The organism is Achromobacter sp. NCFB-sbj8-Ac1-l (assembly GCF_052695805.1).
The window spans coordinates 5,361,844-5,476,508 of record NZ_CP199812.1 but is presented as its reverse complement, the minus strand read 5'-3'; the positions used below and the strand labels follow the sequence as shown (position 1 = coordinate 5,476,508).

The 114,665-nt window shown below is 68.0% G+C and carries 95 protein-coding genes and 1 pseudogene (2 of these 96 only partly in view); 42 read left to right on the top strand and 54 right to left on the bottom strand.

Going from position 1 to position 114,665, the window contains the following annotated elements; all coding sequences use genetic code 11:
* The 3 genes from ACUDP5_RS25155 to ACUDP5_RS25145 form a co-directional block, all read right to left on the bottom strand.
* A protein-coding gene (locus ACUDP5_RS25155; RefSeq protein ID WP_445657496.1) for an FUSC family protein crosses the window boundary here: on the bottom strand, positions 1-1,272 show its 5' portion. Its footprint begins 741 nt before the window's first position; only the first 1,272 of its 2,013 coding nucleotides appear in the window; the start codon lies at positions 1,270-1,272; its stop codon lies beyond the left edge, outside the window.
* Between the two features lie 243 nt (positions 1,273-1,515).
* On the bottom strand, positions 1,516-2,448 hold the full coding sequence (locus ACUDP5_RS25150) for a LysR family transcriptional regulator (protein WP_445657495.1): 933 nt from the start codon (positions 2,446-2,448) through the stop codon (positions 1,516-1,518).
* Positions 2,449-2,584: 136 nt separating this feature from the next.
* Entirely contained in the window at positions 2,585-3,469 is an 885-nt protein-coding gene (locus ACUDP5_RS25145) for a MurR/RpiR family transcriptional regulator (RefSeq protein ID WP_445657494.1), read from the bottom strand.
* Between the two features lie 76 nt (positions 3,470-3,545).
* Here ACUDP5_RS25145 and ACUDP5_RS25140 point away from each other — a divergent pair, with 76 nt between their 5' ends.
* Positions 3,546-4,442: an oxidoreductase gene (locus tag ACUDP5_RS25140; protein ID WP_263909802.1), complete on the top strand. Its 897-nt coding sequence runs from the start codon at positions 3,546-3,548 to the stop codon at positions 4,440-4,442.
* An 86-nt stretch (positions 4,443-4,528) separates the two neighbouring features.
* On the opposite strand, the gene ACUDP5_RS25135 is transcribed toward ACUDP5_RS25140, so the two are convergent.
* Positions 4,529-4,876: an antibiotic biosynthesis monooxygenase gene (locus ACUDP5_RS25135; RefSeq protein WP_445657493.1), complete on the bottom strand. Its 348-nt coding sequence runs from the start codon at positions 4,874-4,876 to the stop codon at positions 4,529-4,531.
* A 210-nt stretch (positions 4,877-5,086) separates the two neighbouring features.
* On the opposite strand from ACUDP5_RS25135, the gene ACUDP5_RS25130 reads away from it, so the two are divergent.
* Positions 5,087-5,497, top strand: a complete 411-nt coding sequence (locus ACUDP5_RS25130) for a VOC family protein (protein ID WP_263909806.1) — start codon at positions 5,087-5,089, stop codon at positions 5,495-5,497.
* Positions 5,498-5,596: 99 nt separating this feature from the next.
* On the opposite strand, the gene ACUDP5_RS25125 is transcribed toward ACUDP5_RS25130, so the two are convergent.
* Both ACUDP5_RS25125 and ACUDP5_RS25120 read right to left on the bottom strand, forming a co-directional pair.
* Complete coding sequence (locus ACUDP5_RS25125) at positions 5,597-7,477, bottom strand: TRAP transporter large permease (RefSeq protein WP_445657492.1); 1,881 nt, start codon at positions 7,475-7,477, stop codon at positions 5,597-5,599.
* Between the two features lie 8 nt (positions 7,478-7,485).
* On the bottom strand, positions 7,486-8,499 hold the full coding sequence (locus tag ACUDP5_RS25120; RefSeq protein WP_263909810.1) for a TRAP transporter substrate-binding protein: 1,014 nt from the start codon (positions 8,497-8,499) through the stop codon (positions 7,486-7,488).
* Positions 8,500-8,761: 262 nt separating this feature from the next.
* Here ACUDP5_RS25120 and ACUDP5_RS25115 point away from each other — a divergent pair, with 262 nt between their 5' ends.
* The 6 genes from ACUDP5_RS25115 to ACUDP5_RS25090 all read left to right on the top strand — a co-directional run bounded on the left by ACUDP5_RS25115 (position 8,762) and on the right by ACUDP5_RS25090 (position 14,344).
* Positions 8,762-9,589 (top strand): IclR family transcriptional regulator, encoded by an 828-nt coding sequence (locus ACUDP5_RS25115; protein WP_263909812.1) that lies wholly within the window; start codon positions 8,762-8,764, stop codon positions 9,587-9,589.
* Between the two features lie 44 nt (positions 9,590-9,633).
* Entirely contained in the window at positions 9,634-10,806 is a 1,173-nt protein-coding gene (locus ACUDP5_RS25110; RefSeq protein WP_445657491.1) for an acetyl-CoA acetyltransferase, read from the top strand.
* 86 nt (positions 10,807-10,892) lie between these two features.
* Positions 10,893-12,470: an acyl-CoA synthetase gene (locus tag ACUDP5_RS25105; protein WP_445659212.1), complete on the top strand. Its 1,578-nt coding sequence runs from the start codon at positions 10,893-10,895 to the stop codon at positions 12,468-12,470.
* 87 nt (positions 12,471-12,557) lie between these two features.
* Positions 12,558-13,322, top strand: coding sequence for an SDR family NAD(P)-dependent oxidoreductase (locus ACUDP5_RS25100; RefSeq protein WP_263909815.1), 765 nt, complete (start codon positions 12,558-12,560; stop codon positions 13,320-13,322).
* Between the two features lie 55 nt (positions 13,323-13,377).
* Positions 13,378-13,959: a DNA-binding protein gene (locus tag ACUDP5_RS25095; protein WP_263909816.1), complete on the top strand. Its 582-nt coding sequence runs from the start codon at positions 13,378-13,380 to the stop codon at positions 13,957-13,959.
* Positions 13,946-14,344 (top strand): PPC domain-containing DNA-binding protein, encoded by a 399-nt coding sequence (locus ACUDP5_RS25090; RefSeq protein ID WP_263909817.1) that lies wholly within the window; start codon positions 13,946-13,948, stop codon positions 14,342-14,344. The genes ACUDP5_RS25095 and ACUDP5_RS25090 overlap by 14 nt, the downstream gene beginning before the upstream one ends.
* 16 nt (positions 14,345-14,360) lie before the next feature.
* On the opposite strand, the gene ACUDP5_RS25085 is transcribed toward ACUDP5_RS25090, so the two are convergent.
* Positions 14,361-15,113, bottom strand: a complete 753-nt coding sequence (locus tag ACUDP5_RS25085; protein WP_263909818.1) for a sulfite exporter TauE/SafE family protein — start codon at positions 15,111-15,113, stop codon at positions 14,361-14,363.
* A 367-nt stretch (positions 15,114-15,480) separates the two neighbouring features.
* Here ACUDP5_RS25085 and ACUDP5_RS25080 point away from each other — a divergent pair, with 367 nt between their 5' ends.
* The 7 genes from ACUDP5_RS25080 to ACUDP5_RS25050 are packed head-to-tail and all read left to right on the top strand — an operon-like array spanning position 15,481 to position 20,344.
* On the top strand, positions 15,481-16,455 hold the full coding sequence (locus ACUDP5_RS25080; protein WP_445657490.1) for a methyltransferase: 975 nt from the start codon (positions 15,481-15,483) through the stop codon (positions 16,453-16,455).
* Positions 16,456-16,486: 31 nt separating this feature from the next.
* Positions 16,487-16,735, top strand: coding sequence for an acyl carrier protein (locus tag ACUDP5_RS25075; RefSeq protein ID WP_263909820.1), 249 nt, complete (start codon positions 16,487-16,489; stop codon positions 16,733-16,735).
* Positions 16,736-16,757: 22 nt separating this feature from the next.
* Positions 16,758-17,651 (top strand): diiron oxygenase, encoded by an 894-nt coding sequence (locus ACUDP5_RS25070; protein ID WP_263909821.1) that lies wholly within the window; start codon positions 16,758-16,760, stop codon positions 17,649-17,651.
* Between the two features lie 14 nt (positions 17,652-17,665).
* Positions 17,666-18,622: an NAD(P)H-dependent flavin oxidoreductase gene (locus ACUDP5_RS25065; RefSeq protein ID WP_445657489.1), complete on the top strand. Its 957-nt coding sequence runs from the start codon at positions 17,666-17,668 to the stop codon at positions 18,620-18,622.
* Between the two features lie 56 nt (positions 18,623-18,678).
* Positions 18,679-19,464, top strand: a complete 786-nt coding sequence (locus tag ACUDP5_RS25060) for a hypothetical protein (protein WP_445657488.1) — start codon at positions 18,679-18,681, stop codon at positions 19,462-19,464.
* Positions 19,465-19,848 carry a thioesterase family protein gene (locus ACUDP5_RS25055; RefSeq protein ID WP_263909824.1) on the top strand — a complete coding sequence of 128 codons (384 nt, stop codon included), beginning with the start codon at positions 19,465-19,467 and terminating at the stop codon, positions 19,846-19,848.
* Positions 19,823-20,344, top strand: a complete 522-nt coding sequence (locus ACUDP5_RS25050; protein WP_263909825.1) for a 4'-phosphopantetheinyl transferase superfamily protein — start codon at positions 19,823-19,825, stop codon at positions 20,342-20,344. Before ACUDP5_RS25055 ends, ACUDP5_RS25050 begins: the two co-directional genes overlap by 26 nt.
* Before the next feature lie 17 nt (positions 20,345-20,361).
* On the opposite strand, the gene ACUDP5_RS25045 is transcribed toward ACUDP5_RS25050, so the two are convergent.
* Complete coding sequence (locus ACUDP5_RS25045; RefSeq protein WP_445657487.1) at positions 20,362-21,279, bottom strand: MBL fold metallo-hydrolase; 918 nt, start codon at positions 21,277-21,279, stop codon at positions 20,362-20,364.
* Between the two features lie 219 nt (positions 21,280-21,498).
* Between ACUDP5_RS25045 and ACUDP5_RS25040 the strand changes: the two genes are divergently transcribed.
* From ACUDP5_RS25040 to ACUDP5_RS25030, 3 genes are all read left to right on the top strand, one after another.
* Complete coding sequence (locus ACUDP5_RS25040) at positions 21,499-22,377, top strand: RNA polymerase sigma-70 factor (RefSeq protein ID WP_445657486.1); 879 nt, start codon at positions 21,499-21,501, stop codon at positions 22,375-22,377.
* A 122-nt stretch (positions 22,378-22,499) separates the two neighbouring features.
* The gene (locus tag ACUDP5_RS25035) at positions 22,500-22,916 is read left to right on the top strand and encodes a cupin domain-containing protein (protein ID WP_445657485.1); all 417 of its coding nucleotides are present in this window, start codon (positions 22,500-22,502) and stop codon (positions 22,914-22,916) included.
* Between the two features lie 158 nt (positions 22,917-23,074).
* Positions 23,075-24,124 carry a LysR family transcriptional regulator gene (locus ACUDP5_RS25030; RefSeq protein ID WP_445659211.1) on the top strand — a complete coding sequence of 350 codons (1,050 nt, stop codon included), beginning with the start codon at positions 23,075-23,077 and terminating at the stop codon, positions 24,122-24,124.
* Here ACUDP5_RS25030 and ACUDP5_RS25025 read toward each other — a convergent pair.
* The 3 genes from ACUDP5_RS25025 to ACUDP5_RS25015 form a co-directional block, all read right to left on the bottom strand.
* Positions 24,099-24,854: an SDR family oxidoreductase gene (locus ACUDP5_RS25025; RefSeq protein ID WP_445657484.1), complete on the bottom strand. Its 756-nt coding sequence runs from the start codon at positions 24,852-24,854 to the stop codon at positions 24,099-24,101. The two genes, ACUDP5_RS25030 and ACUDP5_RS25025, sit on opposite strands and share 26 nt — an antisense overlap.
* A 9-nt stretch (positions 24,855-24,863) precedes the next feature.
* Positions 24,864-25,343, bottom strand: a complete 480-nt coding sequence (locus ACUDP5_RS25020; RefSeq protein WP_263909831.1) for a carboxymuconolactone decarboxylase family protein — start codon at positions 25,341-25,343, stop codon at positions 24,864-24,866.
* Between the two features lie 204 nt (positions 25,344-25,547).
* A complete protein-coding gene (locus tag ACUDP5_RS25015; protein WP_263909833.1) occupies positions 25,548-26,438 on the bottom strand; it encodes a LysR family transcriptional regulator in 891 nt (296 codons plus the stop codon).
* A gap of 113 nt (positions 26,439-26,551) precedes the next feature.
* Here ACUDP5_RS25015 and ACUDP5_RS25010 point away from each other — a divergent pair, with 113 nt between their 5' ends.
* The 7 genes and pseudogenes from ACUDP5_RS25010 to ACUDP5_RS24980 all read left to right on the top strand — a co-directional run.
* Entirely contained in the window at positions 26,552-27,433 is an 882-nt protein-coding gene (locus tag ACUDP5_RS25010; protein WP_445657483.1) for an alpha/beta hydrolase, read from the top strand.
* A gap of 61 nt (positions 27,434-27,494) precedes the next feature.
* Positions 27,495-29,072: an ABC transporter substrate-binding protein gene (locus tag ACUDP5_RS25005; protein ID WP_445657482.1), complete on the top strand. Its 1,578-nt coding sequence runs from the start codon at positions 27,495-27,497 to the stop codon at positions 29,070-29,072.
* 7 nt (positions 29,073-29,079) lie between these two features.
* The gene (locus ACUDP5_RS25000) at positions 29,080-30,021 is read left to right on the top strand and encodes an ABC transporter permease (RefSeq protein WP_263909839.1); all 942 of its coding nucleotides are present in this window, start codon (positions 29,080-29,082) and stop codon (positions 30,019-30,021) included.
* On the top strand, positions 30,018-30,875 hold the full coding sequence (locus ACUDP5_RS24995) for an ABC transporter permease (RefSeq protein ID WP_263909841.1): 858 nt from the start codon (positions 30,018-30,020) through the stop codon (positions 30,873-30,875). The genes ACUDP5_RS25000 and ACUDP5_RS24995 overlap by 4 nt, the downstream gene beginning before the upstream one ends.
* Before the next feature lie 74 nt (positions 30,876-30,949).
* Complete coding sequence (locus tag ACUDP5_RS24990; RefSeq protein WP_263909843.1) at positions 30,950-32,509, top strand: ABC transporter ATP-binding protein; 1,560 nt, start codon at positions 30,950-30,952, stop codon at positions 32,507-32,509.
* A 34-nt stretch (positions 32,510-32,543) separates the two neighbouring features.
* Positions 32,544-33,854 carry an aminotransferase class III-fold pyridoxal phosphate-dependent enzyme gene (locus ACUDP5_RS24985; RefSeq protein WP_445657481.1) on the top strand — a complete coding sequence of 437 codons (1,311 nt, stop codon included), beginning with the start codon at positions 32,544-32,546 and terminating at the stop codon, positions 33,852-33,854.
* Positions 33,855-33,858: 4 nt separating this feature from the next.
* A pseudogene (locus tag ACUDP5_RS24980) lies at positions 33,859-33,987 on the top strand (alpha/beta hydrolase); the annotation flags it as partial.
* 87 nt (positions 33,988-34,074) lie between these two features.
* Here ACUDP5_RS24980 and ACUDP5_RS24975 read toward each other — a convergent pair.
* Both ACUDP5_RS24975 and ACUDP5_RS24970 read right to left on the bottom strand, forming a co-directional pair.
* Positions 34,075-34,440, bottom strand: a complete 366-nt coding sequence (locus ACUDP5_RS24975; protein ID WP_445657480.1) for a hypothetical protein — start codon at positions 34,438-34,440, stop codon at positions 34,075-34,077.
* A gap of 322 nt (positions 34,441-34,762) precedes the next feature.
* Complete coding sequence (locus ACUDP5_RS24970; RefSeq protein ID WP_445657479.1) at positions 34,763-35,437, bottom strand: lysozyme inhibitor LprI family protein; 675 nt, start codon at positions 35,435-35,437, stop codon at positions 34,763-34,765.
* Positions 35,438-35,679: 242 nt separating this feature from the next.
* On the opposite strand from ACUDP5_RS24970, the gene ACUDP5_RS24965 reads away from it, so the two are divergent.
* From ACUDP5_RS24965 to ACUDP5_RS24945, 5 genes are all read left to right on the top strand, one after another.
* On the top strand, positions 35,680-36,372 hold the full coding sequence (locus tag ACUDP5_RS24965; RefSeq protein WP_445657478.1) for a TonB family protein: 693 nt from the start codon (positions 35,680-35,682) through the stop codon (positions 36,370-36,372).
* 4 nt (positions 36,373-36,376) lie between these two features.
* Positions 36,377-36,925, top strand: a complete 549-nt coding sequence (locus tag ACUDP5_RS24960) for a sigma-70 family RNA polymerase sigma factor (RefSeq protein ID WP_263909875.1) — start codon at positions 36,377-36,379, stop codon at positions 36,923-36,925.
* A 16-nt stretch (positions 36,926-36,941) separates the two neighbouring features.
* Positions 36,942-37,910: a FecR family protein gene (locus ACUDP5_RS24955; RefSeq protein WP_445657477.1), complete on the top strand. Its 969-nt coding sequence runs from the start codon at positions 36,942-36,944 to the stop codon at positions 37,908-37,910.
* 173 nt (positions 37,911-38,083) lie between these two features.
* Positions 38,084-50,770, top strand: a complete 12,687-nt coding sequence (locus ACUDP5_RS24950) for a filamentous haemagglutinin family protein (protein ID WP_445657476.1) — start codon at positions 38,084-38,086, stop codon at positions 50,768-50,770.
* Complete coding sequence (locus ACUDP5_RS24945; protein WP_445657475.1) at positions 50,770-51,480, top strand: RNA polymerase sigma factor; 711 nt, start codon at positions 50,770-50,772, stop codon at positions 51,478-51,480. The genes ACUDP5_RS24950 and ACUDP5_RS24945 overlap by 1 nt, the downstream gene beginning before the upstream one ends.
* Positions 51,481-51,531: 51 nt before the next feature.
* On the opposite strand, the gene ACUDP5_RS24940 is transcribed toward ACUDP5_RS24945, so the two are convergent.
* The 7 genes from ACUDP5_RS24940 to ACUDP5_RS24910 all read right to left on the bottom strand — a co-directional run bounded on the left by ACUDP5_RS24940 (position 51,532) and on the right by ACUDP5_RS24910 (position 58,062).
* A complete protein-coding gene (locus tag ACUDP5_RS24940; protein WP_445657474.1) occupies positions 51,532-52,449 on the bottom strand; it encodes an SMP-30/gluconolactonase/LRE family protein in 918 nt (305 codons plus the stop codon).
* A 19-nt stretch (positions 52,450-52,468) separates the two neighbouring features.
* Entirely contained in the window at positions 52,469-53,464 is a 996-nt protein-coding gene (locus ACUDP5_RS24935; protein ID WP_445657473.1) for a Bug family tripartite tricarboxylate transporter substrate binding protein, read from the bottom strand.
* A 67-nt stretch (positions 53,465-53,531) separates the two neighbouring features.
* Entirely contained in the window at positions 53,532-54,473 is a 942-nt protein-coding gene (locus tag ACUDP5_RS24930) for an NAD(P)-dependent oxidoreductase (protein WP_263909886.1), read from the bottom strand.
* On the bottom strand, positions 54,470-55,153 hold the full coding sequence (locus tag ACUDP5_RS24925; protein WP_445657472.1) for an RraA family protein: 684 nt from the start codon (positions 55,151-55,153) through the stop codon (positions 54,470-54,472). Before ACUDP5_RS24925 ends, ACUDP5_RS24930 begins: the two co-directional genes overlap by 4 nt.
* A 40-nt stretch (positions 55,154-55,193) precedes the next feature.
* Entirely contained in the window at positions 55,194-56,189 is a 996-nt protein-coding gene (locus ACUDP5_RS24920) for a Bug family tripartite tricarboxylate transporter substrate binding protein (protein ID WP_445657471.1), read from the bottom strand.
* Positions 56,182-57,087 carry an amidohydrolase family protein gene (locus ACUDP5_RS24915; RefSeq protein ID WP_445657470.1) on the bottom strand — a complete coding sequence of 302 codons (906 nt, stop codon included), beginning with the start codon at positions 57,085-57,087 and terminating at the stop codon, positions 56,182-56,184. The genes ACUDP5_RS24920 and ACUDP5_RS24915 overlap by 8 nt, the downstream gene beginning before the upstream one ends.
* 6 nt (positions 57,088-57,093) lie before the next feature.
* Positions 57,094-58,062: a Bug family tripartite tricarboxylate transporter substrate binding protein gene (locus tag ACUDP5_RS24910; RefSeq protein ID WP_445657469.1), complete on the bottom strand. Its 969-nt coding sequence runs from the start codon at positions 58,060-58,062 to the stop codon at positions 57,094-57,096.
* Between the two features lie 97 nt (positions 58,063-58,159).
* Between ACUDP5_RS24910 and ACUDP5_RS24905 the strand changes: the two genes are divergently transcribed.
* Together ACUDP5_RS24905 and ACUDP5_RS24900 are read left to right on the top strand one after the other, a co-directional pair.
* The gene (locus ACUDP5_RS24905) at positions 58,160-58,888 is read left to right on the top strand and encodes an IclR family transcriptional regulator (protein WP_263909895.1); all 729 of its coding nucleotides are present in this window, start codon (positions 58,160-58,162) and stop codon (positions 58,886-58,888) included.
* 119 nt (positions 58,889-59,007) lie between these two features.
* Positions 59,008-59,220, top strand: a complete 213-nt coding sequence (locus ACUDP5_RS24900) for a hypothetical protein (RefSeq protein ID WP_263909897.1) — start codon at positions 59,008-59,010, stop codon at positions 59,218-59,220.
* 59 nt (positions 59,221-59,279) lie between these two features.
* Here ACUDP5_RS24900 and ACUDP5_RS24895 read toward each other — a convergent pair whose 3' ends face one another.
* From ACUDP5_RS24895 to ACUDP5_RS24880, 4 genes are read right to left on the bottom strand one after another with little or no spacing between them, the layout of a single operon-like run.
* Positions 59,280-60,395 (bottom strand): hybrid sensor histidine kinase/response regulator, encoded by a 1,116-nt coding sequence (locus ACUDP5_RS24895; RefSeq protein WP_263909898.1) that lies wholly within the window; start codon positions 60,393-60,395, stop codon positions 59,280-59,282.
* A gap of 4 nt (positions 60,396-60,399) precedes the next feature.
* Positions 60,400-61,032, bottom strand: coding sequence for a chemotaxis protein CheB (locus tag ACUDP5_RS24890; protein WP_445657468.1), 633 nt, complete (start codon positions 61,030-61,032; stop codon positions 60,400-60,402).
* Complete coding sequence (locus ACUDP5_RS24885; RefSeq protein ID WP_263909903.1) at positions 61,029-61,868, bottom strand: CheR family methyltransferase; 840 nt, start codon at positions 61,866-61,868, stop codon at positions 61,029-61,031. Before ACUDP5_RS24885 ends, ACUDP5_RS24890 begins: the two co-directional genes overlap by 4 nt.
* Positions 61,869-61,884: 16 nt before the next feature.
* Positions 61,885-65,307, bottom strand: coding sequence for a response regulator (locus ACUDP5_RS24880; RefSeq protein WP_445657467.1), 3,423 nt, complete (start codon positions 65,305-65,307; stop codon positions 61,885-61,887).
* Between the two features lie 266 nt (positions 65,308-65,573).
* Here ACUDP5_RS24880 and ACUDP5_RS24875 point away from each other — a divergent pair, with 266 nt between their 5' ends.
* On the top strand, positions 65,574-66,023 hold the full coding sequence (locus ACUDP5_RS24875) for a response regulator (RefSeq protein ID WP_263909907.1): 450 nt from the start codon (positions 65,574-65,576) through the stop codon (positions 66,021-66,023).
* A gap of 40 nt (positions 66,024-66,063) precedes the next feature.
* Here ACUDP5_RS24875 and ACUDP5_RS24870 read toward each other — a convergent pair whose 3' ends face one another.
* The 3 genes from ACUDP5_RS24870 to ACUDP5_RS24860 are packed head-to-tail and all read right to left on the bottom strand — an operon-like array spanning position 66,064 to position 68,081.
* Positions 66,064-66,738, bottom strand: coding sequence for an ankyrin repeat domain-containing protein (locus ACUDP5_RS24870; protein ID WP_445657466.1), 675 nt, complete (start codon positions 66,736-66,738; stop codon positions 66,064-66,066).
* Positions 66,739-66,786: 48 nt separating this feature from the next.
* On the bottom strand, positions 66,787-67,194 hold the full coding sequence (locus tag ACUDP5_RS24865; RefSeq protein WP_445657465.1) for a DUF2000 family protein: 408 nt from the start codon (positions 67,192-67,194) through the stop codon (positions 66,787-66,789).
* 56 nt (positions 67,195-67,250) lie between these two features.
* The gene (locus ACUDP5_RS24860) at positions 67,251-68,081 is read right to left on the bottom strand and encodes an AraC family transcriptional regulator (RefSeq protein WP_445657464.1); all 831 of its coding nucleotides are present in this window, start codon (positions 68,079-68,081) and stop codon (positions 67,251-67,253) included.
* Positions 68,082-68,223: 142 nt separating this feature from the next.
* Here ACUDP5_RS24860 and ACUDP5_RS24855 point away from each other — a divergent pair, with 142 nt between their 5' ends.
* The 3 genes from ACUDP5_RS24855 (at position 68,224) to ACUDP5_RS24845 (ending at position 71,772) form a co-directional block, all read left to right on the top strand.
* Positions 68,224-68,682, top strand: a complete 459-nt coding sequence (locus tag ACUDP5_RS24855; RefSeq protein ID WP_445657463.1) for a MaoC family dehydratase — start codon at positions 68,224-68,226, stop codon at positions 68,680-68,682.
* 178 nt (positions 68,683-68,860) lie between these two features.
* Positions 68,861-70,510, top strand: coding sequence for an ABC-F family ATP-binding cassette domain-containing protein (locus tag ACUDP5_RS24850; protein ID WP_445657462.1), 1,650 nt, complete (start codon positions 68,861-68,863; stop codon positions 70,508-70,510).
* A 221-nt stretch (positions 70,511-70,731) separates the two neighbouring features.
* On the top strand, positions 70,732-71,772 hold the full coding sequence (locus ACUDP5_RS24845) for a hypothetical protein (protein ID WP_263909918.1): 1,041 nt from the start codon (positions 70,732-70,734) through the stop codon (positions 71,770-71,772).
* Positions 71,773-71,846: 74 nt separating this feature from the next.
* On the opposite strand, the gene ACUDP5_RS24840 is transcribed toward ACUDP5_RS24845, so the two are convergent.
* The 12 genes from ACUDP5_RS24840 to ACUDP5_RS24785 all read right to left on the bottom strand — a co-directional run bounded on the left by ACUDP5_RS24840 (position 71,847) and on the right by ACUDP5_RS24785 (position 81,988).
* Entirely contained in the window at positions 71,847-72,362 is a 516-nt protein-coding gene (locus tag ACUDP5_RS24840) for a lipocalin family protein (protein ID WP_263909920.1), read from the bottom strand.
* Between the two features lie 10 nt (positions 72,363-72,372).
* Complete coding sequence (locus ACUDP5_RS24835) at positions 72,373-73,455, bottom strand: SAM-dependent methyltransferase (protein WP_445657461.1); 1,083 nt, start codon at positions 73,453-73,455, stop codon at positions 72,373-72,375.
* A gap of 11 nt (positions 73,456-73,466) precedes the next feature.
* Positions 73,467-74,234, bottom strand: a complete 768-nt coding sequence (locus ACUDP5_RS24830) for a DUF1295 domain-containing protein (RefSeq protein WP_445657460.1) — start codon at positions 74,232-74,234, stop codon at positions 73,467-73,469.
* Entirely contained in the window at positions 74,231-74,743 is a 513-nt protein-coding gene (locus ACUDP5_RS24825; RefSeq protein ID WP_263910247.1) for a DUF2878 domain-containing protein, read from the bottom strand. The genes ACUDP5_RS24830 and ACUDP5_RS24825 overlap by 4 nt, the downstream gene beginning before the upstream one ends.
* A complete protein-coding gene (locus ACUDP5_RS24820; RefSeq protein ID WP_263909926.1) occupies positions 74,743-76,017 on the bottom strand; it encodes a cyclopropane-fatty-acyl-phospholipid synthase family protein in 1,275 nt (424 codons plus the stop codon). Before ACUDP5_RS24820 ends, ACUDP5_RS24825 begins: the two co-directional genes overlap by 1 nt.
* Positions 76,014-76,790, bottom strand: coding sequence for a DUF1365 domain-containing protein (locus ACUDP5_RS24815; protein ID WP_445657459.1), 777 nt, complete (start codon positions 76,788-76,790; stop codon positions 76,014-76,016). Before ACUDP5_RS24815 ends, ACUDP5_RS24820 begins: the two co-directional genes overlap by 4 nt.
* Entirely contained in the window at positions 76,787-78,052 is a 1,266-nt protein-coding gene (locus tag ACUDP5_RS24810; RefSeq protein WP_445657458.1) for an NAD(P)/FAD-dependent oxidoreductase, read from the bottom strand. Before ACUDP5_RS24810 ends, ACUDP5_RS24815 begins: the two co-directional genes overlap by 4 nt.
* 2 nt (positions 78,053-78,054) lie before the next feature.
* Positions 78,055-78,987 carry an acyl-CoA desaturase gene (locus tag ACUDP5_RS24805; protein WP_445657457.1) on the bottom strand — a complete coding sequence of 311 codons (933 nt, stop codon included), beginning with the start codon at positions 78,985-78,987 and terminating at the stop codon, positions 78,055-78,057.
* Positions 78,988-79,054: 67 nt separating this feature from the next.
* Positions 79,055-79,816: a hypothetical protein gene (locus ACUDP5_RS24800; protein ID WP_445657456.1), complete on the bottom strand. Its 762-nt coding sequence runs from the start codon at positions 79,814-79,816 to the stop codon at positions 79,055-79,057.
* Between the two features lie 2 nt (positions 79,817-79,818).
* Positions 79,819-80,715, bottom strand: a complete 897-nt coding sequence (locus tag ACUDP5_RS24795) for an alpha/beta hydrolase (protein WP_445657455.1) — start codon at positions 80,713-80,715, stop codon at positions 79,819-79,821.
* A 59-nt stretch (positions 80,716-80,774) separates the two neighbouring features.
* Positions 80,775-81,446, bottom strand: coding sequence for an anti-sigma factor (locus ACUDP5_RS24790; RefSeq protein ID WP_445657454.1), 672 nt, complete (start codon positions 81,444-81,446; stop codon positions 80,775-80,777).
* Positions 81,443-81,988 carry an RNA polymerase sigma factor gene (locus ACUDP5_RS24785; RefSeq protein ID WP_445657453.1) on the bottom strand — a complete coding sequence of 182 codons (546 nt, stop codon included), beginning with the start codon at positions 81,986-81,988 and terminating at the stop codon, positions 81,443-81,445. The genes ACUDP5_RS24790 and ACUDP5_RS24785 overlap by 4 nt, the downstream gene beginning before the upstream one ends.
* A 313-nt stretch (positions 81,989-82,301) precedes the next feature.
* On the opposite strand from ACUDP5_RS24785, the gene ACUDP5_RS24780 reads away from it, so the two are divergent.
* Positions 82,302-83,267 carry an SMP-30/gluconolactonase/LRE family protein gene (locus ACUDP5_RS24780; RefSeq protein WP_445657452.1) on the top strand — a complete coding sequence of 322 codons (966 nt, stop codon included), beginning with the start codon at positions 82,302-82,304 and terminating at the stop codon, positions 83,265-83,267.
* Between the two features lie 37 nt (positions 83,268-83,304).
* Here ACUDP5_RS24780 and ACUDP5_RS24775 read toward each other — a convergent pair whose 3' ends face one another.
* The 10 genes from ACUDP5_RS24775 to ACUDP5_RS24730 form a co-directional block, all read right to left on the bottom strand.
* Positions 83,305-85,386 (bottom strand): PIG-L family deacetylase, encoded by a 2,082-nt coding sequence (locus ACUDP5_RS24775; RefSeq protein WP_445657451.1) that lies wholly within the window; start codon positions 85,384-85,386, stop codon positions 83,305-83,307.
* Positions 85,387-85,511: 125 nt separating this feature from the next.
* Positions 85,512-86,645 (bottom strand): acyltransferase family protein, encoded by a 1,134-nt coding sequence (locus ACUDP5_RS24770; protein ID WP_445657450.1) that lies wholly within the window; start codon positions 86,643-86,645, stop codon positions 85,512-85,514.
* Between the two features lie 9 nt (positions 86,646-86,654).
* Positions 86,655-87,485, bottom strand: coding sequence for a class D beta-lactamase (gene blaOXA / locus ACUDP5_RS24765; protein WP_445657449.1), 831 nt, complete (start codon positions 87,483-87,485; stop codon positions 86,655-86,657).
* Positions 87,486-87,520: 35 nt separating this feature from the next.
* Positions 87,521-89,233: a M56 family metallopeptidase gene (locus ACUDP5_RS24760; RefSeq protein ID WP_445657448.1), complete on the bottom strand. Its 1,713-nt coding sequence runs from the start codon at positions 89,231-89,233 to the stop codon at positions 87,521-87,523.
* Positions 89,230-89,616 carry a BlaI/MecI/CopY family transcriptional regulator gene (locus tag ACUDP5_RS24755; protein ID WP_445659210.1) on the bottom strand — a complete coding sequence of 129 codons (387 nt, stop codon included), beginning with the start codon at positions 89,614-89,616 and terminating at the stop codon, positions 89,230-89,232. Before ACUDP5_RS24755 ends, ACUDP5_RS24760 begins: the two co-directional genes overlap by 4 nt.
* A gap of 72 nt (positions 89,617-89,688) precedes the next feature.
* Positions 89,689-90,576, bottom strand: a complete 888-nt coding sequence (locus ACUDP5_RS24750; protein ID WP_445657447.1) for an ABC transporter permease — start codon at positions 90,574-90,576, stop codon at positions 89,689-89,691.
* Positions 90,577-90,646: 70 nt separating this feature from the next.
* Positions 90,647-91,627 (bottom strand): ABC transporter permease, encoded by a 981-nt coding sequence (locus ACUDP5_RS24745; protein ID WP_263909954.1) that lies wholly within the window; start codon positions 91,625-91,627, stop codon positions 90,647-90,649.
* Positions 91,624-93,210, bottom strand: coding sequence for an ABC transporter substrate-binding protein (locus tag ACUDP5_RS24740; protein WP_263909956.1), 1,587 nt, complete (start codon positions 93,208-93,210; stop codon positions 91,624-91,626). Before ACUDP5_RS24740 ends, ACUDP5_RS24745 begins: the two co-directional genes overlap by 4 nt.
* A gap of 61 nt (positions 93,211-93,271) precedes the next feature.
* Positions 93,272-94,975 carry a hydantoinase B/oxoprolinase family protein gene (locus ACUDP5_RS24735; protein ID WP_445657446.1) on the bottom strand — a complete coding sequence of 568 codons (1,704 nt, stop codon included), beginning with the start codon at positions 94,973-94,975 and terminating at the stop codon, positions 93,272-93,274.
* Positions 94,972-97,119, bottom strand: coding sequence for a hydantoinase/oxoprolinase family protein (locus ACUDP5_RS24730; protein WP_445657445.1), 2,148 nt, complete (start codon positions 97,117-97,119; stop codon positions 94,972-94,974). Before ACUDP5_RS24730 ends, ACUDP5_RS24735 begins: the two co-directional genes overlap by 4 nt.
* Positions 97,120-97,317: 198 nt before the next feature.
* Between ACUDP5_RS24730 and ACUDP5_RS24725 the strand changes: the two genes are divergently transcribed.
* Entirely contained in the window at positions 97,318-98,955 is a 1,638-nt protein-coding gene (locus ACUDP5_RS24725) for an ABC transporter ATP-binding protein (protein WP_445657444.1), read from the top strand.
* 387 nt (positions 98,956-99,342) lie between these two features.
* A complete protein-coding gene (locus ACUDP5_RS24720; protein ID WP_445657443.1) occupies positions 99,343-104,736 on the top strand; it encodes an autotransporter domain-containing protein in 5,394 nt (1,797 codons plus the stop codon).
* 18 nt (positions 104,737-104,754) lie between these two features.
* Here ACUDP5_RS24720 and ACUDP5_RS24715 read toward each other — a convergent pair whose 3' ends face one another.
* Together ACUDP5_RS24715 and ACUDP5_RS24710 are read right to left on the bottom strand one after the other, a co-directional pair.
* The gene (locus tag ACUDP5_RS24715) at positions 104,755-105,861 is read right to left on the bottom strand and encodes a hypothetical protein (protein ID WP_445657442.1); all 1,107 of its coding nucleotides are present in this window, start codon (positions 105,859-105,861) and stop codon (positions 104,755-104,757) included.
* Positions 105,854-106,498 (bottom strand): hypothetical protein, encoded by a 645-nt coding sequence (locus tag ACUDP5_RS24710; protein ID WP_445657441.1) that lies wholly within the window; start codon positions 106,496-106,498, stop codon positions 105,854-105,856. The genes ACUDP5_RS24715 and ACUDP5_RS24710 overlap by 8 nt, the downstream gene beginning before the upstream one ends.
* Positions 106,499-106,710: 212 nt before the next feature.
* Here ACUDP5_RS24710 and ACUDP5_RS24705 point away from each other — a divergent pair, with 212 nt between their 5' ends.
* Positions 106,711-109,278, top strand: coding sequence for an autotransporter outer membrane beta-barrel domain-containing protein (locus ACUDP5_RS24705; RefSeq protein ID WP_445657440.1), 2,568 nt, complete (start codon positions 106,711-106,713; stop codon positions 109,276-109,278).
* Positions 109,279-109,363: 85 nt separating this feature from the next.
* On the opposite strand, the gene ACUDP5_RS24700 is transcribed toward ACUDP5_RS24705, so the two are convergent.
* Genes ACUDP5_RS24700 through ACUDP5_RS24690 form a run of 3 tightly spaced genes read right to left on the bottom strand, consistent with a single transcriptional unit; the run spans position 109,364 to position 112,274 of the window.
* Positions 109,364-110,293, bottom strand: coding sequence for an alpha/beta hydrolase (locus ACUDP5_RS24700; protein WP_445657439.1), 930 nt, complete (start codon positions 110,291-110,293; stop codon positions 109,364-109,366).
* Positions 110,294-110,296: 3 nt separating this feature from the next.
* Positions 110,297-111,181: an alpha/beta fold hydrolase gene (locus tag ACUDP5_RS24695; protein WP_445657438.1), complete on the bottom strand. Its 885-nt coding sequence runs from the start codon at positions 111,179-111,181 to the stop codon at positions 110,297-110,299.
* Between the two features lie 37 nt (positions 111,182-111,218).
* Positions 111,219-112,274: a sugar phosphate isomerase/epimerase family protein gene (locus ACUDP5_RS24690; RefSeq protein ID WP_263910250.1), complete on the bottom strand. Its 1,056-nt coding sequence runs from the start codon at positions 112,272-112,274 to the stop codon at positions 111,219-111,221.
* Positions 112,275-112,466: 192 nt separating this feature from the next.
* On the opposite strand from ACUDP5_RS24690, the gene ACUDP5_RS24685 reads away from it, so the two are divergent.
* Together ACUDP5_RS24685 and ACUDP5_RS24680 are read left to right on the top strand one after the other, a co-directional pair.
* Complete coding sequence (locus tag ACUDP5_RS24685) at positions 112,467-113,066, top strand: TetR/AcrR family transcriptional regulator (RefSeq protein WP_263909973.1); 600 nt, start codon at positions 112,467-112,469, stop codon at positions 113,064-113,066.
* A 155-nt stretch (positions 113,067-113,221) separates the two neighbouring features.
* Positions 113,222-114,665, top strand: the 5' portion of a protein-coding gene (locus ACUDP5_RS24680) for a thiamine pyrophosphate-requiring protein (protein ID WP_263909975.1). Its footprint extends 326 nt past the window's final position; only the first 1,444 of its 1,770 coding nucleotides appear in the window; it begins with the start codon at positions 113,222-113,224; its stop codon lies off the right edge, out of view.

The window sequence follows — 114,665 nt, the reverse complement described above, 5'->3', positions numbered from 1 at the left end:
CACGATGAAGGTGCATAGGAAGGCCATCGCCACGGCAGCCACCGTGCCCTTGATGAACTCGGCGGCGCCCAGTGCGGGATTGGCGGCGGTGGATAGCAGCGCACACGCCGCCGCCATTCCGGCCAGCATCAAGTTGCCGTACGTCCAGCCGGTGGCGATCCAGAATGCGCCGCCCATCACCACGCTCAGCAGGGCGCGCAAGCCGTTCTGGAGGGCCGCTGCCGTGTCGCGGTGAAACGGCACCGACACGCGCGCCGGCGTCGGCCTGGGTTGGTGGAAATGTCCGATGCCCTCGATGGCTTGCAGGTAATCGTCGAGCTGCTCCAGCAATCGGTCGCCCGCGATCATCAGCGCAGCCTGGTCGGACGGATCGTCTGGCGAGGTCGCGCTGATCGCGGCCGCCAGCCGGGCGCGCAGGCCGGTCAGGAGCCTGGCTGCGCGCGCCCTTCCGACGGGGCCGGGTTCCTGTGCCAGGGCCTGCCCGGCTTGCCGCCATGCCTGCTCCCACTCCGGCTGCAGCGCGCGCAGCGTGGCGAGGCTGGCGCTGTGTTCGCGCAGGGGCGGCACGCCGCCCACCAGGGAAGAAAACAATGACACCATCGTGTGTCGCACCGTGCCGGCGCGCCGGGCCAGATCGGCAGACTCAGCCTTGCCCAGTGCCAACAGATCGTCTATGCCATACACCTCGGTGATAAGGTTGCGCCGTCCGGCGTCCAGGGGCTTGCGGCCGGCTTCGGCGCTGTCCTGAATGGCCTGGTGATCGGTCGCCAGCACATCCGCCGTGGCAATGGCCAGGCGGTCCAGCTGCCGGGACAGGCGATTGCGCACACTGAGGGTGCTGAACAGGGTCGACACCACCGCCAGGCACACCACGCCGAGCAGCACGGACGCGCCGCGCCCCATCACCTGGTCGAAGGTGCGTTCGGGATGCTGCATGGCGCCGTACGCCGCCAGCCCCACGGTGTAGCCCGCCAGCGCTGCGCCATAGGCCCGGAAATGACGCAGCAAAGTCATGCCCGCCACGCATAGCCCCACCCATGTGCCAAACCCGAGCAGGAACAACCAGGGCATCTGTCCGAAGGCGCTCATCAGCACGAAGGTGGCCAGCATGCCGGCCAGCGTTCCCACGACCCGCCACACGCCTTTGCCGATCACGCCGCCCTGGACGGGATTGATGACAAGCAGAACGCTGGAGGCCGCGGCATAGGGCGCGTGCAGTTTCAGCAAATAGGCCGCTACGAGGGCCAGGCTGGCAGCCAGGAGTGAACGCATCACATAGGCGGCACGCGGTGTCGTCAGGTCGAGATACGGCAGTCCGCGCGCCAGCCCTGTCCAAAGCCAGGCATGGCGTGGGAAAACGCCTGAATCCGCTTCAGGCCCGTCCGCCGGAGGCATGATGCAACCCTTTTACAGTGAGCAATACGTGTCACTGTAGGCAGGCCCAATCATTCCGAAAAGTGAATTTATTGCAATCGATTGATTGCGTATCACGCACGCCTGAGGGCGTGTCCGCCGCTAGGGTTGGGCAAGCTTTGCCGCTTGGGCGTGGCTGTCGTGGCACAGCGCATGAATGGTCTGCCGCAGCCATTGATGGGCGGGGTCGCCATCCAGTCGCGGGTGCCATGCCTGCGTCAGCAGCACTGTTTCCAGCGGCGTCGGCAGGTCGAACAGGCGAATGCCCAGGCCCGCGGCCAGCGCACTGCTGGCCAGATGCCGGGGCAAGGGCAACAGCAGATCCGAATCCTGCAGCGCGAACAGCGCCGTATACGGATTGGGTACGACCAGCGCGACGTGTCGGCGCAGCCCCAGCGCTTCCAGGGCGTCATCGACTGGCCCGCCGGCCTTGCCGCGCCGCGACACGCTGATGTGTTCCCAGCGCGTGAGGCGTTCGGGTGTGATTTCGTCGTCGAAAATCGGGTGGTTGGCGCGTGCGGTGCCCACGAACGTCGTGGTGAACAGGGACTGCGCGCGAATCTCCGGCCCCAGCTTGCGCGAGGCGCTGATGAACAGGTCGATGCGGCCGCTGCGCAGCGCCTCTTCGTCCACATCGTCTTCCTCTGGCGAGAAGCGCAGCATCGCGCGCGGCATCTCGCGCGCCATTGCGTCCAGGAGACGGCCCAGGTGGATACTCACGAATTCATCGGTCGCGCGGACATTGAAACGCCGATCCAGCGACTTCAGGTCGATCTCGGCACCCGCGGCGAACACCTGCGAGGCCTGCTCGACCGCCACCCGCACCTGTTCGCGCAGCGCCAGCGCCTTGGGCGTGGGCACGAGCTTGCGCCCGACCTGAACAAACACGGGATCGCCCAGCGCCTCGCGGATGCGGCTCAACGTGCGGCTCATCGCCGGCGCGCTCAGATGCATGCGCCGCGCGGCGCCAATGACGCTGCCCTCGTCCAGCAGCGCATCCAGCGCCAGCAGGAGGTTGAGATCGGGACGTGCCATCGATGCGCCTTCGTTGTTTACCTGCATGCAATCATAGGGTCTTTCGAATAACGCTCAAAGCATGCAGCAGACGGGTCGATCCCCACCGCATGCGCCACCGCTGCAGCGAGAACCAGTGCGATGGTGCCGGGCGGCATCAGGAAATGTCAGGCAGATCGATGCCCGCTCGCTCCGCCCGGCGGCTTCGCGCTTGATCGCGCAGCGCGAGGGCGGTGACAAGCGCGTCAATGACGACGAGCTGGGCCAGCCGGCTTCCCGCAGCGGCCATCTGTGACGGCAACGGCATGCCGCCGACGACAAGCGCGACTTCCGCGAGGGCGGCAAGCGGCGTGTCGTACTGGTTGGTGACGGCAATCAGCGAAGCCCCGGCCGAGACGGCCGCGTCGGCGACCGCGAGGGTCGATGCCGTGCGGCCGGTTGAACTGATGGCGATTACCACGTCCCCAGTGCCGAGGAGCCTTGCCGCGATCATTGCCGACAAGTGGTCCGGGATGCCAACGGACATCACGCCGATCGTGCGTAGACGGAAGACGGCATCGGCGGCCACCGTCGAGGAAGGACCCGCGCCGAATGAAAACACCTGGCGCGCGTGCTGGATTCGCTCGACCGCCTTGTCGAGCGCGGACAGGTCGATGGCCCCGCCGAGTGCGGTCAGTGCGTCGGTGCCTGCGCGAATGGATGTTTCCAGCACAGAGGCCGACGTCGAATCCGCGGTAAGCACTTCAGGAGGCGCGAAGAACCGGGCCGTGCCGCGAGCCCGCGCGATGTCGATCTTGAGTTCGGTGAACCCGGTGAACCCGAGCGCACGCGCGGCGCGGACCACGGTCGGCGGCGACACGCCAGCCCGGGCAGCCACTTCCGCGGTCGTGCTTGCTCCCACGAATAGAGGATCGGCGAGCAGGAGGTCGACGACTTTCGCCTCGCTTGCGGCGAGGTCGCCACTGCGGGCTTGAATGCTGCCCATCCATTGCTGCAATCGTTTCTCGCTTTCTGAAACGCCATTACCTGTTTCTTTGTCCATGTGAAATAGATTACATTCACTGGGCGGCGGGCACAAGCCTCGCGCAAGCAGATGCTGTTACCAGGATGACGCGCTCATGAACATGGAAATCAACACGGTTGTCGCGGTCGTGGGGCCGGGGGCAATCGGCACCACCGTCGCGGCGGCGCTGCACCAGGCGGGCCGTTCGCCGTTACTGTGTGGGCGTACCCCACGCGATCACCTGACCCTGCTGGACGGTGAGCGCGCTATGACCGTCCCCGGCCCTGTTCGGACGCATCCCGCACAGGTCGATCGCGTCGCGGACATCGTCTTTCTGGCGGTCAAGTCCACACAAATCGAGGCGGCAGCGCCATGGCTTGCGGCGCTGGTCGGTCCCGAAACCGTGGTGTGCGTCCTGCAGAACGGGATTGAACAGGTGGACAGGGTCGGCCCGCACATGCCGCAGGGGCAGATCGTTCCCGCTGTCGTGTGGTTCCCTGCGCAAGCACAAACCGATGGCTCGGTACGCCTGCGCGGCGATGCGCGGCTCAGCTTGCCAGACACGTCGGCTTCCCGCATCGTGGCCGAAGCGTTGCGAGGCAGCTGGTGCGCCGTCGACTTGGCCCCGGACTTCAGTGCGCTGGCTTGGCGCAAGCTGATGCAGAACGCGGCAGCGGGACTCATGGTGTTGACGTCGCGTCGCTGCGGCATGTTCGGCCGCGCTGACATCGCCCGGCTTACGCTGGATTATCTGCAGGAGTGCCTGGCCGTGGCACGTGCAGACGGGGCCGTTCTCGGCGACGACGTGCCGCAAGCGATTCTCGAAAAATTCCAGGCGGCTCCCGCCGACATGGGCACGTCGATCCTCACGGATCGAGAAGCCGGCCGGCCACTCGAATGGGATATTCGCAACGGCGTCATCGCGCGGCGCGGCCGGGTTCATGGCGTTCCTACGCCGATCAGCGACATCCTGGTGCCGCTGCTGGCGGCCGCGAGCGACGGCCCGGGTTGACCCCAAGGCCGGGCCTGCGTGGTTGAGGGCGAGGCGCACCGTCACGGCCTGGTGAGCGTGCCTTCGATGCGGGCGGCAGGGCGGGGCTACGTCATCGCCGGCAGCACCAGGTCGTCGACCCGGTAAGTGTGGAACTCGCTGGTGGACACCTCATCGAGCTTGCGGAATTTGTCCAGAAACACCGGATCGGAAAAGAACTCGTCCACCTGGTTTTCGCCGGCAATGGCTTCGATGTTGACCACTGTCTTGCCGTCGGTGCTCTTGGCCAGGTTGCTCCACAGAAATCCGGCCTTGGTTCGAGCCACGTAATGCACCACATCCTGGATGGCGGCAAAGGCGTCTTCCTGCTTGCCCGGATGGGCATGAATGACGTTGACGATGAAGACGGTAGGCTTGGCGCCGGCGGCGAAGGCGGCGGCGTGTACGGATGTCATGGGCAGGCTCCTTGGGCAGTGATCAGGGAGGGCAGTTTGCCAGCCTGGAATCCACGAAAAAAGGTGTTGGCGGGCGTGACTTTGCGGACACGAGCATCCGGAATCGCGCGATGGCGCCGAATGCGTGGCGCACAATGGGGTAACTTCCCCCGAACGCATGTCGACGGACGGCGTGTCGGGAATTCAACGTCAGATTGAGGATGCAAAATCATGTTCAGCCATGTCACGGTCGGCGTCAGCGACCTGAGCCGCGCGTCGGACTTCTACGATGCGATTCTTGAGCCGCTCGGCCTGCGCCAGCGGCCCGTTACGCCGGACGGCGGGCCAGGCGCGCGCTGCTGGATCGTTCCTGGCGCGGCATTGCCGCGCTTTTATGCCTATTCGCCGTTCAATCGGCTGCCGCCTAGCGCAGGAAACGGCAGCATGGTGGCGTTTCTGGCGCCAGACGAGGATGCCGTCAGAAGCTCCCACGCCGCCGGTCTGGCCGCCGGCGGCGCGGACGAGGGCGCGCCGGCGCTTCGGCCGCATTATGGCGACGGCTACTACGGCGCGTACCTGCGTGATCCCGACGGCAACAAGATCCATATCGTTTATCGCGGAGATCTCACCGGCGACCGATGAGCGAGCCTGGTCAGGTCGGCCTGGCCATCAGCCGCGTGGGCAGCGGCAGCGGTTCGTGGCGTGGCGGTCTCGTCGAGCCGCCATCCGCCGCCGGCCTCATCACTTCAAGAACCCCGTGGAAATCCACGGCACTGCGGCCACGATCACGATTCCGACCGCAATCGAACAAAGATAGCCCGCGATAGGCCGGATGCCGGATTCGGGGGCGACCCGGCCAATTGCGCATGCCGCGTAGTAGCCGACGCCGAAGGGGGGCGCGAAAAGGCCGATGCCCATGGACAGGATGACGACCATCGCGTAGTGCACTTCGTGGATGCCCATCTGGTGCGCGATCGGAAACAGCAGCGGGCCGAACAGCACGATGGCCGGAATGCCCTCCAGCACGCTGCCCAGCACGACGAAGGCGACGATGGACACGGCCATGAAGGTGGTCGCGCCGCCGGGCAGTCCTCCCATGACGCCGGCCAGTTGCGTCGAGAATCCTGATTGGGTCAACGCCCAGGCCATGCTGGTGGCGGTGCCGATGATGAGCAGGATGGCGCCGGACAGGCAGGCCGTGTCGACCAGCATCGGCAGCAGGCGCCTGGGGTCGAAGCAGCGGTAGATCAGCAGCCCCACCAGCGTGGCGTAGACGATGCCGATGGTGGAGACCTCGGTCGCGGTGGCGATCCCTTCGACCACGGCGGCGCGGATCACGAAGGGCAGCGCCAGCGCGGGCAGGGCCACCAGCAGTGCGTGGCCGATCTGGCGGCCGGTGGCTTTGCGGACGTTGCTGAGGTCTTCGCGGCGATTGCGCCACCAGACGACGAGACAGAGCATCACGCCCAGCACCAGGCCCGGCAACAGGCCGCCGGTGAACAGCGCCGTGATCGACACGCCCGTGACCGAACCTATGGTGATCAGCACCAGGCTGGGCGGCACGGTTTCGGTCTGTGCGCCCGTGGCAGAAAGCAGTGCGACCAGATCGCCTTCGTTGGCGCCGCGCTTGCGCATTTCCGGAAACAGCACGGGTGCCACCGCCGCCATGTCGGCCGCCTTGGCGCCGGATATGCCGGACACCACATACATGGCGCCGATCAGCACGTAGGACAGGCCGCCGCGCACGTGGCCCAGCAAACTTGCCAGAAAGGCCACCATGCGTTGCGCCATGCCTGTCATTTCGATCAGCACGCCCAGGAAGACGAACAGCGGCACGGCCAACAGGATCAGGTGGGACATGCCTTCATCCATGCGGCCCACCACGACCATCATGGGCAGGTCGGTGGTCAGCGACAGGTATCCGAAGGTGGCCAGGCCGAAGGCAAAGGCAATCGGCACGCCGGCGAACACGGTGGCGGCGACCACGCCGACGAAGAAGATCAGCAGGTTCAAATTGCCCAGGCCGACCAGCACCGGCTGCAGCGCGGCCATGGCGGCCACCACGCCGCCCACCAGCACTATTGCCAGCCCGGTGGTGCGCCACTGCGCTTTTTCAACGAGGCGCAGCAATGCAATCAGCAGCATCAGCGCGCAGCCCACGGGCAGTGCCGCCGCTCGCCAGGCGTTGGGGATTTCCATGGCGGCGGACGTGACGTAGCGCTCTTCCGAGGCGTATTCAAAGCCGGGGCCTTGCAGCATCAGCAGGAATGCCAGCGCGGCGGCGATGGAGACCATGTCCAGCACTGCCCGGGTGGAGGGCGATGCCTTGTTGACCAGCGCAGCCATGCGCATGTGCTCGCCGCGGCGGAACGCGACCACCGCGCCCAGCATGGCCAGCCACAGGAACAGGATGGAGGCCAGTTCGTCGGACCAGACCAGCGGCGTGTGCAGCACATAGCGCGCCACGATGCCCGAGAACAGAATGACGATCTCGGCGACCACCAGGATGGCCGCCGGGATTTCGACCAGGTGCCCCAGCGCACGGTCCAGGGCGGCGGCCCAAGGCCGGCTGACCGCCGCGGGCGCCCCGGCGTCGGCCAGCACGTCCCCGGCGTGGGTCATTGCCACTCTCATGACAGGCTCCCGACGGATTGCTCCAGCAGGCCCCAGGCCTTTTCGCCGTACTTTTCTTTCCAGCCGCTATAGAAGCCGGCCTTGCGCAGTGCTGCGCGGATGGGCTCGGGTTCCGGCGTATTGAACGCCAGGCCTTGTTCCGCCAGTTTGGTCTGCAGCTGGTTGTTCAGCGCCAGCACGTCGGCGCGCTCGGCCATGCCGGCCGCGTTGATGTGCCTGGCGACGACTTCACGGATGTCGGCGGGCAGCTTTTCCCAGGCGCGGCGGTTGCCCAGGAACCAGAAGCCATCCCACATGTGGTTGGTCATCGAGCAGTACTTCTGCACTTCGTAGATCTTGGCGGTCTGGATGATGGCCAGGGGATTTTCCTGGGCGTCCACCACGCGGGTCTGTAGCGCGGAATAGGTTTCGTTGAAGTTGATGCTGGCGGGCGAGGAACCCAGGGCCTTGAACATCGATGTCCAGAGCGGGCTGACGGGCACGCGGATTTTCAGGTCGCGGAAGTCGTCCGGGCCCTTGATGGCACGGTTGCTGGTCGTAATCTGCCTGAAGCCGTTGTCCCAGATGTGGTCCATGACGAACAGGCCCTTGCCGTTGATTTCCTTGCGGATGTGCGCGCCCAGGTCGCCGTCCATGGCCTTCCAGACACTGGTGTAGTCGGGAAAGGCAAAGCCCACGCCGCTGATGGAGGCGGTGGGCACCAGCGTGGACAGGATCAGGCCGGACAGCGTGAAGAACTCGACCGCGCCGGCCCGCAGCTGGCTGAGCGTATCGGTATCGGACCCCAGCTGGCTGCTGGGGAAGACCGCCAGTTCGAAGCGGCCGCCCGTGTCGCGCGCGATGTTCTGCGCGGCCTCGTTGGCGCGCAGGTTCATCGGGTGGGTCGGGGGGAGGTTGTTTGCGTATTTGTAGCGGAATTCCGGCGCGGCCAATACCTTGTGAAAGGGCGCCAGCGCCAAGAGCGCGCCGCCTCCTGCGGCGCTCATGAGTTTGCGTCGAGTCGTGTTCATGCTGTCTCCTTGGTTATGAGATCCGGCCGCCATCGAGGGCGGCCGGATAAAGCGCCGATGCCGGCTTCTTGCTTTATCTTTGCATGAGGTCCAATATATGGACCTGTGTACTACCCTTGGAATTATTTAATCATATTGATTCTCTAGCGTAAATCAATAAAATAGGCTCAAGATGAAAAATCAGACTAAGAATATTGGTCCATCAAGTGGACCATCGAATGCAGCGGGTGGCGAGTCCGACACCGGGCTCCAGGGAGACGACGTGCTGGAAAGCTCTGCGCCGGTCGGCGGCGCGCAGGCCATTTCGCGTGCCATGCAGGTGCTGCGCGGCGTGTCGCGCACGCGGGGCGACGGCGCGGGGCTGCTGGCGCTGACGCGCGACACCGGCATGAGCAAACCGACCGTGCATCGCATCCTGGCAGCCCTGGCGGCCGAAGGCATGGTCGAGCAGGATCCCGCCAGCCGGCGCTATTTCCTGGGGCCGGAATGCCATGTGCTGGGCCATGTCGCCAGCGAGCGATTCGGTATCAACCGGCTGGCCGCGCCGGTGGTGGCACGCATCGCGCACGAATGCGGTGATTCCGCCTTCTTTTCCCTGCGCCGCGATGTGTTCGCGGTGTGCGTGCTGCGCGAAGACGGCGACTACCCCTTGAAGACCCACGTGCTGCTGCCGGGCGATCGGCACCCGCTGGGCATCGGTGCGGGCAGTCTTGCCATCCTGGCCGCATTGCCGGACGACGAGGTGGAATCCTCGCTGCAAGCCAACGCCGCGCTCATTGCGCGCCGTTATCCGCATTACTCGGTGCCGCTGATCCGCACCCTGGTCGATGAAGTGCGCGAACAGGGCTATTCCGTGAACCGTGGCCTGGTGGTGCCGGGTTCGTGGGGCATCGGCGTGCCGCTGCGCGACGAGCAAGGCCACGTGCTTGGCGCATTGAGCATTGCGGCGGTGGAAGCGCGCATGGATGAAGAAAGGCAGTTCCAGTTGGCCAAGCTGTTGTCGCGCGAGGCCAAACGCCTGCTCGCGCAGGCCAGTTCCGGGGGGAAGGGGGCGCGACCGCGTCCACCGTCCCCCAAGCCCAAGTCCTGAGTCCGCCAGACGCGGGCAAGGGGCTGCACCCTGAGGAGACAGCAATGAGCAAGCGTGCCGTGATTGCGGGATGGTCGCACATCCCCTTCGGCAAACTCGATGATCCGGACACGGAAAGCCTGATGGCAAGGGTGTCCGGCGCAGCCCTGGATCATGCGGGCGTGGCGGCCGACGCCGTGGACGGCATCTACGTCGGCGTCATGAACAGCGGGTTTCAGAAGCAGGATTTTCAAGGGGCGCTGGTGGCGCTGGCGCATCCGGAATTGGCGCACGTGCCGGCCATGCGCCTGGAGAACGCATGCGCAACGGGCTCGGCCGCCATTTATGCCGCCATGGATTTCATCGAGTCCGGACGCGGCCGGATCGCGTTGGTGGTCGGCGCGGAAAAAATGACCGCGCGTCCCAACGCCGAGATCGGCGACATTCTGCTGAACGCCAGCTACCGCAAGGAAGAGGCGGATATCGCAGGCGGCTTCGCGGGCGTGTTCGGCCGCATCGCGTCGGCGTATTTCGAACGCTACGGCGATCAAAGCGAAACGCTGGCACGGATCGCGGCCAAGAATCACAAGAATGGCGTGGACAATCCCTATGCCCAGATCCGCAAGGACCTGGGCTTTGAATTCTGCAATACCGTCAGCGACAAAAACCCCTATGTCGCCGCCCCGCTGCGGCGTACGGACTGCTCGCTGGTCTCGGATGGCGCCGCCGCCCTGGTCTTGGCCGACGCGGACCTGATGCCCGATCTGAGGCGTGCCGTGGCGTTCCGGGCCCGGCGCCAGGTGAACGACATCCTGCCCTTGAGCCGCCGCGACCCGATCGCCTTCGAGGGCGCCGCCAGGGCCTGGCGCCAGGCGCTGGCCGATGCCGGGCTGGACCTGGACGACCTGAGCCTGGTCGAAACGCATGATTGCTTCACGGTCGCCGAGCTGATCGAATACGAGGCGATGGGCCTGACCCCGCGCGGGCAAGGCTACAAGGCGCTCAAGGAGGGCTGGGTCGAAAAGGGCGGCCGGCTGCCCGTGAACCCCTCGGGTGGGCTGAAGGCCAAGGGGCATCCCGTGGGTGCGACCGGCGTGTCCATGCATGTGATGGCGTGCCTGCAGCTGACGGGGGCGGCGCAAGGCATGCAGATTCCCGGCGCTGCGCTGGCCGGTGTGTTCAACATGGGAGGCGCGGCCGTGGCCAACTACGTCAGCATCCTGGAGCGCGCCAAATGAATGCCCCGCATCCCGCCCTTTCCCCCGGGCTTGGCCAGCCGCCCACCGCGCCGCCGGGAGGGGTTGCGCCGGTCTCGCGGCGGGTAATGAACCTGGCCCACTTCCTGGTGCAGGCGGCGCGCCGCCATCCCTTGCAGCCGGCCCTGATCAGCGGCGACAGCCGCTGCAGCTGGCGCGAACTCGATGAGCGGACGGCGGCCTTGGCGCAGGCGCTTGCAGACCATGGCATAGGCAAGGGTGACCGCGTGCTGGTGCACTCTCGCAATTGCTTCGAGTTCGTCGAAACGCTGTTTGCCACCCTGCGGCTGGGCGCGGTGTGGGTGCCGACCAATTTCCGGATTTCGCCGGACGAAGCCGTGTACCTGGCCCGGACGTCGGGCGCCAAGGCCTTCCTGTGCCATGGCGACTATCCCGGGCATGCCGCGGCGGTGGCGGACGCCATGCCGCAGTTGTCGCTATTGGCGCGGCTGGGGCCGGGCGATTTCCCCGCGCGGGACGTGGCCGACCTGATCAAGGCGCGCCTGGGCGCGACGCCGGTTTGCGCCGACGTGGAGCACGATGACCCCTGCTGGTTCTTCTTCACTTCCGGTACCACCGGACACCCCAAGGCGGCGGTGCTGACGCATGGGCAGATGGCCTTCGTCATTACGAACCACCTGTGCGACCTGATGCCTGGCACCACCGAGCGCGACGTGAGCCTGGTGGTGGCGCCCCTGTCGCACGGCGCTGGCATCCATTTCCTGACCCAGGTGGCGCGGGCTGCCTGCACCGTGCTGCCCGCCGGCACGCGTTTCGATGCCGACGAGATCTGGCAGCTGGTCGAGCGGCACGGCGTGACCAATATGTTCACCGTGCCCACCATCGTGAAGATGCTGGTCGAACATCCTTCCGTGGACACCTGGGACCACCGCAGCCTGCGGTACGTGGTCTACGCCGGCGCACCGATGTATCGCGTGGACCAGAAGCGCGCGCTGGAAAAGCTGGGTCCGGTGCTGGTGCAGTACTTCGGCCTGGGCGAGGTCACCGGCAACATCACCGTGCTGCCGCCGGTTTTGCACGACGCGACGGATGGCCCGGGGGCGCGCGTCGGCACCTGCGGCTACGAGCGCACCGGCATGCAGATCAGCATCCAGGACGATATGGGCCGGCCATTGGCGGCCGGCGAAACGGGTGAGATCTGCGTGTGCGGCCCGGCGGTGTTCGCGGGGTATTACGCCAACCCGCAAGCCAATGCGAAGGCGTTTCGCAATGGCTGGTTCCGCACCGGGGACCTGGGCTGCATGGATGAGGAAGGGTTTCTCTACATCACCGGCCGGCAGTCGGATATGTACATCTCGGGCGGCTCGAACATCTACCCGCGGGAGGTCGAGGAAAAGGTGCTGGCGCATCCTGCGGTCGCCGAAACCGCGGTGCTGGGCGTGCCGGATCCGACCTGGGGAGAAGTCGGTGTGATGGTGTGCGTGCTGCGCGCGGGCCATGCGCTGAGCGCGGAAGAATTGATGGAATGGATGGCGCCTCGCATGGCGCGGTACAAGCTGCCGCGCCAGATCTTCTTCTGGGATGCCTTGCCGCGTTCGGGCTACGGCAAGATCACCAAGAAGCTGGTGCGCGATGCCCTCTATGAACGCGGCTGCCTGGCCGAGGCCACCGAAGCCGCGCGCTAGTCAGGCTGACCGGCAGCGCAGGCTGCCGCGCAATGCGCAGCACAACGGCTGCACAACAACGACATCAATGAACGAGGAGGCTGGATCATGGAGATGATGCAAGAGGCAATCCTGGTGACGGGCGGCGCGTCCGGCATCGGGCTGGCGGTCGCGCGCGGCCTGCTGGACGCCGGGCGATGCGTGCTGGTGGCGGATGTGTCCCAGGAGCGGCTGGACGATATGCGTGACCTGGCGCCGGCCGATCAGCTGGGCCGCGTGCTGATGGATGTATCGGACGAGGCGCAGGTGGTGGACGCGCTGGCGCGGCTGGAACTGGATTTCGGGCCGATATCGGGCCTGGTCAATTCCGCCGGCATCGGGCGCGATCTTCCGTTCCTGGACACCGACACCGCCTTGCTGCGGCGCATCCTGGAAGTGAATCTGATCGGTTCTTTCGTGGTGGCGCGAGAGGCCGCGCGGCGGATGCGGGAACGGCGGCGCGGGTCCATCGTCAATATCGCGTCGGTGTCCGGCATACGCGGCAATGCGGGGCGCGCCGCCTACGGCGCATCCAAGGGGGCCGTGGTGACCTTGACCCGCGTGATGGCGGTCGAGCTGGCGGCCTATGGCATTCGGGTCAACGCCGTGGCGCCCGGCCCGATCGAAACGCCGCTGGTCGGGCAGATGCACACCGCCGAAGCCCGCCAGGCCTGGCAGCAGGTAGTGCCCCAGCACCGGTATGCCGCGCCTGAAGAACTCAACGGCACCATCGGGTGGTTGCTTGATGAGTCCAAGTCCAGCTATGTTACCGGGCAGATTATCTGCGTGGATGGAGGGTTCACGGCCGCAGGCATGCTGCCCGCCATGCACTGAGTTTGTCATTGCCCAGGTTCCACTTATTGCGCCACAAGCGCACGGAGTCCAGACCATGCGATACACCACCGTGGATCGTTCGTTGCGGGGAATACAAGCACTGCCCCGTCCCAGAACGCTGATACACCCGGGGGCGTTCAACCCGGTACGCATTCATAGCCGCTCGGCCGGACACGGCCGCCATATCCGCCTGTCGTTGCGCCCCGGCGCCAGCCTGTTTGACGCCATGGTCGATGCATTGGCCACCGCCGGTGTTGCCAACGCCTCGATGACCATATTGGGTGGCGCCTTCCGGCACATCGACTACTGCACGGCGCCGCCCGATCCCCAGCATCGGATGGTGGTGGCCTACACCGCGCCCATTCCCGCCGGGCCGGCCTACCTGATTTTTGGCAATGCCACGCTGGGCAAGACCGATGCCGGCGCGCCCCTTGTCCACTGCCATGCCGCCTTTTGCCGCGATGGCCATGCGCCGCTGGGAGGGCACATCATTCCCCAGACGAGCATCGTCGGGGATCGTCCCGTGCCGGTGCTCGTGACCTCGCTGGAGGGATTCGAGCTGCGCGCCACCTACGACGCGGAAACCAATCTACGGCTGTTGCAGCCCCAAGGAGGCGGCCAACATGAACTCGCCTGAAATCGAAAGCGGCAGCATGGGCCGCGTTGCCTATGCGCGGATCGGTCCGAACGAGGACCTGATCCAGGGCGTGGAAAAACTCTGCCTGGCCGAGGGCTTTCGCAACGCGTTCGTGCGCGGGGCGTTGGGTAGCCTGGTGGATGCCTGCCTCTACACCCGCGAAGGCGGATATCGCCACATCGCGGGCCCGGCGGTAGAGATCGTCAGCCTCGCCGGGGAAGTGCGCGCGCAGCCGGATGGGTCCTTGACGGCGTCGCTGTCAGGGGTGGTGGCGGACCCGGAGGGCCAGGTGCATGGCGGCCCCTTCGTGCCTGGCGCCAACCCGATCTGCATGACGTTCGAGGTCACGCTCGAGGAATGGCTGCCGGCGCCGAGCGGCGGCTAAGGATGGCGCGGGGCGTTCAGAACCAATACTTCGCCGCATAGATCACGGTCATGACGGCGCCGGTGACGATGACGAACGCCCGGATGGCCGACGCGGGCAGGACGCGGATCAAGTGGCCGCCCAGGTAGCCGCCTGCCAGCGCGCCGGCCAGCATGAACAGGGTGGCCGGCCAATGCACCGAGCCCTGCACGATAAAGATGACGATCGCCGCGGCGGTGACAAACGTCGCCAGCAGGTTCTTCAGCGACTTGATGGCGCGCAGGTTGCCGGGATCCGTGATGGAAATCACCGCGGTCAGGATCACGCCCAGCCCGGCGCCAAAGAAGCCCCCGTAGATGGAGGCCAGCGCGATCGGCAGCACGCCGCGTGCGGGGCCGTCCTGCGCCTGTTCGCCGCGCCGGCGCGCGCTCCAGGCCTGCACTTGCGGGGCGAAGGCAAATAGCAGGGTGGCAAACGCGATCAGGGCCGGCACCGGCAGGATGAAATAGGCGGGGGGAATGGCAAGCAGGATGCATGCGCCCAGCGCGCCGCCCGCGGTGGTGGCGGCCGAGAGCAGCCAGAAGCGCCGGTCGGGGGCGGGCAGGTTTTCACGGTCGGCCAGCGCCGCCAGGATGTGGCCGGGCGATATGGCCACCGCGCTGGAGGCATTGGCGATGACGGGTGGCAGGCCCGCCGCCACCATCGCGGGAAAGGTAATCAGCGTGGCGCCGCCCGCCAGCGCGTTGATGACGCCGCCCAGCGCACCCGCGCCGGCCAGCAGTGCCGCCATGCTCCATTCCATGCCTGCACCTTTCAGGTTAAACAGTGTTTTGGTCCATATAGCGGACCTATATATATCGTGTGAAATTTATTATTGCCTATTTTGCCGGCAGGTATAGAATTCTCGAAAATAAAAGAATAAATAGAGGTTCATAATATGGACCTTCATAGAGACTCCGGCGACATCCTTTAGCCGCCACCGCAAGATCGCTGTCAACTCCCAGGATGGCGCATGCGGCCGGATCACCCTCGGCTTTGCGTGCCACGTCCTGATCGCTGGTTTCCAACCCCGTCCAGGGGTTGTTGCGTGTTCACCTGTTTGGCCCGTCGGGCCATCACTGCTGAATCAGGAGGGAATCTCGATGGATGTGAGCTTCATGGCGTTTTCCCGTTTGGCGTTCGGGCATTGGGAGGGGCAACCCTTGTATGCCCTGGCCGATCTGGGCATTGCCCAACGCTTGTCCGAACCCCGCACGTGCGCCGAGCTGGCTCGGGAACTGGGTTGCGAATCCGAGCCGCTGGAGCGCTTGCTGGACTGCGCCGTGGCGCAAAAACTGCTGATCTGCGAGGGCGGACGCTACGCCAACACCGATCTCAGCGCGCGTTTTCTCACCGAAGACAGCCCCGAATCGCTGTTGTGCTGGATCCGGGTCATGGATCGCTGGAAGCGGCCCTGGATGCAACTGGCCGAAGCCGTGCGGCGGGGCGAGGCGGTAGACAACCAATCGAAGTGGCTGGGCGAAGATCCGCAGTTCATGCGGGACTTCATCCTGGGCATGCATCAGTTTGCGTCCCGTTCGGGGCCCGCGTTCGCAGAGGCCTTGAAAGACGTGCCCATTCGCCGCCTGGTGGACGTGGGTGGGGGCGCCGGCACGTATTCCCTGGCCTTGTGCGCGGCGCGGCCCGAGGTCACCGCAAGGGTCCTGGATCTGGCGCCGGTGGTCGAGATCACGCGTGAAACCGCGCGGGCGGCCGGCCTGGCGGACCGCGTCAGCGCCCAGGTGGCCGACTATCGCCAAGACGGTTTTGGCGAGGAGGCCGACGCGCTGCTCTTTTCAAACGTGCTGCATCAAGAGAGTGCGCAGGTCTGTCGATCGATGCTGCATCGTGCGTGGCAGGCGCTGCGCCCAGGCGGGACCTTGCTGGTGCAAGGCTACTTCCTTGCCGAGGACCGGCGTGCGCCGCAGTTCACCACCTTGCACAACCTGTCCGCGCTGGCGCTGTGGGACGGCGGGCGCAGTTGGACAGTGGGCGACATGCAGGCGCAGATCGCGGCTGCCGGCTTTGAGCGCCAAGCCGTGCTGCGCCAGGAGAGCAGCGGTTTCTGCCTGCTGTCGGCCGTCAAGGTCTGACGCGATATCCACTTATTGAACCGGAGCCTATATGTCCACACTGACCGTCACCGATACCGAAGCCGAAGTGATCGCCTGGCTGAAGGAGAACCGCAATGCGCAGGTCGAAGGCATCAAAGAGAAGAACCTGATCGAAGAGCGCATCCTGGACAGCATGCAGTTCCTGGACTTCATCATGTTCCTGGGCGAACTGGTGGGACGAGACGTCTCTACCGCCATCACCGTCGAGGACCTGCGCACGGTGGATGCCATCGTCAATTTCGTCCACGTACAGCGCTAGCCCGGGCGGCAAGGAAGTCATCATGGAAATCGACTACGCAAGAATCGGCAGGCTGATGACGCTATCCAAAGGGCGTTCGCATGATCCCTACGAGCGCTTCGAGTGGCCCGCCCATATCCCGGAAGACCAACCCTGGTGCAGCAATGACTTGCTCACGACCTACGGAACGCCGCTGCAGGCGCAATTGGACGCCGCGCAGCAGATACGCCTGAGCAAGTGGGAGGCGGTCAATTTCTTCAGCCTCAACGTGCATGGCATCAAGGGGGTGCTGAGCTTTGTCAGCCGGTGCATCTACGAAGAGCGCTATGCCGATGTGTCCGAGTACCTGCATGTCTTCATGGGCGAAGAGAACTTCCACATGTGGTACTTCGCCAAGGCCTGCCTGGATTATGCGGGAAAGATATATCCGTCGATTCAGCTGCAGGGCGATGCGCAGGCGTCCACGCCGGAACTGGACGATCTGTACATGTTCGCCAGCACGCTGATCTTTGAAGAGTTCGTCGACTACTACAACCATAAGGTCGGCACGACGGACGGCATTACCGAGATCCTCAAGCAGATCAACTACCAGCATCATGTCGACGAATCCCGCCACGTGTCCTTTGGCCGGGAAATGGTGCCCCGCCTGTACCGGCTGGCGCTGGAACGCGCGGACGACCCGGACGCGACCCGGGCAGAAGTGGCGCGCACGGTGACGAACATGTTCCGGTATTTCATCAGCCTGATGTACAACCCGGCTGTGTATGCCGATGCCCAGGTCTACGAGCCGCTGGGATTTCGCAACGGCAACGCCATGCGCAACGCGCTGCGGTCGCACCCGGCGCGCAAGGCCGTCCACGAGCAATGGTTCAAGCGCAGCGCCGCCTACTTCACCAAACAGGGGCTGGTGACGGACTTGAACCTGGCCGCGCTGTAGCGCAGGGGCACACCATGGCGCAGATTGTCAGCAGTTCCCGGGTGGCAGCGCTGTTGGGCGCGCGCTTGCCCGTTCTGCAGGCCGGCATGGGCGGCGTGGCACAGCCGGAACTGGCGGCCGCCGTGTGCGAGGCCGGCGCGTTCGGCATGATAGGCCTGTACCGCCACACGCGTGACGAGATCGGCCAGTTGCTCGCGCAGACCGCCGCGTTGACCCGGGCGCGCTTCGGCGTGAACCTGGTCCCGTTCGTGCTGGATGCGGACGCATTGCTGGATCGGTTGGCCTATGTGGCGGACCGGCCGGAACGGCCGATCGTGACCTTCTTCGGTCTACCTGACCCCGCCGTGCTGCGGGCCTTGCCGACGGGGATGGACTACGGCGTGCAAGGGGGCACCTGGAATGAGCTGGACGCGGCGTTCGATGCCGGTGCGTGCTTCGGGGTGTTGCAGACGACGGAGGCGGGCGGCCATCACCTGGGCAAGACCACGCGCGCGCAAGCGCTGGATCAGGCCGCCCGCCTTGGCGTGGACACGCGCATGGTGTTTCTGAGCGGCGGCATCAGCAATGCGGCCGAGTTGCGCCTGGTATTGGATGCCGGGTTTTCCGGCGCGTTGTGCGGCACGGTCTTCGCGGCCACCCGGGAATCCGCCGCGCACGACCGCTACAAGCAGGCGATCGTGGCAGCCGAGCCCGGCGACACCGTGGTCACCGACCGTTTCAGCGTGGGATGGCATACCCATCGCCACCGGGTGATCCGCAACGCCAGTTGCGGGGGATCGCTGCCGGCGGGCGTGATCGGCTTTGCGCACTATTTTGGAAAACGCTATCCCATCCTGCGTTACAGCGTGGCGGTGCCCACCGCCCACACCGAGGGGTTGATCGAGGACATGGCGTTGTATTGCGGAACGTCCTGCAAGGACACGCATTCCATCCGAACCGTGCGGCAGGTGCTGGCCGACTTGACGGCGTAAGGCGTCGTCCTGTCCGCATTCTCAAGTGCATTCAGGGACTTCCAGGAGATTGCATCGTGATCATCGAAAAACAATGGCATCAGGTAAAGAACGTGCTGCAGGCAAAGCTGGACGACATCTTCTCGATCGCGCCCGACGCCACCGCGGAGTTCGACAGCTTGCTGGCCCATGAAGAGATCAATGCGCTGGGCTATGTACGCAATTTTCCCCATCTGACCTGCGTCATGTGCTCCATCGAAGAAGGCGAGTTGCTGGGATTTGCGCGCGGCCAGCGCAAGCTGGACCGGGATTTCAAGGCGCTCACCGCCGATGTGGCCCTGCTGCCGGCGACCTGCTACAAGGTCTACCTGGGGCTGCAAGGGCAGCGCCTGGACGGCGCGCGGGTGGAATCCTGCATTGCGCGCTGCTTCCGGCACGAAGACAAGGCGTTGGACCGTTACCGCGCCTTCAACTTCACCATGAAGGAATACGTGTACCTGGGCACTGCCGAGGGCGCGCAGGCGCATCTGGAAGCGGGGTACGACCGCCTGTTCTCCTTCTTTGCGCAACTGGGAATCCGCGCGGGTTGCGAAGAAGCCAATGATCCCTTCTTTGATTCAGGCAGTGCCGTGGCGCGCCTGTCTGCGTTGACGCCCACCAAGCGTGAGCTGGTATTCGACGGCCATGCCGTGTCGTCGCTGAACTATCACCGCAACTACTTCGGTGAAAAATTCAATATCCGCCTGGACGACAGTTTCGTGCATACCAGTTGCGTCGCGTTTGGATTGGAGCGCTGGATATCCATGTTCAAGGATCGTTTCGGCAATGCGGCCGATACGCTCGCCGCGCTGGAACACGCCTAGATGGGCGGCCCGATGCTGCAGGCGCAGGCGTTGTTCCAGACAGGCCAGCAGTTCGAGAAGACCTGCGTGGTGGATGCCGCCGCGGGCGCGCTGAACTATGGCGGGGATCTGGACGTGCTGGCCACCCCCGTCATTGTCTATTGGATCGAGTCGTATGCGACGGAGTGCATCCGGTTGGCGGGCGGCGGGCGCTGGGGGTCGGTGGGGCATGCGGTCAGCGTGCGGCACCTGGCGCCGGCGCATCGGGGCAGCGCGGTGCACCTGACGATCACGGTCGAGGCCATGTTCGGCAATTCCCTGCGGTTCAGTGCCCGTGCCGTGGCAGGCGAGGCCGACACCCTGATCGCGACGGGCACGCATGACCGCACCCTCGTCGAACTTTGACGTCACGGTCGTGCTGGGCGCCCAGGGCCCCGCACGTGCCGGGCAGGCCGCGCGCACGAAGCTGGGCAAGCCCTACCTTTCCGGTCTTGCCGGCTTCGGCGTGAGCGACAGTTGCGGTGTGCAGGCGCGGCTATACGCCAACCGCAAGTATGTGGGCATCGATATCGAGCATCTGGACCGGCCCGACCTGGCGGCCCGCCAACAGCGCCTGTCGGCCTGGCTGGCGCGACGGGACCAGGTCGCCGTGGATTTCCTGCCCGGCTGGGTCGCCCGCGAGGCTTGCGCGAAAAGCGTGGGACTGGGGTTGCTGCATGCGTTGCCACGCTTGTCCATCACCTGGACGCGGCCGCTCGGCCCAGGCGGGAAGGAAGAAATCGGCCTGGTCTTCAGCCGCTGGCGATTCGTCGCGCGGTGCGAGCGGGTCGGCAGGGTGCTGCTGTGCGTGTGCTATCGGCAGGAATATGGCAAGCCCCGCATGGCGGTGCTGCAGCCTTGACCAGGACGCGGGGCCGGTCAGTAATCCCAGATGACCGGAACCCAGCGAAACGCGTCGCCATGGACGGCGACCCGTCCGACGGACGGGAACGGCAGATGAGCCGCCACCAGCAGCCCGCCGTTGCTGGCGAGCTCCTGGAAGAGGCCGATGCGGACGCGGGCCGATTCTTCGGGATCATGCTCGAAGCCGTTGTGCCAGTCGGGGTGGTCAAAAGCCACCGGGAACATGGCGTCGCCGGCAAAGGTCAGGCGGTCGCCGCCTGACACCAGGTCGACGACGCTGTGCCCCGGGGTATGGCCCCCTGTCAGGCGGACGCTCACCCCCGGCGCCACTTCGTGCGTGTCCTCGAAAAGGCACAGTCGATCGCGGTATTCGTTGTAGAACGCGGTGGCGGTGGCACGGAGCACGTCGGGCACCGGCCTGGGCATGACGGTATGGGTGAAATCGGGCGATGTCCAGAACGCGACTTCGGTGGCGGACACATGGATGCGCACGTCCGGGCGCAGACGTTCTTTCACGCCGGCAACCAGCAACCCGCCCACGTGGTCCATGTGCATATGGGTGATGATCACGTCCGTTACGGATTCCAGGGCGATGCCTGCGGACGCCAGCCGTTGAGGAAATTGGCCGGCACGCGGAAAGCCCGGGAACTGCCCGCCCAACCCGGCATCGATCAGGATCGTCTGGTCGCCACGACGGGCCACCATCACATTCAGCGGCCAGTCGAATGCGTCCGGCGGCATGCACATGTGGCGCAGCCAATCCGCCAGGTCGGCCGGGTCGGCGTTGGTGGCCATCGTCGACGTGGGCAAGGGCAGCACGCCATCGCTGATCACCAGCGCGTCGATGTCTCCTATCTGCACGGCGTAACGGGACGGAACCAGATCGATGGGCTCGCGGTGGTCGCAAGGCAAGGTATGGTCTGTGGAAAGCATGGCGTATGCTCCTGAACAGGGGGTGAGGATTGCCTGGCACGGCTGCTGCCGCTGCGGCCTGGAAAGTGAAGGCATCGTAGGTCTGCCGCCCGGCATGCGGTAGATCCGCGGCGGGAAGCACGCTGTTGTGCTGCGCGCACCAATATCCTTGTCGCTGCCCGGTGGCTACGGCAAAATGCCTTTCTTCCCGTGTTGCCTTGCCTGGCGTTGCCCCTTTCCATGACTGACTCCTTGCTCCTTTTCGAGCGTCACCGTCCGCGCCTGTACGCGATCGCCTACCGCATGCTGGGGACGGTGGCCGAGGCGGAAGACGTGGTGCAGGAAGCATGGTTGCGTTGGAATGGCGCGGATCGCTCGGCGGTGCAGAACGCGGAAGCCTGGCTGGTCACCGCCACGACCCGCTTGTCGATCGACCGCCTGCGCGCGGCCAAGGCCGAACGGGAACATTACGCGGGGGTCTGGCTGCCCGAGCCGATGCTGATGGCCGCGCCCGCCACGCCCGAACAGATCCATGAACAAGCCGACGACGTGTCGGTGGCTTTTCTGTACCTGCTGGAGTGCCTGTCGCCGGACGCCCGCGCGGCCTTCCTGATGCGAGAGGTCTTCGATGCCGACTATGAAGACATCGCGCTGACGCTGGACAAGACCCAGCCAGCCGTGCGCCAGCTCGTGCGGCGGGCCAAGCAGCAATTGAGCCAGGGCGCGCCTCGCCAGGCCGTGCCGCGTGCGACGTTGCAACGCCTGCTGCACGCTTTTGCCGATGCGATGCAGCGCAGCGATTTTCACGGCTTGCATGCGCTCTTGAGCGACGACGCCGAGCTCATCGGCGACGGGGGCGGCAAGGTATCCAGCTTTGCCAGCCTGGTGGGCGGAAAACGCCTGGCGCAGCTGTTCTACGCCGGCAAGCGCCGGTACCGCGATGCCCTGCGCGTTGACGTGGTCCAGGTGAACGGGCAATGGACCTTGCTGCGCTTCATCGATGGCGAACTTGAATCGGTGCACGCCTGCGAAACCGATGGCGAGCGCCTGACGCGCATCCTGGTGCAACGCAATCCGGACAAGCTGGCACGCATCTCGGCCGCGCTGGCGCAGGGTTGAGACCGGGATCGGGCGAGGGCGTTGGTGCCTGCGCGGCAACACGGTGATCCCCCGCGGGGGCCTACCGCGGTGCGATGGGTGCTCCTACGATGGGGCTTCCCCAACGTTGCCAAGGATCGGCCATGTCAAAGCTCACGAAATTCGCACTGCCCCTTCTCGCCGCCGCGCTGTTCAGCCCGTTTGCCCACGCCGCGTCCGGGGCGGCCCCGGCCGACGCCATCGTCACGGAGCTGATGCACAGGAACCTGCCGGACATCCCGGGCAAGGACGCGCAGATGATCGTCGTCGACTACCCGCCCGGCGCGGCCGATCCCATCCACCGCCACGATGCCCATAGTTTCGTCTACGTACTCGAAGGCAGCATCGTCATGCAGGTCAAGGGGGGCAAGGAAGTGACGCTGACCCCCGGGCAGACCTTCTACGAAGGCCCCCAGGATATCCACACCGTGGGCCGCAATGCCAGCCAGACACAGCCCGCCAGGTTCCTGGTGGTCCTGGTCAAGAAGCAGGGCGCGCCGGTCCTGACGCCCGTTCATTAAGGGACGAATAAGGCGAGTCCCGGCTTCCGACGCTGCAAGCCCGTCCGTGTGGCGGGGGGCTTTCCTCCCGGAGGCATTCTTTTTTTTGCGTGCATTGTCACAGAATGGCCCGGCGCGCCGTCTTATGGGTAGGATCAACCTACTTGCGACGCCGCCCCATGCCGCCCTCTCTTTCCGCTTCGCCGGCCCTTGCCTGCGCCAACGGCCCGGATTCCCTGGCCGACAGTTTCGCGACCAGCTATGCCGGCGTCATGGCGTTCATCGCCGTTGCCGTGGAAGGCAATTTCGCCAAGGCCGGTGACCGGCTGGGCATCGGCCGATCGGCCGTCAGCCGCAGTGTGCAAAAGCTGGAAGACCAGCTGGGCGTGCGGCTGTTCGTTCGCACCACGCGCAGCACCTCGCTGACTGCCGAGGGCCAGCGCTTCTATGAGGCGTGCCATCCCGGCGTGGATGGAATAATTCGTGCCCTGGACGACATGCGCGACCTGCGCGAGGGCCCGCCTTCGGGGCAATTGCGCGTGTGTTCCACGGTGGGCTTCGGCCGCAAGGTCGTGGCGCCGCTGCTGCACGGATTCCGCCAGGCCTACCCGAACATCGCGGTCGAACTGTTGCTGGATGACGGGCCGACCGACTTCGCCGCGGACCGCGTCGACGTGTCGTTGCGCAATGGCCGGATGGAAGACAGCCGCGTGATCGCCAAGAAGGTGATTCCCATGCAGATGATGTTATGTGCGTCGCCCGCGTACGTGGCCAGGCACGGCCTGCCGGACAGCGTCGACGCCATCTCCGGCCATCAGTGCGTGAACTTCCTGTTCGCGTCGGGGCGAGTCTACGAATGGGAATTCAAGGTGGGCGGCCAGTTGCGCAAGGTGGCGCCGTCCGCCATGCTCACTTTCAACGACGCCGACCTGGTGCTGCAGGCGGTGCTCGATGGCCACGGCATTGCGCAGATGGCGGGCTACCAAATCTGCGATCACCTGCGTGCGGGCCGCCTGGTCGCCTGCCTGCCGCAATACGCGCCGGACGACCGAGGGCATTACCTGTGCTTCCTGAGCCGCGCGCATTTGCCGGCGCGCATGCGCGTCTTCATCGACTACATGACCGAGGGCATCCGTGCCCAGGACCTGCAGATATTGGACGGCCTGCCGACCGCGCCATCAGCGCACACCGCGCAGCGCGGTGCTACTTTCTTGCGCCGGACCGGCTGAACCAGGTTTCGAAGTCGATCTTCCCCAGCCACGCACCGGCGCCTGGCACCAGCGTGTCATCGTCGAGCAAGGCGCCAAAGTACCGCGCTTGCGGGTCTGCCCGCACGCTGCGCGCGTCGCCGGTTTTATGCAGGTAGCGCTGCGCCAGCTCGGCCAGGCGGACCCGTTCGGGACCGGCGATTTCCACCGTGCCGCTCACCGGCGCGGCCAACGTGGCGTCAGCCATGGCCAGGGCCACCTCGTCGGACGCGATCGGCTGCACGAAGGCGGGCGACAGGCATACTTCGCCGCCCTCGGCCCCCGACTGCACAATGCCGCCCAGGAACTCGAAGAACTGCGTGCTGTGCACGATGGTGTAGGGGACGCCAGCGGCCACGATCAATTGCTCCTGGGCGATCTTGCCGCGGAAGTATCCGCTTTCGGCCAGGCGATGCGTGCCCACCACGGACAGCGCCACGTGGTGGCGCACGCCGGCGCGGGCTTCTGCCGCCAACAGGTTGCGTCCCGAAACCTGGAAGAATTCGAGCACGGCCCTGTCTTCGAACGACGGCGAATTGGCCACATCGACCACCGTATCCACGCCCGCGAGCGCCTCATCCAGGCCTGCGCCGGTGATCGTATTGACGCCCGTGGCCGGGGATGCGGCCATGGCTTGGTGGCCGCGCTCGGTGAGCCGCTTGACGAGTTTGGAGCCGATCAGGCCCGTCCCGCCGATTACCAGGATTTTCATGATGCGTCCTCAGTTGAACTTGGCCTTGTCCAGGCCATATGCCTTGTCGGCCGAACCGGGGACGGTCCGGAACCCCACGTTCAGGCGATTCCAGCCGTTGATCGCCATGACGGCAAAGCTGAGGTCCGAGATTTCCTTTTCGGACAATTGGGTTCGGACGCGTTCATAGATGTCGTCGGGCACGCCCTGCGCGCCCAGGGTGGTGAGGGCCTCGGTCCACGCCAGGCAGGCGCGTTCGCGCGGCGAGAATTCGGTGGATTCGCGCCAGATGGCGACGTGGTGCAGACGCAGTTCGCGTTCACCGTGGATCTTGGCCTGCTTCACATGCATGTCCAGGCAGAAGCCGCAGCCATTGATCTGCGAGGCGCGGATCTCGATCAGGTCCAGGATGGATTGCTCGATCGTCCCGGACTTCAAAAGCATGCCGAACTCGACGAATTTCTTGAAGAGCTCGGGTGACAGCGCGAAAGCGTTCAGGCGTTGACTCATGATGATTCCCTCGATGGATTGGCGTGTTTCGGCCATGCCGGACCTGGCCTGGCGCGTGTGTGGATGACGCCCAGATCGTAGGTCCGCAGGGAAATCAGCAGTAGGCCCGGCCGAGGGATCATGGTGTTGCCGCGATGGCAACAATCGGCGGCAGGCCAGGGGGGGCGAACGGGCCATGTCTGCCCGAGCATGGCGGCGCGCTGTCTAGGGGATGCCGCGTGAATCCAGGGCGACGCGCAACGACCTGATGATCTCGCCTGTGAGATGGCGTTTGCGGCCTTGTTCCACGATGCTGATGCTGCGCAATTCCTGGGGGCCGGGCAGCGACAGCACTTTCAAGGCCGGGTCTTCATTCCAATAGACGTTTTGCAGAAGGGGGACGAGGCTGACTCCCACTTGCTGGCGCACCAGCGCCGCGATGCCAAGAATGGAATTGAGCTCCAGGATTTCCTGCGGTTTGACCCTCAGGCGGCGCAATACTCTGTCGGCTTTGGAGCCGGTGGCCGTATTGCGGTCATAGCGAATATAGGGCTGGGTGGCCAGCAGCGCTGTGATGTCCGGCGTCCTGGCATAGGCCTCGGCGCTGGTCAGCAAGACCAGGGGTTCGTCATACAGCCGGGAGCAGCTCAGGCCTTTGAAGTCCTGGCGGGGCGACTTCACCACCACGGCGGCGTCCAGCTCGCCGGCCAGCAGCAGTGGCGCCAACTCATCGGAGCGCGCACTGGTCAGTGTGACGGACACCTTGGGATGAACGGCCTTGAGCTGCACCAGGCAATTGGCCAGCAGGCCCATCGCCGAAATGATGCCGCCGACGGTGATTTCGCCTTCCATGCGCACGTCATGATCGGGGTCTTCCAGCATCGCGTCGTAATCGGCCACCAGGCGCCTGGCGCGCGGAAGCAAAAGCAACCCTTCGCGGCTCAAACTCGTCTGCCTGTGATTGCGCGCAAACAGCGCGCGGCGCATTTCGTCTTCAAGCGCGCGCATTTGCTGGCCCACGGCGGCGCTGGTCAATGCCACCCGGTCGGCAGCAGCGGCAAAGCTGCCTTCCTCAGCGACAGCGATAAATGTTCTGAGAAATCGGATGCTGCTCATGTCGAGTCGGTTTTGGGTAAAGAAACACTTTACTCTAATTAAAATTAAATTAGATTTTCTTTGTTCAGGTGCTGACGGATACTGCGGGTCTTTCTCATTGAGTGGTTTAGACCATGAGCACTGCTATTCCGGATTCCCAGGCCGAACTGCTGGCGCGGCAGGCCGCGCGACGTCTCTACGATCAAGGGCCGACGACGGTCTATTCGCATGCGGGCGACACGCGCTTCGCCTATTGCCTTTATGTTCCGGAGTCCATCGAAGATGCAACGCGTCCGGTGGACCTGGTGGTCGTGGTGCATGGTTCCAACCGTGCGATGGAGACCTATCGGAACAGCTTTGCCGAGTTTGGCCGCTGGAACGACTGCATCATCCTCGCACCGCTGTTTCCCGTGGGCGTGCTGGGCGATGGCAATGGCGACGGCTACAAGCAAATTATCGAGGGCGATATCCGCTACGACCAGATCCTGCTGGATATGGTCGCCGAGGTCGGCAAGAAGTACGGCCGCAACTTCGACACCTTCGCGCTCTTTGGCTATTCGGGTGGGGGCCAGTTCACCAATCGCTTCTGCTATCTGCATCCCGATCGGCTGTGGGCCGCGTCGATCGGCGCACCAGGTTCGGTCACGCTGTTGGACACCGAGCGCAAGTGGTGGGTGGGTGTCGCCGATATGGAGACACGTTTTGGCAAGGCGCTGAACCTGGACGCCCTGCGTCAGGTGCCTATCCATATGGTGGTGGGCGCAGCCGACCTCGAAACCTGGGAGATCACCCATCGCCCTGGCGGCAAGCACTACATGGAAGGCGCCAATGACGCGGGCCGCACCCGACCCGAGCGGCTGGAACGTCTGCGCGCCAGCTTTGAAGCCGCCGGGGTGAATGCCACGCTGGACCACATCCCCAATGTGCCCCACATGGGCATCAAGGTCATGCCAGCCGCGCAGAAGTTCTTTGCGGCGGTGTTGCGCCAACGGCGGGCGCGCCCGGTGCAGCAATAAGCACAGGCGGCATGGCCTGGATACGGCCATGGCGCCCATCCCATTGAAGGAGGAGTACTTCATGCGCAACACTGTAAAGATCGCCTTGGGCTACGCCGCGTTGGCCTTGGGCCTGGCGATGGCCGGGGCTCACGCTGCCGAGCCATCACGCATCCAGGTCGGCATCAGCGGAGATATCCGCAGCACCGACCCCGGCGTCAACCGGGACGAGAACACCGACGCCGTCGTCATGCATATGGTGGAGGGCCTGGTGGCCTACCGCGAGGACGCCACCGTGGGCCCCATGCTGGCCGAATCGATCAGCGTTTCCGACGATGGGCGCAGCTACCGCTTCACGTTGCGCAAGGGCGTGCGCTTTCATAATGGTACGCCGCTGACAGCCGCCGAGGTCCTGTGGACCTGGCGCCGCTACCTGGATCCGAAGACCCAATGGCGCTGCCTGGCCGACTTCGATGGCCGTGGCCTGTTGAAGGTGCAAGACATCAGCAGCCCGGATCCGATGACCGTGGTCTTCACGCTGGAACAGCCCAACGCCCTGTTTCTGGCGACCATGGCCAGGACCGATTGCGGCGGGACCGGCATTCTGCATCCGGACTCGCTGACGCCAGAGGGGGCCTGGCGCGCCCCGGTCGGCACCGGCCCCTTCAAGGCGGGGCAGTGGCAACGCGGGCAATACATCGAACTGCAACGCTTTGCCGGCTACGCCGCGCGTGCCGAGGCCAAGCCGGATGGCTATACCGGCAACAAGCAGGCGCTGGTGGATCAAGTGCGTTTTGTCGTGATCCCCGACAACGCGACGGCCAAGGCGGCGCTGATGGCGCGTGGCATCGATCTGCTGCCCGACGTCACGGCGACGGACGCGGCCGATTTGAAACTGGCCAAGGGTTTGACGATCCAGGTCAGCCCCGCCATGTCCATCAACGGCTTGCTGTTCCAGACCCATGACCCTTTGCTGAAGGATGTGCGCATTCGCCGCGCCATTGCGCTGTCGCTCGACTACGGGCAGATGGTGGCCACGCTGTCCAGCGGTCTGTCGCAGGTCAACAACTCGCCCGTGCCCAGCAGCAGCACCTACTATGACGCCGCCACGGCCAAAGGCCATGGCACCGATCTGGCCGAGGCGCGCGCCTTGCTCAGTGCCGCCGGCTATCGCGGCCAGCCGATCAGGATGATCGTGAACAAGCGCTATCCGCAGATGTTCGATATGGGCATTCTGAGTCAGGCCATGCTGGCGGCCGTGGGCATCAACATCCAGATGGAAACGCTTGAATGGGGCACGCAGCTCGAACGCTACCAGAGCGGCAACTATCAAATGATGTCGTTCTCTTATTCGCCGCGCTTCGATCCGGCGTTGAGTTTCGAGCAACTGCTGGGCGACAAGTCCAAGGAAGCCCGCAAGGTCTGGGACAACGCTGACGCCATCGGCATTCTGCACCAAGCCATGCGTGAGGCCGAGCCGGCTAAGCGCCAGGCGCTGTTTGATCAGTTGCATGGCATGCTGATCCAGGACGTTCCCATGGTCATCATCTACAACGGCACCGCCATCGGCGCCTTCCGTGATGGCATTCAAGGCTATCGAACCTGGCCGATTTCCAAGCCGCGCCTGTGGGGTGTGTCCTTGGCGGCGACCGCGAAATAGGCCGGCCATGTTGCGATTCTTCGTTCAGCGCCTGGGCATGGCGCTGCCCACACTGCTGCTGATCTCCATCATGGTGTTCGGCCTGATCCGCTTTATCCCCGGGGATCCTGCCCTGCTGATGCTGGGCGATATGGCAGACGCGCACAGCCTGGCCGAGATGCGCAGGACCCTGGGTCTGGATCACTCTTTCCTGACCCAATACCTGATCTGGATCCGGGCGGTGTTGGGCGGCGATTTCGGCTTGTCCATCAGCAGCAGCCAGCCGGTGCTGGATCTGCTGGTCGAGCGCTTCAGCGTCAGCGCCGTCATCGTCCTGATCTCGGTGGGCCTGGCGGTACTGCTGGCCGTGCCGGTCGGCCTCTACGCGGCCTGGAAGCAGAACAGCCTGATGGATCTGGGCCTGGTTGCCAGCGCCACCTTGCTGCTGTCGATTCCGGCCTTCTGGCTGGGCTTGCTGCTGCTTTACCTGTTCGGCATGAAGTTGGGCTGGCTGCCTATCGTTGGCTACGTCAGCGTCAGTGCGGATCCCTTGCGAGGGCTGAGCTATCTGGTCCTGCCCGTGGTGACGCTGACGCTGGTGGAGTTCGGCTCGATTGCCCGCATGGCGCGCGCCAGCACGATCGAGGTCTTGCGGCTGGAATACATCGCGCACGCCCGCGCCAAGGGCCTGTCGGAAACGGCGGTGTTGTGGGGCCATGCCTTGCGCAACGCCTTTGCGCCGACCTGGACGCTGGTGGGCCTGATCCTGGGCAATCTGCTGGGCGGCATCGCGGTGCTGGAAACCGTCTTCACCCTGCCGGGCATCGGCCGGCTCATGGTGGATTCGATTTTTGCTCGCGACTATCCCGTCCTGCAGGGATGTCTTTTGTTGATCACCAGCATCTATGTCGTGGTGAATCTGGTCGTCGACCTGCTGTATCCGGTCTTTGATCCCAGGGTGAAACTATGAATGGCAACGCCATCTCTTTGCCTGCCGCACCTGCGCGGCGCCGCAGCCTGCCGGCGCTCAATGCCTTGATCGGTGGCGGCCTTCTGCTGGGTCTGGTCGCGCTGGCCCTGCTGGGCCTGGTGTGGACGCCGTATGACTCGCTGAAGCTGAATCTGGGTCTTCGCCTTCAGGCGCCGAGCGCGCTGCATTGGCTGGGTACGGACGAGTTCGGCCGCGATGTCCTGAGCCGTCTCATCGTTGGCGCCTCGACCAGCCTGTGGATCAGCCTCTTGTCCGTGGGGGTGGCCCTGGTATGCGGCACCATGATAGGCATGCTGGCCGGCTACCTGCGAGGCTGGACCGACCGCATCCTGATGATGTTCAACGACGCCTTGCTGGCCTTCCCCGGCCTGTTGCTGGCGCTGGGCATCATGGCCGTCTTGGGGGCAAGCCAGTACAGCATTGTGCTGGCCCTGGGCATGGCCTATACGCCGTCGGTGGTGCGTGTGGTCCGCGGCAGCGTCTTGTCGCTGCGTGAACGCGAGTTCATCGAGGCGTCCAGAGTCATCGGCAATTCCGAGCTGTACACGATGTTCCGCCACATCGTTCCCAATTGCCTGGCGCCGGTGTGCGTGCTGGCAACCAGCATGTTCGGCTGGGCCCTGCTGTCAGAGAGCGCTTTGAGCTTTCTGGGCCTGGGCGTGCCGCCACCAGCCGCCACCTGGGGCAGCATGTTGGCTGCCAGCCGTCCGTATATCGCTTCGGCCGCATGGTTGGGCGTGTTTCCCGGTGTGCTGATCAGCGTGGCCTTGCTGGGTATCAATCTGTTTGGCGATGCCTTGCGCGATCGCCTCGATCCGCGCATGAGGAAGTGAGCATGACCGAGAAAGCGCCACTATTGTCTGTCAAGCAACTCAGGATACGTGCCGGTCTGGATGGACCGCTGGCCGTGAATGACGTGAGTTTCGAGCTTGCGCCGGGCGAGATCCTTGCCTTGGTGGGCGAGTCGGGCAGCGGCAAGACCATGGCCGCCCGCGCCGTGATCGGCCTTTTGCCCGCACCCATGCAGATGGCTGGCGGCAGCATCGGCTTCAAGGGCCAGGTCCTGGACACGCAGAACGCCCGCGCCTTGCGGCGTGTGCGCGGAGCCGAGATCGGCATGGTGTTCCAGGAGCCCATGGTGTCGCTCAATCCGGCTTTGACCATCGGCCGGCAAATGAGTGAGGCCCTCAAGCTGCATACCCGTCTGAGCGCCGCCGATATTCGACGGCGCTGCCTGACCATGCTGGAGCGCATCGGCATCAAGGACCCGGTGCGCTGCCTGACCGCCTATCCGCATGAATTCTCGGGCGGCATGCGCCAGCGCATCATGCTGGCATCGGTCATGCTGCTGCGTCCGGCCCTGTTGATCGCCGATGAACCGACGACGGCGCTGGACTGCCTGGCGCAATTGGACGTCATCGATCTGATGCTGGAGCTGACCCGCGAGCAGGGTACCGCAGTGCTCTTCATCAGCCATGATCTTTCGCTGGTGGCGCGCTACGCCAACAAGGTCGTCGTCATGCGCAATGGGCAAGCGGTCGAGCAGGGGCCGACGGCCTCCATCCTGCTCAAGCCGCAAGCCGAGTACACCCGCCAGTTGCTGGAGGCGCTGCCGCGCCGTGGCGTACTGCCCCCTTTGCCCGAGGCCGGCGCACCGCTGGTCGAGGTCAAAGGCGTGTGCATCGAGTACCCGGGGCAGCGCAGCTTCTGGCGGCGCAGCGCCGCCTGTCGCGTAGTGCACAGCGTCGACCTCAGCATCGCGCCGGGTGAAACGTTGGCCCTGGTGGGCGGCAGCGGCTCGGGAAAGACCTCGCTGGGGCGCGCCGTGGCGGGTTTGGTCAAGCCCAGCGCTGGCAGCATCGAGTTTGAAGGCGTGGATCTGCTCAGGTCGATCCATCGCAGCACCCGCCTGCAATGCCAGATGATCTTCCAGGACCCCTATTCTTCTCTGGATCCCCGCATGCGGGTCGGGCAGATTCTGGAAGAGCCCTTGCGCCATAGCGATGACCTGAACGAATCGCAGCGTCGCGTGCGAGTGGCGGAAACGCTGACTGATGTCGGCTTGAACCCGTCGTTCCGCGACCGTTTCCCGCATCAGCTGTCTGGCGGCCAGCGTCAGCGTGTGGCCATCGGCCGCGCCCTGGTGCGACGGCCGAAGATGGTCATTGCCGATGAGCCGATCTCGGCGCTGGATATGACCATCCAGAAGCAGATTCTGGACCTGTTCGAACGCTTGCAGAAGCAATACGGGTTTGCCTGCCTGTTCATCTCGCATGATCTGGCGGCAGTCGAACGGATCGCGCATCGCGTCGCGGTGATGAGCCAGGGAGAAATCGTGGAAGTCGCCAGCCGCGATGCCTTGTTCGACAAGCCGCAACACCCCTACACACGCAAATTGCTGGCAGCCGCCAGCCCGCTGGAGCGACTGGCGGACGGCGGCTATCGCGTCCGCCTGGCGCAGGCCTGAGCCGGCTTGCGTTTCAACCATTCAAGGAGATTCCATGACCGACGCCAGTTCCGTTTCCGATGCATTCTGGGCGCCTTTCACTCCCATGCGGCAGTTTCAACAGCAGCCCGTGATGTTCGATAGCGCCGAGGGCATGTACTACCGCACGCCCGACGGCCGCGACATTCTGGATGCCATGGCCGGCCTGTGGTGCGTCAACGCCGGTCACGGCCAGCCCAGCATTGTGCAGGCCATTCAGCAAGCTGCCGCTCGCCTGGACTTCGTGTCCTCGTTCAAGATGAGTCACCCGGCCGCCCAGGCCATGTCGGACGCCTTGATCGCCTTGGCGCCCGAAGGCATGACCAAGGTGTTCTTTACCAACTCTGGTTCCGAAGCCGTCGACACGGCCTTGAAGATTGCACGCGCCTACCATCAGGCACGCGGAGACTGCCGCCGCACCAAGCTGATCGGCCGGGCCAAGGGCTATCACGGCATGGGTTTTGGCGGCCTTTCCGTCTCGGGGATTGGCCGCCAGAAGCGCGACTTCGGCCCGCTGCTGGGCGAAGTCAGCCATTTGCCGCTGCCGTATGACGCCAGCATGCGCTTTAGCGCGGGGCAACCCGAGCAAGGCGCCAGCTATGCGGAGGCCCTTGCACAATTGCTCGATATCCAGGACCCGAGCACGGTCGCCGCCGTCATTGTCGAGCCGGTAACCGGGTCGGGCGGCGTCTATCCGCCACCGGTCGGTTATCTGCAGCGCTTGCGCGAACTGTGCACGCAGCACGGCGTGCTGCTGATTTTCGACGAAGTGATCACCGGCTTCGGCCGGATTGGCGGCAACTTCGCCTCGCAGGTGTTTGGCGTGACCCCGGACTTGATGACCGTGGCCAAGGGGTTGACCAATGGCGCGGTGCCCATGGGCGGCGTCATCGTCGGGAGCGGTGTGTATGAGGCCTTCATGGCCGGCCCGCCACAAGTGGTGGAACTGATGCACGGCTACACCTATTCCGCGCATCCGCTGGCGTGCGCCGCCGGCCTGGCGACGCTTCGTTTGCATCAGGAACTGGATATCAACGCCCTGGTTCGGGCGATCAGTCCCATCTGGCAGTCCAGTGCGCTGGCGCTCAAAGGCCTGCCCCATGTCAATGACGTGCGCAGCATAGGCTTGTTGTGCGCCGTGGACCTGGCGCCGCGGGCCGGGGCGCCAGGGGGGCGAGGCGCCGAGGTCGCCCGCTATTGCTTCGACCATGGCGTGCTGGTGCGCGCGTCCGGCGACATGATCGTGATTTCGCCGCCGCTTATCATCAGCCCTGCCCAGGTCGAGCAGATATTTGAATGTTTGCGGCGGGCGCTTTTGCTCGAATGAAACGTTGAATCAGCGCGTGGTGCAAGTGCCCGGAGTGGGCCACAACAACCTGGGGATGTTCACGTCGGTGTGCGGCATTGCCGTATTGTTTGATCGCCCCGTTCCGGCGAGCTGTCCGGTGATGGGGCGATGACGCCGGGGAGACCGGCGCGGTCCTGCTGCGGGTGTCGGCACGTGGCCTGTCAAGGCGCCAGGCGGGGAAAACCGGCGCGCGGTCGCCCTACAGGGTCGGTTGCGGAATCGGCGTGTCTTTAGGAAGCGAGCCCGAGATGCGTTTCGGGCAATCCGAAATGCCCCATTTGGTCACCACGCCCTTTTCGATCATGAATTTTTCCTGGCAGACGTGGTAGGCGGACATGGGGCCCCAGATATCTTCGTACGAAATGATCTTTGCCCCGCTTTCAAGCGTATAGCTCTTCTTGGGCGGACCCCATTTGGAAATCAGTTGCTCTTCCGTGCTGCCGACCCAGGCCGCATTGACGTCGTTGTAGGTCTTGTTCCGCTTGCCGGTCAGCATGTTCATCTGTCCGGAAGTACATCCCGCGAGCAGCGATGGCAGGATAACCAGCAGTGCAATTTTTTTCATTTTGACTGTCACCTTGGATGTCGACTGTTGAGAGATGGGGCCTTGACGCCGTACGTCATTGAATGCACGTTGCGGGCCCTTGTGCCATGCCCGGCGCAGGCCGGGCCGCGAATAGCCTTCGCTAGGATGGGCTTTTGGGCGTCAATGTATCAGAAACCCTGCGGCCTGGCCGCAGAACGGCGGGCAATCAGGCCTGCGCGGTTCACCGATACGTGGCCGTTCATGGATGGGCCTATCTGCCCGACTGCCTGACGGAGCTGCTGATCGAACACTTCGGCCAGTCGCCGCATGTTGCGGGAACGGGCACGGACGGAAGGCGGGGTCAGCGCACCGCGAACCAGTCGCCGGCCAAGCTGCCTTTGCGGCCGCAGAAGGGCGGGCCGAAGCCGTCGTCCTCGACGCCGGCGGGCGGAATTTGACGCACGACCAGCACGGCGCCCCGGCGGGTCATGGAAAGGGCCCAGGGCGGGCCGTCCTGGTAGGTGACCTTGAGGGTGTCGCCCGAGACGGTTGCCTTGCCGCTCAGGTCGCAGACCCACAGGCCGCGATAGGGCTGGTTCGAGTTGGCCGCCACGAACAGCTGGCCATCGGCGGTTTGCGTGATCTCGATTTCACCTTCGATGTTCTTCCACTTGCCGACGAAGCCGGCGGGCGGCTGCGGGTTGATGGCCTTCAGGAACGCCAGGCGAGCGCGCATGCTGGTGGAGATTTCCTGGAAAGGCGTGCTGCCCTTGAAGGGATCGGCATAGATGTTCTCGCGCACGCCTATGAAATAGCGCTGGTCGGCTGCCAGCGCTTTGGCGGCATCGGGGTCCAGCTGGTCCCGCACGGCCTTGTATTGCTGTGCGATGGCGTTGTCCTGGTCGGCCAGTACCGAGTTGCCACACAGGGATTTTTCGACCGGGGTGGCCGCTTTGGCGCAGTTGAACGAGGGGGCGGCCGCGGCGCTGCCGGCCAGGGTCATCGACGCTGCCAGGACCAGATGACGGATCATCATAGGGGGATGCTCTCCAGAAGACGTGCACGGTCGGCTTGCCCGTTGGCGCCGAGGTCGGGGCTCAGTGTACCGGGTTCGCCGTTCGCGTCATCCCGGTGTCATGTCCGGGTCATATCGCCGGGCTAGCCTGCTGGCCGGTGTCGCCTTGTTCGGGCGTGCGCCGGCCCTGTTCCCTTTCCCGACGTCCATATCGCCCGATGATAGGTACCCCGGCACCGCTCAGTGTGTTGGCGCTGGTTGGCGTGTGTCTCCTTTGCCTGGCGACGCCCATCCTGGCGGGCGGGACCGCGTCCGCGGCGCTGGCCGATCGCCTGCGCGGCGAGCGGTATGACTTTGCCTTGCCCGCGCAGCCGCTGGGCGACAGCCTGGAGGCCATCGGCCATGTGGCGGGCGTGGCCGTGCTGGTCGATGAGCGGCATGCGCGCCAGGCCGCGCCGGCGCTGTCGGGGCGGCTGACGGTCATGGACGCGCTGCGCCGCTTGCTGGATGGGTCGGGACTGCGCATTCGCCAGACGGACGGCGAAGCCATCGTGGTCTATGCGCCGTCCGCCGACGGGCCGGGCCGTGCCCCTTTGGATGCCGGGCCCGCCTTGCGCGCCGAGGACATTCCGGGCGCGCGCGCCGGAGGCGCCGATTTCAGTGGATACATCGGGCGGCTGCAGAAGGCCCTGCTGCGCACGCTGTGCGGCAGTGCCGCCGCCCGGCCGGGGGAGTACCGCCTGGCGTTGCAATTGCGGCTGGATGACGGCGGCCACGTGACGCGGCTGCGCCTGCTGGACAGCACGGGCAGCGGGCGGGTGGATGCGGCGGTGACACGCGCCCTCCAGGGCATGGACGTGGGCGCGCCGCCGCCTGCGGGCATGCCGCAGCCGGTATCGATTCTGCTGTTGCCCGGCGGCACGCATTGCGCGGCGCCGCGCCGGCCTGCGGAGTGATGCGATGTCGATGATCTCCGCTGCGCTGCTGCGGCTGCGCCTGATTGCCCGCTACGCCGAACTGCGGCGCAGCCTGGAACGCATCGTCGGGTCGCGTGACCAGGCGTCGGCCGCGCTGCACGAAACCTGGCTGCGGCTGGATGTGGCCAAGCCCGCCAGCCCGGTGCTCAACCCCGATGCCTACCTGCTGCGCATGGCGGCGCGGATTGCCACGGACGACTGGCGGCGCAATCGCGAGCCGCTGGCCGACGACGAGCGCGAGGCGCTGCTGCACGTGGCCGACGAAACCGCGGACCCGCAGCGTATCGTGGCGGCGCGGCGCGACGTGCGCTCGCTGGAGGTCGCCATGGACGAGCTGCCGCCGCGCCAGCGCGCCATTCTGGCGGCGGCGCGCGTGGATGGGCTGCTCAATGCCGAGATCGCCGAACGCTTCCAGATTTCGGTGGCGATGGTGAAAAAGGAACTGGCGGCCGCGATGCGGCATTGCCGCGAACGCCTGGCCGACACCGAGGCCGTGGCCAACGGCGATGTTGTCGGCCGGCGGAAATTCTGACACGATGCTCGGCGCCATGAACCCCTCCCAAGACCCCGATCGCTTGCGGCGCGAAGCCGAGCAATGGTGGTTGCGCCTGCGTGACCGCGATGCGACGCGCGGCGACGCCGAAGCGATGAAGCAGTGGCGGGCACGCAGCCCGTCGCACGCGCAGGCCTGGGCCGAGGTGACGCGGCTGTGGCAGGACCTGGACCCGGTGTTGCGCCAGGCCGCGCGCCGCGATCCGGGGCTGGCGCATCCGCCGGCCAGAAAGGGCCTGACCCGGCCCGCCCGTCGGGCGTTTCTGGGGGCGGCCATGGCCGCGGGGGGTACGGCGGTGGCGGTGTGGCCACCACTGTCCCTGTGGCCGTCGCTGCTGGACTACACCGCCGACTTCCGCACCGGCACGGCCGAGCAGCGCGAATTGGCGCTGTCTGACCAGCTGCACGTGCAGATGAATACCCAGACCCGCATCAACCAGCGCGGCGTGCAGGCCGGCGGCGCGGCCATCGAACTGGTGGCGGGCGAGGCCCAGGTCGAGGCCGCCGGCAGCGGCGCGCCGGTGATCGTCTACGCGGGCGCCGGCGCCACGCGGGCGCGGCAGGCGCGCTTCAACCTGCGCTACACCGGGCCCCAGGTCTGCGTGACCTGCCTGCAAGGGTCGGTGCAGGTGGACGGGGCGGGCGCGCAGCGCACCCTGGCCGCGGGCGAACAGCTCATCTATGACGACACCGGATTGCAAACGCCGCAGGCGGTGGACACCGCGCAAGTGGCCGCCTGGCGCACCGGCACGCTGACGTTCGCGGGGCAGACGCTGGCCGAGGTGGTGGACGAGATCAACCGCTATCGCCCGGGCCGCGTGCTGCTGCGCAATGCCGACCTGGCGGCGCGGCGCGTGCGCATGCGCTTCGAAATTACCCAGACCGACCTGGCGCTGCACATGCTGCGCGACCTGTACGGCGCGCAGTTGACGCGCCTGCCGGGCGGCATCGTGCTGCTCAGCTGATTGCGCTGTTACAAAATAATCGGGGGTTTTCGGTAGCCCTTCCTTCGCGTCCCTCCGTCATTGGAGTATGAGCCGCCATCACGCGCCACGAACGCGCCGATGACGTGATCTCGCTCCCTTGGCTACACGGATCAGGATTGCCCGCTATGACATCGCGTCTTCGCAAACTCCCTATGACCCGCCTTGTTGCGGCTGGCGCGCGGGGAGGTCGGCTCAAGCCGCTGCCTGCCGCGCTGGCGCTGATGCTGGTGTCGGGGGGCGTGGCCATGCCGGCCTCGGCGCAACAGGCGTTCAGCAGCGGCTGGTTCGCGGCCAAGAACGCGGCGCAGACGCAGGCCATCACGACGGGCCGGCTGCCCAACGGGGCGCCGGTGAGTTCGCTGACCGGTGCGCGCCAGGCGCAGGCGGCGCGCGAGCAGTTGCAGCGGTCGGTGGGCAACCTGGGCACGACGGCGGCGGCGATTGCCGCGCAGCAGGCGGCGCAGCGTGCCGCGCGCGACGCGGCGCTGGCGTCGGGCGCACCGGTGCCGGACGGCCTGGTCGAAGGCGGCCTGAAGGTGGATGCCAATCCGCTGACGGCGGGTTGGCGCAATGCCCGGGCGCCCGTGACGACCGTCGAAGACGGCCGCACCAAGGTCGCCATCGAGCAGACCGGCTCGAAGGCCGTGTTGAACTGGGAAACCTTCAACGTGGGCAAGCGCACCACAGTGCAATTCCAGCAGGAATCGACCTGGGCCGTGCTCAACCGCGTCAACGATCCCAAGGCGCGGCCGTCGGTGATCCAGGGGCAGATCAAGGCCGCCGGCACGGTCATGGTGGTCAATCGCAACGGGGTGGTGTTCGACGGCACCTCGCAAGTGAACGTGCGCAACCTGGTGGCGGCGGCGGCGCGCATCAGCGACACGCAATTCGAGAACAACGGCCTGTACGGGCCGGACGACAAGACGCCCAGCTTCACGGACGCGCTGGGCAAGGTGGAGTTGCGGCCGGGGGCGGTCATCGAGACCAACCGGCCCGCCACGGTGACGCAGTCCGGCGGCTATGTGCTGCTGCTGGGCCGCGACGTGGACAACGCCGGCACCCTCACGACCGCTCGCGGACAGGCGGCGCTGGCGGCGGGCGACAGCTTCATCATCAAGCGCGGCCAGGGCACCGAGGGCAACGCCGCGTCGACCACGCGCGGCAACGAAATCACGCCGACGGGCGAGGGCGTGGTGACGAGCCGCGGCCTGATCCTGTCGCCGCAGGGCGATATCACGCTGGCGGCCCGCACGGTGGACCAGGCCGGCGTGCTGGCGGCGTCCACGTCGGTGGATTCGCGCGGCACGATCCACCTCAATGGCGTGGGCGCCAAGGCGGCGGTGACGCTGCGTTCGGGCGCGGTCAGCGCCATTCTGGTGGACGCGGACAAGGCCACCGCGCTGGACGGCCAGCGCGACAACCTGATGCCATCCAGCGTCGACACGACCGGCAAGCTGGCGCAGACCGACCGCAACCGGCGCGACCTGTCGCTGGTGCAGATCGACAGCGGCGGCACGGTGGATTTCCAGCGCGATTCGTTGACGTTGGCCACCGGCGGCCAGATCGCGGTCAAGGCGGCCGGGCGCAGCCTGGTGCGTGAAGGCGCGCAGCTGGACGTGGCCGGCGCCATCGGCGTGGCCGTGTCGATGGAGTCGAACAATCTCAAGATCAACCTGCAAGGCAACGAGCAGCGTGATTCGCCGCTGAACCGCGACGATGCGCGGTTGAACAACAACGACGTATGGCTGGACCGGCGCTCGCTGCTCCGCGTGGCCGGCGGCACCGGCGGCTACGAGGGCGACCGCTGGTACAGCGGCGGCGGCCTGCTGGAAGTGGGCGGCTACCTGGGCACGCTGGCGGTGCCGGCCAGCCACTGGCTGGCGCAGGGCGGACAGGTCCGCTTCGAAGGCGCCGAGGTCGTGACGCAGGCCGGCTCGACCATCAACCTGTCGGGTGGCACGCTGGACGTGCAGGCCGGCACCTTGCAGCAGACCTGGCTGCGCGGCCAGGACGGCCGGCTGTACACGGCCGACCGGGCGCCGGCCGACCTGCTGTACACCGGCATCTACAACGGCTTCGAGCAGCGCTCCGAACGATGGGGCGACAAGGCCACGCGCCGCTTCTACAACGCGCTGCTGGCGCCGCGCACGCGCCAGGAAGATGGCTACACGGTGGGACGCGATGCGGGGGCGCTGGTCATCTCGACCCGCAGCGCCGTGCTGGAAGGCGACCTGGTCAGCAACACCTACCAAGGCGTGCGGCAGGACCGCGCGCCGCAGGCGGGCCTGGACGGCTACAGCCAGTCGCAACGCGCGGTGGCGCGCGGCGCCGCGCTGGTGGTGGGCAACGATGTGCGCTACTACGACCCCGTCACCAGGCAGCTGTACTACCAGCTGGGCGCCACGGCGGATACCGTGGCCGAGGTGACGGTGGGCGCGGGCGGGCCGCGCGTGGCCGACGGGCTGGACCTGGCGGCCGCGCTGCCCAAGGAAAACCTGGGCAAGCTGTTCCTGGACGCGGATCGGCTCAATGGCTTTTCGCTGGGCCGGGTGCGCATCGCCGCGGGCCGCTCCATCACGGTCGATTCGGCGCTGCGCAGCGCCGACGGCGGGGAAATCACGCTCTATGCGCCCGAGGTGGACATCAAGGCCGATCTGGTCAGCCGTGGTGGCCTGATCCAGGGCGGCAACATCCTGCTGCAACCGAGTTTCCTGGCGGCGCGGATCGAAGACGCGGGCCTGGCGCCCCAAGCCGATCAGAAGCCCCGGGTGCACGTGGCGTCGGGCGTGCTGCTGGATGCCCGCGGCGTCTGGGCCAACCTGCTGCGCGATGCCGAGGGCCTGGCGGGACTGCCGGTGCGTGATGGCGGGCGCGTGGCGCTGCGCAGTTCGGGCGATGTGATCGTGGACGCGGGCAGCGTGCTGGACGTGTCGGCCGGCGCCTCGGTGCTGGCCGACGGCAAGCTGCAAGGCGGCCAGGGCGGCAGCGTCACGCTTGCCGCCTATGCGCCCAGCAGCATGGCGGCAAGCGGCGGCCTGCTGTCGATGAAGGGTGACGTGCGAGGCTATGGCGTGACGGGCGGCGGCACCTTGTCCGTGTCCAGCGGCGGGCGCATTGTGCTCGGCGGCCCGCTGGACCCTCAGGAAAAGGGCACGCTGCGGCTGGATGCGTCGTTGTTGCGCACGGGGTTCGGCAGATACGAGATCAACGGTTACGACGGCCTGACGGTGGCCGAGGGCGCGCAGATCGACGTCACCATGCCGGTGCTGCGGTTGCAGGGCAGTACCGCGCAGGCGCCGGGTTCGGGCATCGAACCGGGCGAGGTGCTGTCGCGGTGGACGCCGCCGCTGTACACCGAAGACCCGCTGCGCGGCCGCCTGACGCAGCGCGGCGGCGCGGACCTGGCGCTGTATTCGGACCGGGCCACCGTCGGCGGCCCGATCGTGGTGGGCGAGGGCGCACGCGTCAGCGTGGACCCTGGCCGCACGATCCAGATCAAGGGCGCGGACCAATTGACGGTGCTGGGCCGGCTGGACGCCTGGGGCGGGCGCATCGCTATCGGTGAGCCGCGCATCGGCGAGCAGCCCTACGGGCCCAAGGCGAATCCGCGCTCGGTCTGGATCGGCGAGCAGGCGGTGCTGGACGTGGCCGGGCGCAGCCATGTGGCGGTGGACACGAAGGGCCAGCGCTATGGCGTGGTGCAGGCGGGCGGGTCGATCGAGATCGGCGGCAAGATCGACTGGGAAGCCGACGTCGATACGCTGAACCGGCCCATCGACCGGCACATCATCCTGCGGCCGGGGTCGCTGCTGGACGCATCGGGCACGCAGGCCGTGCTGGACCTGCCAGGCCGCGGCGCCACTGTCGTGGGGTCCGATGGCGGCACGATCGTACTGTCGTCCGCCAACGGCCTGCACCTGGATGGCAGGCTGCGCGCGGCGGCCGGTTCCAGCCAGGCGGCCGGCGGCACCCTGGGCGTGTCGCTGGCCGGCGCGTTCTACATGCGCAACCAGTCGCCGGAACTGGCGGTGCAGGCGGAACGCCAATTGATCCTGGCGCAACGCCAGGGCGAAAGCCTGCTGGCCGCGGACCTCAAGCCGGGCCAGGCCAGTGCGGCGTTGGCGTATGGCTATGGCCGTCTGGGCGTGGATCGCATCGAGGCGGGCGGTTTTGACAACCTGGCGCTGCACGCCGATGTGCGCGCCGATGGCAACGTCTCGCTGGCCTTGCGCCAGAGCCTGCGGCTGTCGGGCGCGCTGTCGTTGCAGGAAACGGCGCCTGGCGCCAGTGGGGTGAACCTGAGCGCGTCGTATGTGCTGTTCAACCAGGCGCGCTACCGGCCGCTGGACGGCGCCGACGCCTTCCTGCAACTGGTGTCCGCGCCGCTGAAGTATCTGAACGCAGGGCACCGGTTGAATGTGGCAGCCGACCTGCTGGATGTGCGCGGCATGCGCGACCTGATCACCTTTGACGACGTGCGGTTCGACGTGCAGGGCGACATGCGCATGGGCGCATCGGGCTTTGGCGACCGCGGCCTGATCAACAAGCTGGCCGCGCCCGGCCGCCTGACGCTGACCGCGGCACAGATCTACCCGGTCACCGGTTCGGGCGGCACCATCGCCGTCGGCGACTACATCGTCAAGGGACCGAACGGCGCCATCGCCAGCTACAACCACGATGCCGTGCTGACGTTGCGGCGCACGGACGGCCAGACGCCGGCCATGCCCTATTCCGCATTCGGGGCGATCACCCTGGCGGGGCCGCTGATCGAGCAGGGCGGCGTGCTGCGCGCACCGTTGGGCGCCATCACCTTTGAAAGCCGCTCCGAAAAGCCGAGCACGGTGCGGTTCCTGCCGGGCAGCATCACGTCCATCAGCGGCGGCGGGCTGCTCATGCCCTACGGCGGCACGGTGGACGGCGTGAAATACGCCTATGCCGGCAAGGACGTCACGCCGGATCCGACCCGCAGCGACGATTTACTGGGCAAAAAGATCCAGATCCAGGGCAGCGTGATCGAGGTGGCCGCGGGCGCCGTGCTGGATCTGTCCGGCGGCGGCGAACTGACGGGCGGCGCATTCGTGCGTGGCCGTGGCGGTTCGGTCGACGTGCTGCGCTATGCCATGGCCGACGCCAATCCGGGATTCGGCTTCAGCCGGTCGGGCAACGCGGTCTATGCCATCGTGCCGGGTTTCGCCGGCAACCAGGCGCCGGTCGCACCCGATGCCGGCGCGGGCAATCCCGCGGTGGGGCGGCAGGTCACGGTCCAGGCCGGCGTGCCGGGCCTGCCGGCGGGCACCTATACCTTGCTGCCGTCGACGTATGCGCTGCTGCCCGGCGCCTTCCGCGTCGAGCTGGGCCCGCAGGGCGCCAATGAAGCGTCGGTGACGGCGGCGACGCGCGGCGGGTCGTGGGTGGGCAGCGGGTTGCTGGGCACGGCCCGGACCGGGCAGCTTGCCGCACTGCCGACGCGCCTGTTGATCACGCCGGCCGACGTGGTGCGGCGCCATGCGCAGTACAACGAGACGTCCTATAACGCCTTCGTGCTGGCCGACGCGGCGCGCAAGGGCATCGCGCGCGGCATGCTGACCACGGATGCCCGTGCGCTGCATCTGAACCTGGCGCAAGGCGCCGGCATGGGCGATGCCCCGGCGCTGTCGTTCAAGGGAACCGCGCGGTTCGACGTGCCCGCGGGCAGCGGCAGCTACGCCGGCCGCCTGGCGGTGACCGGCCCGGCAGACGGCCTGGAGATCCTGGCGGCTGGCCAGGCGCCTGTGCTCGGCCCGAAGGCCGCGGCGATCCATGCCGCGGACCTGAACGCCTTGTCGCCTGGCGCGATGTTCATCGGCGGCACCGTCGGGGGCCAATATGCGTCAGGTGCCCGCAGCGTAGGGGGCAACGTAAAGCAGGTGGTCGTGCGCAGCGGCGCCGCGTTGCGGGCGCCCGAGATCTTCCTGTACTCGCTCGATGGCGGCCGGGGCATCCTGGTGGAGCAGGGGGCGACGCTTTCCACGCTGGGGCGCGGCGACGTGGCGCAGGATGCGCGTACGGGCCTTTACTACGACTTGACCAGCGGCGCCATGCTGGCCCTGTCCAACGGGCTGGTGAACCTGCTGGTGCCCAAGTACGGCAGCGGCACGGCCATCGATGTGGGCGGCTGCCTCACGGATTGTTCGGGGCCTGCCCGCCTGCTGTCGGAAGGCTCGATCGGCGCCTCCACCAGCGGCGCGTTCACCTGGCGCGACACGGTGCAATACGGCACCCGCAATCTGGCGCTGAGCGTGTCGGCCGTCAACCTGGGCAGCGCCCAGGCCCTGCAACAGGCCGGCGCGGCAGGCCGCCTGCCCCCGGGCCTGGCGCTGAACCAGGACGTGCTGGGCAATCTGCTGCGCGGCAACACCGCGCTGGAAGCCCCGGCGCTGGAAAGCCTGATCCTCAACGCGGGCGAATCGGTCAACGTGTACGGCGCGGTCTCGCTGGACGCGCGCGGCGCGGGCGGGCGATCGTTGCAGCGGCTGGTGCTGGGCGCGCCGGCCATCTATGGCTACGGCGCGGCGGGCGATACCGCCACGATTGCCGCCGCTGAATTCGTGTGGGCGGGGGCGACGGCCGCCGACCGTGGCGGTTCAAGCGGCGCCGGCGCCAACAAACCGCAGGCGCCGGGCGGCGCGATCCTGGACAGCCTGGGCAGCGGCGCGCTGAACATCGCGGCCGATGTGATCCGGCTGGAATCTTCGCCCTATCAATTGCCGAACGACCTGGTGCCGGCCGAGCGCCTGGTGCTGGGCTTTTCGTCGGTGACCCTGGACGCCGCGCAGATGATCTCCGGCCGCGCCAAGGGCGGCCTGTCGGTCTATCACGCGCCGGATGGCTACACGGCGCAAGACGGCTGGCGCTATCGCGATGGCGATCTGCTGATCCGCACGCCGCTCTTGACCGGCGAGGCCGGGTCGGTGACGGCGATCAAGGCGGGCGGTGCGCTGGCCATCACGGGCACGGGGGCCGCCGCCGCCGCACGCAATGGGCTGGGCGCCACGCTGAACCTGGCCGGCCGCAGCGTCTTCGTGGATACGACGGTGGCGTTGCCGTCGGGCAAGCTGTCGGTCAAGGCCGATGGCGATATCACGCTGGGCGCGGGCGCGCGCCTGGACGTGTCGGGCCGCGAGGTGCGGCTGCTTGACCAGTTGCGCTACAGCTGGGGCGGCGATGTGGATCTGCAAAGCACGGCGGGCAACATCACGCAGGTGCGTGGCGGCCTGATCGATGTGTCGGCGGTCAACAACCGCGCAGGCCGTATCCAGGCCATTGCGCTAGGCGACGGCGCCGGCCGCCTGGACCTGGGCGGCTCATTGCGCGGCACGGCGTCGGGCCTGTATGACGCGGGCGGCACGCGGGTGGCGTACGAAAGCGCCGAGGCCGTGCTGCGCGCGCAGACCGTGGCGGATTTTGCCGACCTGAACGCGCGCCTGACCGAAGGTGGCGTGTTCGGCGCCCGCCGTTTCCAGATCAAGCGCGGCGACCTGGTGGTGGGCGACGAGGTGCGCGCCCGCCAGGTCGAGCTGGTGCTGGACGGCGGCAGCCTGACCGTCAACGGCCGCATCGACGCCAGCGGCGCGCAGGTGGGCAGCATCCGCCTGGCGGCCATGCGCGACCTGGTCATCAACGGCCTGCTGGACACGCACGGCACCGGCCTGCGCGTGGACAGCTACGGCAAGATCATCGACAGCGTCAACCGCGCCATGGTGGACCTGACGTCCCGCGAGGGCACGCTGGTGCTGGGCACCGGCGCGGCGGTGGACCTGCGCGCCGGTACCGACGCGCCGAACCATGATGGCGTGGCGCGCGGCACGCTGGACCTGAACGCGCGCCGCCTGGGCGGCGGCAGCGGGCAGGGCGCCCTTGCCGGGTCGGGCGACGGCGCCAACGACGTGGCCGTGACGGTGCTGGGCACGCCCGCCATCCTTGGGGCCAAGACCGTCGCGGTGAATGCTTTCCGCCGCTACAACGATGCGCCGCTGGCGAGCGCGCCGGACGTGACGGGCAAGGTGCCGCAGCTGATCTCGCAGGCCTACCTGGACGGCATCGATAGCCAGAGCCAGGCCTTCATGACCGCAGCGCTGGGCAATCCGGCGTTGTCCGCCCGTCTGGCGGCCCTGGGCAATTACCATCTGCGCCCCGGCGTCGAGGTGGCCAGCGCCACGCCGGAGGGCGACCTGAGCGTGGTGGGCGACATCGACCTGTCCAACTATCGCTACGGCCCGAACGTCGACCGCATCACGCCGGCTCGGCGCGGCTATGGCGAACCGGGCGTGCTGGTGCTGCGCGCGGGCGGCAACCTGAACATCTACGGCAGCGTCAACGACGGCTTTGCGCCACCGCCGGATTCGCCGGACGATGCCGCCGGCTGGCAGTTGGTCGAGGGCCGCTACGGCTCGCAGGCCGTGACGCCGTTCGGCGGCGACCTGGTGATGCCGATCGGCGGCGTCAAGCTGGAAGCGGGCACCTCGTTCCCCGAGGGACGCACGCTGAACTACGACTTGCCCGCGCGTCCCGCCACGTTGCCGATGGGCACGGTGCTGCCGGTCGCCATGACGCTGAACGCGGCGTTGTCGCTGCCCGCCGGCCTGGTGCTGACGGGCGACGTCACCCCCGCCAGCGGCAGCGTGCTGCGCGCCGGTACGGTGCTGGCGGGCGAGGTCAAGCTTGAAGCGGGGTCGATGCTGGGCGCTGGCTTCGTGCTGCGCAGCAGTGCGTCGATGCGCGCCTTCACCTGGCCCAAGGGCGTGGCGTTGCCGACCGAACTGGTGGCCAGCACGCAGATCGTGCTGGCGCAGGGCGCGCTGATTCCGTCCCAGACCAAGGTGGTGCTGCTCGATGGCAAGCCGGTGGATCTGCGGCCCAAGGGCCCGGATGGCAAGCAAGGCCGCAACTGGGCGCTGGCGCCCATGCTGGGTCCGGGCGCCAGCGCCTGGAGCCTGACCGCGGTGGCCGGCGCCGACCTGGACTCGGCCGACGTGCGCGCCCGCAACGTGCTGGGCAAGGGCGACCTGGTGCTGGCCGATACGCACTACGGCCTGGCGGCCCGCGCGACCCAGACCACCAAGACGATCTTCGTCGGCGTGATGGTGTTGACGCCGGCCGGCGCCGAAGACCTGTTCGGCGACCCGCTTTTGGTCGGCAAGCCCATCAAGGAATTGGCCGAACAGTGGGGCTTCGAATGGGAGGAGATGTGTGGCTGGGGCGACTATTGCACGCCCGCGCCGCGCACGGTGTCGGAAACCGGTTCCATGAACTGGTGGGGAGACTTGAGCTGGGTGGGCAAGCCGGTCGAGCAGCTCGTGGCCCAGTTGGGCATCACCGTAGACGAATTCTGCGCCGATGCCACCAATTGCCTGGGCGGCGGCACGAGCGAAACCATCGTCACCCGCGAATACAAGTATGGCTTTGGCTCGCCGGCCTTCAGCGTGCTGCGCACCGGCACGGGCGACCTGTCGCTGCTGGCCGGGCGCGACGTCGGCATGACGTCGTTGTACGGCGTGTACACGGCGGGCACGCAATCGTCGCTGGGCGCGGCCGATGCGCGGTTCAACCTGCCGCGCGGGGCCGACAAGGACACCGGCACGCTGGGGCTGATCCAGCTGGACGGCAAGTATGACGCCGCCCTGTCCGTGTACCAGGCCTGGTATCCCGACCAGGGCGGCAACCTGGTGGTGCAGGCCGGGCGCGACGTCTACGGCGATGCAGTGGGTTCGGGCGCAGACGCGGGCGTCACGCTCGAGGGCTCGTCTCCCCGTGCACGTTATGCCAACACGCTGACCGGCGCGTGGCTGTGGCGCCAGGGCAGCCTGGGCACGCCGGGCGTGGCGGACATCGCGCCCAGCTGGTGGATCAACTTTGGCAGCTATGCGGTGAACGCTTCCGTGGGCGGTGGCTATGAAGAGCCGCGGCTGCTCGGCTTTACCGGCTTCGGCACGCTGGGCGGCGGCAACCTCAGCATTTCCGCCGGGCGCGACGCGGGTATCCGCGATGCCCGCGGCGATGCGGCCCGTTACGTCAATGGCGTGGAACCGCGTTCGCAAGGCCTGACCGCCGTGGTCGGCAGCACCGGCCGGGTGCTCGATGGCAACCTGGTGCTGACGGGCGGGGGCGACCTGGACCTGCGGGTGGGCGGCAGCATCAATCCGTCATTGGCCGCCACCCAGCTGAACGCGACCGGGCCGCACACTGGCGGCACCGACCACCTGGACCTGAACGGCGTGCTGGCGAACCTGCGCGGCCGCCTGGCCGTGTCCGCTGGCCAGATGGGCGGCATGGATCTGCGCTACGGCGACGGTGGCGGCCTGCGCGCTGCCGATCCGTATGCGGTGGGGTCCGGCCGGCCGATGGGCGGACCGCGACTGGTGCTGGGCGATGCCGTGGCGTGGATCGACACGCGCTCGGACCTGGTGCTGGGCGGGGTCAGCGACCCCGGACGGACCCGGCAGGTCAATGCCAGTCCGTACCAGCGGGTCGGCGACGCGCAGCCCGCGACGGGCGGCGGTGAAGGCTGGTTCACGCTCTGGACGCCCTCGACGGCCATCAACCTGTTTTCGGCGGGCGGCAACCTGACGCCGATGACCGTTACCAACGCCCGCTTTGGCGGTGACGAGCTGCGGCCCGAAATCACGCAGACCGATACGACGGGCCGCAGGTATTTCGTGTACCCGTCGATTTTGCGGGCGGTGGCCGCCAACGGCAACATCGTGCTGGCCGACAACGCCACCGGCGAGGACAATCCGGTACTGCTGCTGGCGCCGTCGGCGGGCGGCCAGCTGGAGATGCTGGCGGGCCGGTCCATTCTGGCCAAAGGCGCGCACACGGTCTCGATGTCGGCGGCCGATGTGGCATTGCCCACGCCCCTGCGGCCGGCCTTCAGCGCCTTCACCACGGGCCTGTACAACAATCTGATCGTGACCAACACCAGTACCCAAGGGGTGTTGCAGGCGTTCGCATGGGACTACAAGCCGCTCTTTGCGTTCGGGCCCGGCACCCCGCTGGACCGGGCGCTGCACGCGGGGGACGCGACCGTCGCCCGCTTCTATGCCGCGACCGGCGACGTGGTGGGTTTGAAGAGCGGCGCGGTGGTGAAATTTGGCGGGATGGCCGGTGTGCGCAGCGTCGACACCTGGTACGAGGCCGCGGTGCCCGTCTCGGTGCGGGCGGGCCGCGACATCCTGGGGCTGGACGTCACCGCCTTGCACAACAACGCCCGCGATTTTTCGCTGATCGAGGCGGGCCGCGACATCGTCTACGCCAATGCGCAGGTGGCGGGGCCCGGCACGCTGTTGATGCAGGCCGCCCGCCAACTGCGCCAGGAAGACGTGGCCAGCGTGCGCAGCCTGGGCGCCGTCGTGCGCGGCGATACCCGCGCCGGTGCCGACCTGGCCGTGCTGGCCGGCGTGGGCGCGGCAGGCCCGGACTACGCGGCGTTCCTGGCGCGTTACCTGGACGGCGCGCGCGGGCTGCAAGCCGGCGAAGCGCTGGGCAGCCACCCGGGCAAGGTCGTGCAGGCCTATGGCGGCGAGATGACGCTGCGCGGCTGGCTGGCGGCCGAGTTCGGCTATGCCGGCGATGACGCCGGGGCGCCGGCCGAGCTGGCGCGACAGCAGGCGCTGCGCGATGCCGACACGAGCACGGCCCGCCGCGACCTGAAGAACGACTTCGAGCAGGACAGCGGCGTCTACCTGGTCAACTGGCTGCGCAAGCACCATGGCTACCAAGGGGATGAGGCGGGTGCGGGCGCGGCCCTGGCGGCGCTGGCCCCGGCCGAACTGGGCATCTACGCGCGCCAGCTGTTCTTTGCCGAACTGAAGGAAGGCGGACGCGAGTACAACGACGATGGCGGCCCGCGCTTTGGCAGCTATCTGCGCGGTCGCCGCGCCATCGCCGCGCTGTTCCCCGACGTCGACGCCGCGGGCACGCCGCTGCGCTACGACGGCAGCTTCACGATGTATGGCGGCGCCGGGCTGCGCAGCAACTTCGGCGGCAACATCCAGCTGCTCACGCCGGGCGGCCGGCAGGTGCTGGGCGTGGAAGGCGTGGCGCCGCCGGCCAGCGCGGGCGTGGTGACGCAAGGGCAGGGCAACATCCAGCTGTATGCGCAAGGCAGCCTGCTGCTGGGCCAGAGCCGCATCATGACCACGTTCGGCGGACACATCCAGGCCTGGTCGGCCGAAGGCGACATCAACGCGGGCCGGGGCGCCAAGACGACGGTGCTGTATACGCCGCCGCGGCGCGTGTACGACGCCTTCGGCAACGTCACGCTGTCGCCGACCGTGCCGTCCGCCGGCGCGGGCATCGGCACGCTGGCGCCGATTCCCGAAGTGCCGGCGGGCGACGTGGACCTGATCGCGCCCCTGGGCACCATCGATGCGGGCGAGGCCGGCATCCGCGTGTCGGGCAACGTCAACGTGGCGGCGCTGCATGTGGTCAATGCCGCCAACATCCAGGTGCAGGGCGACAGCAAGGGCATTCCGGTGACGGTGTCGGTCAACACCAACGCGTTGACCAGCGCCAGCGCGGCGGCGACCTCGGCGTCGTCCGCGGCGCAGGACGTGATGCAGCGCGACCGGGCGGCGGCACGGCAGAACCAGCCGTCGATCTTCAGCGTGCAGATCCTGGGCTTTGGCACGGAGCAGTTGCCGGCCGGCGGCGCCGCCGAGGCGCCGCCGCCCAAGCCGCCGGCGCCGTCGGCGTCCTATGACCCGGGCAGCGCGGTGCGCGTCCTGGGCCTGGGCGAGTTGCCGCAGGCGGCGCAGCAGCAGCTGACCGAACGCGAACAGAGCAACCTGGGCCGGCTGTGATGATGACGCCTCTATCGACCGCGCGCCCGCGGGCGACGCCCGCCTTGCCGCCGCCCTGGCTGGACGTCGACACGTGGCGCCTGCCGCGCTCGCCCGTGCGGCAGGCGAGGCAGCCGGTGTGCCCGCATGACGCATCGGTGCTCTCGCACGGCGAATCGATGCCCTCGCTGGACGACTCGGCGCGCCCGCACGATGAGTCGCCCCGTCACCCTGACGGCACTGCACGCCTGCGCGATCACCTGAGCGACAGCTACGCCGCGCTGCATGGCCGGCTGGTGCGGCGGTTCCGTTGCGCCGACCTGGCGCATGAATGTCTGCACGAGGCCTGGCTGCGGTTGCAGCGGCCGGTGCTGGCCGAGGTGCGCGAGGCCGACGCCTATGTGTTCCGCATGGCCTGTCATCTGGCGATCGACCGATTGCGTGGCCAGGCGTCGTGGCTGTCCCTGGACGACCCGGCCGCCGCCTTGCCGGAACTGGTGGACGAGACCCCGGGCCCTCAGGCCGTGAGCGAGGGGCGATCGGCCCTGGCCGCGTTGTCGCGCATCCTGGACCAATTGCCGCGCCGCCAGCGCGCCGTGCTGATCGCCTTGCGGGTGGAGGGGCGCAGCCGCGCCGATGCCGCAGCATGGCTGGGCATGTCATTGCGGTCGGTGGATACGGCGCTGCGCCAGGCGCTGCGGCACTGCGAGCAGGCGGCGGCGCTTATCTGAGGCCCCCGCCGGGGGGACGCAGCCTTGCGGGCATGCACCGCCTGACCGCCGCTAGGCCAGGCGTGCCAGCGGCATTCCGGCGTGCGGCGCCTGTGCACGCAGAATGGATCCCGATACCGACTCCGTGCAATACAGCGTGCGGCCATCCGGGCCGCCAAACGCCAGGTTGGTCGTGGACATGCCCACGGGGCTTTGCCATACGATCCGCGGCTCGGCACGGTGGTTGAGCAGCCAGACATAGCCCAGCCCGGGGTTGCACACCAGGACGTTGCCTTCGACGTCGACCGCCAATCCGTCCGGGCCGCTGGGCCCATACGACGTGAAGAACTGGCTGACCTTGCTGACACTGCCATCGGGCAGCAGCGGCACGCGCCACACGCAGTTGCCACGGGTGACGGCCAGGTACAGCACCTTGCCATCCGGCGACAACGCGACGCCATTGGGGCTGGGCACGTTGCCGAGCAAGAGATCCAGCTGGCCGTCGGGCCGCAGCCGATACAGCCGGCCGCCGGGATCATGCAGGCCGCTCTGGCCCTGGTCGGTGAAGTACAGGTTGCCCTGGGGGTCGAAGACCAGGTCGTTCACGCCCTTGAAGCGTTCGCTGTTGCGGCGCGCCAGATAGGGCGTGACCTGGCCGCTGGCGACGTCCAGCGTCATCAGGCCGTTCTTGTAATCGGTGATGAGCAGGCGGCGTTCGTCCAGGAACTTCATGCCGTTGGGCTCGCCGTCGTACTCGGCAACCAGCGACCATTCCCGGTCGGGTGACACGCGGAACACGCGGCCCCACGGAATATCGGTCACATAAAGGTTGCCGGCCGTGTCGAAGACCGGACCTTCCAGGAACGAGTCGGTGGGCACGCCGCCGCGGTTGGCGTCGGCCCAGTCGCTGCGGGCAGGCCGGCGAAACGTCTCGGGCATCGGCGACCAGACTTCGAACGGCAGCACCTCGGGCGCTTGCAGGTAGAACATGGCTGTCTCCTTGGCGGGGCTATTTCGCGTCAAAGCCGATGCTGCGGGCCACCTTGCCCCACATCACGCCGCTGTCGGCCAGAATACGGCGGAACTCGGCGGCATCGGCGGCGCGCGGGGTCGCACCCATCTTCACGGCGAAGGTCTTCATCTCTTCCGAGGCCATGGCGCGGGCGACCTCCCGCTGCAGGCGGTCGGTGACGTCCGCGGGGGTGCCGGCCGGCGCCCACAGTCCAGTCCAGTTGACCACGCCGAAGTCCTTGACACCGGCTTGCGCGAAGGTCGGCACGTCGGGCAGCACGTCCAGGCGCTGATCGCCGCTGACGGCCAGCAGGCGCAATTGTCCGCCTTGCACCGGCCCCATGATGCCGGTGGTGGACGCAAACTGGAAGTCGATGACCTTGCCCAGCACGGCCTGGGTGGCTTCGGCGGCGCCCTTGAACGGCACGTGCATGAATTTCACGCCGGTGGCCAGGGCCAGCCCCTCCGCGGCGAAGTGCGGGGTGGTGCCGGGGCCGCCGGAACCATACGTGATGCGGTCGGGCTGGTGGCGGGCCTGTTCGACCAGGTCGGACAGCGTGCGGTACGGGCTGTCGGCCGCCACGGCCAGCGCCATGGGCGCGAACACGAAGGCCGACACCGGCTGCAGGTCCTTGGCGGGATCGAACGGCAATTGCTTGAAGATGTGCGGCAGCAGCGAATAGGTCGTGTCATTGGCAATCAGCGTATAGCCGTCGGGCGCGGCACGCGCCACCTGGCTGGCGCCGATGGTGCCGGTCGCGCCGGGCTTGTTTTCGACGATGAAGCTCTGGCCGGTCTGGGTGGACAGCATCTGGGCCATCTTGCGCGTGGCGACGTCGACCGCGCCGCCGGGGCCATACGGCACCACGACGCGAACGGGGCGGCTGGGCCAGGTGTCGGCGGCGCGGGCAGCGCCCGTCGCCAGCAGCGGCAGCAGGGCCGCCAGGAGCAGCGCGGCGCGCCGGGTGCGCAGGCAGGGAATGCGGATAGTCATGTTGTCTTCCTCCTTTTGATTTGACGGGGCCCGGTCAACCATCAGGCCCAGTTCGTCGGCCGGGTTCTCAATGCCCGACGCGATCGCGCGCCAGCACCTGCAGCGCGTTGCGGGCGGCGGCCACGCCCATGTTGACGTAGGCCGCGCTGGTCACCCCGCCGATGTGCGGGCTCAGGATGATGCGCGCTTCCTGCTGGAACGGATGGCCGGCGGCCATGGGTTCGACGGCAAAGCTGTCCAGGCCGGCGGCCATGACGCGACCCGCACGCACGGCCTGCAGCAGCGCGTCCTCATCCACCAGGCCACCCCGTGCCGTGTTCACCAGGATCACGCCGGGCCGGCATCGGGCCAACGTGTCGGCGTTGATCAGGTTGCGGTTGTCGTCGGTCAGCGGGCAATGCAGGGATACCACGTCGGCCTGGGGCCAGAGTTCGTCCAGGGTCACCGGCTCGATGTGGGCCGGCAGGTCCTTGGCATACGGGTCATGGCCGATGACGCGCATGTCCAGGCCGTGCGCGATGGCGGCCATGCGCCGGCCGATGGCGCCCAGGCCGATCAGGCCGATGGTCTTGCCGCCCAGCTCCAGGCTTTTGTGCGTGGACTTGTCCCAGTGCCCGGCGCGCATGCGCGCATCCAGCGTCACGACGGATTTGGCGCAGGCCATCATCAACGCCAGCGCCTGCTCGGCGACCGCCGCCGCGTTCACGCCCACCGCTGCCACCACGGCGATGCCGCGCTGCGCGGCCGCGGCCTTGTCGATGGTGTCGGTGCCGCTGCCGTGCTTGGAGATCACGCGCAGTGCGGGGGCGGCGTCCATCGCCGCCGCGCCCACCTTGCTGTAGCGCACGATGATGGCGGCCGGATTGTGTTCGCGGCATAGCGCCACGATGTCGTCTTCGGAGGGCGTCTTGCCGGCGAAGATCACGGCATGGTCTTGCAGCAGGTCCAGCGCCTGCGGCGCAAGGTCGGCTGCGGTCACCAGCACGACGGGCTTGGCGGGGTGGCTCACAGCGATTCTCCTTCCTTGAGCACGCCGGCGGCGCGCAGGGCCGCGCTCAGCCACTTGGCTTCGGTGTCCCCGGCCTGGATGGCGGCAATGCGCGCGGCTTCGTCGCGCACCTTCTTTTCGGCCGCGGGCAGCAGGCCCGCGATCTTCTCGCGTTCGACCACCACCACGCCGTCCGCGTCGCCGATGATGAAGTCGCCCGCGTTCACGGTGACGCCGCCCACCGACACCGGGTGGCCGATACGGCCCGGCACGTTCTTGGTCGGGCCATTGGGGTTGGTGCCCGCGGCAAATACCGGGTAGTCCATTTCGATGATCTCGATGGCGTCGCGCGCCGCGCCGTCGATCACCACGCCGGCGATGCCTAGCTTGCGGCAGGCGTTCATCATGATGGTGCCCATCAGCGCGGAACTGAGATCGCCCTTGCCGTCGATCACCAGCACGTCACCGGGCCGGGCCAGCGAGATCGCCGCGTGGATCATGAGGTTGTCGCCCGGACGCACTTCCACCGTCAAGGCGGTGCCGGCGAGCTTCATGCCCGGATGCAGCGGGCGGATGCGGCCGTGCAGCGCGCCGCGCCGGCCGGCCACGTCGGCCAGAATGGCCGGTTGCAACGCCGCCGCGCGGCGTACGGTGTCCGCGTCGACGCGGGGAAATTCTTTGATGATGTCGGGGTTGGCCATGAGCGTTCCTGAAGGGGATGATGGAAGGGAATGGGGGCGGTCAGGCCGGCTTGATGCCAGCGTCTCGAATGACCTTGCCCCACTTGTCGAAGTCGGCGCGGCGCAACTGGTCAAGCGCCTGTGGCGTGCCGCCGGCCAGCGTGATACCCAGTTGCCCGGCCTGCGCCGCCAGCGCGGGGCTTTGCAGCGCCTTGCCGATGGCGGCGTTCAAGCGGTTGATGATGGCGACCGGCGTGCCGGCCGGCGCGAACGTGGCCTGCCATTGCTCGACCACGAAATCGTCGTAGCCGGCCTGGGCCATGGTGGGCACGTCGGGCAATGCAGGCAGTCGCTGCGCCGAGGTGATCGCCAGCGCGCGCAACGCGCCGGCCTTCACATGGGGCAGCGCCGCCGCGACGGGAATGAAGGCGAACTGCACCTGGCCGGCCAGGGTGTCCTGCAGCGCGGGGGTGTCGCCCTTGTAGGGCACATGCAGGAAGGTGGCGCCGCTCTTTTGCTGCAGCAGTTCGCCCTGCATGTGCAGGATGGTGCCGGTGCCGCCGGACGCGTAGGCCAGGCTGTGCGGCGCGCGTCTGGCGGCGGTGATGAGTGCAGCCAGCGTGGGGTAGGGCTGTGCGGGGCCGACGACCAGCAGATGGGGAATGGTGCCGATCAGGATGACGGGGTCGAACGCGGCGACCGGGTCGTAGGTCAGCTTGCCTATCACGTGCGGCGCGATGGCCTGGGGCCCGATGGAGGTGCCCAGGAGCGTCAAGCCGTCGGCATTGGCGCGCGCAACGCGGGCCGCGCCGATGGTGCCGGTGGCGCCGGGACGGTTGTCGATGATCACGCGGGTGGCCAGTTCGGCGTCCAGTTGCTGGGCAATGGCGCGGCCGAGCACGTCGGTGCTGCCGCCCGCGGGGTAGGGGACGACCCAGGTGATGGCTTTGCCGGCCGGCCAGTCTTGCGCGGCGCGGGCGCCGAACGTCGCGCTGGCGGCCAGGGCGCCGGCCACCGCCAGAAAGCGCCGGCGCGCAGGGGCTGCGGGGTTATGCATGAGAGGTCTCCGTGGTCTTGTTGTCGGGTGTTGCGGCAAAGCCGTACAGCGCAGCCGGGTTGTTCACAAGAATCTGCGCCAGGCGCGCCGCGCCGCCAGCCCAATCGCTCAGGCGGTCCAGTTGGCGGGCGTCGTCGGGCAGGGGCTGCATGCCCGACGTGGCCGAGGCGTGCGGCCAATCGCTGCCCCACACCACGCGTTCCGGATTGGCCTCGATATAGCTGCGGGCCAGCGCATCCAGCGCCGGGTCTTCGACCGAGTGGCGGGCACTGACGATGTAGCCGCCCGACAATTTGACCCAGGCACGGCCGGCCCGAAGCAGGTCCAGCACCAGGGCATGGGCCGGGTGCGAACCCGCCTGGGCCGGCGTGATGCGGGCCAGGTGGTCGAATACCAGTGGGGTGGGCAGGCGCGGCAGCAGCGCCGCCAGCGAGGCCAACTGGTCCGGCGGCATCAGCAATTGCAGATGCCAGCCCAGCGGCGCCACGCGCTGCGCCAGGGGAAGCAGGTGGTCCTGCGATCCCACCACGCCCAGCGACAGGTTCAGCCGTATGCCGCGCACCCCGGCGGCGTGCAGGGCTTGCAGCTGCGCGTCGCTCTCGGAGCCGTCGATGACGGCCACGCCGCGGGCGTCGTCGCCCAGTTCGGCCAGGCCGTCCAGCAGCGCGCGGTTGTCGGCGCCGTAGGTCGACGGGGTGACCAGCACCGCGCGTTGCAGCCCCAGTCGGGCCTGGATCGCGCGGTATTGGCGCATGCAGGCGTCCGGCGGCCGCAACGCCGCGCCAGGCACGGCGGGATAGCGCGCGTCATAGGCGTGGATGTGGCAGTCGCAGGCCCCTGGCGGCGGCGCCACGAGGGGCGTGGCCGTGCCTGCGGAAAAAGGAAAGGTCGCGCCCATGGCGTATCACTCGACGCGGGCACCCGAGTCCTTGACGATCTTGCCCCAGCGGATGCGATCGTCATGGATCAGCTTGGCGAATTGCTCGGGGGTGCCGGTCAGCACGCGGGCGCCCTGTTCCTGGTACTTCACGCCCAGTTCCTGGGTTTGCAGGGCCTTGTTGAAGGCTTCATTCAGGCGCTGGACGATGTCCTTGGGCGTGCCGGCCGGCGCGGCCAGGCCAAACCAGGTCACTGCCTCGAAGCCCGGAAAGCCGCGCTCGGCGATGGTGGGAACGTCGGGCATGTCGGGCACGCGCTGCGCCGAGGTCACTGCCAGCGCACGCATCTTGCCGTTGCGCACATGGCCGATCAGGGTCGGCACCGACGACAGGTACATGTCGATCTGGCCGCCGATCAGGTCGTTGGACGCCTGGGCCGCGCCCTTGTAGGGCACGTGGGTCAGCGAAATGCCCGCCGCATTCTGCAGCTGCACCGCGGCCAGGTGCGCCACGGTGCCATTGCCCGAACTCGCGAAATTCAGGTGGCCGGGCTTGGCCTTGGCCGCGGCGATCATGTCTTCCAGCGTCTTGAGGGGCGACGTGGCAGGCACCACGATCACCAGCGGCGCGTCGGCGACCAGGCCGACCGCGCTCAGGTCTTTTTCCGGGTCGTAGGGCAGGTTGGGATAGAGCGTGGGGTTGATGGCCAGGTTGCTGGTCTGGCCCAGCACCAGCGTGTAGCCGTCGGGGGCGGCCTTGGCCACGGTGTCCACGCCGATATTGCCGCCCGAACCCGGGCGGTTCTCGGTGACGATGTTCCAGCCCGTGTTGCCGGCCACTTTGATGGCGGCCTCGCGGGCCAGGACGTCGGTGCCGCCGCCCGGGGGGAAGGGCACGATCAGCCGGATGGGTTTGTTGGGGTAGCCCTGCGCCAGGCTGGCGCCGGCGGCGCAGACCAAGGCCATGCCCGCGAGCAAACGCGCGATTCGCTTCATGTGTTGTCTCCGTTGATTTGTTTTTTGGTGGGTGAATTGTGGAGCGATGTTCCACGGCATACAATGCATGTTCGTCTAATGAAACATGTCTCGCACAATGAACGATTCGGAAGATCTTGATGTCGACGCGGGGGCGCCCGAAGAAGGCGTGGTGGCGGTGCGCCGCGCCATGCGCATCCTTGAAGCGTTCGGCGTCGAAGACGCGCATCTGTCGCTGGCCGAACTGAGCCGGCGCACGGGCTGCCACCGGTCCACCGTGCTGCGCCTGGCGCGCACCCTGGCGCTGGACGACTACCTGGCGCAACGGCCGGATGGCACCTGGCGCCTGGCGCGCGCCGCGGGGTGGCTGGGGGCCTGCTACCAGGCCACGTTCAATGTGGTCGAGGTGGTGCAGCCGGTGCTGCGTGAGTTGTCCGCCGCCACGGGCGAAAGCGCCACGTTCTACGTGCGCGAAGGCCGCCAGCGGATCTGCGTGGCGCGCGTGGAAGGCCCCCGGTCGATCCGCCATCACGTCAGGGTGGGGGCGGCGCTGCCGCTCGAGGTCGGCAGCCCGGGCCGGGTGCTGCTGGCCTTTACCGGCGAGGCGGGCGAGCCCTATGAATCGATCCGTCGGGCCGGCTACATGATTTCGCTGGGCGAACGCGATGCCGAAGTGTCGAGCATCTCGGCCCCGGTCTACGGCATCAACTGGACGCTGCTGGGCGCCCTCTGCATTTCCGGCCCGCTGTCGCGTCTGACCGAGTCCGTGCTGAGGGAGCAGAAAGAACCCATCCTGGCGGCGGCCAGCCGCCTGTCGCGTTCCATGATGGGCGTGCGGCAGGGGTAGCGGTGCATCGCTGCGGGTTGTTTACCGAAGCAAGCGCGCTCGAATTTTCAAAATGTGAGGCCGGCTGACTTCGGCCGCGACAACCGCTAGGATGGTCCTTCCCGTCAACAGGAGGCACCATGGATTGTTCAGTCGAAGGAAAGATCGCGTTCGCCGATGGCCACTCGTACCACTTCGCCACGGTGGATGCTGCGCTGGCGTTCGCCGAGTGCGTCAAAAGCAGCGGCAATCCCGGCCAATGCGCGGCCACGCATGGCAGCACCAGCCGGGTCAAGCTTGAAGACGTCGGGGCGCAGGAAGAGGCCGAGCGGCGCGAAGACGACGGGCGCTGACCCGCGCGGGAACGCCCCGTGGCCGCATGCCGGCCTGGCGTTCTCCCGCTACCCGCGGGTCAGCGCGGCAGCGCCACGCAGAACCGCGTGATGCCATTGCGCGAGTCGGCGTTGATGCTTCCACCGTGCGACAGCACGATCTGCTGCGCGATGAACAGACCCAGGCCCAGGCCGTGGTGTCCGCCGGCCGGCCGGGCGCCGCTGCGAAAGGGGTTGAACAGGTGCGGCAGCAGATCGGGCGGGATGGTGCCACCGTTGCTGACGGTGACGACGACCGCGTCCGCGGCCGTGCCGTCCACGTCGACGCGCACCGGCGCATCGCGGGTGCCGTGGTGCAGGGCGTTGCCCAGCAGGTTGGCCAGCACCTGGGCCAGCCGCTCGCCATCCCAGTTGCCGGTCAGGTCGCCCTTGAAGCTGGATTCGATCTGGCGGTCGGCAAAGCCGGTGCGCAGTTCGTCCAGCGTGCGGTTGACCAGACCCTGCAGGTCGAAGCGCGTGGGGGCCAGCGTCAGGCCGCCCGCCTGGCGGATGCGGGTCACGTCGAGCAGGTCTTCGATCAATCGGCTCATGCGCTCACTGCTTTGCAGCATGCGTTGCGACAGGCTGACCACGCGCGTGTCGTCGCTTTGGCGCTGCAGCAGCGAAGCGCCCATCACAATGGCCTGCAGCGGCGTGCGCAGATCGTGGCTGAGCACGGCCATGAACATCTCATTGACGCGTAGCGCCTCGGTGCGTTCTTCCAGTTGCTGCGCCAGCGCCAGGCGGCGTTCATGCAGTTCGAAGAACACGCTGGCCTTGGTCTTGAGCATGTACGGGTCGATGGGCTTGTACAGGAAGTCCACCGCGCCGGTCTCGTAGCCGCGGAATTGCCAGTTCTGTTCGCGTGAGCCGGCGGTAATGAAGATCAGCGGAATGTGGCGGGTGCGTTCGCTGCCGCGGATCAGTTCGGCCAGCTCGAAGCCGTTCATGTCCGGCATCTGCACGTCCAGCAACGCCAGCGCCACGTCGGGATGGGTCAGCAGCAGTTCCAGCGCCTGGGGGCCGGACTGCGCTTTCAATACCTCGACACGGTCGTTCGCCAGCAGCGCCTCCAGCGCAACCAGGTTCTCTGGCACGTCATCGACCAGCAGGCACTTGATACGGGCGTCCGGGGGTTTGGCAGGTGTCAGGATCATGATGTCAGAAGAGGTTGGGGTCAGGCTGCCGGGTGGGCAGCCGCGCGAACAACTGGGCGATTTCCTCGAGCGTCAGCGCGGGTAGCGCGGGCGTTTGCGCCAGGGCGGCATCGGGCATGGCCCGCATGAAGGCCGTGGCCGGCGCCTGCACCACGGCGTACCCGCCCGCGGCATGGATGGCGGCCAGGCCATCGGCGCCATCTTCGTTGGCGCCCGACAGCAGCACGGCCAGCAGCCGTTTGCCATAGCTGTCGGCGGCGGAATGGAACAGCACGTCGATGGACGGCCGCGAGAAATACACCGGCGGATCGATGGACAGCGCCAGCCGCGGTCCCTGGTCCACCAGCAGGTGATAGTCGGGCGGCGCAAAATACAGGTGGCCGGCTTGCAGCGGCTGCTGGTCCTCGGCTTCCTGTATGGGCAGCACGCAGCGATCGCGGAAGATCTCGACCAGCAGGCTGCGGCGGTCGCGCGGCAGGTGCAGCACCACGATCACCGCCGCCTGCAGGCCGGCCGGCAGGGCGGGCAAGAGAACGTTCAAGGCGTCGATGGCCCCCGCGGAACCGCCGATGACGATCGCGTCCCACGGGCCGCCGGAGGGCGCCTGGGGCGGGCGATGGGCCGCGCGCGGGTTCACAGCCCGGCCTTCTTGCGGTAGATGCGGTCCTGCGGCACGAAGTCGTCGAAGTTCTCGGCCTGGGCCGAGAACCGGATCGACTCACGCGACCCCAGGCCCATGAAGCCGCGGTGCACCAGCGCGTCGTGAAACAGGGTCAGCGCGCGGTTCTGCAGGTCGCGCTCGAAATAGATCAGCACATTGCGGCAGGACACCAGGTGCACTTCGGCGAAGACGCTGTCGGTGGCCAGGCTGTGGTCCGAGAACACCATGTGTTCGCGCAGGGACTTGTCGAACATGACCCGTCCGTAGCGCGCGGTGTAGTAATCGGACAGCGAACTGCGGCCGCCGGACTGGGCGTGGTTCGCGGTGAAGGCGGCCACCCGTTCCAGGTCGTACACGCCTTGTTCGGCGGCGCGCAGCGCATGTGGATTGATGTCGGTGGCGTAGATCAGCGTGCGGTCCAGCAGGCCTTCTTCGTGCAGCAGGATGGCCAGGGAATAGACTTCCTCGCCGGCGCTGCAACCGGCTACCCACACCTTGATCGACGGATAGGTGCGCAAGATCGGCACGACCTCGTTGCGCAGCGCCAGGAAATAACTGGGGTCGCGGAACATGTCGCTGACCTGCACCGTCAGGAATTGCAGCAGGCCGGTGAACACTGCCGGTTCGTGCAGCACGCGGTCCTGCAACTGCGACAGGGTCTTGCAGCCGAACTGGCTCAGCGCGCTGCGCAGGCGCCGCTTGAGCGAGGCCTGCGCGTAGGCCCGGAAGTCGTAGTGGTAATGGTGATAGATCGCATCGAGCAGCAGCCGCTGCTCGATGTCTTCGATGTGCGCGCGCGTCCGGTGGGGCATGGTCGTGGCCGCCGTGTTACTTGCGCATCCAGACGCGCACCAGCGACAGCAGGCGCTCTACGTCCAGCGGTTTGGCGATGTAGTCGTTGGCGCCGGCGGCCAGGCATTTCTCCTGGTCGTCCTTCATGGCCTTGGCGGTCAGGGCAATGATGGGCAGGCGGCGCCATTCGGGCCGGGTGCGGATTTCGCGCATGGCCGTGTAGCCGTCCATCTCGGGCATCATGATGTCCATCAGCACCAGGTCGATGGCGCGGTGGCCGTTCGCACCGGCGCGTTCCAGGGCGGTCAGGGCTTCCAGGCCATTGCGCGCGATCTCCACGTGCAGGCCGGTGGGCTCCAGGATGCTGGACAGCGCGAACACGTTGCGTACGTCGTCTTCCACGACCAGCACGGTGCGGCCTTCCAGCGTGGTGTCGCGGCTGCGGGCCAGTTCGAGCATCTGGCGGTGCTGCGGCGGCAGGTCCGCTTCGACCTGGTGCAGGAAGAGGGTGACCTCGTCGAGCAGGCGTTCGGGCGAACGCGCGTCCTTGATGATGATGGACTTGGAGAAGCGGCGCAGGTGCTGCTCTTCGTCGCGCGACAGCGCGCGGCCGGTGTACACGATGACGGGCGGGAACGACACGCTGTCCTGTTCGGCCATTTCCTGCAGCAGGTCGTAGCCGCTCATGTCGGGCAGGTTCAGGTCCATCACCACGCAGTCGTAGGTGGTTTCGCGCAGCAGGGTGAGAGCCGCCGTGGCGGTGGCGGCGGGCACGATCTGCACGCCGTCGCGGGCCAGCAGCTCGCGCACGCTGTCACGCTGGCGGTCGTCGTCTTCCACCACGAGCACGCGGCGCACGTTCTGGGTGAACTTGGCTTCCAGGCGTTGCAGCGCATGGACCAGTTCTTCACGCTTGACCGGCTTGAGCGCGTAGCCGACGGCGCCGCGGCCCAGGGCTTCCTGCGAGTAGTCGGCTACCGAGACGATGTGCACGGGAATGTGGCGGGTGTCGGGGTTGCGCTTGAGCTGATCCAGCACGCCCAGCCCCGAGAAATCGGGCAGGTTCATGTCCAGCACGATGGCGTCCGGCCGGTGCTGCGCCGCGAGGGCCAGGCCGTCGTTGGCGGTGTGGGCCGCCATGTAGCCAAAGCCCATCTCGCGCGCCAGGTCGCCCAGGATGTCGGCAAAGCGTTCGTCGTCTTCGATGACGAGAATGGTGCGGCCGGACGGTGGGCTGGCGGCAGGCGCACGGCTCGCGTCCGGCTTCGGAGCGGGCGCCGCCGTCGGGGGCGCCGCGGGGGCGGAGCCTGTCTGCGCGACGATCGTCGAAGCTTCGAACTCGCCGCGGGCCTGCGGCGCGTGAGCCGGCGTGGCGGCTTGCAGGCGCAGCGGCACTTGCAGCGTGAATACGCTGCCCTTTCCGGGCGTGCTGACCAGGGTCAGCGTGCCGCCCAGCAGCTTGGCCAGGTCGCGCGAGATCGACAGCCCCAGGCCCGTGCCGCCATGCTTGCGGTGCGTGCTGCCGTCGGCCTGGCGGAAGGCTTCGAAAATCAGTTCCTGCTGATCGGCCGGCACGCCGATGCCAGTGTCCTGCACCGCGAACGACAGCATGTTGCGCGGTGCGCGCGCGACCTTCAGCAGCACCGAGCCTTGCTCGGTGAACTTCAGGGCATTGGACAGCAGGTTCTTGAGCACCTGGCCCAGGCGTTGCGGGTCGGTCTGCAGCGAAGCCGGCACGTCCGGCGCGATGTCCAGCTCCAGCGACAGGCGCTTTTCCTGCGCCATGGGCCGCAGCGGATCCAGCAACCGTTCCAGTGCGGGGGCAATGGCGACCTCTTCGACTTCGACGGTAGCCTGGCCTGCCTCGATCTTGGACAGGTCCAGGATGTCGTTGATCAGCGCCAGCAGGTCGCTGCCCGCAGCGTGGATGGTGTTTGCATACTTGACCTGGTCCGGGCTCAGGTTGCCCGGCTTGTTGTCAGCCAGCAGCTTGGCCAGGATCAGCGTGGAATTCAGCGGCGTGCGCAGTTCGTGGCTCATGTTGGCCAGGAACTCGCTCTTGTACTGGCTGGCCTGGGTCAGCAGGCGGGCCTTGTCGGTCAGCGCGCCCTGCACCCGCAGCAGCTGTTCGGCCTGCGATTCCAGGTTGGCGTTGGTCTGTTCGAGCTCGGTCTGCTGCAGTTCCATGCGCGCCTGCGATTCTTGCAGGATGCGGCTTTGCTGTTCCAGTTCTTCGTTGCTGACGCGAAGTTCTTCCTGCTGGGTCTGCAGCTCTTCGGATTGGCGTTGGGTTTCGGCCAGCAGCGCTTCCAGGCGGGTGCGGTCCAGCCCCGCGCGGATCGCGGACGCCAGCATTTCCGAGGCGCCTTCGAGCAGATTGCGTTCGGCCTCGCCCACCGCGTGGTTGAAGCCCAGTTCGATCACGGCATACACGCGCTCGTTCTGGATGGCGGGCACCAGGACCAGTTCGGCCGGGTTGGAACGGCCCGTGGCCGAGGTGACTTCAAAGTGGCCCGCCGGCACATTGCGCACGTGCATCAGCTTGCGCGAGGCGGCGACCTGGCCGGCCAGGCCCTGGGCCGCCGGGATCTTCTGCGCCAGCCGCTCGGCCGGCAGCGCGTAGCCGCCGAACAGTTCCAGTTCGTCGCCGGCGGCGTTGACGACGTAGCCGGCCCCGACGTTGGCATCCAGGTATTGCGCCAGGTAGTCCAGCGCGCGCTTGCCGATCTCGTCCAGCCGCGGGTCGCCCCGCAGGCTCAGGCCAAGGCCCGACAGGCCGGTGGTGACCCAGGCCTGGCGCGCCTTGGCGCGGTACTCGCGGATGGTCATGGCGGCCGAGGCCACGATCAGCACCAGCAGCAGCAGCGATCCGCCCCACGAATAGTAGGCCGACGTGGAGGCGGCGGCGGACCAGGCTTCGCGCTCGTCTTCCAACTGGCCCATCTGCCGCGTATACAGGTCGGCAACCAGGTCGCGCAGCCGGTCCATCGCGTCCTTGCCCGCATCCGTGCGCACCACCGCCATGGCGCCTTCCACGTCCCCCGCCTTGCGCAGTTCGATCGTCTCGCGCAGTTCGGTCAGCTTCTGCTGCGTGATCGCGGCGATGTCGTTGACGATCCGGCGCTGCGCCGAGTCCGCGGCCGCAGCCTCTTTCACCACCGCGAGGCGTTCTTGAATCAGCGGGACCGAGCGCACGTAGGGCTGCAGATAGGTCAGGTCGCCCGTCAGCAGGTAGCCGCGCTGGCCGACCTCGGCATCCTTGAGGGCCGAGTTGAACAGGCTGAGCTGGCGCAGCGTCTCGGTCACGCGATTCATCGCGTTGACCGCCTGGATCCGGGTGTCTGCCGATCGCACGTTGACGAAGGCGATCACCAGCGTGGCCAACGCTGCGGTCACGAAGCCGACCATCAGGGTTCGCGGAAAGGTGTGGCGGCTGGCAGGCTGGGACGAATTCGGCATGGGAACGGAGGACCGGGTCAGGGGAGGGAGGGCGGATTGGGGGGGGGGCGGCGCCGCAACGATTATAGGGACGCAACTGCGCAACGATTGGCTACTCCATGAAATATACAGGGGACGGACGCGGGAGTTTCGTCCGGATACAATTACTACACACATGAACGACGCCAGTGCCCTAGCATTCGGCCATTCACGCCCCACCAATCTTCAGTGCCTGCCGCCAGGACGCCCAGACGTGCCAACGCGGCAGTGCCGGCCTCAGAACCATCATGAAAAAAATCCTCCTGGTCGACGACCAGCCCACCCTCGTCGCCCTGATGGGCGAATTCCTGAGTGATGAAGGCTATGCCGTCACGACGCATACCGATGGGCTGACGGCGTTGCAGCAAATGCTGGACCTGCGTCCGGACCTGGTCATCACCGATTTCTCCATGCCTGGCATGGACGGTGGCGCCCTGCTGACCGCCATGCGTGAGAACGCCTATCTGAGCGAGACGCCGGTGCTGGTGCTGAGCGGCCGTCCGGAATACGAGATTGCCGCGGCCTGCGGCGACCGCGCGACGCTCATGCGCAAGCCGGCCGAGCCGCTGGACGTGCTGGCGGCCGTGCGCCGCCTGCTGCCGGAAACGGCGGCGCCGTCGCGGTTGCGCGGGCGCCCTGACGTCCTGGCCTGCGCCGCAACCCACGCCGCCAATGGCCGCGCGGTGCTGGTCGCCTAGCGCGTTCGCCCGCCAGACTTGCAACTTTTCTTCACGGCGCTCAGCGCGCGCCAGCGGCCTGCAGCTGCCTGGCGATCGCGTCCTGGCCGCGCTGACGGGCATGCCATAAGGGGCTGCGTCCGTCGCCATCGGCCAGGTTGACGTTGGCCCCGGCCTTGAGCAACTGCGCGACCACGGCTTGGTGATCCGGCCCGCCATCGCTCAGGATGATGGCCTCCAGCAGCCCGGTCCACCCCAGCCGGTTGACGTGGTCGGGGTCGACGCCGGCTTGCAGCAGCAGCCGCACGGTGTCGACCAGGCCACGCTCGCACGCCGGAATCAGCGCGGTGCCGCCATAGCGGTTGGTGCTGCGCAGGTCGGCGCCATGGCGCAGCGTCAGCGCCAGGATGCCGTTATGGCCGCGCGCGCCGGCATAGAGATAGGCGCTGTCCTGCAGACGGTTCTTGGCGTTCACGTCAGCCCCCGCAGCCATCAGCGCCGCGGCCGCGGCCTCGTGGTTGGCCAGCGTGGCGCGCAGCAGCGGCGTATTGCCGTCGCCGTCGCGCGCTTCCAGCGGCGCGCCCTGCGCCAGCAGGGCCTTGACCCGCGCGGCATCGCCGTCGGCCGCGGCCCGCAGCAGGTCGGCGCCGGCGTCGCCCGGCGCCGCCGTGCCGGTTTCCGCGACCGCCAGCAGGGCCGCCGCCATGAATGTGCGCCAGGAACGGATGATGGACATGCGGGCGAGCCTCCTGTTGATGGCTGAGTCATGCCCTCGATTATGCCGTCACGGATGCAGCGCCAGCCCCTTCACCGCCTTGTCCACCGCTTTCTTCGGCCCGCGCACCGCGATGCCGACCAGGTTCATGTTGGCGGCGTCCTCGGCGTGGAAGACCTCGCGGTTGGCTTCGTCGTGGCCGGTGGCGAACATGGCATGCACGTAGGGCACGATGGTGATGTCGCGTGCGCGCGCCGTGCGGTGCGCGGCCTGCAAACCGGCCAGGTCGCCTTCGAACACCAGGATCGGCTGCACGGACATGCTGGCATAGGGATGGCCCGTCGCGTCCACGTAGGGGGCGCCCAGCATCTCGGGCGCGGCGCTGGCCAGGCCGGTGGACAGGAAGGCCACCACGTTCAGGCGCTGCCACGTGGCCAGGTCGTTACGGACGATGATGGCAACTTTGGTATCAAACACGTCAAGACTCCGCTAGGGGAAAAGCGCCCATGGTGGCGCAGTGCCCCCGCGAGGGTCTAGAACGTTTGTGCGCTGTGCAGGTATTTCGCCGGGGTGATGCGGTAGGCCCGCTTGAACCAGCGGCCCAGGTGGCTCTGGTCGGCAAAGCCGACCTGGGCCGCAACCTCGGCCGGGGCGATGCCGCGGGCCAGCAGCGCGCGCGCCCGCCGCAGCCGGGCGTTCACCAGGTAGGTGTGCGGGGCCAGGCCGAATTCGCGGCGGAACTGCCGCGCCAGGGCGTAGCGGTCCATGCCGGAATGCTCGGCCACCTGGTCCATGCTCAAGTCCAGTGCCATGTGGGCATCGATGTATTCCTGGGCGCGGCGTGCGCGCGAAGGCGCCGGGCGGGCTGGGGGCGTGAGCAGGCGTTCGTGGTCGGCAGCCAGGTGTTCGATGAGGGCATCCAGGGCCTCGTCGCGCGCCAGGCGCAGGTGGTCCGGCTCGAAGCTATGCAGGGCCGCCACGATGCCCCGTATCAGCGCGGGCTCGTTGGACAGCGACGCGCGAAACATCGAGAACGCCTGGCGGCCGGGCTTGCGTTCGCGCCGCTCCATTGCGGCACCGACCCAGGCCAGGGGCAGGTACAGCATCGAATACGTGAACCCCTGCTCGCTGCCGGCATGGCCGTCGTGGACGGCGCCGGGCTCGATCAGCATGGCATTGCCCTCCGTGCTGGTGACGATGCGCCGCGCGCATTGGAATTGCTGCACGCCCTGCAGCGTGACGCCCACGAGCATTTCGTCGTGGTCGTGCGGATCGTAGGCGTGCCCGCGGAAATGGGCATGCACCACCTCGATGCCTGTCGCGTTGTCGCGCCGCACCCGGATCCAGTCGTCTTGAGTCGTCATAACGGAAATTCCCTGCCAGCAGGCAGTCTTGGCGCGCTGGGGCGGCGTGGCTGCCAGACTGCTTGTTCACCGGGTAGATTACTTGAATAATCGATGCGGCAAGCATCCGCGACATTCCTCAAGGCAAGCAAGGAGACGGTACATGGCAACCCCCGGCAACCCCACGGCGCTGTATCTGGACGACCTGTCAGTGGGGGACACATTCACCAGCGCGACGCACCAGCTGGACGTCGATCAGGTGCGGCGCTTCGCCTCGGAATTCGACCCGCAGCCGTTCCACCTGGACGAGGACGCGGCGCGCCATTCCCTGTTCCAGGGGCTGGCGGCCAGCGGCTGGCATACCGTCGCCATCACCATGCGCTTGCTGGTCGACAGCATGCCGCTGGCCGATGGCGTGATCGGCGCCGGCGCCGAGATCAGCTGGGCCCGCCCGACGCGCCCTGGCGATACGCTGCACGTGAAAAGCACGATTCTGTCCATCACGCCGTCGCGCAGCAAGCCGGACCGCGGCATCGTGCTGGTGGAAAGCGTGACGTTCAACCAGGACGGCGATGAAGTGCAGAAGCTGACCAGCAAAGTGGTGAGCTTTCGTCGCAAGTAGCCTGCGATGGCACGGGCATCGCGGTTGCAGTGATGCCTGTGCTGGGTACAATTCACGATCACTGCTTTTTTCGAGGGTCTCTTCCCATGCGCCATTGATGCGGCCGTTGTCATGACGGCAAATCTCCACTGCCCCCAACCGCGGGGGAGCTCTTTGCATCTTTGGAAACCCACTGCGCATGGCGAATTTTCATCTCGCCCTGGAAGGCGTTTCATACGCTTTGCCGGATGGCACTTCTCTTTTTTCCGACCTGAACGACACCTTCGACCTGCGCCATACCGGCCTGGTCGGGCGCAATGGCGTGGGCAAGTCTGTCCTGGCCCGCATCCTGGCGGGGCAGGTGATACCGTCACAAGGACGCCGCGTGGCGGCGGGCAGCGTGCACTACCTGGCCCAACAGGTCGACGCCGTGGCGGACGATGCCACCGTGGCCGACCTGGCGGGCGTGCAGCGCGTGCTTGCCGCGCTGCGGCGCATCGAGGCCGGCAGCGCGGCGCACGAAGACTACGATGCGGTCGGGGATCGCTGGGACGTCGCGCGGCAACTGCGGCGGGCGCTGGAACAGCACGGCCTGGCGCATCTGGATGCGCAGACGCCGGCCCATCTGCTGAGCGGCGGCGAGCGCACCCGGGTCGCCCTGATCGGCGCCTTGTTGTCGGATGCCGACTTCCTGATCCTGGACGAGCCCACCAACCACCTGGACCAGCCCAGCCGGCAGGCCTTGATCACGCAATTGGCGCAATGGCCGCGTGGCCTGCTGGTGATCAGCCACGACAGGCAGCTGCTGGACACGATGGACCGCATTGTGGAATTGTCCCCCTTGGGCTTGCACAGTCATGGCGGCAACTATGCGTTCTACGCGCGGGCCAAGGCGCACGAACAGCAGCGCGCGGTGGCGGAACTGGAGCGGGCAAAGTGGGATCGCCAGCGCGAGGCGCGGGCTCTGCAGGAACAGCGCGAGCGCCAGGAAAAACGGCAGGCGCGCGGCACGCGCAGCGGCAAAGAGGCCAACCAGGCCAAGATCCTGCTGGGGCGCCAGAAAGCGCGCAGCGAACAATCGACCGGCAAGCTGCGCAAGCAACACGCCGCTGCGCAGCTTGAACTGACGCAGCGGGTGCACGAGGCGGCGCAGCAGGTCGACGAGGGCTTGAGCATTCATCTGCACGCCGGGCTCGATGCCGGCGTAGCGCAGCGGCAGGTGGCGATGCTGGATGCGGTCGAACTGCCCTTCGTGCCCGCTGCCAACCGGCGGCTGAGCCTGCAAGTACGGGGGCAGCAGCGTATTGGCGTGATCGGTCCCAATGGCAGCGGCAAATCCACCTTGCTGAAAGTGCTGGCGGGGCAGCTGGCGCCGCGCGCGGGAACCTGCGCGGTCACGCCGGCCCGCGTCTACCTGGATCAGGCGTTGGGCAATCTGGACCCTGCCCGATCGGTGCTGGCTCAAGCCAGCGAAGCCAACCGTCTCCTGAGCGAAGGCGAGCTGCGCATGCGCCTGGCGCAACTGGGGCTGGACGCGGACAAGGTGACCGTGCCCAGCAGCCTGCTCAGCGGCGGCGAGCGCCTGAAGGCCGCGCTGGCCTGCGTGCTGTATGCCGACCCGCCGCCGCAGCTATTGCTGCTGGATGAGCCCAGCAACCATCTGGACCTGCCGTCGCTGCAGGCGCTGGAGACGATGCTGTCGCGCTATCCGGGCGCCATGCTGGTCGCTTCGCATGACACGGCGTTCCTGGATAATCTGGCCCTGACGGACCAGTTGGTGGCGACGGACGACGGATGGCGGTTGCTGGGCGTGGGGCAGGGCCGCGACTGGAAACAATCGCAACAATAATTTTCGGCTCTCTGCCGCGTGCCATCACGGCCTCGAAGGAGCGAACCCCGGTGCGGGCCGCAGACGCATTGGCGTGCCGGGCCCGGACAGCGGTGATGCACCCTGCCGCTGCCCCGGTGGCAGGCGCCGGATCTTGTTTCAGCAGGCAGGCGAGCTATTGCGATCCGACCTCGAATCAGTAGTATGCCGGCTCCATTCAGCTTTCTTTCAAGGACCGAACCATGATGCCATCGCGCCCGCGCCTTGCCCTGTCCGCCCTGGCGCTTACGCTTGCCCTGTCCGGCTGCGTGAACCTGCCGAATTCCAACGGCGAAGGCACCATGGACGATCCGCGCTACGGACAGCTGCTGGACCTGATCAACGAGGCGCTCAAGGACGACATGGCCGTGGTGCTGGTGGCCGACCTGATGCCGCACGCCACGCTGAAAGACGCCATGACCATGACGCAGTGGACGGGCAACACGGTCTGGATGTTCGAGAAGGACCCGCGAATCACGTTCGGCCGCAAGTTCCAGAACAACTCGCTGAAACGGGACAAGGCGGAAACGTATCTGTTCAAAGCGTTCGAGGTGCACATCCTGCCGCCCGGAAAATACCTGCTGACCGGCGGCGACGACTACAAGCTCAATGCCTTGCTGGACCAGGTGGGCGCCCCGCGCGGCGCGGTCGGTTCGGGCCGTGGCGCCAACGGCACGGCTTACCTGTCGCCCGAGCTGTACCGCGAGTTCTACAAAGAAACCAACTGGCACGAAGGGTCCACGGGGTCCCAGCTCAAGACGCGCACGGTCTGCACGGCCGTGCACCGCGGCTCGGGCGCGTGCGTGGCCTGGGGCGAAGAGCAATACACCGAAACCACGCCGGGCGTGCGGGCGGGGTACTACGAAGACACGGCGTACCGGGACATTCCCGCCATCAAGGTACAAGCGCGCATCCCGCCCAAGCAGGCCCTGGCCAGCTTCACGCTCAAGGGCGGCCAACTGGTGCTGAGCCAGCGCATGCACATGAAGACGCCCAGCTACCAGTACACGCAGTCGGGCTGCCGCGCGGTCGATCCCAAGATGATCGAGTGCCCGCTGGAAAACCTGACCGTCTATACCTGGCCGGCGCCGATGGACTTCGCGCAAAAGCTCTTTTCCCAGCGCACCAACATCAGTGACCCGCAGCGCGAGATGCTGTCCCGGATGATCCCCATGCAGATCACGCCGCTGGGCAAGCAGGGCATGCAGGATCCGGTGTGGGGCGTGCCGCTGTCGCGCAAGTAGAGGGGTGCGTCCCTGCATACCGAGAACGCGCCGCCTTCCGGTGATCCCGCCGGAGGCAGCGCCGCGGCCGTGGATCAGCCGCAGCGCTGCGGCACCTTGCGCAAGCTTTCCGTGTAGCCCAGTTCGGTGACCTTGGCGGCCAGCGCCGCGTAGGTCTCGTCGCTCAGGCACGGCACGCGTGCCATGATCCACACATAGTCGCGCTTGGAGCGGCCGATGATGGTGGTCTGGTAGGCGTCGTCCAGGTAGGCAATGACGTATTCCGCCTGGATCGGCCAGATGAACTGCATGCCCCACACCGCGTTGCCGGTGTCCGGCCTGACGGTGGCCACGGGATGCATGGTGCTGACATCGGCCTCGAAGCTGCCTTTGCGGTAGCGGAAGTCGGTCTGGATGCGGCCGTCGGACAAGCGGCGGTAGCTTTCCACGGCGTCGTAGGCATGGCGTTCGGGCCAGCTGGGGATATGGGCGATGACGTACCAATCACCCATGAAGCGGTCCAGGTCCACGCGGCTGACCGGCGGCATGGGCGGGGGCGCGGCGCAGCCGGTCAGGATGGCTGCGAGGGCGGCGGACAGGGCGCGCAACATGGTCGTCTCCTCAAGGGCGGGTGAACCGGTAGTGGCCCACGCCCCATTGCTGGCCTGCCTCGTAGCCGAACAGCTCGGCGCAGGCCATCCAGAACATGCGCCAGCGTTGGTGCCACAGGTCGGTCAGACGCGGGCCGTAGGCCTGGCTCAGCACGGCGCGAGCTGCTGCGCCGTGGGCATCCTGGTTGGCCAGCCAGTGGTTGGCCGTGCGTTCGTAGTGGGTGCCGTCCACGAACCATCTTTCTTCCAGCTGCAGGTCGCGCTGGAAGTGCAGCAGCGTGTCGGCCGCGGGCATGATGCCGCCCGTGAAGAAATGCCGGCCCATCCAGTTGTCGGCGCCTTCGGTCTCGAATGGGTAGGCGCGTTCGCGGTGGGCGAAGATGTGCACGAACAGTTTGCCGCCGGGTCGCAGCCATTGTCCGATGCGGGCCATCAGGTCCTGGTAGTTGCGCATGTGCTCGAACATTTCCACCGAGACGCAGCGGTCGTAGGCGCCGGCAGGCAGTGCCAGCACGTTGACGTCGCAGGTGATGACGCGCACATGCTGCCAGCCTCGTTCGCGGCAGCGCGCTTCGATGTGCTGGCGTTGGGTGGCCGAGTTCGACACGGCGGTGATGCGGGCGTTGGGGTAGTGTTCGGCCATCCACAGCGTCAGCGAGCCCCAGCCGCAGCCCAGTTCCAGGATGTCCTGGCCATCGGCGAGTTCGGCGCGTTCGCTGTACAGGCGCAGCATGGCGACTTCGGCCTGGTCCAGCGTTTCGGCGCCGGTGGGGTAGTAGCAGCCGGAATATTTCATGCGGGCGCCCAGGCACAGCTGGAAGAAGGCGGTGGGCAGTTCGTAGTGCTGGGCGTTGGCGGCGTCGGTGTGGATGGCGACGGGGCTGGTGCGCAGGCGTGCGATCAGTTGCTGGTCGCGCGCGGTCCAGGCGTCGATGCCGCCGGCGTATTCGGCGGCCAGGCGCTGGGCGCACAGGCGGCGGATGCCCAGGCGCAGCAGCGCGTCGGGCACCAGGCCGCGTTCGGCCAGGCCCAGCAGGCCGGGAGCGGGGCGGTCGGCGGCGAGCGGGGCGTCTTGCAGGGTGGCGGTATTCATGGCGAGCCTCGTCAGGATTTGGGAAACCACGGGAAGAAGGCCGAGGTGCGGCGCTGGTAATCGCGGTAGTCGTCGCCGCGCGTGCGCAGGGCCTGCTGCTCGGTGAAGGGAATGCCGCTGATCCAGCGCAGGAACACGAACATCAGCGCCGGGCCCAGCCACGCCAGCCAGGGCAGGGACGAGCCCCAGGCCAGCGCCACGTAGCCGAACCAATGGCACCATTCGAAGAAATAGTTGGGGTGGCGCGAATAGCGCCACAGGCCGGCGCGGCAGGTCCGGCCGCGGTGGGCGGGGTCGTCGCGAAAGCGGTCCAGTTGCCGGTCGGCGATGACTTCGCCGGTCAGCGCGGCCAGCCAGATCGCCACGCCCAGCGCAACCGCGCCGCCCTGCGCGGGGCTGACGCCGACCGCCAGGAAGGGCAGGCAGAACAGCATCACCAGCCCGGCCTGGAACATGAACAGGCCGAAGAACTTGCCCTGGTGGCCCTGCCAGCGTTCGCGCAGGGCGCGATAGCGTCCGTCTTCTTCCTGGCGCACGCGACGCCACAGATGCGCAGCCAGGCGCAGCGACCAGGTGCCCGCCATCACGGCCAGGCACGCGCGGGGCAAGGCGGCGCCCGTGCCGGTGGCGGCGATGAGCACCGCGCTGGCGCCCATGCCCAGCGCCCAGACCACGTCGACGATGCCGGCGTTGGCGTGACGGCGCTGCCAGCGCCAGGCCAACGCCATGGCGACGATCATGCCGGCGGCAATCACCAGCCATTGATGCCAGGGTGTCATGATGCCTCCCGAGTCCAGCGCCATGCGCGGGTGGTCAGGGCGGGCAGGATCAGGCCCCAGCCCACCGCCAGCGTTGCCACGGCGCGCCAGGCGGGCGCCTCGAACTGCACGGCCTGCCAGCCGCGCGCCGCGCCCCAGTAGGCCAGCGGACCGCCAATGGCGCCGAACGCGCAGGCCAGCCAGGGGCGCGGGCGCAGGTAGGCCAGGGAATGGTTCAGCGTCAGGGCAAAGGCGGCCCACAGCGCCAGGATCCACAGCGGCGCGGGCCAGGCGCTGGCGGCATAGACCGACCAGCCCAGCGCCGACAGGCCGCCGTCCAGCAGGCAGCCGCACAGCAGCGCGGCCAGCGCCAGCTTCACGTCGGCCTGCCAGGTGCGCGACCAGACCCACTGCGCCGCCACGAACAGCAGCGCCGCCACAACGCCCGGCCAGGCCAGGCCGCGGCCGGCGCCGATGACGGCACTGAACCAGACCGCCTGGTAGCCGAGCAGGTTGGCCCAGAAGCGCATCACGCGTCTCCCTGCACCCAGCGCTCACCGGCGCTGCGGGCGCCGGGATGCGTCAGCAGCAGGTGCGAGACGCCGATGGAACGCTCGCGAAAGCCACCTTCGCAGTAGGCCAGGTAGAACTCCCACAGGCGGCAAAAGCGTGCATCGAAGCCCTGCGCCCGTACCTCGGGCAGATGGGCCAGGAAGCGCTCGCGCCAGGCCTGCAAGGTCAGGGCGTAGGAATGGCCGAAGTCTTCCAGGTGCACCAGCGCCAGGTCGCAGGCACGGGTCTTGGCGCGCAGCATGGCGTCGATGGACGGAATGAAGCTGCCGGGAAAGATGTGGCGCTTGATGAAGTCCACCGACCCCAGCGCCTGCTGGTAGCGGTGGTCTTCGATGGTGATGGCCTGGATCAGCGCGCGGCCGCGCGGGGTGAGCAGGCTGGCGACCTTGCCGAAGTAGGTCTCCAGATACTGCGCGCCGATGGCTTCGATCATTTCGATGGAGACCACCTTGTCGTACTGGCCCTGCAGGTCGCGATAGTCTTGCAGTACCACGCTGACGCGGTCTTGCAGGCCGGCGGCGCGCACGCGTTCGGTTGCCAGGTCGTGCTGCTCGCGCGAGATGGTGGCCGTGGTGACGTGGCAGCCGTAGTGGCGCGCGGCATGGATGGCAAAGCCGCCCCAGCCGCTGCCGATTTCCACCACGCGGTCGTCGGCCTGCAGGTCGAGCTTGCGGCAGATGACCTCCAGCTTGCGGCGCGAGGCCTCTTCCAGCGTGTCGTCAGGGTCCACCCACAGCGCCGAGGAATACATCAGGTCGGGCGACAGGAACAGCGAGAAGAAGTCGTTGCCCAGGTCGTAGTGGGCGGCGATGTTGCGGCGGCTGCCTTCGGGGGTATTGCGGTTGGCGGCGTGCCAGCGCTTGAGCGCCCAGCCGGCCAGCCGCGCCAGGCCCGATTCCATGGCGTCCAGCGTGTCGCGGTTGCGCACCAGCAGGCGCACCAGGCTGACCAGGTCATCGCACGTCCACATGCCGTCGCCAAAGGCTTCGCCGGCGCCCACGCTGCCTTGCGTGGCCACCAGCCGGTAGAAGGCCATGTCGCGGATGGTCAGGCGCACCACCGCCGAGCCCTGGCCCAGCGTGGCGCCGCCCAGGCTGTCTTCGATGGCCAGCCGGCCGCCGGTCAGTTGGGCGAGGCTGGCGAACAGGCGTTTGCGCAGCAGGCGGTCCAGTGCGCCGACGGGGCGGCTGGCCGCCACGGCGGCGTGTTCGGATGGCGTCATGGCTTTCATTGCGGTTCTCCGTTGGGCGTGCGGGGATGGTCGTGGATGGGGTTGCGCTTGAGCCACAGGCGCAGCGCCTGCCAATGGATGCCGCCGATCACTTGCAGCGTCATCAGCGGGAAGCGCCACAGCAGCCGTGCCAGCGCCGCGCCGTCCAGATCGCGGCGCTGCAAGGCCAGGTGGGCGTCGAACTGCACCTGGTCGTGGCGGCTGACGCGCATGTGCACCCGCAGGTCGTCGCCGGGCGGGCTGAAGCGCCAGTCGTAGGCGCAGTCCATCGGCATGAAGGGCGACACATGGAAGCGCTTGTCGAACCGCCAGGCCAGCGATGGGCCGTGGCGCTCGGCGGTGGCCGTCGGCAGCACGATGCAGTGGCGCTGCTTCCAGGGCGTATTGGTGATTTCGGCCACGATGGCGGCCAGCGTCACGCCATCGGCTTCGAAGCAGTAGTAGAAGCTGACCGGGTTGAACACGTAGCCGGCATAGCGCGGATGCGCCAGCAGCCGGATCGGGCCGGTGGGCGCCTCGCCCAGGGCGGTGCGCAAGCGGGTGCGCACGGCCTGGGCGAGGGGCAGGCCGGCATCGCCGTCCAGGTAGTCGCTGCGCCGCCATTCGGCCAGGTTGGGCCGTTGGGCCGACCACAGCCAGCGGTTCTCGAAGACCTGGTCGATTTCGTCCAGGTCCAGGTAGAGCTGCGCCATGCGGTAACTGAAGCCGTGCGCATGCGGCACGTGGCGCTGGTGCGTCACGCGGCCTTCATAGACGGCGCTGTGGCGATTCATGCCGCCACCCATGACAAGGGCGCGGCGCGCGACTGGATACCGCGTACGACGTCCAGCGCGCTGGCCACGCCGTCTTCATGGAAGCCCCAGCCCCAGTAGGCGCCGGCGTACCAGCAGCGATGCAGGCCGGAGATCTCGTCGCGTCGGGCCTGCGCGGCCACCGACGCCAGCGTGTAGACGGGATGGTGGTAGCGCATGCGGGCCAGCACGTGCGCCGGGTCGATGGCTTCGCTGCGATTGAGCGTCACGATGAACGGCAGGCGCGACGACAGCCCTTGCAGCAGGTTCATGCAATAGCTGACCGAGCAGGGCGCCGAGGGGTCCGCCGGCACGTAGGCGTTCCAGGCGGCCCAGGCCTTGCGGCGGCGCGGCAGCAGGCGTGCGTCCGTGTGCAGGACGACGTCGTTGTACTGGTAGGGAATCGCGCCCAGCACCGCTTGTTCGGCCGGTGTCGGGTCTGCCAGCAGCCGCAAGGCCTGGTCGCTGTGGCAGGCGAAGATCACGTTGTCGTAGTGCGGCTGGCCATCGCGGGAAGTCACCGTCACACCGCCGGCCTGGCGCGTCACCGCGTGCACCGGGCAGTTCAAGCGCACCCGCACGTTCCAGCGCTCGCGCAGCGCGCGGATATAGGTGCTTGATCCGCCCTGCACGACACGCCATTCGGGCCGTCGGTTGACCTGCAGCATCTGGTGGTTGGCCATGAACTGCACCAGGTAGCGCGCCGGAAATTCCAGGATGCGGGCCGCGGGCGCGGACCACAGCGCCGAGGCCATCGGGATCAGGTGGTCGGTGCGGAAGGCGTTGCCGTAGCGCTGCTGTTCCAGGTAGTCGCCCAGCGTGGGCCCGGGGTCATTGCTCGCCAGCAGCGCAGGCGCTTCGCGGTAAAAGCGCATCAGGTCGCGCACCATGCCCAGAAAGCGCGGCGACAGCAGATTGCGGCGCTGGCAGAACAGCGTGTCGAGCGTGGTGGCGTTGTATTCCAGCCCGTTGCCTTCTTTGTGCACCGAGAAGCTCATGGTGGTGGGCTGCGAGGCCACGCCCAGCTCGTCGAGCAGGGCCGTGAAGTGCGGATAGTTCACCGGGTTGTGCACGATGAAGCCGCTGTCCACGGCAAAGGACTGACCGTCCTGCTCGACCGCGTGGGTATGCGTGTGGCCGCCCAGGTAGTCGTTGGCCTCGTACAGGGTCACGTCGTGGTCGCGGCCCAGCTTCCAGGCGCAGACCAGCCCCGCGATGCCCGAACCGATGATGGCGATGCGCATCTTCACTCCTTGGCGCGCGCCAGCACCCAGGCCGGCACGGCTTTCAGGTCCCAGATCAGGCCGGTGGCCGCCAGGAGGCGCAGGCCATACCAGGTGATGTCGATTTCACGGGCGCGGAACCCCTGGCGGGCCGAGCCGGGATAGAAATGGTGGTTGTTGTGCCAGCCTTCGCCGAAGGTCAGCAGCGCCAGCCAGGCGTTGTTGCGGCTGTCGTCCGCGGTGTCGTAGCGGCGCTTGCCGTAGCGGTGTGCCAGCGAATTGATGGTGACCGTGGCGTGGAACAGCACCACCGTCGAGATGACGAAGCCCCACACCAGCATCTGCGGCCCGTTGGTGCCCAGGCCCGGCGCCGTGCGTTCGAGCAGGGCGCCCAGGCCGTAGCACAGCAGTGCCAGGGCGACGGGGACGGCGGCGTCGAAACGGTCCAGCCAGCGCAGTTCGGGAAAGCGGCGCAGGTCCGGCACGCGCGCCAGGTCGGTGGCGAAGGCGCGCGGCGTCAGGAACCAGCCCATGTGGCTCCACCAGAAGCCGTGCCGGGCGGGCGAATGCAGGTCCTGTTCGTCATCGGCGTGGCGGTGGTGGTGGCGATGGTGGGCCGCCCACCACAGCGGCCCGCGCTGGGCGCAAGAGGCGCCCAGGATGGCAAACACCAACTGCATGCCGCGCGACGTGCGGAAGGTGCGGTGCGAGAAATAGCGGTGGTAGAAGCCGGTCAGGGCAAACATGCGCACGGCATACAGCGCCGCGGCCAGCGCCAGGGCCACCGGCGACACGCCGGTCCACAGCGCGCCCAGGCAACCCAGGTGCAGCAGCGCAAAGGGCAGGGCCCGGGTCCAGTCAATGCGGTCGGGATTGCCCGCGGGCACGCCCTGGGCCTGGGTGTCTACCCAGCGGCGTATCGAGGCGGTCCAGCCAGTGAATTCGGGGCGCATCATCGTGTCCTGTTCAAGCCTTGCCGGGATATACGGGCGGGGCGTGCAACCAGATGCATTGGTGCAAACCCTAGGTCGGTCCGACCGGGTCGCATCGGCCGGTCAGCGGGGTGGCCGACGCGGCGTCCAGATCCTGCCGGGTGGGCGCAGGCTGGATGGCATCGGGCGGGAATTCGATGCGCACGGTCTGCGTGCCGCCGTTGCCGTCGCGCAGGTTGCTCACGCCTTCGAAGCGGCGCAGCCGGCGGCTGTCGCGGTCATAGGTGACGCGCAGCGGCGGCGCGGCAAAGCCGTACCAGGCGTCCAGCCGCAGGCGGAAGGTGCGTTCGCGGGTGTCGGGCAGGTCCCGCGCCTGCACGTCCAACGGCACCCAGGCCAGCCGGCTGGGCAGCAGGAACTGCAAGGGCACGGCGGGGGCGTCCCAATGCGCGCGCAGCCAGGCGTCAAAGCCGGCGTCGATCACCGGGTTCGCCGTGGCCGGCAGCTTCTGGCTCTGCATGGTCGCCCCGGCGCGGGCTTGCACGTAGACGTAGCGTTCGCCGTTGCGCAGGCTGGCGCCTTCGCGATAGCCGTCGCGCTGGTCGAACAGCGCAAAATCCGGTGCGGGGTCATCGCGGGCGCCACGCACCCATTTGCGCGCAAAGGCGGCGCCGTCCGGGCAGCGGTACAGCACCAGCCGCTCTTGTTGCGTGTCGTCGCGCACCACCCAGTGTTCTTCGCGATAGCGTTCGGCGCCGCCATGCGGAGCGTAGGCGATGCCCACGTAGTGTTCGTTCTGGGCCGGGGCGGCGATGGGCGCCCCGATCAGCAGCAGTAGCAGCCAGGGACGCATCGTCATTCTCCTTGGGCGGTGCAGGGCGAGGCGACGAACGCGCTGACGTCATCCAGCACCGGTGCGCGCCAGCGCAGCGGGCGCGACAAGGCGCCGACCAGCAGCTTGTGGCCCAGGTCGGGGTATTCGATGAGATGGGCGCAGGCGCCGGCCGCGCGCAGGGCGAGCGCCAGGTTGGCGCTGTTGCGCTGCGGGTCGACCGTGCTGTCGGCGGCCCCGGCCAGCAGCAGGCCCGGCGGCGCGTCCGCGCTGACGTGATGGATCGGTTGCGAGTCGGTCGGCGTATCGGGAAACAGGAACACCGGCCGCACGTCGCGCGCGACGATGGGCAGGAAATCATACGGGCCGGCCAGTCCGATCCAGCCCGCCAGGGTGGCGGGCGCCGTGCCGGCCCCGCGCAGCCAGCGTGCATCCAGCGCCAGCATGGCGGCGATGTAGCCGCCTGCGCTGTGGCCGGCTACGAAGACCCGCCCGGGGTCGCCGCCATAGGCGCCGATGTGCTGCTGCGTCCAGGCCACCACTTGCGCGGCGTCCTGCAGAAACGCGGGGTAGCGGGCTTCGGGGTACAGGCGGTAGTCGGCGATCACGGCGACGATGCCGCGGGAAGCCAGCGCGTCGCCCGCAAAGCGGTAGTCGGCCCGCTCGCCGCTGCGCCAGCTGCCGCCGTAGAAGAACACCACCACCGGCGCGCGGGCGGCGTCCGGGGGCGCGTAGATATCCAGGCGCTGGCGCGGCAGCGCGCCGTAGGCCAGCCCGCGGGTGGCCTGGCTGGCGTCGTCCGGCACCGCGCCGTTCAGCAGAGTCAGGGGCGAGCAGGCGGCCAGCAAGGCCAGCGCCAGGCCGGCGACCAGCAGGATGTCAAAGAGGCCACGCGGGCCGGGACCGATCCAGGAAGACATGGGGTGCTCCGCAATGGGGACACCCCTCTATACGGGCCGAAGCCCGCACTGGATGCAGCTCAGATCTTCAGCACGTCGCCGCTCATGATGACGGGGCCGGTGGGTTTGCCACTGGGCGAGCCGCCGGGCGGTTCCAGCGTGATGGCCAGTTGCTGCACGCCCGCCAGGCCCTGCGCGCGTCGCAGCGCGGTCAGGCCTTCGGGCGACACCAGGCCGACCGACTGTGGCGCCTGGCCGGGCGGAATGGCCCAGAGTTCCAGGGCCTTGCCGCCCGCGCGGGTGGCCAGGTTCTGCAACGCATGGATGTGCAGGCCGCCGGCTTCGTCGGCGCGCACCACCAGCATGGCTTGCGCTTCGGGGCTTTGCAGTACGGCCATGAGCTGCGCCCGCGCGGCGCGGTCGACCTGCATGGGGTAGAAGAGCACGCCGGCCACCAGCAGGGCGGCCAGTGCGCCGCTGGCCACGCGCCAGAATGCCAGGCCTTGCCACCACGGACCTGCACCCGGGCGCAGGCGGGACTGGATGGCGCGCCAGACGCGGGCGGGCGGCGTCCTGGCCGGCAGCGACCAGAGCAGGGGATAGATGTCGTTTTCCCACTCGCGCACCTGGCGGCGCAGGTTGGCATCGGCGGCCATCAACCCTTCGAAACGGCGGCGGGCGCCGCCACGCATGGCGCCGGCCACATAGTCGGCCGCCAGGCGGGCGCGCAATTGCGGATCGCGGTAGTTCATGACAGGCACCTCTTGAGCCGTTCCATGCCGCGGCGCACCCAGCTCTTGATCGTGCCCAGCGGCGTCTGCATGCGCTGGGCGATCTCGCTGTGGCTCAGGTCATCGAAGAAGGACAGCGCGATGGCGGCGCGTTGCTGCCCTTCGAGTTGCTTCAGGCAGTCGGCCAGCCGGCGGGCGTCCTGGTCGGTTTGCAGCCGTTCGAACGGGCCGGGGGCGTCGTCCGCCCACGCCAGCGTCAGTTCGCCGTCGGCGTCCGGGCGCTCCAGGTCCGGCCTGCGCAGCAGGTCGATACAGCGGTTGCGCACGATGCGGGTCATCCAGGTCATGACTTGGCTCTGTTCCGAAGCATAGCGGGAGGCATTGCGCCAGATATTGATGAAGCTGTCCTGGAGGACTTCCTCCGCCCAGTCGCTTCGTCGCAATATACGTACGGCAAGCGCAAACAGATGCGGGGACGTTTGGCGATAGAGTTCGGCCAGCGCGGATTCCTGGCCGCGCGCGCAATCCTGTATCAAAGCCTGCAGACGAAGCGGATCAGCCATGGCGGATATCCGGGGTCAGATAGGTGCAGCCGCATGAGGCGACGGGTAGGGGCGGGTGCCACGTGACGGGGTAGCCAGTGGCCCCCAAATAAAGTGGCCCCCAATAATACAGGCACTTGGCGGGCCCGCTGGCCCGGGCAACCGTCGGGTTTGTACGGGGCCGGCGCCGCGCGGCAACCGCTGCGAAGACGGAACTTCATGGATGGCCTGGCGGTCGGATGCCAGGCGATCAGGTGGCTTGCGGCAAAGGGAAAGCGATGCGTCGCATCGCGGTGCGTGCGGCCAGGGTCGATCGCCTGTAAAGGACCTGAATATGCGGCTATCCGCGGCAGTCATCGCATTTTTCCTGGCATCGCCTGTTTCCGCGTGGGCGGACGAGGCGCCCGCCAACTCGGCGCTCGTGACGAGCGACGCCTCGGCCAACAAGACGCCGCTGGACGTCGATGCCGCGGCCAGCGCGACGCCGGTGGCGGACGGCATCGGCTTTCCGGAAGGCACCGTGCTGGTGCAGGACACGCTGTACTTCGTCGATTACCAGGCCTCGACCGTCAACCGGTTGACGCCTTCTGGTCAGGCCGTCGTGGCCCGCTTGCCGGGCTGCGGCGCCAACGGCCTGGTGGCCACGCCTGACGCGCTGCTGGTCGCCTGCTACGACAGCGGCACGGTGCAGCAGGTATCACGGGAAGGCGTGAAGCAGCGGACGTTCGAGCGTGGCTCGAAAGGCGAACCCTTCTACCGGCCCAACGACCTGGTCGCCGACGCCCGCGGCGGCGTGTACTTCACCGCGTCGGGCGACGATTCGTGGCTGGGCAAGGTGTTCTACCTGGCGCCGCAGGGCGGCGCACCGGTGGCCGTGGCCGACAACATCCGCAACGCCAACGGCATCGCCCTGTCGCCCGACGGCAGCATCCTGTACGTGGGCGAAAGCACCACCGACGGCATCCTGCGCTTTGACGTGCATCGGGACGGCACGCTGGAAGGGCGCGCGCGGTTCGCGGACCTGGACGCGCTGGCGCCTGGCGGGCAGGCCTATCGCCACACGCCGGACGGCATCCGCAGCGACGCCGGCGGCCACCTGTTCGTGGCGCTGTATAACGGCGGCGGCATGTGGGTGCTGGACGACCAGGGTGGATTGATGGCCAGTGTGGCGCTGCCGGGCGAACACCATTCCAACCTGGCGCTGTCGCGCGACCAGAAGACGGTGTACGCGACGGCGCTGTCGGGGGCGTCGGGCCGGATATACCAGCTGCCGAATCCGCTGGCAGGCAACGCACCCTGATTCGAAAGCGGGGCGCCATGTCGATGCGCCCCTTGCGTCACTGCACCCGGGTCGGCGTCACCGTGCGCGAGGTCTGCGTCGGCATGCGTTCCTGCGTCAGCGTGCCCGGCTCGTGGGGAGACGGGCGCACCACCACGGTGTTGCCGGGCGGGTTGGCGCCCAGGTTGGGCAGGTCGGCCGGGCGCGCGGCGACCGCGGCGAAGGGGCCGCCGCCGGTGGCGGGCACGCCGTCCAGCGTCAGGGCGGTGGCCCACTGGCCGTCGCGCCGTGACAGCACCTGGTAGCGCTGCGGGCCGCCGGTGCTGCGGGCGACGATGTAGACCGTGCCGTCGATCAGGTGCATCGCGGGCGGCGAGGCGGCTTCGGCGTCCAGTTTGGCGGGCTTGCCGTGTTCGACCAGCCAGAGCGGGCCGTTGGCGCGTTCCAGGATGGCCAGCACCACATTGCCCTGCGCGTCGGCATCGATGGCGGGGCGGCCGATGTAGGGCACGCCCAGGTCGGTGGGCGCGCTCCAGTCCATGGTGAGGTCGGTGGTGTCGCCGGTTTCTTCCAGGCGCGTCAGGTGGTTGCCGGCGCGCTGGCGGAAGTAGAGTTCGACGCGATGTTCGTGGTTGCGGATCGCGGCCAGGCCGCCGGCCGCTTCGGGGGCCGGCACGCGGCGCCAGTGTTGCCAGTCGGGGCGCTGGCCTTTGGCGGCGGGCAGTTGGCGCGTGTAGAACAGTTGGCCGGCTCCGGCCGACGCAAAGACGATGTAGCGGCCGTCGTCGCCGCGCACGACCGCGGGGGCGCCGGTGGCGCCATCCAGCGGCGGCAGTTCCTGCCAGGGGCTCCAGCTGCCGTCGATGCCGGTGGGCGCGATCCAGTGCAGCCGGCCGTCGTAACCCAACGCCACGGCGGCGGCTTCGCCGCGCGGCGCCACGGCCGGAATCTGCGTGACGCGGATGCCGGCCAGCGCCTGCCAGCCCTGCCAGGTGCCGTCATGGCGCTGCTTGTTGGCCCACACGCCGCCCAGCGGGTCGCGCGCCATCAGGCCGGCGGTGCCGTCGGCGTGGGTGAATGACACCAGCGGCCCGCTGGTGCGCCCGCCCAGGCTTTGCCAGCGGTGTTGGCCGGCGTCCCAGCGGTTGACGGCGGCATTGGTCTCGCCCGCCGCAAACACGACCAGGCCGCCGCGCCCGTCCGGATAGATCTGCGGCGGCATGTCCTGGCGCGACACGTAGTAGGCGCGCTGGACCCAGGCGGCCGCGGGGCCGGCGGGTTCCTTGCAGCCGGTGGGGCCGGCGCAATAGTGATAGTCGTTCCAGGCGTAGTGCTGGAAGATCACCGACTTGCTGGCGATCTCGGCGTCGGCCAGGTTGGTGGCGCGTTCCTGGCTGGGGTAGTCGATGTAGCCGGTTTCGGCGTAGTTGCCGGGCACGCGCAGCATGGCCGCGCGCACCAGCCGCGCGCTGGCGATGTGGTCGGGGTGGCCGTGGCCGGCGCAGCGCCAGCACAGCTGGGTGTAGGGGACGGCGATGGTGTCGTCCAGGTGGCGCACGGTGGTGGGCGCGTACTGGCGGATCAGTTCGGCAAGCGTGTCGACCAGTTGTTCGCGGGTGTAGGTTTCCGGGTAGGGGCCGAGGGTGTCGACGCTTTGGCCGGGCTCGGATTCGGTGCGGCTGAGCGGCGTGAGGCTGCCCCAGCCCTTGCCGAGCCAGGGGTCCTTCAAGCGCATGTGCCAGAGCTGCACGCGCGGGTCGCCTTCCAGGGTGAAGCGGGCGATGCGGCGGCCGGCGACGATGCCGGTGTCTTCCTTCCATTGATCGGGCTTGCCGGCCATGTAGGCGTAGGCGGCGCGCACGCCGCGTTCGCGCCCCAGCATGTAGGTGTCGCCTTCGCCCGCGTCACTGGCGGTCAGGTAGACCACCCGCACGCAGCCGCCCGCCGCCACGTTCGAGGCGATGTCGGGGTTCATGAACAGCAGGTCGTCGTCCAGGTGGGCGACGAAGGCCAGGTCCTTGATGCCGTGGCATTGCGCCAGCGTGGGCGGCGCAGCAAGCGCGTGGGGGCTGATCAGGGCGGCCAGCGTGAAAAGCAGTATCCGGCCAAGGGGGCGCAACAGGTCCGGCAGTCGGGGCATGGCAAGGGGCAATTCTGGAAAAGAAGGGAAATAACGGTGTCGGATCGCGAGGGGCGAAGCCTGGCACCGTTATTTTTTGACCCTTATTTATAGCGGATATGACGCCTTGGCGTTCGTCATGGCCGTTACGTTTTTGTGCCTGAGGTAACGGCCGGTGCGCGCGCCACACCGAAAACCCGCCGCAAAGCCCGGTTCGCCGGGGTCGAATAGCAATGCGCGACAAGGGCGCCGATCACGCAGGACCCCAGCAGGTAGGCGCACAGCAAGGCTAGTCTGGCATCGCCGTGCATCAGGGCGGGCGGCCACGCCGTGCGCAGCAGGCCCAGCACGACCAGATGCAACAGGTAGATCTCGTAGCAATCGCGGCCGCAGCGCCCAAGCAGGCGCAGCGCAAACGCGGGGCGCGGCCGGTCGGTCGCCGGCCGCCGCAGCAGCACGGCCGTGCCCAGCGCCATCGCGCTGGCGCCCAACACGTTGCTGGCGCTGATCGGCCAGGCCAGGTAGAGCAGCAGCATGGCGATGCCGACCGCTGCGCGCACAAGCCCTCGTTGCAGGAAGGCGGGCGGATGCCGACGGGCCAGGACGGCGGCGACGCCACCAATGGCGATGGCGTCGAAGCAGGCCAGGTAGCCATACAGATAGGCCTCGCTGCCGTCCTGGTGCGCCAGGCGATAGAGCGGGCCGGCGATGATGAGCGCCGCCACGAGCGTGCCGCGCATCCACGCGCGGCGCAGCAGCAGGCACGCCAGAGGGAAGAGCAGATAGAAGGCCAGTTCCACCGACAGCGACCACATCACGCCCAAGGCGTAGTTGAGCCACCCCTCGCGGATCACCAGCACGTTCATCCAGCCGGTCAGCGCGGCGAGATTGGTCGTCCACAGCGACACGGCGGCGGCCGGCCGGTTGTCAAACAGCGCGACGCCCGCCAGCGCCAGGGCGTCCACCACGATCAACGTCAGCAGCAGCGTCGGCACGATGCGCGCCAGCCGCAGCCCGTAGAAGGGCGCGAGCCGCACGGCGTCCAGGCTGCCCCAGCGGTCCAGCGCGTTGCGCGTGACCAGAAAACCGGAAATGACGAAGAACATCGTCACCCCATAGTTGCCGTTGCGTGCGATGGCGTGCAGCAGCGGCCAGCCCAGCAGGCCGGCCAGCAGGGTGTCTTGCAGGGGATAGGCGATATTGAAGTGGTGCAGCAGCACCAGCAGGATCGACACGCCGCGCAGCGTGTCGATGCCGCCCTCGCGCGCATCGGTCAGCATGGGCGGGGCCTACTTCTGCGCCGCCGGGGCGCTCAGCCCCGGCCACTGGCGGATCAGTTCGTCGCGCGCCCGCAGGCCGGCGTTGGGCCGCGTGGCTTGCTCGTCCTGGATCAGGCGGGCGAACACGAGCTGGCGGCCGTCCTTGCGGGCCCAGCCGACGAACCAGCCGTAGGCGTTGGCGGGGGTGTAGACGCCGGCGTTGCCGGGCGACCCGGTGCCGGTCTTGCCGTAAAGGCGCCAGCCGTCGGCGCTGCCGGCCTCGAACAGGGTGTCGGCCAGTTCGTAGGCGGCGGGCTTGATGGGCAGTTGCCGATTGACGACCTGGCGCAGAAAGCCCAACTGCTCCAGCGGCGAGATGCGCAGCGACGAGATGATCCAGGCGCCTTGCAGGCCGTTGTGCTTGCCGGGTTCGCCCGACACGTCTTCATTGCCGTAGTGGAAGGCGGACGTGTACTGCTGGAAGCGCTGTGCTCCCAGGCGCTGGGCGACCTGCTGCGAATACCAGACCACGGAATAGGTGATCCAGCGCGCCGGGTCGGTGGGCTGGCGCCAGGCGTCGCCGCCCCAGTCGGGGTAGTCAGGCTGGTAGTCCAGCACGGGCGCGTGCGGGCCTTGCAGGATGCCGGCGTCCGCGCCCATCAGGGCGATGGCAAGCTTGAAGGTCGAGGCGGGCGTGTAGCGCGCGCCGCAGGCCTCGGGCGTGCCTTGCTGGAACACGATCTTGCCCGTGGCAGCATCGGCCACCACGGTGCAGAGTTCACGTGCCTGGGTTGGCGCGGTGGCCAAAGCCGTCAGGGAAAAGGCGACGCCCAGGGCGCGGCGGGAGAGTCGAACGGTCATGATCGATGCAGTCATCAGGGGAAAAAAGCGAACGCTCAGGCGGCAGGCGCGCGCCCATTGAGCAAGACCAGCGTCAGGTCGCGGTCGTCGATATGCAGGCGCATGGCCAGGCAGCGGCCCGCCTCGGTCGAGGCCCCTGTCTTGGACAGGCGGATGTCCCAGCCCCGCGCGCCGACCAGCGGATTGGTATTGCGGTAGTGCAGCGAGGCGCCGGCCGTGGCGACGGTCTCGGCCAGCGCGGTGGTGTCGCGGGCAATCTGCGGATAGGCGGACGCGGCGGCCATGATCTTGCCGATGTCCACGGCGCTGGCACGGTTGGCGCCCGACAGGCCGGTGGGTTCTTCCAGCGTCGTGTGTTGCAGGTGCAGTGCGGCGGTCTTGCGCTGCAAGGCGATTCTGAATGCGGTTTCGCCGCCCGGGTAGCTGCGCGCCAGCGCATGGGCGGCGCGGTTGTCGGAAGACATCAGCGCCAGTTTCAGCAGAGTGTCCAGCGTGGTGGCGGTGCCCACCGGCAGGGCCGAGGCGGATGCCGCGGTAGCCTGCGCGTCCTGTTCGTCGATCACGATGCGGCGGTCCAGGTCGGGCGCGGTGTCCAGCACGACCATGGCGGTCATCAGCTTGGTCAGCGACGCGATGGGCACGGCGTCGTTCTCGGCACGGCCGAGCAAGGTGGCGCCGGACGCGTCGTCCTGCAGCAGCACGTGCGTGGCGCCGCTGGAGGCGATCAGGGCCTGGACGCCGGGTAGCTGGGCCAGGATGTGGCGGGCCTCGGTGGCCGTGGGCGCTTGTCCGGGCCGGGCCGCTTGCAGTGCGGGCCAGGCAATGAACCCCGTCAGCGCCAGTGTCATCGCCAGGATGGGCCCGGCGGCCGTGCGCCGCGCCGGCACGCTGGCGGGCGCGGCCAGGCGGCGGATGCGGTCCAGCAGATCGCCGTCACGCGCGCCGGGGGCGACCGCCGCGGGTGGGCGGGGGGCGTCGCTCAACCCATGCAAGGCGCGGGCCAGCGTCAAGGGGCTGGGCAGCACCGAGGCGGCCATGGCGTCGGCAATGCGCTCGCGTTCGATGCGCAGGCGACGCGACAGCCACCATACCGAGGGGTGAAAGAACAGCAGCGCCTCGGCGGCGTGCTGCAGCAGGTTCACCAGGTAATCGTGGCGCCGTACGTGAGCGAGTTCATGCGCCAGCAGGGCTTCGAGCAGGTCGGCCGGCATGCCGGTCACCAGCGTGGCGGGCATCAGCACCACGGGCTTGAGCCAGCCGGCGGTGACGGGCGTGGCCAGGTGATGCGCCACGCGCAGGCTGACGCCGCGCGCCAGGCCCAGGCGGCGCGACAGGTCGGCGGCGCGGGCCTGCCAGGCGGGGTCGGCCCACACCTGGCTGCGGCGCAATTGGCTGCGCAGCCAGCCGATGCCCAGCAATACGCGCAGCGACGCCACGAGACTGCCGACCAGCCAGGCCAGCGCCAGCCAGAGTGGCCATGTGGCCGCCGCCGGCGCGGCGAACGCCTGTGCGTGCGTGCCATTGCCCGCGGCCGGCAGCGCGCGCCAGGCTGCCGTCACGTCCACGGCCAGCATCGCCACGCAGGCGATCAGGCTGGCGCATAGCAGCGCGTAGCGCAGCCGATTGTCGCAGGGGCGGGCCAGCGCCAGCAGGCCCGCGGCGACGGCATGGATGCACAGGATCTTCCAGGCTACGGCCGGCAGGCTGCCGCCGATGGCCCAGGCCGTGTCAAGCAGGAACGCGTTCACGGCTTGTCTTTACGCAGCAGCGCTTCGATTTCGGCGCGGTCTTTCTTGCTGACGTGGCCGTCGCGCAGCGCCGCCAGCACCAGCGCCTTGCCCGAGCCGGCGAAGGCGCGGCGGATCAGGTCCTTGACCAGGCCGCCCTGCGTGGCCGCCTGGGTCTGCGCCGCGGCATAGACATGGGAACGCTCGCTTTCGTCACGCGTCAGCAGGCCCTTGCCGTGCATGAGCTGCATCTGCCGCAGCACGTTGGCGTAGGTCAGGTCGTCGCGCTGGGCGGCCATGGCGGCGTGGACCTGCTTGACGGTGGCGGGGCCGGTTTCCCATAGCGCGCGCAGCACGTCGAGTTCGGCGCTGGTGGGCTTGGCGGCGGAAGGGTTGGGTGGCATCGGCAACGACGTAGACAAGGAATATATCTAGAATAAATTTTCTAGAATGTTTTGTCTACTTTGTTTCCGCACCTACCTGGACAGGCGGGGATTGAAGGCGTCGTTCAGCGCATCGCCCAGCAGGTTCAGCGACAGCACGGTCAGGATGATGGACACGCCCGGCAGCGCGGTCAGGTACCAGGCGGTGCGCAGCATTTCGCGGGCGCTGCCGATCATGCTGCCCCACGACACCGCGTTGGGGTCGCCCATGTTCATGAACGACAGGGCCGATTCCATCAGGATGGCATTGGCGACCAGCACCGAGGTCGTCACGATCACCGGCGGCAGGGCGTTGGGCAGGATTTCGAGCAGGGCGATGCGCGCATGGCTGTAGCCCAGGCTGCGCGCGGCCTGCACGAATTCCGATTCGCGCAGGGTGCGGAATTCGGCGCGCACCAGCCGCGCGATGACGGGCCAGGACGCCACGCCGATGGACAGCGCGATCACCGCCACCGACGGCCGGGCGATGGCGACGATGACCACCACGAGCAGGAACGACGGAATGGTCTGCAGCAGTTCGGTGACGCGCATCAGCGCCACATCGACCCAGCCGCCGAAATAGCCCGCAGCCGAGCCGACCGCGATGCCGATGACCAGGCTGAGCAGCGCTGCGGTAAAGCCCACCGTCAGCGAGACCCGCGCGCCGTGCGCCAGGCCCGCGGCCACGTCGCGGCCCATGGTGTCTGTGCCCAGCCAGAAGCCGGGGTCCTGGCCGGGCCACAGGATGGGGGGGCCGACCATGTCGAGCGGGTCGTTCGGAAACACCCACGGGGCGGTCACCGCGGCCAGCAGGATCAACAGCAGCAGCACGCCGCCCGCAACCGCGGCAGGGTTGGCGAGCAGGCGGCCCAGGGCGCCGCGGCGGCGCCAGGGCAGTCGGGCGGGCGGGGCGCCCGGCGCGGATTCGATAGAAGCGGACATGAGGGAACTCAGGAAAGAAGCGGCGTCGTAGGACGGGACACAAGAGACCAGGGCAAGCAGCAGGCGCTGTTCAGCGCGCGCGGATGCGCGGGTCCAGCACGGTCTGCAGCAGGTCGACCAGGATGTTGGCCACGATGACCAGCAGCGACGACAGCACCAGGATGCCCAGCAGCACGACGTAGTCGCGACCCATGACGGAGTCATAGGCCAGGCGGCCCAGGCCGGGCCAGCTGAACACGGTCTCGACCACCACCGCGCCGCCCAGCAACGTGCCGACGTTCAACCCCGCCACGGTGGTGACGGGAATGAGCGCGTTGCGCAGCACATGGCGCAGCGCCACCGCGCGCGGCGTCAGGCCCTTGGCGTGGGCGGTGCGCACGAAGTCCTGGCGGTTGACTTCCAGCATCGAGGCGCGAGTGAGCCGCGCGAAGATGGCGACATAGAAGCTGGCCAGCGCCAGCGTCGGCAGCACCAGGTGGCGCGCCACGTCCAGCGCGTGCGCAAGACCCGTGGCGCCCGAGCCGATGGTGGACACGCCGCCCGGTGGCAGCCAGCCCAGCTTGACCGACAGCAGGATGATGGCCATCAGGCCCAGCCAGAAGCCGGGCGTGGAATACAGCAGCAGCGCGGCCAGCGACAAGGCCCGGTCCAGCCAGCGGCCGGCAACGCTGGCCATCAGCGCGCCCAGCGCGATGCCGGCGGCCAGGGCGCAGGCCAGTGCGCTGCCCATCAGCAGCACGGTGTTGCCCAGCCGGCTGAAGATCAGGTCCGACACCGGCAGGTTGTAGCGCGGCGACACCCCCAGGTTCAGCGTGGCCAGGTTGCGCAGGTAGTCGCCCAGCTGCTGCAGCACGGGCTGGTCCAGCCCGAAGTGCGTGCGCAGCGCCGCCATGCTGGCTTCGGTGGCCGAGCCGGACTCGGCCGCGATCACGTCGGCGGCATCGCCCGGCACGGCCTGCAGCAGGAAGAAGCTGAGCAGGACGACGCCGATGACCGTGGGCACGGCCTGCAGCAGCGAGCGTCCCAGGACGCGCAGGGTGCGTGCGCTCATGGTTGCAGGTAGACGTCGGCCAGGTTGGATTCCACGCCGTCGGCCGTCAGCGAGTGGTCGTGCACGCGCTGGTTGGCGATGGTGATGAATTCCGGCTGGTACAGGTTCAGGTCGGGCACCTCGCGGGCCACGATCTGCTGGAATTCCTTGAACAGCTGCACCCGGCGGGTCGGGTCGTTTTCGACGGCGGCCGCTTCCAGCAGTTCGTCCACCTTGGGGTTGTTGTAGTGCGTGCCGTTGGAGAAGGGCACCCCCTTGATGAAGTTCTTTGACCAGTACAGGCGCTGCACGCCCACGGTGGGGTCGAACAGGTTGCTGGCGCCGTTGGTGGTGAACGAGAAGTCGCGGTCGGTGTAGACGCGCTTGATGAAGGCCGACGCGTCCTGCGCGCGGACGGTCACGGCGATGCCGACGCGCGCCAGCGTGGTGCGCAGGTAGTCGGCCAGGCGCGGGCCGTCGGCGCCGATCGGGTTGTAGTCCAGCGTCACGCGGTAGCGCACGCCGTCGGCGCCCTTGGGGTAGCCGGCTTCGTCCAGCAGCGCGTTGGCGCGCTTCAGGTCGAAGGGGTAGGGCGTGACGGCCGGGTCGTTGTACGCCTTCAGGCCGGGCGCGATGGGCGAGTACGCCACCTGGCCGACGCCATAGTTCACGACCTTCAGGATGACGTTGCGGTCGACGGCGTGGGCCACGGCCTGGCGCACTTTCTCGTTCTTGAAGAACGGGTCGTCCAGGTTGAATTCCAGCCGCGTGACGTTGTAGGAATAGCTGTTGCCCTTGGTCTCGAAACGCAGCGTCGGCACGGCCTTCAGGCGCGCCAGGTCGGCCAGCGGCACCGGCGTGCGGTAGCCCAGGTCCGCCGTGCCGGTCTCGAAGGCGATGGCCGCGGCGGCGGGGTCGGCCACCACGCGCACGATCAGGCGGTCGATGTAGGGCTTGGGCTTGTCCCAGTAGTCGGGGTTGCGCTCATACACGATGTGGCTGCCGCGCACCCATTCCTTGAACTTGTAGGGGCCGGTGCCGATCGGCGCCGACGTGGCCGGGTTGGTCAGCGGGTCGGTGCCTTGGTAGATGTGCTTGGGGACGATCGGCGTTTCGGTGGCGACGAAGGCGCGGATCAGGTAGGGCGCGGGCTTGGACAGGCGCAGCACCACGGTGTGGTCGTCGGGCGTTTCGATGGCAGTGACGTTGGCGAAGGTATTACGCCCGCGCGGGTGGATTTTTTTGAGCAGGTCGATCGAGAAGGCCACGTCGGCCGACGTGAACGGCTTGCCGTCATGCCATTTCACGCCCTGGCGCAGCGTGAAGGTGTAGACCGTGCCATCGGGGCTGATGGTCCAGGCGGTGGCCAGCTGCGGCTCGGGTTTCAGGTCGTAGTCGTATTTCAGCAGGCCTTCGGTGACCTTGGCGCTGACGCTGAGGATGGGCGTGGCGACGTTGCCCACGGTGACCAGCGCGGTGGGTTCGGACGGCAGCAGCAGGGTCAGCGTGCCGCCGCGAGTGGGCTCGGCGTGGGCGTAGGGCGCGGCGGCCAGCAGCAGGCCGGAGAGCAGCAGTTTCAGGAAGGGACGGCGTTGCGGTGTCATGGTCGTCGTGAAAGAGGAGGGGCGCCCGGCGCACGGGCGCGACGGGCCGGGGTTCAAGGGATCAGGTGGGGGCGACGGGTCGGCCATAGGCGTCTTCGGCCTGCGCGGCGCTGACCAGGCCGTACTGCACATCGCGTACCAGGCGCTCGTCGGGGCGTTCGGCGGGATCACCCAGGCCGCCGCCGCCAGGCGTATGCACCACCAGGCGTTCGCCAGCCGGAATCAGCTGGCGGCCCTTGGCGCGCAGCACGGCGCCGGACGACAGCTCCAGCTTGCCGCCCGCGCCGGCCTGGCCGCCGAGCGCGCCGCGGGCCGGATGCACCACGCGGTCAAAGGCGGCGGCGATGATCATGCCGGCCTGCGGATCGGCGTGGCGCACCACGATAGTCTGGCCCAGGCCGCCGCGTACCGTGCCCGGGCCGCCGGAATCCTGGCGGTATTCCTTTTGCTCGAACACCAGCGGGTTGGCGCTTTCCAGGATTTCAAGCGACACGTTGCGCACGCCGCTGGGGTAGGAGGTGACCGACAGGCCATCCTTGCCGGGCCGCGCGCCGGTGCCGCCGGTGGAAAAGCTGGTGGCATTGAAACGCCGGCCGGCCAAGAGGCTTTGCTGTTCTGCCTGCGTGGCGCCGGCCAGCGGCTCGCCGCCCACCAGGTGCAGGTTCCACAGCGACGAGGCGCCTTCGGCGGGCACCTGGTCGGCGCGGGCCTGGCGCAGGGCGCCGAAGACCACGTCGGGCAGCATCTGCCCGATGATGTGGCGGGCGGTGACCGCGGCGGGAAAGCGCGCGTTCAGGATGGAGCCTTCGGGCGCGGACACCTCCACCAGCGACAGCGAGCCGGCGTTGTTGGGCACGTCGGCGCCGATCAGGCAGCGGATGCCGAACGAGGTGTAGGCGTCGGTGTAGGCCTTGACCACGTTGATGCCGCGCGTGACGCTGGGCGAGGTGCCGTCGAAGTCCACCAGGATCTTGCCGGCCTGCACGGTGACGCTGGCCTCCAGCGTGATGGGCGCGTCGTAGCCGTCGATCACCAGCGTGTTGTGCCAGGTGCCCTGGGGCCATTGCGCGATCGCCTCGCGCATCGCCTTGGCCGATTGCTCGATGATGTAGCCGCCCAGCGCGTCCAGGTCGGCCAGCCGGAATTCCGTCAGCAGCGACTTCAGGCGTCGTCCGCCGATATCGTTGCAGGCCACCAGCGCATACAGGTCGCCTTCGACCTGTTCGGGTTCGCGCACGTTGGCGCGGATGATGGCCAGCACGCCGGGGTCGACCTGGTGCTGGTGGAAGAACCGCAGGATGGGCAGGAACAGGCCTTCGTGATAGACCTCCAGCCCGTCGGCGCTGCTGCCGATGCCGCCGATGTCGATCACGTGCAGGGTCGAGGCAAACAGCGCCACCAGCGCGCCGTCGTGGAACACCGGCGACACCATGGTCATGTCGAACAGGTGGCCGGTGCCTTTCCAGGGGTCGTTGGTCAGCAGCACGTCGCCGTCTTTCAGCGTGTCGGGCGGGAACACTTTCAGGAAGTGCTTGACCGACTCGGCCATGGCGTTGACGTGGCCCGGCGTGCCGGTGACGGCCTGGGCGATCATCCGCCCATCCGGCAGGAAGACGCCGGCGGACAGGTCACCCGCTTCGCGCGTGGCGGTGCCGAAGGCCGAGCGGATCAGGACCTGGGCCTGTTCTTCCACCACCGACAAGAGGCGGTTCCAGGCCAGCTGGAAGCGGATGCGTTCCTGGGGCGTTTGTTGTTGCGTACTCATGCTGCGTGTTCCTTTCCGGCGCGCGGCGCCGAGGCCGCCTGGATGTCGTCCAGCACCAGCGAGCCGAGCCGGCTGCGCCGTGCCTCGAAGCCCGCGGGCACAAAGGTGGTGGTCTCGTCTTCGACGACCAGCGCGGGGCCGCTCAGCTTCTGCTGCGCGTCCAGCGCCTGGCGCTCATAGGTGGGCACGTCGGCCCAGCGGTTCTGCTCGAAGTCGTACAGCGCGCGCGTGCCGGACGAGCGCGCCGCGGTGGCCGGGCCGCTGGCGATGTGGTCGCGCGGCCGCTCGCGGCGCGCGCCGGCCTGGGCGGCGACCGACCAGCTGACGGTTTCGGGCGCCACGTGCGGCAGGCTGCGGCCATAGAGCTGCGCATAGCGTTCGGCGAACGCGACGTCCAGCTGGCGGCTGGCGGCGGCATCGAAGGGACCGTCCGGCAGGTCGACGGGGATCTCGTGGCCCTGGCCGCTGTAGCGCATGAACACCACGCGCTTGTGGGTGAGCGGCGCATCGGGCGCGGCGCGGCGCACGACGGTGTCCACCCCCGCGGTCAGTTCGTCCAGCAGGCGCTGTACGGCAGCGTGGTCGATCGTGGCCAGGCGTTGATGAAAGCTGCGCACCGCCTGGTAGGCAATGGGCGCCCACAGGAAGCCCACCGCCGAGCCCACGCCGGCCGATTCCGGGATGATGACGCGGCCGATGCCCAGCTTGCGCGCCAGCCGCGCGGCATGCAGGGGCGCCGCGCCGCCAAAGGCGATCAACGTGTGTTCCTCGGCGGCCTTGCCCAGTTCCGATGCGTGCACGCGGGCGGCGTTGGCCATGTTCTCGGTGACCACGTCGATGATGGCCTGCGCGGCCTGCGGGCCCTCCAGGCCGGCGGCCGCGGCCAGGTGGGTCTCGATGGCGTGGCGTGCGCGTTCGGGCTGCAGGCTGACCTTGCCCACGGCGAAGCGGTCGGGGGTGACGGTGCCGATCAAGGCGTGCGCATCGGTCACCGTCGGCAGTTCGCCGCCGTTGCCGTAGGCGGCCGGGCCGGGCGACGAGCCGGCGCTGTCGGGGCCGACCTGCACCACGCCCAGGTGGTTGACGCGCGCGATCGAGCCGCCGCCTGCGCCGATCTCGACCATCTCGATGACCGGGATGCGGATAGGCAGGCCAGAGCCCTTCAGGTGGCGGTGCACGCGGCCGAATTCGAAGCTGCGGCTCACCTGCGGTTCAAAGTCGTCGATGTAGCAGATCTTGGCGGTGGTGCCGCCCATGTCGAACGACAGCGCGCGGGCGGCGCCGGTCTGCTCGGCGATGTGCTGCGCCAGGATCGCGCCGCCGGCCGGGCCGGATTCCACCAGGCGCACGGGTTCGTCCACGCCAGTCTGCAAGGTGGCGATCGAGCCGCCGGACGTCATCAGGAACGGCTCGCCGCGCAGGCCGCGTTGGCGCGCGGCCTCGTTCAGGCGACGCAGGTAGCCGGACACCTGGGGCTGCACATAGGCATTGGCGCTGACGGTGGACAGGCGCGGGTATTCGCGGATTTCGGCGCACACGTCGGACGACAGCGACACCCACAGCTGCGGAGCATGTTCGCGCAGCAGCTCGCGGATGCGGCGTTCGTGGTCGGGGTAGGCGTAGCTGTGCAGCAGGCAGACGGCCACGCTTTCGACGCCGGCTCGGGTCAGCTCGCTGGCCAGCGCGACCACCTGGGCCTCGTCCAGCGGCGTCAGCACCTGGCCCTGGGCGTCGACGCGTTCGGTGATGCCATGGCGCCAGGGGCGCGGCACCAGCGGTTCGGGCTTGTCCAGGAAGATGTCGTACTGCGCAAAGCGGTCTTCCAGGCCGATTTCGACCAGGTCGCGAAAGCCGGCCGTCGTCAGCAGCGCGGTGCGCGCGCCCTTGCGTTCGATCAGCGCATTGGTGGCCAGGGTGGTGCCCAGGATCAGCAGGCTGACCTGCGGCCAGGCCAGCCCGGCCTGGTCCAGCAGCGCTTCGATGCCTTGCAGCACGGCGGTTTCGGGCGTGTCGGGCGTGGTCAGCAGCTTGGTGGACCAGCGGCGGGGTTCTTGTTCAAGGACGATGTCGGTAAATGTGCCGCCGACGTCGACGGCAACGCGAACCGGCGCCGTCGAGGCGGTCTCGGAAGGGGATAGGGACATGGGGGCGGAAAGAGAGAATGCGAAGAGGAAACGCGGGGCGCCGGGGCGCCGGGTATGCAAAACACTGATCCTAAGCAGTTGAGGCGGCGACCAGAAGGACGTTTTCCGCATGTCGATATGCGGATTCCGAGCGGTGATTTGCTTATCGCCGAACGGTCGTTAGGCGTGCGCCCGCAGCGTCTTACCATCGGCGGTCTCATGACCGAATTGCTCCGCATCCAGAACCTCACCGTCGACCTGCCGGCGGGCGCCGACCGCCCGCACGCGCTGCACGACCTGTCCCTGTCGGTGAACGCCGGCGAAATCGTCTGCGTGGTCGGCGAAAGCGGATCCGGCAAGTCGCTGACCGCGGGCGCCATCCTGGGCCTGTTGCCGCAGGGCGTGCGCGCCAGCGGCGGCCAGGTGCTGTGGCAAGGGCAGGACCTGCTGCGCCTGCCTCCTGACGCGCTGCGGCGCCTGCGCGGCCATCGCATCGGCATGATCTTCCAGGAACCGATGACGGCGCTGAACCCCTTGCGCACCATCGGCGACCAGATTGCGGAAGTGTTCCGCACGCATACCCGCCTTGCCGGCGCCGAGATCCGCCGCCGCACGCTGGAACTGCTGGAATCCGTGCGTCTGCCGGACCCGGCGCATGCGCTGGGCGCCTACCCGCATGAGTTATCGGGCGGCCAGCGCCAGCGCGCCATGATCGCCATGGCGCTGGCCCTGGAGCCCGCGCTGCTGATCGCCGATGAGCCGACCACCGCACTGGACGTCACCACGCAGGCGCAGATCCTGCACCTGATTCACGACTTGCAGCGGCGTCGCGGCACCGCGGTGCTGTTCATCACGCACGACTTCGGCGTGGTGGCGGAAATCGCCGACCGGGTTGCCGTCATGCAGCGCGGCGTGCTGGTGGAAAGCGGCTCGGCCGACGACGTGCTCGAACGCCCGCGCCATCCCTACACCCGCGCACTGATTGCCGCCGTGCCGCCGCTGGCGCCCGTCGCCAGCCGACAAGCGGTGGCGCCGGACGCACCCAACATCCTGACCACCCAGGCGTTGTCCAAGACCTATCGCAAGCGCGGCTGGTTCGGCCAGCCGGGCCGCGTCACGCATGCGCTGGACGACGTGACGCTGGCGCTGCGCGAAGGCAGCACGCTGGGCATCGTCGGTGAAAGCGGTTCGGGCAAGTCGACCCTGGCGCGCACCCTGCTGGGCTTGCTGGCGCCCGATGCCGGCGCCATCACGCTGGCCGGCGACACCGTGACGTTCAAAGGCAGCCGCGCGCGGCGCGAGCACGCGCGGCGCGTGCAGATGGTGTTTCAGGACCCCTATGGGTCATTGAATCCGCGTCAGCGCGTGGGCGAGATCGTGGCGCGCGGCCCCATCGTGCATGGCATGCCGCGGCGCGAAGCCTGGGCCCAGGCGCGCGAATTGTTCGAACTGGTGGGCCTGTCGCCGGACGCCCTGCGCCGCTACCCGCATGAATTTTCCGGCGGCCAGCGCCAGCGTGTCGGGCTGGCCCGGGCGCTGGCGATGCGGCCGCGGGTGCTGATCGCCGACGAACCGGTATCGGCGCTGGATGTGTCGGTGCAGGCCCAGGTGCTGGCCCTGCTGGCCCGCCTGCGCGAACAACTGGGCCTGTCCATCGTCTTCATCACCCACGACCTGCGCGTGGCCGCGCAGGTCTGCGACCACATCGCCGTCATGAAGAATGGCCAGGTGGTCGAACAAGGGCCCTGCGCGGAAGTCTTCGCGGCCCCCGCGCATCCCTACACCCGCGCGCTGCTGGCCGCGGTACCGGGCCGCCGCTGGGACCCGGACGCGGCGGCGGCGCGGCAGGCCGCCTGACCCCCCCGGCGGGGTGGCGGGCACACCCCTGCCGATACAGAGATAGCCATGTCGGCCGATGCCGCGCGCCAGCGCGCCATCGGCCGAGGGCTTTTTGCGGCAGGGAACCGATTCGGCTTGCATGTTACTCACCGGTAGGATTGGTGACGCGATCACCCCGGCATCCGCCTGCAGTGGCATGCCCGGGGGGGTCGTTAGCCCTGTTTGCAAGCCAAATTGTAAAAAATAATTGCAAGGCGTTATAGTCACGCCCCTGGCGCAAGCCGATGGCGCTATCGCCGTCGCCGCCCATTGTCATTCCGCGTCGCGAACGCCCCAGCATCGACTGCCGCACCCCAGGAGGATCAGGCCTTGAATCACGTGTACCGCTTGGTATGGAACCGCGCTATGCGCATGTGGCAGCCCGTTTCGGAACTGGCGGCCCAGCCGCGCGGGGGCGCGGCGCCAGCGGCGGTGTACGCGCCGGTGCGGTGGCGCTTGCACGCGGTCGCCGCGGCCCTGGGCCTGGGTCTGGCAGGTTGGGGGCCTGCGTCCCTGGCGGCGTGCTCCACGGCGGGTCTGACGGTAACGTGCACCACGTCGGCCAATCCCTTGATGCCTTATTACTCCAACGCGGTCAACAACTTGAGCGTGTCACTGAGCGAAAGCGGCTCGGTAGGCGTCCTGCTGGGCACGGGCGGCACGGCCATGCTATTGCAAGGCAGCAATCTGTCCGTGACCAACCTCGGCAAGATCGACGCGCACGTGTTGGGCGACGGCCTGTCCGCCCTGTCGTCGGGCCTGGTGCTCGGCCTGCCCGAAGCGTCGACGCCCGGGTTCAGCATCTATAACGTACGCAACGAAGCCTCCGGATTGATCCGGGGTTCGGGCACCGACAGCTACTCGGCGCAAATGGCCGACCTGACGGGCATGGCGCTGGCCGTCCACAACGGCGAGGGCGGCCAGACCATCGTCACCAACAACGGCACCATCTCCGCCAAGGTGCTGGCCAACGGCACCCGGGCCGGCGCGGATATCGCGGCCGTGGCGATCTACGGCGGCGGCGTGGCCAACTTCACCAACGGCGCCACCGGGACCGTCACCGGCCGCGTTGCATTCGAAGCGGCCACGGGCTCGAGCAATCGGTTCACCAACGCCGGCATCGTCAACGGCAGCGTGTCGATGGGCGCGAACAGCAACAACCTCTTTGTGGCGGAGTCCGGCTCGTCGATCGGTGCCCCTGGCCTGAGCGGCGCGACGATTCCCATCACGGTCGCTGCGGTGCCGGGGCTGACGTTCGCGGCGCCCGGTACCGTGGATGGCGGCGCGGGCGGCTCCAACTCGCTGAGGTTCGCCGATACCGCCAACCGCGGCCTGACGACCTCTGTCACCGCCGGCACCTACGTGAATTTCAACAGCCTGACCGTGACCGGCGGCACGTGGAGCCTGTCGGGCGGTGCGCTGCTGCCCGCGGGCAGCACGATTGCGCTCAATGGCGGCACGGTGCTGGTCGACAACAGCGGCGGCCTGGGCACCGGCCAGATCTCGGCGGCCGGCGGGGGCGTCGGCGCGTCGAGCGCGGGCGTGTCGGTGGGCAATACCTTCGTGCTCGGGGCTGGCGGGCTGACGGCGGGCGGCAACCAGGACTTCACGCTGTCGGGCCTGTTGACCGGCAGCGGCCGCCTGGCGGTGGCGAGCACCGGTGTGGTCACGCTGACCGGCTCGAACGACTACGCTGGCGGGACGACGGTCATGTCGGGCGCCACGCTGAAGGGGGATGCCAACAGCCTGAGAGGTTCGTTCGTCAATAACGGCACGGTCGTCTTTTCCAGCGCGGCCAATGGCACCTATGCGGGCTTGATGTCCGGCACGGGCGACCTGTCCAAACAAGGGAGCGGCACGCTGTCGATTGCCGCCACGCTCAATCACCAGGGCAACACCGCCATCGAGGCCGGCGTCCTGCGGGTCGCGCCGGGCGGTTCGCTGGCCGGATCGTCGCGCGTGACGTTGAACGCGGGGGCGGTGCTGGATATCTCGAGCGGCTCCGGCCAGACCGTCAACGGCCTGGCCGGCTCGGGAGGCGTGGTGTCGTTGGGCGCCAATACGTTGACGCTGCAGAACACGAGCGCGGCGGTCTTTGGCGGCATGATCGACGGCACGGGCGGCTTGATCAAGACCGGACTGCTGAAGCAGACCCTCACCGGCATCAATACCTTCACGGGCGGCGTCGAGATCCAGTCCGGCATACTGGCGCTGAGCGGGATGGGCAGCCTGGCGGCCGTGTCCCCAGTGACGGTGGGGGCCCAGGGCCTGCTCGACCTTTCGGCGGCCTCGAATGTCAGTTTCGGCAAGCTGGACGGCGCCGTCGGCAGCGTGGTGACCCTTGGGGCCGACACACTGACGCTTGGCGCCGGCGCCTACGACGGCATGATTACCGGCATTGGCGGCTTGACCAAGAATACGGCCGCCGCCCTGACCCTGAACGGCGTCAATATCTATTCCGGCCCGACCCAGGTGAACGGCGGCACCCTGTGGGTGGGGGGCGCATCTGCCAATGCCGGCGCCATCCTGCAAAGCGCGGTCACCGTGGCCAGCGGTGCGTCGATCGGCGGCTTCGGCCAGGTGCTCGGCAACGTCACCGTGCAGTCCGGCGGCCGCCTGACACCGGGGGCGCCTGGCGGCACCTTCACCATCAATGGCAATCTGACGCTGGCATCGGGCAGCCAGATGGATTATTCCTTCGGCGCGCCGGGCACTTCCGGCGCGGCCGGCGCGGGCCACAGTGTGCAGGTCAATGGTGACCTGACCCTGAACGGCGCCCAGCTCAATGCCAACGACGCGGGCGGCTTCGGCGTCGGGGTGTATCGCCTGTTCGACTACGCCGGGGCGCTGACAATAGCCAACAACGGTATCACCGGCTTGCCGGCCGGGCAGACCGTGCAGTACCTGGGTTCCGCCAAGCAGGTCAACCTGATCAATTCAGGCAACCTGATGCTCAACATCTGGAACGCCGACAGGCAGGCCACGCCCTCGCAGTTCGGTGGCGGGTCCGGCACCTGGTCCCGCACCAGCGCCAACTGGACGGACGCCACGGCCGCCTTGACCTCGGCGTTCTCGCCCTCGAACGGTTTTGCCATCTTCGGCGGCGCACCGGGCACGGTCACGGTGGATGCGGCGCAGGGCGATGTCGACGCCAGCGGTGCGCAGTTCATCGCCGATGGCTACCGCCTGAACGGCGACGCGCTCAACCTGGTGGCGCCGTCTGCCGGTGCATTGAGCGAGGTGCGCGTGGGCGACGGCAGCGCGCCGTCGGCGGGCTGGACCACGACATTGGACAACACCATCGCCGGCAATGGCCTGAACAAGACGGGCGCGGGCACGCTGGTGCTGAACGGCGCCAACACTTACGCCCAGACGCGCTTGTCCGCGGGCACGCTGTCGGTGTCGTCCGATGCCAACCTGGGCACGGCCCTGGGCGGCCTGGACTTCCAGGGCGGCACGCTGCGCGTCACCGGCACGGCCTTCCAGAACACGGCCCGCGCGATCTCGCTGGGCACGGCGGGCGGCGGGCTGGACATTGCCGACGTCGCCAACACCTTCACGGTGTCGCAATCGCTGTCGGGCAACGGCGGCCTGACCAAGCTGGGCGCGGGCACGCTGGTGCTGACCGGCGCCAACACCTACCTGGGCTCCACCACCGTGGCCGCGGGCAAGCTGCAGGTGGGCGATGGCGCCACGTCGGGCAGCATCGCCGGCAACGCCGACGTCCAGGCCGGCGGCACGCTGGCCTTCAAGCGCAGCGATCGCGTGGTCTACGACGGCGCCATTTCGGGCTCGGGCAACCTGCGCCAGGAAGGCACCGGCACGCTGGTGCTGACGGGCAACAGCACGTTCACCGGCATCACCACCATCGCCTCGGGGTCGCTGCAGGTCGGCGACGGCGCCAACAGCGGCACGCTGGGCGGCACCGTCATCAACAACGGCAGCCTGACGTTCAACCGCGCGACCGATTCGACGTTCGCGGGCGCCTTTGCCGGCACGGGTTCGGTCTTCAAGGTGGGCGCCGGCACGCTGGCCCTGACGGGCGACAGCAGCGCGTTCACCGGCACGACGCTGATGTCGACGGGCGGGCTGCAGGTCGACGGCAAGCTCGGCGGCACGGTGATCACGACCGCGCAGGACAACACGGTGTCGGGCACCGGCACGCTGAACCATCTGATGCTGGGCGGGGGCGCCACCTTGGCGCCGGGCAATGCCGCCACGCCGTTTGGCACGTTGAACGTACAGGGCAACCTGAGCATGCAGCCGGGCTCGTCGCTGCGCGTGGCCGCGACGGCCGATGGCCAGCACAGCGCCGTTCATGTCGGCGGCATCGCCAGCCTGGCCGGCTCGGTGCTGCACGTGGGCCAGAACGGCTCCTATGCGCCGTCCACGACCTATACGATCCTGACCGCGGGCGCGGGCGTGCAAGGCCGCTTTGGCGATGTGTCCAGCAACCTGGCCTTCCTGACGCCGTCGCTGGCCTATGGCGCGAACCAGGTGGACCTGTCGATGCAGCTCAAACAGGTGCCGGACACCGGCAACGGCGGCGCGGGCGGCAACAACGGAAACGGCAATGGCGGCAATGGCGAGAGCGGCGGCGGTACGCGTCCGATCCAGTTCGCCGACGTTGCCGTCACCAGCAACCAGCGTTCGGTGGCGGATGCGCTGCAAAGCCTGCCTGCCAATAGCCCATTGCGCCTTCGCGTGTTGAACCTGTCCACCGGTGAGCCGCTCGATGTCTTCAACGCCCTGTCCGGCGAGGCCCACGCGACCAATGTGTCGGTGGTGCAGGGGGTGGCCAACACCTTCGTGCAGGTGCCGATGAACCGCCTGCGCGCCAACCTGGCGGCAGGCATGCTGCCTGGCGTGCCCACTGCCCAACTGGGCCTGGGCAACGCGGCCGCCTTGCCGCAATCGTCGGCGCAGCCGCTGTGGGCGCAGGTCTTTGGCAACTGGAGCTCGCTGAGCGGCAACGGCAACGCGGCCCGCACCACGCAGAGCGACAGCGGCGTGTCCGTGGGCGGCGATGTGGCCGTCGGCGGCGGCTGGCGCCTGGGCGGGGCCTTGGGCTTTGCCAACAGCCGCAGCCGCACCGGCGACCGCGCGTCCAGCTCGCAGGCCGACAGCTACAGCGTGACCGTCTATGGCGGCAAGGCGTTCGACGCCGGCAGCGCCAAGCTCAATCTGAGCCTGGGCGCGTCCTACACCTGGCACGACATGAAGACCCAGCGCTACGCGAACGCCGCCGGCCTGCCGCAGACGCTGAAGGCCGACTACGACGGCAACACCAGCCAGGTGTTCGGCGAGCTCGGCTACGCCATGCCGCTGACCGACCGCGTCACGCTGGAACCATTCGTGGGCGCCGGCTTCAGCAGCCTGCGCACGCAGGGCTTCACCGAGTCGGGCGGCGACGCCGCACTGCGCGGCGATGCCGGCCGCAACAACGTCACCACCACCACGCTCGGCCTGCACGCGCGCAGCGCCTTCGACAGCGCCGGCGCGCAGGGCCAGCTGTTCGGCACGCTGGGCTGGCGCCATGCCTTCGGCGACGTCGATCCGGCCAGCACGATGTCGTTCGTGCAGGGCGGCCAGTCCTTCACCACCAACGGCGTGCCGATCGCGCGCGATGCCGCGCTGGTCGAGCTGGGCGTGAACATGGCGGTCAGCAAGCGCACCACCGTGGGTGTGAGCTACGGCGGCCAGTTTGGCGAAGGCAACCAGCAGCACTCGGGCATGCTGGACGTGCGTTACCGGTTCTGAGCGCCGAGAACCCCGGCCTTACTCGCAGGCCTTCGCATCGCGCCGCGACGGATCGATGCAGGCCTGCCAGGTCTTGTCACCGAGCGCCGTGACCGGCAGGAAGCGGGTCATGTCATGCACATACAGGAACACCCGGCCGGGTGTTTCGCGCAGCGCCTGATGAAACGGCGCGATCTGCTCAGGCGCCAGCACGACCTGGCCCTGCGCGTTGCTGCGGCCTTGCAGCAGCACGGTCTGCACGGCGGGGTCCCAAGAGGGCAAGGCGTCGTCGTCGAGCGTGTCGGCCGGCACGCGCACCACGCGCCAAGGCTCGTCGGGGACCTCGGTGGTGACGATGGGCGAGGCACCGGCCGGCACCGCCAGCACGCGGTCCGCCTTCGAAGGCGGCACGGCGTAGGTAAGCAGCGCGTCGGGCCGGTCGGGATCGGGCCGCGAGCGGTACAGGGCGCGCACCGTGCCATCCGCATTCAAGTCACGCACCACCGCGCCGGCCGTGCCGGCGCGCAGGTCGATGGTGCGCAGCAGCTGGCCGTCGTCGCCGCGCACGAAATAGACGGGGCGCGTGGGCGTGGCGTCGCACTGATCGGCGTACACGGCGTTGATGGCGCCGTGCGCATCGCGGGTCACGCAGGCCTGGCGCACCAGGTGGTGGCCGGGCGAAAACTCGGCGTAGGCGGACAGGCGCCCCTGGGCGTCATAGGCCAGCCGGTAGCCGCCGGCATCCAGCAGACGGCCGCGCACGATCTCGTTGCGGTCGATGCGGCACAGGCGGCCATCCGCGTCGCGTTGCAGCACGGCTGTGGCCGGCTGCCCGGCGGCGCTGGCGTAGACGCGCCAGTCCACGTCTTCGGTCCAGAAGCGCGGAGTGGGGTCGCCGTCGTTGGCGACCGAGATCAATTCACTGCGGGCCGGCACGCGTTCACCGCGCAGGCCCAGCAGGATGCCTTCGCCGTCCAGGAGCAACGCCAGGGGCTGGGCGCGCAGGCCTTCGGCGGCAGGGTCGGTGTTGAACGGCGTGGTGAGCGGCGGGCAGGCGGCCCAGCTCGGCGTCGGGACAAGCGCGAGCAGCGTGGCGGCCAGCGCCGGGGCCAGCCTGAAAGTCAGGTCACGCATCGGATCAGCCATGTTGCGCGTTGTCCATAAAGCGCACCACGTCCCAGAATTCCCGGGTGATGGCGCCCAGCCGCAACCGCGGGCCGTCGTCGAACACCAGGAACGGATAGGCATCGCGCTCCAGCGTGCCGTCCGGCGGCAGGTGATAGGGCTTGAGACGTTCAGGGTCGTTGAACAGCCGTTCCAGCCTGCCGCCGCCGTCGATGTGCAGGTACCAGGCGCGCAGCGTCAGGGGCGGCTTGCCCGGCGGCGTATCGATGTAGGGCCCGCCATCGCCGGCCACCACGGCCTGGCGCAAGACGCCGATGGTCAGGCGCGCGGCACCGCGAAAGGCGATGCCGCCCGACGCCGAGCCGCCCGGCTGCGCAGCCAGTTGCCGCACGAAGGCCACGGCGCGTGACGACGGTACGACGGTATTGGCGAACAGGCGTTCGATATCGGCATCGCTGGGGTCGCGCACCGCGGCCAGCTGGGTCAGGTCGTGTTCGAAGTCCTTGACCCACTGGCGGTAGCGCTGGGTCTCTGCCTGGCGGTCAAAGGCCTGGGCCGCGGGTGCCAGGAGCAGGCTGCACAGCAGGATCATCATGCAGCGCACCATTGTCCAATGGCGTCGCCAGGCCCATTCGATGGCGGGAGAGAGAGGGGGCATGCCAGGGTCTCCGGATAGGTGTCGTTATCGCTTGCCAGACCGCCGCGTCAGGGCCATTTGAACGGTCGGAGGAGCCGGTGGTTCAGTGGGGATTATAGGTACAGAAGGATTTCCACCCTGGGACGGCGCGAATCAGGTTTCTGCGCGTTGGCTTGGAACTCTTTTGGCCCTGGTGTTACTGATCGGAATCGTTGATGTACTGGACCTTCGCCATGACCACATTCTGTTCCCGCCCCTTGCCGCTCGTGCTGGCGCTTACCGCCGCGCTGTACAGTGCGGCGCCTGCTTTCGCCGCGGGCGCAGGGGGCAATGGCGCGGGTGGGATGCTTGGCGGCAGCGCATTTGGCGGACCGTCCCTGGTGGGCAATGGCGGCGCCGCGTTCGGCCAGCCGGGAGAGGGCGGGACCGGGGTCAGCGGGGGCTCGATTGGCAACAGCGGCGGTGACGTGTTCGGGTCGGGGGGGGCAGGGCAACCGGGCCGTCAGGCGCCGGTGGTGACCGTGAACGCTTCCTCGTCCTGGGTCGGCGGCGGCGGTGGCGGCGCCGGTCTGGTCATCGTCCAGTCGATGCTCGGGCTCACCTCCATGGGCGGTGGCGGCGGTGTCGGGGTGCAGCTATCGGGCGCCGGCGCGCAGCAACTGGACAACCAGGGGCTTATCCTCGGCGGTGGGGGCGGGGGCGGTGGGCTCATCGACTGGGGCGCCGTGCCCAATCCCGTTCCTGACCTGTCCAGCGCGCGGGGCGGACAAGGCGGCGCTGGCGTGGTTGCGGGAGCGGCCGGTGCAGAACTGGTCAATCGCGGGCAGATCTGGGGCGGCGGCGGGGGCGGCAGTGGGCGGGTAGTCACGCTGGACAGCAATCACGCGTCGGTCAGCCTGCTCAACCGCGGCGGCGACGGCGGTACGGGCGTCGTGCTGGCCAGCGACAACCAGCGTCTGCTCAATCAGGGGGAAATCCGCGGTGGCAACGCCGGGTCGGGCGATCCGACGCTCTTTGGCCTGGGAGGCATTGGCGTGCAGGCGTCCGGCAATGACACGGTGGTCACGCAACAGGGCACGATCATCGCGGGCCTGGACGGGACCGGCGCTCGTGGCGTTGCCATCTCGCTGTCGGGCACCGGCAGTACCCTGGTGCTGGCGCAGGGTTCCACGACCCTGGGCGACGTGGCATTCGGCACAATGGGTGGTAACCGCCTGCAGCTCTCGGGCGGCTCGACGGCCACGGTGGCCCTCAGCGGCAATCTCACTTTCGGGACGACCGGCATCTATACCGTGCGCGCCACGCCGACCGCCATGGACCGGCTGAACGTCAGCGGCCAGGCGGCCCTGTCGGGCGCCACCGTCGAGGTGGCGGCGCAGCCCGGCACCTACAACGAACATTTCAGCCAGGTCGTCCTGACCGCGGGTGGCACCTTTACCGGATCGCGCTTCACCGGGGTGACCAGCGACCTGGCCTACCTGACGCCGTCGCTGTCTTATTCGGCCGACGACAAGCAGGTGACGCTGACGCTGACGCGCACGCTGGTGCCGCCGGTGGACCCGGTCACGCCCGTTGATCCCGTCAATCCGGGGGCACCCGCCAATCCCGGCACGCCGGTCGATCCCGGTACCGGTGGCACGCCATTGCGTTTTGCCGATCTGGTGTCCGGGCGCAACGCCCGCGCCGCGGCCAATGCGGTCGAATCGATGCCGGCGTCGAACAGCGTCTACGGCGCGGCCATCGGGCTGCCGGTCGGCGCCCCGCAAGGCTTTTTCGCCGGCCTGTCGGGCGAGGCGCATGCCACCGTGGCCTCGGGCCTGAACAATCTGACCAGCGCCGTGCGCAACACGCCGCTGGATCAACTGCGTGGCAACCTGGCCGCGGGCAGCACGTCGGGGGCGCCGACCGCCGCCGCGGGTGTCAGCGACGCGGCACCGTTGGCGTCGACCCTGCCGGCATCGCAAGCGCGTCCGGCCTGGGCGCAATTGATCGGTAACTGGCAAAGCATCGGCGCCAGCGGCGGCAATGCCTCGGCGCGCCAGCACACGGGCGGCGTGTTCGCGGGGGGGGATGGCGCGGTCGGGGGAGGGTGGCGGCTGGGCGGCGCGGTAGGGTTCACGGACTCGCGGCTGACGGTCGATGATCTGGCTTCGCGCGCTGATGTCTCCAGCTACAGCGCCATCGTCTACGGCGGCAAGGCTTTCTCGGTCGGCGCGGGCAAGCTCAACCTGATGGCGGGCGCGGCGTATTCCTGGCACGACATCCAGACCCGCCGCCAGATCGGCGGGGGCGGACTGGACCAGACGCTGTCGGCAGACTACGGCGGCAACACGACGCAGGTGTTCACTGAACTGGGTTACGCGTTTGGCGTCACTGACGGCCTGACGCTGGAGCCGTATGCCGGCGTGGCCTGGGCGGGGCAGCGCGTGCGCGGCTTCAGCGAATCCGGCGGCAGCGCGGCCCTGTCCGGCGAATCGAGCAAGAACGACACCACCACCACCACGCTCGGCCTGCGCGGCAAGCAGGCCGTGACGTTGGGCACGCTGGCCGGTTCCATTTCGGCCGGCCTGGGTTGGCGTCACGCGTTTGGCGACCTGACGCCGACTTCGCGCCTGGCCTTCGATGCGGGCCAGGCCTTCACCGTCACCGGTGCGCCGATCAGCCGCGACGCCGCCTTGGTGGAATTGGGCGCGGACCTGGCCGTCAGCCGCGGCGCGACCATCGGCCTGGCCTACGCGGGCCAGTATGCCAGCGACAACCGCGACCATACCGGCCGCATCGAAGTGCGCTGGCAGTTCTGAGCAAGCCTGGGCCCCGACGAACCCGGCTTTTCACCGGGCGATGCGCGGCGGCACGGATGCGCCGCGTGCGCCACGCTTGCCACGGTCACCACGCTTGCCTGGCCAACGCCTCGCCCGCCAGATCGAACAGCCGGCGTGCGTCGGGTGTCAGCCCCAGCATATGGATGCAGGCGTGCACCATGCCTGGCAGCAGGTGGTCGCGCGCGTCCACGCCGGCCTCGCGCAGCTTCCTGGCGTAGGCCTGCCCTTCATCGCGCAGCGGATCGAATTCGCAGATCAGCAGCGTGGCGGGCGGCAGGCCGGCCAGGTCGGCGCGCAGCGGCGATGCATAGGGCGACGCACCGTCCGACGCGTTCACCAGATAGGTGAACCAGCAATAGCGCATGACTTCTTCCGTCAGGAAGAAATTCTGGCCGTACGCCTGGTAGGACGCGGTGGAGAAATCATGGTCCACCACCGGATAGCACAGCAGCTGGTGGGCGATGGCCGGACCCTTGCGGTCGCGCGCCATGATCGCGGCGGCCGCGGCAAGGTTGCCGCCTGCGCTGTCGCCACCCACGGCGATGCGCGCGGGATCGATGCCCAGGCGGTCCGTGTGCTCGGACACCCAGACCAGCGCGCTGTAGAAGTCTTCAAGCGGAATCGGGAACTTGCTTTCCGGCGCCAGCCGGTAGTCCACCGACAGCACCTTGCATTGCGTTGCGTTGGCGAGCGCGCGGCAGGGGTTGTCGTAAAGCTCCAGCGAACACTGGAACCAGCCGCCGCCGTGCGCGAACACCAACGCCGGCAGCACGGCATCGGGCGCCGCGCCGTCAGGGGTATAGGCGCGCACGCGGATCGGATGGCCATCGTGGCCGGGCACCGTCCAGGTGTCGATGGCCGCCACGTCTTCCAGCGGGCCGTGCAGTTCACGCAGGCCGACCTCGGCCGCGGCGCGGCGCGCTGCGAGGTCCAGCGGCGCGGCCACCGACGACAGGCGCCGCAGGTAGGTATTGATGCGGGGATCCAACGGCATGGCTCAGCCCTCGCGCGACAGGAACGGCAGCAGGTGCGCCAGGAATTCGTCCGGGCACTCTTCCGTCACGAAGTGGCCGCAGTCCGGGATGATGGCGCCGCGCACGTCCGTGGCCGCGCGCTGCATGGTCACCAGCGGGGCATCGCGGGTGGCATGCTCGGCGCCGATGGCCAGCACCGGCATCGGCAGCGTTGTGCGGGCGCGCTCGGTGTTCTGGCGCACCGTCTCGGGTATCGCGCGGTAGTAGGCGAAGCCGCCACGCAGGCCGCCCGGCGCGGCATACGCGTCGATGTACGCCTGCGCCGCCACGCGGTCGCGGCGGTGCGACCACTTGTCGAACATATACGTCAGGTAGGCCTGTTCACGGCCGGCGATCAGCGCCTCGGGCAGGTCGGGCAGGCGATTGAACATGAAGTGCCACAGGAACACGTTGTCGGCGGGCGGAGCGAAGATCGTCGGCTCGGGCGCCAGGCCGGGAATCACGGCCTCGGTCAGCGCCAGGCGAGACACGACGCCCGGAAAATCGCTGGCCAGCGCGTAGGCCACCCACATGCCGATGTCGTGGCCCACCACCTGGTAGCGGTCATGGCCCAGTTGCGCCATCAATTGATGCAGCGTGGCGGCGATGGCGCCGGTGTCGTAGCCGCAGGTGGGATGGTCGGAATCGCCCGTGCCGGGCGGGTCGACGGCAATGGCCATGTAGCCCTGGCCGGCCAGCGCGTGCATCACGTGGCGCCAGGTCAGCCAGGTTTGCGGCCAGCCGGGAATCAGCAGGACCGGCGTGCCGCTGCCAGCGATGGCGCAATGCACGCGCGCGCCGTTGACGATGAGATAGCGATGCGAAAACTGCGCGCCGGCGGGAAGGTAGGCATCGTGGGGATGGGTCATGACTGCGTGTCCAGATTCGTTATGGTTGGGGTGTGATTCAGGCAATGCCGAGCAGGGTGTTGATCTGGCGCTGGTCGATCGCGGCGCCGGCGAAGTCATCGAAGATCTTGTCGGTCACCGGAATGATGTGCTGCTTGATGAAGGCCGCGCCTTCGCGTGCGCCGGTCTGCTGGTCCTTCAGGCAGCATTCCCATTCCAGTGCGGCCCAGCCTTGGTAGCCGTGGTGCGCCAGCTTGGAGAAGATCGCCTTGAAGTCCACCTGGCCGTCGCCCAGCGAGCGAAAGCGCCCGGCGCGGTTCACCCACGATTGATAGCCGCCGTAGATGCCCTGGCGCCCGGTCGGATTGAACTCGGCGTCCTTCACATGGAACATGCGGATGTGGTCCTTGTAGATGTCCAGGTAATCCAGGTAGTTCAGCTGTTGCAGCACGAAATGGCTGGGGTCGAACAGAATGCCGCAGCGGGCGTGGCCACCGACGCGTTCGTGGAACATCTCGAACGTCACGCCATCGTGCAGGTCTTCGCTGGGATGGATCTCGAAGCACAGGTTCACGCCTTGCTCGTCGCAGGCGTCCAGCACCGGCAGCCAGCGGCGCGCCAGTTCGTCGAAGGCGGTTTCGATCAGCCCTTCGGGACGCTGCGGAAACGGAAACAGGTAGGGCCAGGCGAACGAGCCCGAGAACGTGCCCATCTCGGTCAACCCCAGCCGGCGCGAGGCCTGGGCGGCCAGCAGCAGGTTGCGGCGCGCCCATTCGGTGCGCGCCTGCGCATTGCCGCGCACCTGGACCGGCGCAAAGGTGTCGAACATGGCGTCGTACGCCGGATGCACCGCCAGCAACTGGCCGAAGATGTGCGTCGTCAGTTCGCTGATCACCAGGCCGTGGCCGGCCAGCATGCCGGTGATCTCGTCGCAGTAGTCCTGGCTGGTGGCGGCCAGTTCCACGTTGAAAAAGCGCTGGTCCCAGGCGGGCACTTGCAGCGCCTTGAAGCCCAGTCCGGCCGCCCATTCGGCGACGGCGGGCAAGCTGTTGAACGGCGCGGCCGCGTCGCTGAATTGCGCCAGGTGGATGCTGGGGCCTTTGAGGGTCTGCAGGGCGGGGGCTTGCTTGGTGTGCGTTTGCATGATGATGTCAGTCAGTGAGTTGCCGTGGATCGGCAGGTGCAATTGTTTGTCGACCGACAAAGAATAGACCGAAAGTGGCACCGCACGCAAGCGCCGTGGTGCGCGGCGCTATCGCCACGCGCGGCGGTACACTACGAAAAACATCAACTCTTCAGGCACGACATGGCAGGCAGACCCCGGGAATTCGACCGCGACACCGCGTTGCAACAGGCCATGCTGGCCTTCTGGCAGCATGGCTACGAGGGCACCTCGATGGCCGACCTGGTCGCCGCCACGGGCCTGGCATCGGCGCGCCTGTACGCCGCCTTCGGCTCCAAGGAAGCCCTGTTTCGCGAAGCCGTCGAACGCTACGAAACCGGCGACGGCGGTTTTGCCGAAGCCGCGCTGCAATCGGCCGACGTGCGCGAGGCGGTCGAGAAAATGCTGCAGGACGCCGTCGCGACCTACACGCGCCGGGGGCGTCCACAAGGCTGCATGGTCGTCACCGCCGCCACCAACTACGCAGCCGACAACGAACCCGTCATGCGTTGGCTGACCTCGCACCGCAAGGCCCGCACGCAGTCCATCATCGACCGCCTGGAGGCCGCGCAACGCAGCGGCGAACTCAAGCCCGGCACCGACGTGCAAGCCCTGGGCGATTACTACGCCGCCGTCCTGCACGGCCTGTCGGTGCAGGCCCGCGACGGCGTCAGCCGTGCGCGCCTGCTGGCCTTGATCGGGCCGTCCATGGCGCCGCTGGCCGAGGCCATGGCCCGCCGCTAGCCCGACCCCGCGCGCGACCAGCAGGTCGCCCTGCGCCGTTGTTGCCGGCTTTTGTAGTCGGCACACTCCCGGTTCTCCACGCCAGCCCGGCACCGCCGGGAACGGGATTTGCGTAGCCATGGGATTGACCCAGGCAAGCGCAAAGGAGAACTGACATGCAAACCGTATCCGACTTCGTGCTGGACCGGTTGGGCCAGTGGGGCGTGCAACGCATCTACGGCTATCCCGGGGACGGCATCAACGGCTTGATCGGCGCCTTCGGCCGCAATGACAAACTGGAATTCGTGCAGGCCCGCCACGAGGAGGGCGCCGCCTTCATGGCGTGCGCCCACGCCAAGTTCACGGGCCAGGTGGGCGTCTGCCTGGCGACGTCGGGCCCAGGGGCCATCCATCTGTTGAACGGCCTGTACGACGCCAAGCTGGATCACCAGCCCGTGGTGGCCATCGTGGGCCAACAGGCCCGCAGCGCGCTGGGCGGCGACTATCAGCAAGAGGTCGATCTGGTCAGCCTGTTCAAGGACGTGGCCCACGATTTCGTGCACATGGTCACCTCGCCACTGCAGGCGCGGCACATGGTGGACCGCGCCATGCGCATTGCGATGGAACGGCGCAGCGTGGTGTGCCTGATCTTTCCGAACGACGTGCAGGACCTGGAGGCCGTGCCGACGCCGCCGCGCGAACACGGCACCGTGCACACCGGCATCGGCATCACCTCGCATGCTGCGGTACCGCAGGCGGCCGCCCTGGCCAATGCCGCCGACATCCTGAACCGCGGCGAGCGCGTGGCCATGCTGGTGGGCGCCGGCGCGCTGGCGGCCGGCAACGAAGTGCGCGCGGTGGCCGAATGCCTGGGCGCCGGCGTGGCCAAGGCGCTGCTCGGCAAGGCCGTGCTGCCCGATGCGCTGCCCTACGTCACCGGCGCGATCGGCTTGCTGGGCACCCAGCCCAGCTGGGACATGATGAATGAATGCGACACGCTGCTGATGGTCGGTACGTCCTTTCCGTACGCCGAATTCCTGCCGCGCGAAGGCCAGGCGCGGGCGGTGCAGATCGACGTGGACGGCCGCCAGCTCAGCCTGCGCTATCCGGTCGAGGTCGGCCTGGTGGGCGACGCCCGCCTGACGCTGGAGGCCCTGCTGCCGATGCTGGAACCGAAGGCTTCCAGCCGTTGGCGCGAGCGCATCGAGAAACAGGTGCAGCGCTGGCAGGAAACGGTCAAGGCCCGGGCGATGGTCGAGGCCAGGCCCGTGAATCCGCAGCGCCCGTTCCTGGAGCTGTCCAGCCGCTTGCCGCCGCACAGCATCGTCACCTGCGATTCCGGTTCCGCGGCCAATTGGTACGCCCGCGACGTGCAGCTGCGCGAAGGCATGATGGGGTCGGTCTCAGGCGGCCTGGCCAGCATGGGCTGCGGCGTGCCTTATGCGGTGGCGGCCAAGCTGGCCTACCCGGGCCGGCCCGTGATCGCGCTGGTGGGCGATGGCGCGATGCAGATGCTGGGCATTAACGAACTCATCACCATTGCGCACCGCTGGAAGGACTGGAGCGACCCGACCCTGGTGGTGATGGTGCTGAACAACGGTGACCTGAACCTGGTGACCT

Coding starts and splice junctions, on each gene's coding strand:
- ACUDP5_RS24695 (WP_445657438.1), bottom strand. CDS start 111,181: ATGACCCATCCCCACGATGCCTACCTTCCCGCCGGCGCGCAGTTTTCG.
- ACUDP5_RS25150 (WP_445657495.1), bottom strand. CDS start 2,448: ATGGCACGTCCCGATCTCAACCTCCTGCTGGCGCTGGATGCGCTGCTG.
- ACUDP5_RS25025 (WP_445657484.1), bottom strand. CDS start 24,854: ATGAAAATCCTGGTAATCGGCGGGACGGGCCTGATCGGCTCCAAACTC.
- ACUDP5_RS25050 (WP_263909825.1), top strand. CDS start 19,823: ATGACCGCACCCTCGTCGAACTTTGACGTCACGGTCGTGCTGGGCGCC.
- ACUDP5_RS25080 (WP_445657490.1), top strand. CDS start 15,481: ATGGCGTTTTCCCGTTTGGCGTTCGGGCATTGGGAGGGGCAACCCTTG.
- ACUDP5_RS24935 (WP_445657473.1), bottom strand. CDS start 53,464: ATGACTATCCGCATTCCCTGCCTGCGCACCCGGCGCGCCGCGCTGCTC.
- ACUDP5_RS24920 (WP_445657471.1), bottom strand. CDS start 56,189: ATGCATAACCCCGCAGCCCCTGCGCGCCGGCGCTTTCTGGCGGTGGCC.
- ACUDP5_RS24880 (WP_445657467.1), bottom strand. CDS start 65,307: ATGCCGAATTCGTCCCAGCCTGCCAGCCGCCACACCTTTCCGCGAACC.
- ACUDP5_RS24970 (WP_445657479.1), bottom strand. CDS start 35,437: ATGATGATCCGTCATCTGGTCCTGGCAGCGTCGATGACCCTGGCCGGC.
- ACUDP5_RS24685 (WP_263909973.1), top strand. CDS start 112,467: ATGGCAGGCAGACCCCGGGAATTCGACCGCGACACCGCGTTGCAACAG.
- ACUDP5_RS25055 (WP_263909824.1), top strand. CDS start 19,465: ATGGGCGGCCCGATGCTGCAGGCGCAGGCGTTGTTCCAGACAGGCCAG.
- ACUDP5_RS25075 (WP_263909820.1), top strand. CDS start 16,487: ATGTCCACACTGACCGTCACCGATACCGAAGCCGAAGTGATCGCCTGG.
- ACUDP5_RS24875 (WP_263909907.1), top strand. CDS start 65,574: ATGAAAAAAATCCTCCTGGTCGACGACCAGCCCACCCTCGTCGCCCTG.
- ACUDP5_RS24790 (WP_445657454.1), bottom strand. CDS start 81,446: ATGAACTACCGCGATCCGCAATTGCGCGCCCGCCTGGCGGCCGACTAT.
- ACUDP5_RS25035 (WP_445657485.1), top strand. CDS start 22,500: ATGTCAAAGCTCACGAAATTCGCACTGCCCCTTCTCGCCGCCGCGCTG.
- ACUDP5_RS24975 (WP_445657480.1), bottom strand. CDS start 34,440: ATGAAAAAAATTGCACTGCTGGTTATCCTGCCATCGCTGCTCGCGGGA.
- ACUDP5_RS24705 (WP_445657440.1), top strand. CDS start 106,711: ATGACCACATTCTGTTCCCGCCCCTTGCCGCTCGTGCTGGCGCTTACC.
- ACUDP5_RS24830 (WP_445657460.1), bottom strand. CDS start 74,234: ATGACACCCTGGCATCAATGGCTGGTGATTGCCGCCGGCATGATCGTC.
- ACUDP5_RS25125 (WP_445657492.1), bottom strand. CDS start 7,477: ATGACCCACGCCGGGGACGTGCTGGCCGACGCCGGGGCGCCCGCGGCG.
- ACUDP5_RS24780 (WP_445657452.1), top strand. CDS start 82,302: ATGCGGCTATCCGCGGCAGTCATCGCATTTTTCCTGGCATCGCCTGTT.
- ACUDP5_RS24985 (WP_445657481.1), top strand. CDS start 32,544: ATGACCGACGCCAGTTCCGTTTCCGATGCATTCTGGGCGCCTTTCACT.
- ACUDP5_RS25015 (WP_263909833.1), bottom strand. CDS start 26,438: ATGAGCAGCATCCGATTTCTCAGAACATTTATCGCTGTCGCTGAGGAA.
- ACUDP5_RS24960 (WP_263909875.1), top strand. CDS start 36,377: ATGTCGATGATCTCCGCTGCGCTGCTGCGGCTGCGCCTGATTGCCCGC.
- ACUDP5_RS24715 (WP_445657442.1), bottom strand. CDS start 105,861: ATGGCTGATCCGATGCGTGACCTGACTTTCAGGCTGGCCCCGGCGCTG.
- ACUDP5_RS24725 (WP_445657444.1), top strand. CDS start 97,318: ATGACCGAATTGCTCCGCATCCAGAACCTCACCGTCGACCTGCCGGCG.
- ACUDP5_RS25135 (WP_445657493.1), bottom strand. CDS start 4,876: ATGACATCCGTACACGCCGCCGCCTTCGCCGCCGGCGCCAAGCCTACC.
- ACUDP5_RS24720 (WP_445657443.1), top strand. CDS start 99,343: ATGCGCATGTGGCAGCCCGTTTCGGAACTGGCGGCCCAGCCGCGCGGG.
- ACUDP5_RS24835 (WP_445657461.1), bottom strand. CDS start 73,455: ATGAATACCGCCACCCTGCAAGACGCCCCGCTCGCCGCCGACCGCCCC.
- ACUDP5_RS24860 (WP_445657464.1), bottom strand. CDS start 68,081: ATGACGACTCAAGACGACTGGATCCGGGTGCGGCGCGACAACGCGACA.
- ACUDP5_RS24820 (WP_263909926.1), bottom strand. CDS start 76,017: ATGAAAGCCATGACGCCATCCGAACACGCCGCCGTGGCGGCCAGCCGC.
- ACUDP5_RS25095 (WP_263909816.1), top strand. CDS start 13,378: ATGCGATACACCACCGTGGATCGTTCGTTGCGGGGAATACAAGCACTG.
- ACUDP5_RS25130 (WP_263909806.1), top strand. CDS start 5,087: ATGTTCAGCCATGTCACGGTCGGCGTCAGCGACCTGAGCCGCGCGTCG.
- ACUDP5_RS24735 (WP_445657446.1), bottom strand. CDS start 94,975: ATGAGTACGCAACAACAAACGCCCCAGGAACGCATCCGCTTCCAGCTG.
- ACUDP5_RS24850 (WP_445657462.1), top strand. CDS start 68,861: ATGGCGAATTTTCATCTCGCCCTGGAAGGCGTTTCATACGCTTTGCCG.
- ACUDP5_RS24785 (WP_445657453.1), bottom strand. CDS start 81,988: ATGGCTGATCCGCTTCGTCTGCAGGCTTTGATACAGGATTGCGCGCGC.
- ACUDP5_RS24915 (WP_445657470.1), bottom strand. CDS start 57,087: ATGGGCGCGACCTTTCCTTTTTCCGCAGGCACGGCCACGCCCCTCGTG.
- ACUDP5_RS24730 (WP_445657445.1), bottom strand. CDS start 97,119: ATGTCCCTATCCCCTTCCGAGACCGCCTCGACGGCGCCGGTTCGCGTT.
- ACUDP5_RS24910 (WP_445657469.1), bottom strand. CDS start 58,062: ATGAAGCGAATCGCGCGTTTGCTCGCGGGCATGGCCTTGGTCTGCGCC.
- ACUDP5_RS25010 (WP_445657483.1), top strand. CDS start 26,552: ATGAGCACTGCTATTCCGGATTCCCAGGCCGAACTGCTGGCGCGGCAG.
- blaOXA (WP_445657449.1), bottom strand. CDS start 87,485: ATGACCGTTCGACTCTCCCGCCGCGCCCTGGGCGTCGCCTTTTCCCTG.
- ACUDP5_RS24845 (WP_263909918.1), top strand. CDS start 70,732: ATGATGCCATCGCGCCCGCGCCTTGCCCTGTCCGCCCTGGCGCTTACG.
- ACUDP5_RS24700 (WP_445657439.1), bottom strand. CDS start 110,293: ATGCCGTTGGATCCCCGCATCAATACCTACCTGCGGCGCCTGTCGTCG.
- ACUDP5_RS25110 (WP_445657491.1), top strand. CDS start 9,634: ATGAGCAAGCGTGCCGTGATTGCGGGATGGTCGCACATCCCCTTCGGC.
- ACUDP5_RS24925 (WP_445657472.1), bottom strand. CDS start 55,153: ATGGCCAACCCCGACATCATCAAAGAATTTCCCCGCGTCGACGCGGAC.
- ACUDP5_RS24800 (WP_445657456.1), bottom strand. CDS start 79,816: ATGCGTCCCTGGCTGCTACTGCTGCTGATCGGGGCGCCCATCGCCGCC.
- ACUDP5_RS24945 (WP_445657475.1), top strand. CDS start 50,770: ATGATGACGCCTCTATCGACCGCGCGCCCGCGGGCGACGCCCGCCTTG.
- ACUDP5_RS25005 (WP_445657482.1), top strand. CDS start 27,495: ATGCGCAACACTGTAAAGATCGCCTTGGGCTACGCCGCGTTGGCCTTG.
- ACUDP5_RS24810 (WP_445657458.1), bottom strand. CDS start 78,052: ATGCGCATCGCCATCATCGGTTCGGGCATCGCGGGGCTGGTCTGCGCC.
- ACUDP5_RS24740 (WP_263909956.1), bottom strand. CDS start 93,210: ATGACACCGCAACGCCGTCCCTTCCTGAAACTGCTGCTCTCCGGCCTG.
- ACUDP5_RS24905 (WP_263909895.1), top strand. CDS start 58,160: ATGAACGATTCGGAAGATCTTGATGTCGACGCGGGGGCGCCCGAAGAA.
- ACUDP5_RS25040 (WP_445657486.1), top strand. CDS start 21,499: ATGACTGACTCCTTGCTCCTTTTCGAGCGTCACCGTCCGCGCCTGTAC.
- ACUDP5_RS25045 (WP_445657487.1), bottom strand. CDS start 21,279: ATGCTTTCCACAGACCATACCTTGCCTTGCGACCACCGCGAGCCCATC.
- ACUDP5_RS24775 (WP_445657451.1), bottom strand. CDS start 85,386: ATGCCCCGACTGCCGGACCTGTTGCGCCCCCTTGGCCGGATACTGCTT.
- ACUDP5_RS24745 (WP_263909954.1), bottom strand. CDS start 91,627: ATGAGCGCACGCACCCTGCGCGTCCTGGGACGCTCGCTGCTGCAGGCC.
- ACUDP5_RS25000 (WP_263909839.1), top strand. CDS start 29,080: ATGTTGCGATTCTTCGTTCAGCGCCTGGGCATGGCGCTGCCCACACTG.
- ACUDP5_RS24825 (WP_263910247.1), bottom strand. CDS start 74,743: ATGCGCTTCTGGGCCAACCTGCTCGGCTACCAGGCGGTCTGGTTCAGT.
- ACUDP5_RS25070 (WP_263909821.1), top strand. CDS start 16,758: ATGGAAATCGACTACGCAAGAATCGGCAGGCTGATGACGCTATCCAAA.
- ACUDP5_RS25090 (WP_263909817.1), top strand. CDS start 13,946: ATGAACTCGCCTGAAATCGAAAGCGGCAGCATGGGCCGCGTTGCCTAT.
- ACUDP5_RS24840 (WP_263909920.1), bottom strand. CDS start 72,362: ATGTTGCGCGCCCTGTCCGCCGCCCTCGCAGCCATCCTGACCGGCTGC.
- ACUDP5_RS24805 (WP_445657457.1), bottom strand. CDS start 78,987: ATGATGCGCCCCGAATTCACTGGCTGGACCGCCTCGATACGCCGCTGG.
- ACUDP5_RS25140 (WP_263909802.1), top strand. CDS start 3,546: ATGAACATGGAAATCAACACGGTTGTCGCGGTCGTGGGGCCGGGGGCA.
- ACUDP5_RS25105 (WP_445659212.1), top strand. CDS start 10,893: ATGAACCTGGCCCACTTCCTGGTGCAGGCGGCGCGCCGCCATCCCTTG.
- ACUDP5_RS24795 (WP_445657455.1), bottom strand. CDS start 80,715: ATGTCTTCCTGGATCGGTCCCGGCCCGCGTGGCCTCTTTGACATCCTG.
- ACUDP5_RS25100 (WP_263909815.1), top strand. CDS start 12,558: ATGGAGATGATGCAAGAGGCAATCCTGGTGACGGGCGGCGCGTCCGGC.
- ACUDP5_RS24885 (WP_263909903.1), bottom strand. CDS start 61,868: ATGCCCCACCGGACGCGCGCGCACATCGAAGACATCGAGCAGCGGCTG.
- ACUDP5_RS24895 (WP_263909898.1), bottom strand. CDS start 60,395: ATGATCCTGACACCTGCCAAACCCCCGGACGCCCGTATCAAGTGCCTG.
- ACUDP5_RS24995 (WP_263909841.1), top strand. CDS start 30,018: ATGAATGGCAACGCCATCTCTTTGCCTGCCGCACCTGCGCGGCGCCGC.
- ACUDP5_RS25030 (WP_445659211.1), top strand. CDS start 23,075: ATGCCGCCCTCTCTTTCCGCTTCGCCGGCCCTTGCCTGCGCCAACGGC.
- ACUDP5_RS25085 (WP_263909818.1), bottom strand. CDS start 15,113: ATGGCGGCACTGCTGGCCGGCGCGGGTGCGCTGGGCGGCGTCATCAAC.
- ACUDP5_RS24755 (WP_445659210.1), bottom strand. CDS start 89,616: ATGCCACCCAACCCTTCCGCCGCCAAGCCCACCAGCGCCGAACTCGAC.
- ACUDP5_RS25120 (WP_263909810.1), bottom strand. CDS start 8,499: ATGAACACGACTCGACGCAAACTCATGAGCGCCGCAGGAGGCGGCGCG.
- ACUDP5_RS25020 (WP_263909831.1), bottom strand. CDS start 25,343: ATGAGTCAACGCCTGAACGCTTTCGCGCTGTCACCCGAGCTCTTCAAG.
- ACUDP5_RS24770 (WP_445657450.1), bottom strand. CDS start 86,645: ATGCTGACCGATGCGCGCGAGGGCGGCATCGACACGCTGCGCGGCGTG.
- ACUDP5_RS24955 (WP_445657477.1), top strand. CDS start 36,942: ATGAACCCCTCCCAAGACCCCGATCGCTTGCGGCGCGAAGCCGAGCAA.
- ACUDP5_RS24940 (WP_445657474.1), bottom strand. CDS start 52,449: ATGTTCTACCTGCAAGCGCCCGAGGTGCTGCCGTTCGAAGTCTGGTCG.
- ACUDP5_RS24710 (WP_445657441.1), bottom strand. CDS start 106,498: ATGCCCCCTCTCTCTCCCGCCATCGAATGGGCCTGGCGACGCCATTGG.
- ACUDP5_RS24870 (WP_445657466.1), bottom strand. CDS start 66,738: ATGTCCATCATCCGTTCCTGGCGCACATTCATGGCGGCGGCCCTGCTG.
- ACUDP5_RS25065 (WP_445657489.1), top strand. CDS start 17,666: ATGGCGCAGATTGTCAGCAGTTCCCGGGTGGCAGCGCTGTTGGGCGCG.
- ACUDP5_RS25145 (WP_445657494.1), bottom strand. CDS start 3,469: ATGGACAAAGAAACAGGTAATGGCGTTTCAGAAAGCGAGAAACGATTG.
- ACUDP5_RS24750 (WP_445657447.1), bottom strand. CDS start 90,576: ATGTCCGCTTCTATCGAATCCGCGCCGGGCGCCCCGCCCGCCCGACTG.
- ACUDP5_RS24900 (WP_263909897.1), top strand. CDS start 59,008: ATGGATTGTTCAGTCGAAGGAAAGATCGCGTTCGCCGATGGCCACTCG.
- ACUDP5_RS24815 (WP_445657459.1), bottom strand. CDS start 76,790: ATGAATCGCCACAGCGCCGTCTATGAAGGCCGCGTGACGCACCAGCGC.
- ACUDP5_RS24950 (WP_445657476.1), top strand. CDS start 38,084: ATGACCCGCCTTGTTGCGGCTGGCGCGCGGGGAGGTCGGCTCAAGCCG.
- ACUDP5_RS24855 (WP_445657463.1), top strand. CDS start 68,224: ATGGCAACCCCCGGCAACCCCACGGCGCTGTATCTGGACGACCTGTCA.